The organism is Acinetobacter corruptisaponis (assembly GCF_030053775.1).
GTDB classification, from domain to species: domain Bacteria; phylum Pseudomonadota; class Gammaproteobacteria; order Pseudomonadales; family Moraxellaceae; genus Acinetobacter; species Acinetobacter corruptisaponis.
The window spans coordinates 1,324,927-1,440,269 of sequence record NZ_CP125669.1 but is presented as its reverse complement, the minus strand read 5'-3'; the positions used below and the strand labels follow the sequence as shown (position 1 = coordinate 1,440,269).

Annotated in this window: 94 protein-coding genes, 3 tRNA genes and 3 pseudogenes (2 of these 100 only partly in view); 65 read left to right on the top strand and 35 right to left on the bottom strand. The window is 42.8% G+C overall.

Features of this window, described 5'->3' with window-relative positions; all coding sequences use genetic code 11:
- Positions 1-333 carry the start of a hypothetical protein gene (locus QLH32_RS06905; protein WP_283268821.1) on the bottom strand. It extends 1,815 nt beyond the left edge of the window, so 333 of the gene's 2,148 nt are visible here — the first part of the coding sequence; it begins with the start codon at positions 331-333; its stop codon lies off the left edge, out of view.
- A 179-nt stretch (positions 334-512) separates the two neighbouring features.
- Here QLH32_RS06905 and QLH32_RS19820 point away from each other — a divergent pair, with 179 nt between their 5' ends.
- The 3 genes from QLH32_RS19820 (at position 513) to QLH32_RS06895 (ending at position 3,319) form a co-directional block, all read left to right on the top strand.
- Positions 513-1,136: a hypothetical protein gene (locus QLH32_RS19820; protein WP_349307085.1), complete on the top strand. Its 624-nt coding sequence runs from the start codon at positions 513-515 to the stop codon at positions 1,134-1,136.
- 140 nt (positions 1,137-1,276) lie between these two features.
- A complete protein-coding gene (locus QLH32_RS06900; RefSeq protein WP_349307090.1) occupies positions 1,277-2,656 on the top strand; it encodes a sensor histidine kinase in 1,380 nt (459 codons plus the stop codon).
- Between the two features lie 6 nt (positions 2,657-2,662).
- A complete protein-coding gene (locus QLH32_RS06895) occupies positions 2,663-3,319 on the top strand; it encodes a response regulator transcription factor (protein WP_283268819.1) in 657 nt (218 codons plus the stop codon).
- Positions 3,320-3,362: 43 nt separating this feature from the next.
- On the opposite strand, the gene adeK is transcribed toward QLH32_RS06895, so the two are convergent.
- The 6 genes from adeK to sdsA form a co-directional block, all read right to left on the bottom strand.
- Positions 3,363-4,823 (bottom strand): multidrug efflux RND transporter AdeIJK outer membrane channel subunit AdeK, encoded by a 1,461-nt coding sequence (gene adeK, locus QLH32_RS06890; RefSeq protein ID WP_267982210.1) that lies wholly within the window; start codon positions 4,821-4,823, stop codon positions 3,363-3,365.
- Positions 4,824-4,828: 5 nt separating this feature from the next.
- Positions 4,829-8,002 carry a multidrug efflux RND transporter permease subunit AdeJ gene (gene adeJ / locus QLH32_RS06885; RefSeq protein WP_283268818.1) on the bottom strand — a complete coding sequence of 1,058 codons (3,174 nt, stop codon included), beginning with the start codon at positions 8,000-8,002 and terminating at the stop codon, positions 4,829-4,831.
- Positions 8,003-8,014: 12 nt separating this feature from the next.
- On the bottom strand, positions 8,015-9,277 hold the full coding sequence (locus QLH32_RS06880) for an efflux RND transporter periplasmic adaptor subunit (protein WP_283268817.1): 1,263 nt from the start codon (positions 9,275-9,277) through the stop codon (positions 8,015-8,017).
- Positions 9,264-9,914, bottom strand: coding sequence for a phosphatase PAP2 family protein (locus QLH32_RS06875; RefSeq protein WP_279959411.1), 651 nt, complete (start codon positions 9,912-9,914; stop codon positions 9,264-9,266). The genes QLH32_RS06880 and QLH32_RS06875 overlap by 14 nt, the downstream gene beginning before the upstream one ends.
- Before the next feature lie 152 nt (positions 9,915-10,066).
- Complete coding sequence (locus QLH32_RS06870) at positions 10,067-12,136, bottom strand: site-specific recombinase (protein WP_283268816.1); 2,070 nt, start codon at positions 12,134-12,136, stop codon at positions 10,067-10,069.
- A 15-nt stretch (positions 12,137-12,151) separates the two neighbouring features.
- Positions 12,152-13,129 (bottom strand): All-trans-nonaprenyl-diphosphate synthase, encoded by a 978-nt coding sequence (gene sdsA / locus QLH32_RS06865; protein ID WP_267982207.1) that lies wholly within the window; start codon positions 13,127-13,129, stop codon positions 12,152-12,154.
- Between the two features lie 456 nt (positions 13,130-13,585).
- On the opposite strand from sdsA, the gene rplU reads away from it, so the two are divergent.
- Both rplU and rpmA read left to right on the top strand, forming a co-directional pair.
- Positions 13,586-13,897 carry a 50S ribosomal protein L21 gene (gene rplU, locus QLH32_RS06860; protein ID WP_004652230.1) on the top strand — a complete coding sequence of 104 codons (312 nt, stop codon included), beginning with the start codon at positions 13,586-13,588 and terminating at the stop codon, positions 13,895-13,897.
- A 17-nt stretch (positions 13,898-13,914) separates the two neighbouring features.
- Complete coding sequence (gene rpmA, locus QLH32_RS06855; protein WP_004640422.1) at positions 13,915-14,169, top strand: 50S ribosomal protein L27; 255 nt, start codon at positions 13,915-13,917, stop codon at positions 14,167-14,169.
- Between the two features lie 70 nt (positions 14,170-14,239).
- Here the strand turns inward: rpmA and QLH32_RS06850 are convergent, their stop codons facing one another.
- Positions 14,240-15,109, bottom strand: a complete 870-nt coding sequence (locus QLH32_RS06850; RefSeq protein WP_283268810.1) for a pirin family protein — start codon at positions 15,107-15,109, stop codon at positions 14,240-14,242.
- A gap of 290 nt (positions 15,110-15,399) precedes the next feature.
- Between QLH32_RS06850 and lolA the strand changes: the two genes are divergently transcribed.
- The 5 genes from lolA to QLH32_RS06825 all read left to right on the top strand — a co-directional run bounded on the left by lolA (position 15,400) and on the right by QLH32_RS06825 (position 20,602).
- Positions 15,400-16,095 (top strand): outer membrane lipoprotein periplasmic chaperone LolA, encoded by a 696-nt coding sequence (gene lolA, locus QLH32_RS06845; protein ID WP_283268808.1) that lies wholly within the window; start codon positions 15,400-15,402, stop codon positions 16,093-16,095.
- A 399-nt stretch (positions 16,096-16,494) separates the two neighbouring features.
- Complete coding sequence (locus QLH32_RS06840) at positions 16,495-17,256, top strand: RsiV family protein (protein ID WP_283268806.1); 762 nt, start codon at positions 16,495-16,497, stop codon at positions 17,254-17,256.
- A 116-nt stretch (positions 17,257-17,372) separates the two neighbouring features.
- On the top strand, positions 17,373-18,644 hold the full coding sequence (serS, locus tag QLH32_RS06835) for a serine--tRNA ligase (protein WP_283268805.1): 1,272 nt from the start codon (positions 17,373-17,375) through the stop codon (positions 18,642-18,644).
- 67 nt (positions 18,645-18,711) lie between these two features.
- Complete coding sequence (gene cysG / locus QLH32_RS06830; protein ID WP_283268804.1) at positions 18,712-20,085, top strand: siroheme synthase CysG; 1,374 nt, start codon at positions 18,712-18,714, stop codon at positions 20,083-20,085.
- A 37-nt stretch (positions 20,086-20,122) separates the two neighbouring features.
- On the top strand, positions 20,123-20,602 hold the full coding sequence (locus QLH32_RS06825) for a tRNA (cytidine(34)-2'-O)-methyltransferase (protein WP_283268803.1): 480 nt from the start codon (positions 20,123-20,125) through the stop codon (positions 20,600-20,602).
- A gap of 13 nt (positions 20,603-20,615) precedes the next feature.
- Here the strand turns inward: QLH32_RS06825 and QLH32_RS06820 are convergent, their stop codons facing one another.
- Together QLH32_RS06820 and QLH32_RS06815 are read right to left on the bottom strand one after the other, a co-directional pair.
- On the bottom strand, positions 20,616-20,996 hold the full coding sequence (locus QLH32_RS06820) for a VOC family protein (RefSeq protein WP_283268802.1): 381 nt from the start codon (positions 20,994-20,996) through the stop codon (positions 20,616-20,618).
- Positions 20,997-21,004: 8 nt separating this feature from the next.
- A complete protein-coding gene (locus QLH32_RS06815) occupies positions 21,005-21,385 on the bottom strand; it encodes a winged helix-turn-helix transcriptional regulator (RefSeq protein WP_283269300.1) in 381 nt (126 codons plus the stop codon).
- 117 nt (positions 21,386-21,502) lie between these two features.
- Between QLH32_RS06815 and QLH32_RS06810 the strand changes: the two genes are divergently transcribed.
- The gene (locus QLH32_RS06810; RefSeq protein WP_283268800.1) at positions 21,503-22,057 is read left to right on the top strand and encodes a flavodoxin family protein; all 555 of its coding nucleotides are present in this window, start codon (positions 21,503-21,505) and stop codon (positions 22,055-22,057) included.
- Positions 22,058-22,111: 54 nt separating this feature from the next.
- Here QLH32_RS06810 and QLH32_RS06805 read toward each other — a convergent pair whose 3' ends face one another.
- The 7 genes from QLH32_RS06805 to rpoD form a co-directional block, all read right to left on the bottom strand.
- Positions 22,112-23,521 carry an APC family permease gene (locus tag QLH32_RS06805; protein ID WP_267982244.1) on the bottom strand — a complete coding sequence of 470 codons (1,410 nt, stop codon included), beginning with the start codon at positions 23,519-23,521 and terminating at the stop codon, positions 22,112-22,114.
- A 253-nt stretch (positions 23,522-23,774) separates the two neighbouring features.
- Positions 23,775-24,959 carry an iron-containing alcohol dehydrogenase gene (locus QLH32_RS06800; protein ID WP_283268798.1) on the bottom strand — a complete coding sequence of 395 codons (1,185 nt, stop codon included), beginning with the start codon at positions 24,957-24,959 and terminating at the stop codon, positions 23,775-23,777.
- Between the two features lies 1 nt (position 24,960).
- The gene (locus QLH32_RS06795) at positions 24,961-25,494 is read right to left on the bottom strand and encodes a hypothetical protein (RefSeq protein ID WP_279959422.1); all 534 of its coding nucleotides are present in this window, start codon (positions 25,492-25,494) and stop codon (positions 24,961-24,963) included.
- 81 nt (positions 25,495-25,575) lie between these two features.
- Positions 25,576-26,232: a lipoyl(octanoyl) transferase LipB gene (gene lipB / locus QLH32_RS06790; RefSeq protein ID WP_283268796.1), complete on the bottom strand. Its 657-nt coding sequence runs from the start codon at positions 26,230-26,232 to the stop codon at positions 25,576-25,578.
- 184 nt (positions 26,233-26,416) lie between these two features.
- A complete protein-coding gene (locus QLH32_RS06785; protein ID WP_283268795.1) occupies positions 26,417-26,725 on the bottom strand; it encodes a DUF3144 domain-containing protein in 309 nt (102 codons plus the stop codon).
- A 53-nt stretch (positions 26,726-26,778) separates the two neighbouring features.
- On the bottom strand, positions 26,779-27,066 hold the full coding sequence (locus QLH32_RS06780) for a YbeD family protein (protein ID WP_267982239.1): 288 nt from the start codon (positions 27,064-27,066) through the stop codon (positions 26,779-26,781).
- 129 nt (positions 27,067-27,195) lie between these two features.
- A complete protein-coding gene (gene rpoD / locus QLH32_RS06775) occupies positions 27,196-29,079 on the bottom strand; it encodes an RNA polymerase sigma factor RpoD (RefSeq protein WP_267982238.1) in 1,884 nt (627 codons plus the stop codon).
- A 349-nt stretch (positions 29,080-29,428) separates the two neighbouring features.
- Between rpoD and QLH32_RS06770 the strand changes: the two genes are divergently transcribed.
- Both QLH32_RS06770 and QLH32_RS06765 read left to right on the top strand, forming a co-directional pair.
- Entirely contained in the window at positions 29,429-29,635 is a 207-nt protein-coding gene (locus tag QLH32_RS06770) for a PA3496 family putative envelope integrity protein (RefSeq protein WP_004908399.1), read from the top strand.
- Between the two features lie 71 nt (positions 29,636-29,706).
- Complete coding sequence (locus tag QLH32_RS06765) at positions 29,707-30,231, top strand: YecA/YgfB family protein (RefSeq protein WP_004674944.1); 525 nt, start codon at positions 29,707-29,709, stop codon at positions 30,229-30,231.
- A gap of 101 nt (positions 30,232-30,332) precedes the next feature.
- On the opposite strand, the gene tmpT is transcribed toward QLH32_RS06765, so the two are convergent.
- From tmpT to trhO, 3 genes are all read right to left on the bottom strand, one after another.
- Positions 30,333-30,962: a thiopurine S-methyltransferase gene (gene tmpT, locus QLH32_RS06760; RefSeq protein ID WP_283268792.1), complete on the bottom strand. Its 630-nt coding sequence runs from the start codon at positions 30,960-30,962 to the stop codon at positions 30,333-30,335.
- Between the two features lie 52 nt (positions 30,963-31,014).
- On the bottom strand, positions 31,015-31,623 hold the full coding sequence (locus QLH32_RS06755; protein ID WP_283268791.1) for a DedA family protein: 609 nt from the start codon (positions 31,621-31,623) through the stop codon (positions 31,015-31,017).
- A gap of 142 nt (positions 31,624-31,765) precedes the next feature.
- Positions 31,766-32,698 (bottom strand): oxygen-dependent tRNA uridine(34) hydroxylase TrhO, encoded by a 933-nt coding sequence (gene trhO / locus QLH32_RS06750; protein ID WP_283268790.1) that lies wholly within the window; start codon positions 32,696-32,698, stop codon positions 31,766-31,768.
- 110 nt (positions 32,699-32,808) lie between these two features.
- Between trhO and QLH32_RS06745 the strand changes: the two genes are divergently transcribed.
- A complete protein-coding gene (locus QLH32_RS06745; protein ID WP_283268788.1) occupies positions 32,809-33,300 on the top strand; it encodes a DUF1289 domain-containing protein in 492 nt (163 codons plus the stop codon).
- 55 nt (positions 33,301-33,355) lie between these two features.
- On the opposite strand, the gene gltA is transcribed toward QLH32_RS06745, so the two are convergent.
- On the bottom strand, positions 33,356-34,630 hold the full coding sequence (gene gltA, locus QLH32_RS06740) for a citrate synthase (protein ID WP_004674939.1): 1,275 nt from the start codon (positions 34,628-34,630) through the stop codon (positions 33,356-33,358).
- Between the two features lie 897 nt (positions 34,631-35,527).
- Between gltA and sdhC the strand changes: the two genes are divergently transcribed.
- The 9 genes from sdhC (at position 35,528) to sucD (ending at position 47,426) form a co-directional block, all read left to right on the top strand.
- Entirely contained in the window at positions 35,528-35,929 is a 402-nt protein-coding gene (sdhC, locus tag QLH32_RS06735; RefSeq protein WP_004681507.1) for a succinate dehydrogenase, cytochrome b556 subunit, read from the top strand.
- On the top strand, positions 35,929-36,294 hold the full coding sequence (sdhD, locus tag QLH32_RS06730) for a succinate dehydrogenase, hydrophobic membrane anchor protein (RefSeq protein WP_004652198.1): 366 nt from the start codon (positions 35,929-35,931) through the stop codon (positions 36,292-36,294). The genes sdhC and sdhD overlap by 1 nt, the downstream gene beginning before the upstream one ends.
- Before the next feature lie 12 nt (positions 36,295-36,306).
- The gene (gene sdhA, locus QLH32_RS06725; RefSeq protein ID WP_267982232.1) at positions 36,307-38,196 is read left to right on the top strand and encodes a succinate dehydrogenase flavoprotein subunit; all 1,890 of its coding nucleotides are present in this window, start codon (positions 36,307-36,309) and stop codon (positions 38,194-38,196) included.
- A 14-nt stretch (positions 38,197-38,210) separates the two neighbouring features.
- A complete protein-coding gene (locus QLH32_RS06720; protein WP_004755939.1) occupies positions 38,211-38,921 on the top strand; it encodes a succinate dehydrogenase iron-sulfur subunit in 711 nt (236 codons plus the stop codon).
- A 756-nt stretch (positions 38,922-39,677) separates the two neighbouring features.
- Positions 39,678-42,518 (top strand): 2-oxoglutarate dehydrogenase E1 component, encoded by a 2,841-nt coding sequence (locus tag QLH32_RS06710; RefSeq protein WP_283268782.1) that lies wholly within the window; start codon positions 39,678-39,680, stop codon positions 42,516-42,518.
- Positions 42,518-43,726, top strand: coding sequence for a 2-oxoglutarate dehydrogenase complex dihydrolipoyllysine-residue succinyltransferase (gene odhB / locus QLH32_RS06705; protein ID WP_283268780.1), 1,209 nt, complete (start codon positions 42,518-42,520; stop codon positions 43,724-43,726). Before QLH32_RS06710 ends, odhB begins: the two co-directional genes overlap by 1 nt.
- A gap of 58 nt (positions 43,727-43,784) precedes the next feature.
- Positions 43,785-45,218 carry a dihydrolipoyl dehydrogenase gene (gene lpdA, locus QLH32_RS06700; protein WP_279959431.1) on the top strand — a complete coding sequence of 478 codons (1,434 nt, stop codon included), beginning with the start codon at positions 43,785-43,787 and terminating at the stop codon, positions 45,216-45,218.
- A gap of 136 nt (positions 45,219-45,354) precedes the next feature.
- Positions 45,355-46,521, top strand: coding sequence for an ADP-forming succinate--CoA ligase subunit beta (sucC, locus tag QLH32_RS06695; protein ID WP_004674927.1), 1,167 nt, complete (start codon positions 45,355-45,357; stop codon positions 46,519-46,521).
- Between the two features lie 14 nt (positions 46,522-46,535).
- Positions 46,536-47,426: a succinate--CoA ligase subunit alpha gene (gene sucD / locus QLH32_RS06690; RefSeq protein ID WP_283268778.1), complete on the top strand. Its 891-nt coding sequence runs from the start codon at positions 46,536-46,538 to the stop codon at positions 47,424-47,426.
- 61 nt (positions 47,427-47,487) lie between these two features.
- On the opposite strand, the gene QLH32_RS06685 is transcribed toward sucD, so the two are convergent.
- The 4 genes from QLH32_RS06685 to trpS all read right to left on the bottom strand — a co-directional run bounded on the left by QLH32_RS06685 (position 47,488) and on the right by trpS (position 52,192).
- Entirely contained in the window at positions 47,488-48,258 is a 771-nt protein-coding gene (locus QLH32_RS06685; RefSeq protein ID WP_283268776.1) for a Hint domain-containing protein, read from the bottom strand.
- A 65-nt stretch (positions 48,259-48,323) separates the two neighbouring features.
- On the bottom strand, positions 48,324-50,030 hold the full coding sequence (locus QLH32_RS06680; RefSeq protein ID WP_267982227.1) for a flotillin family protein: 1,707 nt from the start codon (positions 50,028-50,030) through the stop codon (positions 48,324-48,326).
- 30 nt (positions 50,031-50,060) lie between these two features.
- On the bottom strand, positions 50,061-50,705 hold the full coding sequence (locus tag QLH32_RS06675; RefSeq protein WP_267982226.1) for a YqiJ family protein: 645 nt from the start codon (positions 50,703-50,705) through the stop codon (positions 50,061-50,063).
- 473 nt (positions 50,706-51,178) lie between these two features.
- Positions 51,179-52,192, bottom strand: a complete 1,014-nt coding sequence (gene trpS / locus QLH32_RS06670) for a tryptophan--tRNA ligase (RefSeq protein WP_283268774.1) — start codon at positions 52,190-52,192, stop codon at positions 51,179-51,181.
- A gap of 473 nt (positions 52,193-52,665) precedes the next feature.
- Here trpS and QLH32_RS06665 point away from each other — a divergent pair, with 473 nt between their 5' ends.
- From QLH32_RS06665 to QLH32_RS06630, 8 genes are all read left to right on the top strand, one after another.
- Positions 52,666-53,589: a DUF808 domain-containing protein gene (locus QLH32_RS06665; RefSeq protein ID WP_283268772.1), complete on the top strand. Its 924-nt coding sequence runs from the start codon at positions 52,666-52,668 to the stop codon at positions 53,587-53,589.
- A 31-nt stretch (positions 53,590-53,620) separates the two neighbouring features.
- The gene (ypfJ, locus tag QLH32_RS06660; protein ID WP_283268771.1) at positions 53,621-54,508 is read left to right on the top strand and encodes a KPN_02809 family neutral zinc metallopeptidase; all 888 of its coding nucleotides are present in this window, start codon (positions 53,621-53,623) and stop codon (positions 54,506-54,508) included.
- Positions 54,509-54,763: 255 nt separating this feature from the next.
- A complete protein-coding gene (locus tag QLH32_RS06655) occupies positions 54,764-56,263 on the top strand; it encodes a cation:proton antiporter (protein WP_279959437.1) in 1,500 nt (499 codons plus the stop codon).
- Between the two features lie 384 nt (positions 56,264-56,647).
- The gene (locus tag QLH32_RS19855) at positions 56,648-69,793 is read left to right on the top strand and encodes a BapA/Bap/LapF family large adhesin (protein WP_283268770.1); all 13,146 of its coding nucleotides are present in this window, start codon (positions 56,648-56,650) and stop codon (positions 69,791-69,793) included.
- A 153-nt stretch (positions 69,794-69,946) separates the two neighbouring features.
- Positions 69,947-71,605, top strand: coding sequence for a poly alpha-glucosyltransferase (locus QLH32_RS06645; RefSeq protein ID WP_283268769.1), 1,659 nt, complete (start codon positions 69,947-69,949; stop codon positions 71,603-71,605).
- A 22-nt stretch (positions 71,606-71,627) separates the two neighbouring features.
- The gene (locus QLH32_RS06640) at positions 71,628-73,256 is read left to right on the top strand and encodes a CapA family protein (RefSeq protein WP_283268768.1); all 1,629 of its coding nucleotides are present in this window, start codon (positions 71,628-71,630) and stop codon (positions 73,254-73,256) included.
- A gap of 11 nt (positions 73,257-73,267) precedes the next feature.
- Positions 73,268-74,332: a YheC/YheD family protein gene (locus tag QLH32_RS06635; protein ID WP_283268767.1), complete on the top strand. Its 1,065-nt coding sequence runs from the start codon at positions 73,268-73,270 to the stop codon at positions 74,330-74,332.
- Between the two features lie 252 nt (positions 74,333-74,584).
- Positions 74,585-75,454: an IS982 family transposase gene (locus QLH32_RS06630; protein WP_283266581.1), complete on the top strand. Its 870-nt coding sequence runs from the start codon at positions 74,585-74,587 to the stop codon at positions 75,452-75,454.
- Between the two features lie 40 nt (positions 75,455-75,494).
- Here QLH32_RS06630 and QLH32_RS06625 read toward each other — a convergent pair.
- Positions 75,495-75,866: pseudogene (locus QLH32_RS06625) on the bottom strand (M15 family metallopeptidase); the annotation flags it as partial.
- Between QLH32_RS06625 and tssF the strand changes: the two are divergent.
- The 9 genes and pseudogenes from tssF to QLH32_RS06580 all read left to right on the top strand — a co-directional run.
- A pseudogene (gene tssF / locus QLH32_RS06620) lies at positions 75,864-77,546 on the top strand (type VI secretion system baseplate subunit TssF); the annotation flags it as partial. The pseudogenes QLH32_RS06625 and tssF sit on opposite strands and share 3 nt — an antisense overlap.
- Positions 77,510-78,505: a type VI secretion system baseplate subunit TssG gene (tssG, locus tag QLH32_RS06615; protein WP_283268766.1), complete on the top strand. Its 996-nt coding sequence runs from the start codon at positions 77,510-77,512 to the stop codon at positions 78,503-78,505. The pseudogene tssF and the gene tssG, both read left to right, overlap by 37 nt.
- Complete coding sequence (locus QLH32_RS06610) at positions 78,505-79,932, top strand: hypothetical protein (protein WP_283268765.1); 1,428 nt, start codon at positions 78,505-78,507, stop codon at positions 79,930-79,932. The genes tssG and QLH32_RS06610 overlap by 1 nt, the downstream gene beginning before the upstream one ends.
- Positions 79,933-79,956: 24 nt before the next feature.
- A pseudogene (gene tssM / locus QLH32_RS06605) lies at positions 79,957-83,774 on the top strand (type VI secretion system membrane subunit TssM).
- 37 nt (positions 83,775-83,811) lie between these two features.
- A complete protein-coding gene (gene tagF / locus QLH32_RS06600) occupies positions 83,812-84,771 on the top strand; it encodes a type VI secretion system-associated protein TagF (protein ID WP_283268764.1) in 960 nt (319 codons plus the stop codon).
- Complete coding sequence (locus QLH32_RS06595) at positions 84,768-85,541, top strand: OmpA family protein (protein ID WP_432442310.1); 774 nt, start codon at positions 84,768-84,770, stop codon at positions 85,539-85,541. The genes tagF and QLH32_RS06595 overlap by 4 nt, the downstream gene beginning before the upstream one ends.
- Positions 85,542-85,568: 27 nt before the next feature.
- Positions 85,569-86,105: a PAAR domain-containing protein gene (locus tag QLH32_RS06590; RefSeq protein ID WP_283268762.1), complete on the top strand. Its 537-nt coding sequence runs from the start codon at positions 85,569-85,571 to the stop codon at positions 86,103-86,105.
- Positions 86,098-86,787: a zinc protease gene (locus QLH32_RS06585; protein WP_283268761.1), complete on the top strand. Its 690-nt coding sequence runs from the start codon at positions 86,098-86,100 to the stop codon at positions 86,785-86,787. Before QLH32_RS06590 ends, QLH32_RS06585 begins: the two co-directional genes overlap by 8 nt.
- Positions 86,788-87,201 (top strand): NF045616 family extracytoplasmic (lipo)protein, encoded by a 414-nt coding sequence (locus QLH32_RS06580; protein WP_283268760.1) that lies wholly within the window; start codon positions 86,788-86,790, stop codon positions 87,199-87,201.
- Positions 87,202-87,387: 186 nt separating this feature from the next.
- Here the strand turns inward: QLH32_RS06580 and QLH32_RS06575 are convergent, their stop codons facing one another.
- Positions 87,388-87,831 carry a winged helix-turn-helix transcriptional regulator gene (locus QLH32_RS06575; RefSeq protein WP_283268759.1) on the bottom strand — a complete coding sequence of 148 codons (444 nt, stop codon included), beginning with the start codon at positions 87,829-87,831 and terminating at the stop codon, positions 87,388-87,390.
- Between the two features lie 168 nt (positions 87,832-87,999).
- On the opposite strand from QLH32_RS06575, the gene QLH32_RS06570 reads away from it, so the two are divergent.
- The 8 genes from QLH32_RS06570 to QLH32_RS06535 all read left to right on the top strand — a co-directional run bounded on the left by QLH32_RS06570 (position 88,000) and on the right by QLH32_RS06535 (position 93,567).
- Complete coding sequence (locus QLH32_RS06570; RefSeq protein ID WP_283268758.1) at positions 88,000-88,866, top strand: metal-dependent hydrolase; 867 nt, start codon at positions 88,000-88,002, stop codon at positions 88,864-88,866.
- 40 nt (positions 88,867-88,906) lie between these two features.
- The gene (locus tag QLH32_RS06565; protein ID WP_267981078.1) at positions 88,907-89,341 is read left to right on the top strand and encodes a PaaI family thioesterase; all 435 of its coding nucleotides are present in this window, start codon (positions 88,907-88,909) and stop codon (positions 89,339-89,341) included.
- 89 nt (positions 89,342-89,430) lie between these two features.
- A complete protein-coding gene (locus tag QLH32_RS06560) occupies positions 89,431-90,111 on the top strand; it encodes a glutathione S-transferase family protein (protein WP_283268757.1) in 681 nt (226 codons plus the stop codon).
- A complete protein-coding gene (locus QLH32_RS06555) occupies positions 90,108-90,881 on the top strand; it encodes an SDR family NAD(P)-dependent oxidoreductase (protein WP_283268755.1) in 774 nt (257 codons plus the stop codon). Before QLH32_RS06560 ends, QLH32_RS06555 begins: the two co-directional genes overlap by 4 nt.
- Position 90,882: 1 nt before the next feature.
- The gene (locus QLH32_RS06550) at positions 90,883-91,569 is read left to right on the top strand and encodes a Rossmann-fold NAD(P)-binding domain-containing protein (protein WP_283268754.1); all 687 of its coding nucleotides are present in this window, start codon (positions 90,883-90,885) and stop codon (positions 91,567-91,569) included.
- Between the two features lie 174 nt (positions 91,570-91,743).
- Positions 91,744-92,151, top strand: a complete 408-nt coding sequence (locus tag QLH32_RS06545; protein WP_349307084.1) for a J517_1871 family lipoprotein — start codon at positions 91,744-91,746, stop codon at positions 92,149-92,151.
- 52 nt (positions 92,152-92,203) lie between these two features.
- On the top strand, positions 92,204-92,827 hold the full coding sequence (locus QLH32_RS06540) for a MarC family protein (RefSeq protein ID WP_283268753.1): 624 nt from the start codon (positions 92,204-92,206) through the stop codon (positions 92,825-92,827).
- Positions 92,828-93,045: 218 nt separating this feature from the next.
- A complete protein-coding gene (locus tag QLH32_RS06535) occupies positions 93,046-93,567 on the top strand; it encodes an acyl-CoA thioesterase (RefSeq protein ID WP_279960590.1) in 522 nt (173 codons plus the stop codon).
- Positions 93,568-93,702: 135 nt separating this feature from the next.
- On the opposite strand, the gene QLH32_RS06530 is transcribed toward QLH32_RS06535, so the two are convergent.
- Complete coding sequence (locus QLH32_RS06530; RefSeq protein WP_283268752.1) at positions 93,703-93,903, bottom strand: hypothetical protein; 201 nt, start codon at positions 93,901-93,903, stop codon at positions 93,703-93,705.
- A gap of 486 nt (positions 93,904-94,389) precedes the next feature.
- On the opposite strand from QLH32_RS06530, the gene QLH32_RS06525 reads away from it, so the two are divergent.
- The 7 genes from QLH32_RS06525 to pgaD all read left to right on the top strand — a co-directional run bounded on the left by QLH32_RS06525 (position 94,390) and on the right by pgaD (position 101,125).
- Entirely contained in the window at positions 94,390-95,391 is a 1,002-nt protein-coding gene (locus QLH32_RS06525) for a CobW family GTP-binding protein (RefSeq protein WP_283268751.1), read from the top strand.
- Between the two features lie 88 nt (positions 95,392-95,479).
- Positions 95,480-96,010 (top strand): YaeQ family protein, encoded by a 531-nt coding sequence (locus QLH32_RS06520; RefSeq protein WP_283268750.1) that lies wholly within the window; start codon positions 95,480-95,482, stop codon positions 96,008-96,010.
- Positions 96,011-96,040: 30 nt separating this feature from the next.
- Positions 96,041-96,382: an FKBP-type peptidyl-prolyl cis-trans isomerase gene (locus tag QLH32_RS06515; RefSeq protein WP_004674912.1), complete on the top strand. Its 342-nt coding sequence runs from the start codon at positions 96,041-96,043 to the stop codon at positions 96,380-96,382.
- Positions 96,383-96,760: 378 nt separating this feature from the next.
- On the top strand, positions 96,761-97,162 hold the full coding sequence (locus tag QLH32_RS06510; RefSeq protein ID WP_004760963.1) for a hypothetical protein: 402 nt from the start codon (positions 96,761-96,763) through the stop codon (positions 97,160-97,162).
- A 246-nt stretch (positions 97,163-97,408) separates the two neighbouring features.
- A complete protein-coding gene (pgaB, locus tag QLH32_RS06505; protein WP_283269298.1) occupies positions 97,409-99,406 on the top strand; it encodes a poly-beta-1,6-N-acetyl-D-glucosamine N-deacetylase PgaB in 1,998 nt (665 codons plus the stop codon).
- Between the two features lie 13 nt (positions 99,407-99,419).
- Complete coding sequence (pgaC, locus tag QLH32_RS06500) at positions 99,420-100,676, top strand: poly-beta-1,6-N-acetyl-D-glucosamine synthase (RefSeq protein ID WP_283268746.1); 1,257 nt, start codon at positions 99,420-99,422, stop codon at positions 100,674-100,676.
- Positions 100,677-100,708: 32 nt separating this feature from the next.
- On the top strand, positions 100,709-101,125 hold the full coding sequence (gene pgaD / locus QLH32_RS06495) for a poly-beta-1,6-N-acetyl-D-glucosamine biosynthesis protein PgaD (RefSeq protein ID WP_283268744.1): 417 nt from the start codon (positions 100,709-100,711) through the stop codon (positions 101,123-101,125).
- Between the two features lie 64 nt (positions 101,126-101,189).
- Here the strand turns inward: pgaD and QLH32_RS06490 are convergent, their stop codons facing one another.
- Together QLH32_RS06490 and QLH32_RS06485 are read right to left on the bottom strand one after the other, a co-directional pair.
- Positions 101,190-102,059, bottom strand: a complete 870-nt coding sequence (locus QLH32_RS06490; protein ID WP_283268168.1) for an IS982 family transposase — start codon at positions 102,057-102,059, stop codon at positions 101,190-101,192.
- Positions 102,060-102,244: 185 nt separating this feature from the next.
- Positions 102,245-102,330: transfer RNA gene (locus QLH32_RS06485), tRNA-Leu, on the bottom strand.
- Positions 102,331-102,693: 363 nt separating this feature from the next.
- Here QLH32_RS06485 and QLH32_RS06480 point away from each other — a divergent pair.
- From QLH32_RS06480 to QLH32_RS06465, 4 genes are all read left to right on the top strand, one after another.
- The gene (locus QLH32_RS06480; RefSeq protein ID WP_283268743.1) at positions 102,694-103,590 is read left to right on the top strand and encodes a helix-turn-helix transcriptional regulator; all 897 of its coding nucleotides are present in this window, start codon (positions 102,694-102,696) and stop codon (positions 103,588-103,590) included.
- A gap of 85 nt (positions 103,591-103,675) precedes the next feature.
- Complete coding sequence (locus tag QLH32_RS06475) at positions 103,676-104,338, top strand: Rab family GTPase (RefSeq protein ID WP_283268742.1); 663 nt, start codon at positions 103,676-103,678, stop codon at positions 104,336-104,338.
- Positions 104,339-104,341: 3 nt separating this feature from the next.
- Positions 104,342-104,830, top strand: a complete 489-nt coding sequence (locus QLH32_RS06470) for a hypothetical protein (RefSeq protein ID WP_283268741.1) — start codon at positions 104,342-104,344, stop codon at positions 104,828-104,830.
- 210 nt (positions 104,831-105,040) lie between these two features.
- On the top strand, positions 105,041-105,754 hold the full coding sequence (locus QLH32_RS06465; RefSeq protein WP_283268740.1) for a hypothetical protein: 714 nt from the start codon (positions 105,041-105,043) through the stop codon (positions 105,752-105,754).
- A 190-nt stretch (positions 105,755-105,944) separates the two neighbouring features.
- Here QLH32_RS06465 and QLH32_RS06460 read toward each other — a convergent pair whose 3' ends face one another.
- Positions 105,945-106,511: a HEPN domain-containing protein gene (locus QLH32_RS06460; RefSeq protein ID WP_283268738.1), complete on the bottom strand. Its 567-nt coding sequence runs from the start codon at positions 106,509-106,511 to the stop codon at positions 105,945-105,947.
- Between the two features lie 655 nt (positions 106,512-107,166).
- Here QLH32_RS06460 and QLH32_RS06455 point away from each other — a divergent pair.
- Positions 107,167-107,739, top strand: coding sequence for a DUF4339 domain-containing protein (locus QLH32_RS06455; protein WP_283268737.1), 573 nt, complete (start codon positions 107,167-107,169; stop codon positions 107,737-107,739).
- A gap of 129 nt (positions 107,740-107,868) precedes the next feature.
- Here QLH32_RS06455 and QLH32_RS06450 read toward each other — a convergent pair.
- Both QLH32_RS06450 and QLH32_RS06445 read right to left on the bottom strand, forming a co-directional pair.
- A tRNA-Leu gene (locus QLH32_RS06450) sits at positions 107,869-107,954 on the bottom strand.
- An 8-nt stretch (positions 107,955-107,962) separates the two neighbouring features.
- Positions 107,963-108,036 (bottom strand) — tRNA-Cys (locus QLH32_RS06445).
- A 170-nt stretch (positions 108,037-108,206) separates the two neighbouring features.
- Between QLH32_RS06445 and folD the strand changes: the two genes are divergently transcribed.
- Entirely contained in the window at positions 108,207-109,055 is an 849-nt protein-coding gene (gene folD / locus QLH32_RS06440) for a bifunctional methylenetetrahydrofolate dehydrogenase/methenyltetrahydrofolate cyclohydrolase FolD (protein WP_279960576.1), read from the top strand.
- Between the two features lie 64 nt (positions 109,056-109,119).
- Complete coding sequence (locus tag QLH32_RS06435; RefSeq protein ID WP_283268736.1) at positions 109,120-109,788, top strand: class I SAM-dependent methyltransferase; 669 nt, start codon at positions 109,120-109,122, stop codon at positions 109,786-109,788.
- 57 nt (positions 109,789-109,845) lie between these two features.
- On the opposite strand, the gene QLH32_RS06430 is transcribed toward QLH32_RS06435, so the two are convergent.
- Positions 109,846-110,268, bottom strand: coding sequence for a hypothetical protein (locus QLH32_RS06430; RefSeq protein WP_283268735.1), 423 nt, complete (start codon positions 110,266-110,268; stop codon positions 109,846-109,848).
- Positions 110,269-110,532: 264 nt separating this feature from the next.
- Between QLH32_RS06430 and glpK the strand changes: the two genes are divergently transcribed.
- From glpK to glpD, 3 genes are all read left to right on the top strand, one after another.
- Complete coding sequence (gene glpK, locus QLH32_RS06425; RefSeq protein ID WP_283268734.1) at positions 110,533-112,047, top strand: glycerol kinase GlpK; 1,515 nt, start codon at positions 110,533-110,535, stop codon at positions 112,045-112,047.
- A gap of 48 nt (positions 112,048-112,095) precedes the next feature.
- Positions 112,096-112,854, top strand: a complete 759-nt coding sequence (locus QLH32_RS06420) for a DeoR/GlpR family DNA-binding transcription regulator (protein WP_267981063.1) — start codon at positions 112,096-112,098, stop codon at positions 112,852-112,854.
- Between the two features lie 337 nt (positions 112,855-113,191).
- Positions 113,192-114,712, top strand: a complete 1,521-nt coding sequence (gene glpD / locus QLH32_RS06415) for a glycerol-3-phosphate dehydrogenase (protein ID WP_283268732.1) — start codon at positions 113,192-113,194, stop codon at positions 114,710-114,712.
- A gap of 315 nt (positions 114,713-115,027) precedes the next feature.
- Here the strand turns inward: glpD and QLH32_RS06410 are convergent, their stop codons facing one another.
- A protein-coding gene (locus QLH32_RS06410) for a TonB-dependent siderophore receptor (protein WP_283268731.1) crosses the window boundary here: on the bottom strand, positions 115,028-115,343 show its 3' portion. It continues 1,865 nt past the right edge of the window; 316 of the gene's 2,181 nt are visible here — the last part of the coding sequence; the start codon falls outside the window, past its right edge; it ends in the stop codon at positions 115,028-115,030.

The window sequence follows — 115,343 nt, the reverse complement described above, 5'->3', positions numbered from 1 at the left end:
GGCAGTTCCTCCCGCCACATTCACAACACAAGGTAAATTTGCTGTAGGTATAGCAAAGTTCCAGTTTCCTGTATTGCCTGTGGTTGTGGCATTGCTTTTATTATATCCAGCACAGTTTAAACTGATATTTGCCCCAACCAAAGGTGCACCAATCGCAGCTGTTCCTGTCAGTGTTGTGGTATTTGCAGGTGTCTCATCTTTAGGTGTATCAGTTTTTGCTGAGTTCGAACTGCTTGTTGAAGAACCATCATCAAACCAACATCCTGTTAACGTCAGTATCATGCTCAAGCTTAGCGGTGCAAGTATCCATGTTTTCCCAGTTTTAATAGACATTCCTGATCTCCTTTTCCTTGTTTTGCAAGATTTTGTTCTTTAAGGTATTTTTTATTATGGATCAAATAAAGGAGAATACTATCCTCTGAACAGGGGAGGAATATTTGGCAAATTTAATGGAAAATAATAAAGCTATCGCAAAAAACTTTTTAGGGAATGTCGTGTGTAGGGACGCGAGTATGAAAATAATGACGAGGTTTACACCTGTTTCCATTTTATTTATGGCTGCGATTTTCGCAATCATGTGGTCGGGGGCTGTGATATGGGTGAGCTTTAACCAGCCGTATATGGGCTTAAAGCTAGGGATTGTGGGTGAGCAGATTAGGATACTGGATACGGATTCCAGTTTAGCAGGAACGATGGAGAGTCCTAAAAGTCAGGTGTTGAAAAGAATCAGCATACCAAATCAAGCCATTGACCTGATTCCGATGGATTTGGCACCAGAACCTGACAGTGCAATGGGAACCTATCGTAATTATGCCCAGTTTCTGGAAAGGCAGGGACAAATTGCAGATATGTTGCGGCAGCAAAAACTAGAACTCACGCTTGGTAATGGTCAGGTCTATTCCATATCTGTGACGCCCCATCGTCCAGTAAAAACATTTGATCTGGCTTTCTGGGTGCAGTTGATTGTTGGTGTGGTGGCATGGTTGATTTCTGCGGCCGTATCGCATTCCGATCAAATGAATTGGCAGCACGTTATCTATTATTATCAGGGATATGCACCTTGGTATTTTCCAGTTTTGCTGGAATTTATAGCACCAGAGAGATTGCCTTACCCACAACATTATTTCAATTTCTGAGTGACCTAAATTTCTTTGGTGGTAGTGTATTTATCGCCAGTTTTGTTGCCTTGCTTTTATATTACCCACGCCGTATCGCACCCAACTGGGTGGGGGTGGGTGTTATTGGTATTTTTGTGCTTTGGTTTATCGCCCAGCAGATGGGCATGTTTGAGTCCATGACCTTTGCCCGACGCTTTTTAGTGATGCTCGGTTTGCTCTGCTCATTTGTTCTCGCTGCAATACATTGGTGGTTCTCCCAATATGCTCCGCTTGAGCGCGCTGCCTTGCAGTGGTTTTTATTGTCCTGGCTATTGGGGACATCCCTGTTTGTCCTGTTTATCTTATTGCCCACCTTATTTGGTTTTGACACCTCAGCATTACAGGGCTATGCCTTTACCTTGTTTTTACTGGTCTATATTGGTTTGGCATTCGGTATTTTACGTTACCGTTTATTTGAGCTTGGGATCTGGTGGGGAAGAATCCTATTATTGCTGATTGCCATTGTGTTTTTAATCTTGCTCGATATTATCTTTATTAGCCTGTTAAATCTCTCCCCAAAGATTTCCATGACCTTGGCCTTGGTTGTTTGTGGAATACTCTGGTTACCTTTGCGTGGCTGGATCTGGGAAAAGTTTTTAGGCTATCTTAGCCCAAAGCGAGAGCTGCAATTCCGTGAAATTATTGGTGTTACCTTGGCAACGGCACAGCAAAACCAACAGCAGCTCTGGCAGGAAGTTTTGCAGAAAAACTTTGCCGCCTTGCAGGTTGACGAGGGTATATATACCGAAGCGCCAGTTTTGGCACAGCAGGGTTTACAGTTGCACATTCCCGCCATTCAACAACTGCATGCGGTGACACTGGGCTATGCAGGGCAGGGACGTCGCCTTTTTTCACAGTATGATGTTGCCATTGCAACAGAGCTTTGTGAGATGCTGGATTATGCGATACAGGCGAAGATGGCTTATGAAGCGGGTGTGATCGAGGAACGTCAACGTATTCGTCGGGATTTACATGACAATATCAGTTCGCAACTGGTCAATGCCTTGCATAGCCAGCAACCACAGCGTAAGGACGATATGATTCGTAATACCCTGACAGATTTAAGGGATGTGATTAATCATAGTATGTCGGGTGGAATATGCTTTGAGGAGTTATTGATCAATATCCGAGCTGAAATTGCCGAACGTCTGACATTGGCAGATATTCAGTTGGATTGGTCAATGACAGGCAATGTACAGCAAGCCATGAGTCTGGAGATGATTCATGGGCTACGTTCAATTCTACGTGAAGCGACCAATAACTGTATCCGTCATGCTTATGCCCAACATCTCAAAATTAAAATTCGGATTGAAACCCAGTTTTTATTGTTGCAGGTTCAGGATGATGGGCAGGGTTTAGCTGATCTTAAAATAGGACAGGGACAAGGTTTAACCAATATGCAGACAAGGGTGCAACTATTGGGGGGAGAAATACAATTCCTCAATCAACAGGGGTTGTTGATTGATATGAAGTTGCCACTTGGCTCAAATAGGGAATAATCACAAATGCATATTCTGGTTGTTGAGGATAGTTTGGAAACACGGCAATGGTTGCAGACCGTTATTGTAGATGCTTTTCCTGATGCAAGGATTAAAGTGGCAAATTCGGTCAAGGAGGGGCTGTCGATCTGTTTGGATCAGCAATTTCAGATTGCACTGATTGATCTGGGTTTGCCCGATGGTTCGGGAATTGAAGTGTTAAGCTATCTACGCCAGCGTCATCCTGATACGCAATGTGTGGTGATGAGTGTACTGGGTGATGACCTACATATTGTCAATGCATTGGCAGGGGGAGCAGAGGGCTACTTAGTCAAGGAACAACCCAAGGAATTGATTATTCATCAACTAAGACAGTTACGTTTAGGAATTCCTGCATTATCCCCCTCGATTGCCCGCCGTTTGATGGCCCATTTCCAGTCCACCCGATCTGTGGCCACCATAGAGCATAATTTAACCGAGAGGGAAAAACAGGTATTACTTTATATTGGTCAGGGTTTACGCAATGGTGAGGTGGCAAAACAGCTGGAGATTGCGGAAAGTACCGTCGCAAGTCATATTAAGTCGATTTACCATAAACTGGGAATTTCATCGCGTGCCGAAGCGGCACAATATGCCAATCATTTGGGATTAAATTATTATTCAGTCGGGCTTAAAATAAAATAGCCATCTCGGGAGATGGCTATAGATGGTACATTTTATTTAAGGTTTATTGTGCAGCATGTATTTCAGCACTAGAGGGTTGCGGTGTTACCGTATCACTGGTATTGGCCTTTAAACCACCACCCAATGTTTTGTAAAGCTCAACCTGGTTGTTCAGGTTTGCCTGCTGTAACAGCAGTAAACCTTGCTCAGCCGAATACGCTGAACGCTGGGCATCCAACACGGTTAAATAACTATCAATACCTGCACGGAAACGGGCGTTAGACAGCTTATAGGTAGTGTTGGTTGCATCCACCAAACGGCGTTGCGCGGTTAAACGGTCACCAATGTTGGCACGGGTTGCCAAGGCATCATTCACTTCACGGAAAGCAGATTGAACTGACTTTTCATAGTTTGCCAAGGCAATTTTCTGATCAGTCTCTGAAATCTTGATGTTGGCTTTACGTGTACCCCAATCGAAGATTGGCAAGCTGATATTTGGCCCAATTGACCAGGCTGCATTACCCGCCTTAAAAAGGTTGCTCAAATCTGTTGAAGCATAACCTGCCGAACCTGTCAGGCTAATCGTCGGGTAGAGTTGTGCTTTGGCTGCACCAATATTTGCACCAGCGGCACTGAGTTGATATTCAGCCGCCTTGATATCTGGACGATTATTGAGCAAATCACTTGGCAAACCAGCACTTAAAGCACTTTGTTTGGTAATTTGAGAAATTTGCTGTTGTGGCAATAAGTTTTGAGGAACTGTTTGTCCAACAAGTAAATTTAACAAGTTTTGTGCTTGTGCGATTTGCGTTTTATAGTTGGCAACATCATTACGTGCGGTTTCAACCGAAATTTGCGCCTGACGTAATGGAATCTCACTATCAATGCCCACATCGAAACGTTTCTTGTTCAGGTTAAACGAGTCTTGCTGTGCCTTGAGGGTTTGATCCGCAAGTTTCAACTGTGCGCTTGCATATGAATAATTTAACCAAACCTGAGTGATCTGGCTGATTAAACTAATTTGTGTGGCATCACGCGCACTCTGTGTCGCAAGGTAGCTGTCCAGTGCCGCATCTTTTAAGCTGGCAACACGGCCCCAAAAATCCAACTCATACGTTGTTTGTGGTATACCCACTTGATAAGTCGAATAAGGATTGTTTGGATCATGGCTAGGGGATACCTGTCGAGTTGCGCCACCCCCGACACCAATGGTTGGCAATCTGTTGTTTTCTGAGATTTGGTATTGTTGCTGCGCTTTTTGAATGTTGAGGACAGCCGTACGCAAGTCACGGTTGTTGGCAAGTGCCATATCAATCACTTGCAGTAAACGCTGGTCAGCAAAGAAATCTTTGTAACCCTGTTCAGCGATTGATGTTCCAGAAGACTTGCCATAAGAGGCAAAGCTTTCAGGAATATCTGTGTTCACAACAGGCTCTGGCCCGCGCATGCTTTGGCAGGCAGCCAAAGACAGCGCGAGTGCAGAGATTGCAATGCCACGACTGGAAATAGACCATACAGTTTGCATCACGATCAATGCTCCTGAGTATTTAAAGTTTTAGGTTTGTACTTAAAGATACTACGAATCCACACGAAGAATACAGGGATGAAGAAGATACCTAAAAGTGTTGAGGAAATGACACCACCCAATACACCATAACCAACTGAGTGCTGGCTACCCGCACCCGCACCGCTTGCAAGCGCCAATGGCAAGACACCAAAGCCGAACGCTAGTGTGGTCATGATAATTGGACGTAGACGCATTTTGGATGCATGCAGGGTTGCTTCAAGCAACTCTTCACCTTTTTCCTGTAATTCTTTTGCGAATTCAACAATCAGGATCGCATTCTTAGCCGAAAGACCAATCACCGCAATCATGGCAACCTGGAAATAGATGTTATTGGATAAGTTTGGATTCTTAAACAATACCATGCCCAGGAACGTCAGAATCACCGCACCAATAATCCCTAACGGCACTACAAGTAATACCGAGAATGGAATTGACCAGCTTTCGTACAGTGCCGCCAAGCATAAGAATACAATCAAAAGGGAGAGGGCATACAAGAACGGAGCTTGAGCGCCAGAGTCACGTTCTTCCAGTGACAAACCTGTCCATTCATAGTCAAAGCCCTGCAAGCCCATGGATGGTAATTTCTGGATGATTTCTTCCATGGCTTTCATGGAGTCGCCAGAACTTACACCTGGGGCAGGCGTACCCTGAATATTGACGGATGATACGCCGTTATAACGTTCAAGACGTGGTGAACCATAGGTCCATTTGCCAGTTGCAAATGCAGAGAACGGAACCATTTCGCCTTTGTTGTTACGTACATACCATTGGTTCAGGTCTTCAGGCATCATACGGGCATTGGCTTCACCCTGCACATAGACTTTTTTCACGCGTCCACGATCAATGAAGTCATTGATGTATGAACCACCCCAGGCAATGCCCATGGTGCTGTTAATATCAGCGACACTGACACCCATTGCACCCGCCTGCGCCTGATCAACATCAATCTGATACTGTGGTGTATCTTCCTGACCATTTGGACGTACGCCCATCAGACGCTTGTCTTGGGATGCCAAACCGAGGATGGTGTTACGTGCTGCAATCAGCTTCTCGTGGCCCTGACCACTCACATCTTTTAACTGTAGGTTAAAGCCAGCGGTGACACCCAGTTCAGGCATGGCTGGAAGCTGTAACGGCATGATGTATGACGCATCCTTGACAATCATGTTCAGTGCCATACCACGCTGGATAATAGAACCAATTTTTGTCTCAGCCGTGGTACGGTCTTTCCAGTCTTTCAACTTCACAAACGCCAGACCCGCGTTTTGTCCCATCCCCGTAAAAGAGAAACCAGCGACAGTAAAGATAGACTCCACTGTATCCTTTTCTTTTTCCATGAAGAAATGGGTCATGGTATCCAGTACTGCATCAGTACGGCTTAGGGTTGCATTTGGTGGAAGCTGTACAAGCGTCAACACCACGCCCTGATCTTCATCAGGCAGGAACGAAGATGGAAGTTTTGGGAACAGGAATGCAAGCGCAGCGATTACGACCGCATACAGAATACCAGAAAACACTTTATGGTGAATCATGCGGTCTACACCGCCCTGATAGCCATGTGAAATACGATCAAATGTACGGTTGAACCATCTAAAGAAACGGGCAAAGATATTGTTGCTTTGTTCCTTGTTCGGATCATGCTGTTTAAGGATGGTCGCACATAGTGCTGGCGTAAATGTCAATGCAACGATCAGTGACAACACCATTGCAGTCACAAGCGTGATGGAGAACTGACGGTAAATCACCCCCGTTGTGCCATCAAAGAATGCCATTGGAATAAATACCGCACTCAGTACGCTGGTAATCCCCATCAGGGCACCAGAAATCTGTTTCATCGACTTTTCAGTCGCTTCAACAGGTGTACCGTGTTCTTCGGTCATGACACGCTCAACGTTTTCGACCACAACAATCGCGTCATCCACCAGCAGACCAATGGCAAGAACCATTGCGAACATGGTGAGCGTATTGATTGAAAAACCGAAAATATTGATGATGGCAAATGTACCCAATACCACCACAGGAACAGCAAGTGTTGGAATAATCGTTGCACGCCAGTTCTGTAGGAACAGGAACATCACGATGAATACCAGTGCAATCGCTTCAAGCAGGGTATGTACCACACTTTCAATTGAAAGCTTGATAAATGGGGTGGTATCAAACGCAAGCTGGTCTTTCAGACCTGTTGGATAGTTATTGCGAAGTTCACTTAAACGCTTTTCAACCGCTGCGGCAGTATCCAGCGCATTGGCACCTGTTGCCAGACGGATTGCGATACCCGCCGCAGGCTTGCCATTGAACTGTGTATTAAACTGATAGGTATCAGAACCCAACTCAACACGTGCCACATCGTTTAAACGAACTTTTGCACCTGATGGCAGGTTTTTCAGGAAGACCTGCTTAAACTGTTCTGGTGTCTGCAACAGGCTTTGTGCCGTCACAGTCGCATTTAGAACCTGACCATTGATTGACGGTGCGCCACCCAACTGACCCACAGCAACCTGAGCGTTTTGGGCACGAATTGCCGCTGCAACATCCGTTGGTGTTAGGTTGAAGCTGCTTAATTTGGCAGGGTCCAGCCAGATACGCATGGCGTATGAACCACCAAACACCTGAATCTCACCCACACCCTGAACACGGCTAAGCGGTTCAGCAATACTTGAGTTTACATAGTCCTTGATGTCAGCATCGGATAAGCGTCCATCAGGAGAATAAAATGCAACAACCTGTAGGAAACTTGCACCTGACTTGGAAACCTTAACCCCTTGGCGCTGTACATCTTCAGGCAGCAACGCAGTTGCGGACTGCAACTTGTTCTGTACCTGAACCTGGGCAATATCAGGATCAATCCCTTGCTTAAAGTTAATCTGGATGGATGCCATACCATTACCAGAGCTGTTTGATGAAATGTAGCGCAAACCATCCAGACCATTCATCTGCTGTTCAATGATCTGGGTTACGGTATTTTCCACTGTTGCTGCCGATGCACCTGGATAGGTTGCGGAAATCGTGACCGTCGGTGGCGCAACCGTAGGATATTGTGCAATTGGCATTTTGCTGAGCGAGAGAATACCCGCCAGCATAATCACCAACGCAATCACCCATGCAAAAATTGGGCGATGGATAAAAAATTGAGCCATGCAATCTACCCCTTAAGCTTGTGAAGTAGCTTTTTGTTCAGCTTTTGGTGAATCGGCTTGCTTTTGTTGTTCAGCAGCTGCTGGCGGTGCAGCATTTTGACTTTGTGGTGCTTTTGCCTGTGGCTGGTAAGGTTTTACAGAAACTTCCTGGCCTTCCTTAACCTTGGCAACACCATCAACCACAATCTTGTCACCCGCCTGTAAGCCATCCGTGACAATCCAGTCCTGAGCTTTCACACCAACCGTTGTGATTGGGCGCGCTTCAACCATATTCTTCGCATTTACAACCAGGGCAATGGCCTGTCCTGTTGGCAGGCGTGACACAGCCGCCTGTGGAATCAGGTAGGCATTTGGAATGATGCCCTGTGAAATCTTGGCAGTTGCATACATGCCTGGTAACAACAGGTGGTTTGGATTTGAGAACACCGCACGCAAGGTCACTGTACCTGTGTCTGGATTGACACTGGCATCAGAGAAAGCCAACTGGCCTTCAACAGGATAGTCGGAACCATCTTCAAGCGTAATCTTGACACGGGTGTTGTTGCTGTTGTTCAGGCTGCCTTTGCTGAGCTGTTGACGTAGGCGCAACATTTCGGCACTGGATTGGTTAATATCAACATAGATCGGGTTAAGCTGTTGAATCGTGACCAAAGGATCAGCCTGATTCGCTGTCACCAACGCACCAGCTGTTACCGAAGAACGGCTGGACTGGCCTGAGATTGGCGCACGTACAGTAGAATAGCCCAAAGTGATCTCAGCATTTTTCAATGCCGCCTGAGAGGCTGCCACATCGGCTTCAGCCAACAGGACCTGGGCATGAATATCATCATATTCCTGCTTGGAAACCGCATTGGTGCCAACCAACTGACGATAACGTCCCTCTTTAACGCGTAATGCATTTAGGTTTGCTTGCTGGCGCAATAAGGTCGCACGGGCGCTGTCTGCGCTTGCACGGTTGGTATTGGCGTCAATTTCATAAAGCGCCTGACCTGCCTGGACATAACTGCCTTCAGCAAATAAGCGCTTTAAAATGACACCACCTGTTTGTGGACGTACTTCTGAAACCTGATAGGCGGAGGTCCGCCCAGAAAGTTCCACACTTTGTTCTACACTTTGCGGTTGTGCAACAATGACACCGACTTCAGGAGGGGGCATTTTTTGAGCAGCAGCGGCTTGCTGTGCATCTTTAGGGTCTTTGCTACAACCAACAAGCGCAATGCTTGTTGCCAATGCGCAAGCAGTGAGGGCAGGAGCCCAAAGCTTAGCTGACATCATTATTCCACCTCAATTTAGATTTTTTATCTAAAAACAAATTGTTGCTGAAATTGCCTTGATACAGCCAAAACCAAAGCAACGAAGTCCAAATCAACCCGATTCCCCAACCTGCCAATACATCGGTTGGGTAGTGAACCCCTGCATAAATTCTAGATATCCCCATGAAAACAAACCATAAAGTAGATACTAAAATGACGCTGTTACGGTATTTATGTGTGCTGTACAGCAACATGAACATACTCGCAAGGGTCGCAGCATATAGGCTATGGGCACTTGGGAAAGATGCGCCATAACTTTGAATCAGGTGATAAAATTCTAGGGGTCTTGGTCGATCAATGCCCCATTTCAGAAGCCAACCAATCACAATACTTCCACCCACACTTAAAGCGATAAAAATTGCATTCTTATAGTTTTTAATCCAAGTTTGATAAATACACAAAAATGTGGTTAAAAATAATAAAAATGGCATTCCACCCAGTCGAGAAAGCAGAATGGTCACCTGGTTAAGCACAAACGAACGGTGTTCAAATAAAGCTTGAACACTCAAAAGGTCTAAAGTCGATGTATCGAGACAAACCAGCCCAAACACACCGAGTCCTAAAAAAAAGCAACCAATACAAAGCAGTAGGTACGGCATGCGAACCTCATTATTTGCTTAACCATTGTTCAGGGTTGTCGAGTGTTTGAAAGTGTACTTGCGAGTACACTTTTGGTCAAGTCTTGAAATTTTATGATAATTTCATTTTCATGTTTTTTTAAGGTTCAGTAAAAAAACATAACAAAATTTGATTAATGTCTCATTTTTTGCTCAGTCGTGTTTTGCTCTTCCACTTCAACAGGTTGTTTTGGTGGCCAGAAGAAATCACTTGGTCGGGTCAGGAAATGGGTGATGACCAATTTAGCCAAGGGTTTCCACTGTGAGAAGCGAACACGACGCGCACGCAACGCGACAATAATCGTCAGGGTAAAGCTGACAAACAGGTTGGTGAGACCAATCAACATAACGCCCAAAAATGACACGATGATTAAACCAAGGTCAGGTGTGCCGCTCACTGTCATTAAGCCCTGAATGAAATTGGCGGATGCAAAGGCAATATGACGGATATCCAGCGGCAGGCCTAAAATAAAACCGATGGTTCCCATACTTCCCAGCATAATCCCGAACAGGAAGTTACCTGCCAAAGCCCCGAGATTGGTTTCAATATAGTTGGCAAACTTGTCTAGTCGTGCCTGTCCCATCCAGCGTTTTAGGCGGCGGTGCTGTTTTAGACGGGGGCCAACCTTTCGGTAGACTGCCAGATTATCGAAATAGCCCGCAATCAGGCCTGAAAGAAATAAACAGACACCCGCAATTGCCGCATGGGGGATAGCCAGCGAAGTAAATGGATTTAAATCATGTAGTGTCTTGGCTGCCTTAATAGGGGAAAGTAACGGTTCCCCCAGATTGTACTGCCATAAAAAGGTAATTAAGGCCGCTACAGGAATGGCGATTGAAATATTCCCCAGAATTGCAATGAATTGAGTTCGGATAATATTGATAATCAAAGCCGCCAGTTCAGCAATCTGGGCCGTTTTACTGCCTTTCTGCTGCTGTACCGTTGCCGCAAGTGCCGCGGCTGTCATCGCAGGTTGTTTGGTTGCAACCGTAAAATGCAGCACATGGATCAGCATGAAACCTAGACCATAATTCATGCTATATAAAAATGCATGCATAAATGGAGCAAGTACCAGGCGGGTCGTTAAAATTTTCAAGGTGGCCATGACGGCAATAATTGCGCCTGCACCTGCCGCCGCCTTATACATGCCGAAAAAGCCTTTTTTATCGGTACTTACATAATGTTCACCTGTTTTACTGGCATTTTCGGTGACTTGCAGGGCAATCAATTCACTGGTTGAATTTAACAGGTGACGAACACTTTTTTCATCATAATGGGCCTGGGTCAGGTCAGTAATTAACTGTCCCAGTGCGATATAGTGGAAATCATTTTTACTGGCAAGCAAACCAAGCAATAATTCAATGCGGTCAAGCGCCTGCTCCAGTAAGGACAATAAATAGGTCAGGCTGATACTGACCCCAATGCGCTTGGTTGCCCGACGGATCTTGAGCACAACCTCACGGCATTGGTCCAGCATCACAAAGGCCTGTGACGCATCGGGAGGAGCAAGAACCGCAACTGTATCCTGCTGGTGCATCTGCTGTTTATACTTTTCAATGAACTCTACAATTTCACGGTTCTGAACCAGAAAAGGTGACTCATATTCAATAATGTCGGGTTGTGCATTAATAAATTCTGGATACAGACCAATACCACTAATCCGATAGGACAACACGGTAATGGCCTTGATCAGGTCAGTTTTACACACCTGTTTTTCATTCGTGTTGCTTTGGCTTTCACCAATCAGGTTGAAGAGGGTAATCCAGTCCTGATTTTCGATCAGGTCCAGCCATTCTCCATCACTTTGCTCATGAAAGACTTTGCCAACGAGGGTTTTAAGCTGGTTGCCATCCTCCACTAAAGGCAGGAAATGTGCGCCAAGACGTTGCCCAAGCTGATTCCAGAAACCATCCAGCGAAAGAATGCCGCTGTCGGCATAGAGGCTGATCTGTTTGTACTGGCTGATCAGCTTGAGCAGGAAATTCTGGAGTAAAGTTGCTGAAGTGGGAGTCAGCAAAAGAATTTTGATCAATGCATGAATTCGCTGTTTGACTTCTTCAGCATCATTCGGTTTTTTTGGTCGTATGCAGTTGACCAGTTCAATGAGGATCTGCTCATTGGCAAGAAGACTTTCAGGAACAGCTTCAGGATGGTCAAGCTGTTCCTGCATTTTTAAAAATAAATCAGATAAATTTAAATGCATAGGCACTCAGAAAAATTATTGTAGTCGATGTAAGGCCATTAAGGTCAGGTTCATCAGTGCCTGGCGATATTCATTATCTGGAAGTGCTTTAAGCGCTTCTAAAGCGGCATCCGTTTCTTGTTGGGCACGTTTTTGACAGTAATCCAGGCCACCTGAGTGATGAACAATTTCAATCACTTTATCCAAATGTTCCACACCGCCTGTTGCAATGCTGCGACGAATAATCGCATGGTCATCACCAGTGGAGTGGGCCAATGCTGAAATTAACGGTAAAGTCGGTTTGCCTTCCATTAAATCATCACCAATATTTTTACCCAGTGTTTCCGCATCGGAGGTGTAGTCTAAGATATCGTCAATAATCTGAAAGGCATTGCCAAAGTGACCCGCAAAGCGGCGTAGTGGCTCACGGTATTCTTCAGTACCCGCCAAGATAGCCGCGCCTTCAGTTGCCAGTTCAAACAGGCGTGATGTTTTACCATGAATAATTCTTAGATAGGTTTCTTCAGTGGTCTCTGGCTGGTGCTGGGACTGAAGCTGTAAAACCTCACCTTCCGCAATCTCACAGGTTCCTGTGGAGAAATCCTTGAGTAAAGTGATGTTGTTTAAATCCACCAGTAAATCAAAGGCACGCGCAATCAGGAAGTCACCGACCAGAACGGCGGTCTGGTTGTTCCAGGTTGCATTGGCAGTGGGCCTGCCACGGCGCAGGCTGGACTCATCCACAACATCATCATGTACCAGTGTCGCGGTATGCAGCATTTCAATAATGGCAGCCAGATGCTGCGCATGCTGCATATTGGCTACACCACATGCACGTGCCGCAAGTAGGCACATGATCGGGCGCATACGTTTACCGCCAGCCTCAACCACATGCTTGCTGACTGACATGACCAGGCCAACCTTGGAGCTGATTCCTTCATTGATCAAATGATCCATCGCAGCAAAATCTGTCGCTACTGGAGAGAGAATGTCTTGCTTAAAATCGATAACCATATGAAGAAAAACCTCGTACAGGTGAAATATAATGTTAAGTGTATCAATGTGTCTGTTGCTAAACAGTTATACAGGCTGTGTAATCAGTCATTTAAATCATTGCGATGATTTTGGGGCTTTCGTTAGACAAAAAAGTGGTCTTTAATAGCCAAACCCAAGCTTTATACCATAGTATGTGTGACTTTATATGAACACAGTTTGTTATTGTCGCAATTGGTTTTTTAGAATGTATTGCAAAACCCGATCAGAATCAATAAAAACAACGTATTCTCAATCTGTTTGATTTTATTATGAAATCCATAGCTCATTTGTTGATCGGCGCATTTGTGCAAAATCACTTGTTTTTTGATCAATTTTCACTTAAAATCTATCGCCTTGTATAACCCCAGTGGCGTTCGTCTTAAGATCGGTATATCCCTTTATCGGCACGACGACACGGGCATGTTGGAGTACATTATGTACGCAGTAATCCAAAGCGGTGGTAAACAGCACCGTGTTGTTGAGGGTGAAACCCTTAAAGTAGAATTATTGAAAGCTGAAACTGGCGCGACTATTACGTTTGATGATGTATTAATGGTTGTAAACGGTGACAACATTCAAATCGGTGCTCCAGTTGTAGCTGGCGCAAAAGTAACTGCAGAAGTAGTTGGCCATGGTCGTCACGACAAAATCCGCATCATCAAAATGCGTCGTCGTAAACACTACCGTAAGCAACAAGGTCACCGTCAATGGTTTACCGAGTTGAAAATTACTGGTATCGCAGGCTAACACAGGAGTAAATAGACATGGCAACTAAAAAAGCCGGTGGATCGACGAAGAACGGTCGTGATTCGAATCCTAAGATGTTGGGTGTTAAAGTTTACGGTGGTCAAACTGTAACTGCTGGTAACATCATCGTTCGTCAACGTGGTACTGAGTTCCACGCTGGTGCAAATGTTGGTATGGGCCGTGACCATACTTTATTTGCTACTGCTGACGGCGTAGTGAAATTTGAAGTGAAAGGTCAGTTTGGCCGTCGCTATGTAACTGTTGAAGCTTAAGCTTTAATGGTTCAGAAAAACCTGCTTTGAGCAGGTTTTTTTATGCATGGCGTTTTTCAATACTTAAGATTTAGCTGGATTTCTTTCCAAATCTCCCTGTCTTAATATCGTCATAGGCCTGTAGAATTTCATCATAGGTGTTCATGACAAAAGGGCCATGACCATTGATGGGTTCATGTAGGGGCTGGGCAGATAGAAATAGTATATCGCAATTTTCCAGTGCCGTGATTTCAACATCTGTACCTAAGGCTGACATGACGGCCATTCCTTGTTCTTCTAAAAGGTCTTCATCAGTCGCAAACCGAACTTTGCCTCTACGCAAATAAATCAGTGTTGTGTCACCTTGACCGGCTGGAAGTATCATCTGATGTCCTTTTTTCAAATGTAGATCAAGCACATTCATGGGTGTAAATGTCTGTGCAACCCCTTGTGTATTTTGAAACCCGCCAGCAATGACCCGAACATAACCTGCATCGTTTTCCAATAAGATTTTAGGAATAGCGTGGTCAGCCAAGCCCTGATAACGTGGTGCCAACATCTTATCTTTGGCTGGCAGGTTGACCCACAATTGCACCATCTCAAAGTTGCCACCCCGTTCGCGAAATTCGGGACTAAACTGCTCGATATGCTCTACCCCTGAAGCAGCGGTCATCCACTGCACATCACCAGCTTTAATGATCCCGCCAGCACCTGTTGAATCCTGATGCTGCAATTCACCTGCAAAAACGAGGGTCACAGTTTCAAAACCACGGTGGGGATGCTGATTCACGCCTTTTTTATTACTTTTCGGTGCTAAACGACCTGGTCCCAGATGATCCAGAAGTAGAAATGGGGAAGTGGTATTGCCGAGTTCATGATAGGAAAATACAGATAGTGCAGGATAGAAGTCACCAATGGCAAATCGGGTATCATTACGATGGAGAAAGGCAAGGCTTTTCATAATATATTTCTTGCATTGAATCACTGTGTGTTCATACAAATATAGCATGCCATACAATTCGCGTTGATCCCTATGCCGAGGTTTATAAGACAGGTATCATGAATATCGGATTATTGAGTAAAAAGCAGTTTTTTATACTTACAATCTCTACATAAAGGCAGAAACTTCATACATAATGCAGGACTTTGCGACACGAAACACACAAAACCTGTGTATTTCTTCATTTTTTTCGTGATCAAAAACAGTAAGATGTCGTCATAACAGTAGAAATCTGATAGAAGGTTCATTTTATGAATTTCGTAAAAAAAATAGCTTATGCCGCAACATTAAGTGCCATCACGCTTGCCCCTGTTGTGGGAAGTCAGGTGTTTGCCGCACCTGTGGCTGCATCGGCTCAGCAGGCAACTAGCAGTCTGGTACAGCAGTTGGCTGGCCTGCAACGATTGACCGCAGATTTTGAACAAAGCACCAAGACCACCAATAATAAAACTGTACAGAAAAAAGGCTTAACAGCCCAGCACATGAATCAGACCTTTAAGGGTGTGATGAAAGTTGAGCGTCCTGGAAAATTCTATTGGGAAACCACCAGTCCCGCGAAACAAACCATTGTGACCACAGGCAAGGTGGTCTGGATTTATGATCCAGATTTACAGCAGGCGGTACGCCAAAGTCTGGATGATCAGGTGGCCAATACGCCTGCACTATTATTGTCAGGTAATACCAACCAGATTATGGATGCTTACCGTGTCACCCAGCCTGACCGAACCAAGCTGTACTATACCTTGTATCCAAAACAGGAGGATGGCGCATTCCAAAGCCTAACCATTAGCTTTGGTGCCAATAAGGCGCCGAACTTGATGGTGTTGCAGGATTCCTTGGGCCAAACCACTTATGTGCGTTTTAGCAATATTAAGGTGAATCCAGCTATTCCAGCATCGGTCTTTAACTTTGAACCGCCAAAAGGTACAGATATTATTGACCAGTAATGAATTTGACCATGTTAGGGTCTGTTGACATTTCAGCCATGCATTGCGTTATAGGCTAAAACCACACAAACAAGGCATGAAACGTAGGCAATGGCGACTCCCTTGTCAAGTTTCATAACGAAGTTTGGGGCAGTTTTAGCCATAACCCTGTGGGACAGGGACATTTTTTGCCGCTACTGCGTTATGTCTTGCTCATTTAGAATGACTAAATTTCGCAAAACATGCCTTGTACCGTCTAAAAAACGTCCTCTGTCGCAAGCATCTGTGAAATGTCAACAGACCCTAAAAAAGCCGCATCTGTTGCGGCTTTTTGCTGGGCGCGATATAGATACATTTCTTAATTTCATCTAGCTACAAGGCTTTGTATAGTGAAGAAAAATTCTGGAGACTTGCATAGCGATGAAAATAGTAAAAAGATCACAATTGATTCCACTCATTCCAATACTTACGGTCATTGCACTTGCTGGCTGCCAACCTAAAAAGGAACAATCGGCAGCTACTGCTGAAAAAGTCGATATTCCATTGATTCAGGCCAAAGTTGTGGCGGTCAAGATTCCTAAACAAAAGTTGTGTCTGGAAGATGGTTGTACCAGTTATGACCTGCAAACGGTAGAGACCAAGCAAAAATGGATTGATGAATATTTTATCAATCGTATGAAAAAGGCAGAGCCGAATGCCTTTGCCAACATTGCAGACCAAAAAGTCAAGGTGCCAGCGGATGAACCCTCGCTTAGTGAAAGTAGCACCTATGTGCGTTTTGTAGGGCAAAACTATAATTTGGCGACTTTTGCAATTCAGACCTATAGTTACCCTGCGGGTGCGGCACATGGCATGTCGCATCAGGAATTTGTCAATTTTGACCTGTCCAATAAAAAACACATTACTGTAAGTGAATTGGTTAAACCTGACATGAACCAAAAACTACGCGATGAGTTATATGCCTCGAATCAGAATTGGCTGGAGGACCATAACATCAAGAAAGAGCAGTTGCAGGTCAGTGACAACTATTATTATGGTGTCAATGGGATAGTGTTTGTCTATCCGCTGTATGAGTTGGCTTCGTACGCCGAGGGGATGAGCGAGCTGACCCTGCCATATTATGCCGCCAAACAGTTTATTAAGCCGCAATATCTGCCAAGTCTGCCGAAAGAGCCTGTTTAGCCAGTATTCAGCATCGACATATCGTGTGTGGATGCTGAGTCTTTGTTGTCTATTACTGTATTTTTTCAGGTTAAAGCCTTACACTATAGCCAGTTTTTTTCTATTCATGATTGATTATGATCGACCCAAAATTACTCAGAAATAATATTGAAGCGGTCAATGCCGCTTTGGCAAAACGTGGTATTCAGCTTGATGTTCAGGAATGGGCGGATTTAGAGGCGCGCCGTAAAGATTTACAGTCCAAGGCTGAAAACTTGCAGGCAGAGCGTAATGCGGGTGCCAAACAGGTCGGTCAAATCAAAAAGTCAGGTGGTGATGCTTCTGAGATCATGGTACGTATGGCTGCCATTGGTGATGAAATCAAGGCTGCTGAAGTGGCTTTGGCTGAGCTGCAAACTGAGCTTGAGCAGAAGTCACTGGCGATTCCAAACTTGCCAGATGAGTCTGTGCCTGAAGGGAAAGATGAGAGTGACAACCTTGAAATCTTAAAGTGGGGCACACCGCGCCAGTTTGACTTTGAAATCAAGGATCACACCGATCTTGGTGAATGGATGGGTGGTCTTGAGTTTGAAACCGCAACCAAGCTGACAGGTTCACGTTTTAGTGTATTGAAAGGGCCTTTGGCTCGCCTACAACGTGCATTAACCCAGTTCATGCTGGATACGCATACGCTTAAAAATGGTTATACCGAAGCTTATGTACCTTATCTAGTCAATGCAGATAGCTTACGTGGTACAGGGCAGTTGCCTAAGTTTGAAGAAGATTTGTTCAAGCTTCAAGGTGAGAAAGAGTATTACCTGATCCCAACCGCAGAAGTGCCTGTCACCAACTTTGTGCGTGACGAAATCTTGGATGCTGACCGTTTACCACTGAAATATGCAGCGCATACCCCATGTTTCCGTAGTGAAGCAGGTTCTTACGGGCGTGATACTCGTGGCCTGATTCGTCAGCATCAGTTTGACAAGGTTGAAATGGTGCAAATCGTGAAACCAGAGCACTCAATGCAGGCACTGGAAGAGCTGACAGCACATGCAGAGGGCATTTTGCAGGCATTGGGTTTACCTTACCGCAAGATTTTGCTCTGTGGTGGTGACATGGGCTTTGGTTCAACCAAGACCTATGACCTGGAAGTGTGGGTACCAAGCCAGAATACTTACCGTGAAATCTCAAGCTGCTCAAATATGGGCGATTTTCAGGCACGTCGCATGAAAGCGCGCTACCGTGTTGATCAAAAGAAGATCGAATTGGTGCATACCTTGAATGGTTCAGGTCTGGCGGTGGGTCGTACCTTGCTTGCAGTGATGGAAAACTATCAGCGTGCTGATGGTTCAATTGAGGTTCCAGAGGTTTTACGTCCATATATGGGCGGTGCAAGCTATATTGATTAAACTGTGCATCCATTTTGTGCATAGTTTTTGCTTTAGCCCAATCAGATTTAAAATTTAGAGGCATATCGTGGAAATTTTCCCAATCTCTTTAAAGTTGCAGCAGCAACGTTGTCTGATTGTTGGCGGTGGGCATATTGCCTACCGTAAAGCAAGTTTATTAGTGAAGGCAGGTGCGATTGTCGATGTGATTGCACCTGAGATTGAGCCTGAGTTACGCCAGCTTATTTACAAATCAATGGGGCAATATATTCAGGCTGTTTTTTCTGAAAGTATTCTTGCTACACGTTATCGTTTGGTGATTGCCGCAACCGATCAGCCTGAAGTGAACAAGGCGGTCTTTGAACAATGCGAGCAGCGCAATATTCTAGTCAACAGTGTTGATGATATTCCGCATTGCCGTTTCATGGTTCCCGCGATTATTGACCGTTCACCTTTGGTGGTTTCGGTGGCATCCAATGGCGCATCGCCCGTTTTATCCAGACAACTTCGTACCCAGATTGAAACGATTGTGCCGCATGGCATGGGTAAACTGGCTGAGTTTTCAGGTCTTTGGCGTAAACAGGTCAAGGAAAAGATTTCCAATCCAGATGAACGCCGTATCTTTTGGGAGAACCTGTATGCCAGCCCGTTAAAGGAGCAGGTGTTCAATGACAATCTGGATGTGGCGAATGATCTGATCCAGCAGGCGTTGACTGAATGGACGGCTCCAAAAGGTGAGGTGTATCTGGTGGGGGCTGGACCAGGTGATCCTGAACTTTTGACCTTAAAAGCCTTACGCTTAATGCAGCAGGCGGATGTGGTGATATATGACCGCTTGGTGTCTGCGCCGATTCTGGAACTCTGCCGCCGTGATGCGGAAAAGATTTATGTCGGTAAGGCACGCTCCAATCATTCCGTTCCACAAGAGGGTATTAATGCCTTATTGGTGGAGTATGCACAAAAGGGTAAACGCGTTTGCCGCCTGAAAGGTGGTGATCCATTTATCTTTGGACGTGGTGGTGAAGAAATTCAGGAGCTGGTTGAAGCTAGTGTCACTTTTCAGGTTGTGCCTGGAATTACCGCCGCATCGGGTTGTTCCGCATACGCAGGGATTCCGCTGACCCATCGTGATTATGCACAAAGTGTTCGTTTCCTGACTGGGCACTTAAAAGAGGGTTCACCAGAATTACCCTGGAATGAACTGGTGTATGAAAATCAGACCTTGGTGTTGTACATGGGCTTGGTGGGCTTGGAGCGTATTTGTGAGCAACTGATTGCTCATGGTCAACGTCCAAGTATGCCTGTTGCCTTGATTTCCAAAGGTACAACGCCTGAGCAGAAAGTGCTGGTGGGTACATTGGCGGATATTGCAGCCAAAGTGTCTGAACATCATATCGTGGCACCGACCTTAACCATTATTGGTGAGGTGGTGAGTCTGCGTGAACAGTTACAATGGTTGTAGGGCGCATGATTGCGCCCTGACAAAGTGAGAGAAACAAGTGATTCATGTTGTCCTATACGAACCTGAAATTCCTGCCAACACAGGCAATATCATTCGTTTATGTGCCAATACAGGTGCGCAACTCCATTTGATCAAGCCTTTGGGCTTTGAACTGGATGATAAGAAGCTGAAACGTGCAGGCCTGGATTATCACGAATGGGCAAGAATGCAGATTTGGGACAACATCGAACTTTGCCTCGCCGATTTAAAGGCAAAGGATATTGGCATTAATGATATTTTTCCATTGACCACCAAAGGTTCTGCCACACCACATACAGTAAATTTAAATCGTCCTGTCGCCTTGTTGATGGGACCTGAAACCCGTGGCTTGCCTGAACAGGTGCGGCTGATGTTTCCGCAGGAAAACTGGATTCGTTTACCTATGGCTGAAAATTCAAGAAGCCTGAACCTTTCCAACGCAACCGCGGTGATTGTTTATGAAGCCTGGCGGCAGCAGGGGTTTAAAGCACTGACCTGATTGTTAAAAGTTTTTATATATCACCATAGGGACTTGCCACGACTAGAATATAACCGTTTGGATCTTTAAACCAAATCTCCCGATGATTTGCATTAGGATTGTATTTAGGCCCCTCTAAAATCTCGACTTGATGGGCTTGTAATTTATCAACAAGCTGATCAAAGTGAGCACTCTCAAACCACAACAACACACCATTTCCAACAATTCGTTCAGGCTTGCCAATATGCGGATGCTCATGTGCCTGCCATTGGTGTAGCTGTAGCACCATGCGTTGTTCAAACAGCAACTGTTCATATTCCTTGCCGCCGTGACCGCTTTGCAGGCCGAGTATTGTTTGATACCACCGACTGGTTTTTTCAACATCTGCAACGGCAATTAAAGGTTGTGGATACATATTGAACCTCACATTTCTTGTTGTTGTGTGGCATCAAAACGCTGCTGGGCCGAGATCACCTGCTCAATATTGCTTTCCGCCCAGTCTTTCAGTTGATATGCCATTTTCGCCACTTCAATCCCTAACAAGGTTAATGAATAATCGACACGGATGGGAGAAGTGTTTTGTACCCGCCTTTCAATAAAGCCATCGCGTTCAAGCATTTTCAGTTTTTGTGAAAGGACTTTGGGGGAAATCCCCTGAATGTTCTTTTTCAATAAATTGAAATGCTGGGTTTCCTGGGAAAGGATATTGATGATCAACAATACCCACTTGTCCGCAATTTTTTCAAAAAATAATCGGGCAGGACAATGTTGCTGATAAATATCATATTTTAATGCCTGATTCATGTCTGGAACCCTCAATTTTCCCATTTTATAACCCTAGTTACCAATTGGTAACTAATTGACACCTAGTTTCTAAAATATATCATTAAATCGAAGTTTTGAAAAATTTAGGATACTCCTATGTCAAAAATCGCAGTTGTTTACTTTTCTGGTTATGGTCACACCAAAGTCATTGCTGAAACCTTTGCTCAAACCATTGAGGCATCTTTAATCGAAATTGACCAGAATGGTGATATTACCGAACAGGATTGGCAAACTTTAAATGATGCACAGGGCATTGTCTTTGGGGCACCAACCTACATGGCTGCCACACCTTGGCAGTTTAAGAAGTTTGCCGATGCGTCCTCAAAAATCTGGTTTACACGTGGCTGGCAGGACAAGGTGTTTGCAGGTTTCACCAATAGTGCAAGCCTGAATGGGGACAAGCAGGTTACCCTGATTCAATTGCAAACTCTAGCTTCACAGCATGGGGGTATCTGGGTAAGTTTGGGTCTGCTTCCAGCCAACACCAAGGCTGCTACACGTGAAGATATAAACAACTTGGGTGGTTCAGTGGGGTTATTGGTTCAGTCCCCCTCAGATGCAGGTGTCGATGAAATTCCAGCAGGGGACTTGGAAACCGCCAAGCTATATGCACAACGGGTGAAATCAATTGTTGAAAAGCTACATGGCTAAGCTTTTTAAGGCGGTAAAAAAGGCGCATTGAGCGCCTTTTCTATTTTAACCAGTTTAACGGTCATCAAACTCATTATGCTGAGGGGCATTGTATTTAAAGCCTTTGGTTTTATAACCAAGGTATAAAATACCGAACATTGCCCACCATAAGCCATATTTCAATGCCGTGTCTTCAATTTCAAGCCACATGGCAAAAACGCTGAGAAAGCCCAAGAGCGGAATAATCACAAAGCTCACAATGTCCTTGAAGTTCTTGGTACGGCCATCACGTAAGGCATAACGTGAAATCACGGACAGGTTCACAAATGTGAACGCAATCAGGGCACCAAAACTAATCATGGAAATCACCACATCCAGACTCATGAAACCTGCACTTAATGCCACCAATCCAACAATCAGAATGTTATAGGATGGCGTAAAGGTTTTCGGGCTGATATGACCAAAGATTTTCTTGTTAATGACACCATCCCGACCCATCACATACATTAAGCGTGATACACCTGCATGGGCAGAAATCCCTGATGCCATGACCGTCACAATCGCAAAGGCAAGCACATAGGACTGGAATAACGAACCACCCACCAGCAACAGGATGTCAGGCTGGGTTGCGGCAACATCCTCAAAATAAGTTTTAGGATCATTCGGGAAGTAGATTTGCATAAAGTAGGTACTGATAATAAACACAATACCTGCAAATAATGCAGTCAGGAAAATCGCTTTAGGCAGCGTCTTTTCAGTGTCCTTGGTTTCTTCGGCCAGAGAGCTGAGCGAGTCAAAGCCCGTAAACGAGAAGCACAGCAGGGTTGCACCTGTAATCAATGCCCCTACAGAAGTCAGGTCATTCCAGAATGGTTCCAGGCTCCAGAGCTGGTAACGGGTTTCTGCGGTAATTGGCCCTTCAGCATTATATCCCATCTGTAGCTTGCTATAGACCAGATAGGTGAATACAGCAATCACGATAAGCTGGACGAGGACAATCAGGCTGTTAAAGTTCGCCACAAAACGTGCACCACGTAGGTTGATGCCAGTCATAAAGGCGGTCAGGACAATCACCCAGACCCAGTGGTTTACATTCGGGAATAATGCGTCAAGATAGATGCCTGCCAGAATGATATTGACCATTGGTGACAGCAGGTAGTCCAGCCATGATGACCAGCCCACCATAAAGCCCACGTTTGGATGGATGGATTTTTGTGCATAGGTATAAGCCGACCCTGATGATGGGTAACGACGAATCATGTGACCATAACTGATCGACGTGAATAAAATTGCAATTAGGGCAACAATATAGGAGGTCGGAACATGATGATGACTTTCTTCCGATACCAGTCCGAAAGTGTCAAACAAAGTCATGGGTTGAATGTAGGCTAAGCCAATAATGATAATGTGCCAGAGACCTAGCGTTTTTTGCAGCTTAGCTACCGATGGAGTCCCAGAGATATTTGTCAACGGCGTTATCCTCATAATCGTTGATCAAGGATCAGCTATGGTTTAAGGATCGTTTGAGACGAAAACGATCCCCCCTATAGAAAAAAAGAAGTTCGCCAATCTATCGTAAATTGATGAACATTGTCAGTACTTTTACGCTTTTTTTAGCAATTTTTTTGCCAGTTGTGCAGAGAAACAGATGAATAAAAATTCACTGAAATGAAAAAAGCCCCGATCATTGGGTCAGATCAGGGCTCATAAATGATAATTATTTATCTAAATAAATGAATTACCAAGCTTTTTGTAGAATTGTACGTAGATCCTGCAAACTTGCTTCTTTCGGATTGTAAATGATAGAACCATCATTTAACGCTTTCTCAGCCACTTCATCCAACTGTGCTTCAGTTACCTTACCTGTTTCACGCAGGGTACGTGGTAGCTTGGTGAGGCTGAATAGGCGGTCACGCATGGTTAAAATGGTTGCAATCGCTTTATCTGCACGCTGGCTGGCAGGTGTTTGTGCATAAATGTCTGCACCTGCAAGTGGCAGTAATAATTCACCAATTTTATCGCCATTGATCTCTTTGTTATATTCAAGCACATATGGCAGGAATAGGTTCATGCATAAACCGTGGGGCAGGTGAGCCACCGCACCCAAGGCATGGCCAAGTGAGTGAACCAGACCAACCATTGAGTTGGAGAATGCAATACCCGCCATGGTCGAAGCCTGTGCCAACTCTAAACGGCCTTGGGCATCACTAGGGTTGTCCAGCACCTTGAACAGGTTTTCACTGATCTTCTTGATTCCTGCACTTGCATAGGCATCACTTAATGGATTCGCTGCTAAACAGGTGTATGCCTCAACACAGTGCGTGAGTGCATCCATTCCAGTCATTGCGGTTAAGTGTGGTGGCAAAGTCAAGGTCATGCGTGGGTCAAGAATCGCAGCATGAGGCATCAAGTAGTAAGATGCAAATGCCAGCTTCACATTACGCTGGGTATCTGATACCACGGCAACCATGGTGACTTCAGAGCCTGTACCAGACGTGGTTGGAATTACGAAGAATGGCTTTAATGGTTTTGGAAGATTATGCGCACCAGAGTATTGAAGCAGGTCATTGCCACCCTCAGACACAAGGATGTTGGTTGCTTTAGAGGTGTCAATCACTGAACCGCCACCAATCGCAATAATCGCATCACAGTTTTGCTTACGGTAAAGTTCCGCTGCCTGACGTACCACTTCCAGGCTTGAATCTGGTGGAACGTCATCAAAGATTGCGCCAATCACGGCATCAGTGGTGCTGAATGCCGCCTCGATTGGGCCAAGTAAACCGTTGGCGCGCACACCTTTATCGGTAATGATCATTGGGCGTTTTGCGCCTAAAGTTGCAAGCTCAAACGGGATATGCTCTAACGCGGCGTTACCAGCAATTACCTTTACAGGACAGAAAAATTCGTAATAAGGCTTAGCCATGTTATGCGCTCCGTTTGAAATATGATTGTGCGACTTTGAGGTAGATATTTTTTGCGCCAGTGAATTTTTCTTTTAATGTTAATTCAGCTGGATAGCGCTTGACTGCAAGGTTGGCGATCAGCTTAGGCAGGATCAATGATTCCATCTTGTTCAGGCAACGCACAAGACGGATTGCGCTGGATACATCGCCATCGGCAATCATACGGTCATTGGCAAATGCCTGGGCAGTACTCTCCTGAAACGAGAAAACCAGAAATGCATGGGTAAGATGCTTGAACGTGATGGTTAAATCAGGCTTGCCTTTATAGTTAGAGAGAAGCTCTAACTGTTTTTCTTCTGTTACTCGCGCAACAAATGCAGGTCCATTTGGAAAAACATTCATTGAAAGTATAAAGCCAACAGGAAACTTGGAAACTTCCTGTTGTACTTCATCGTCCACTTGGCTTGCCATTACTAAACCACGACCAACAACATCCATCATGAGTTTTACGTAGGCAAATTGCAAAGTGGGCTTCACTGCTTTGGTCGAAATCACTTGCGTATCCCTTGTTAAAATTATGCAAAAGCAAATTTAGAGTAATTACTCTAATTTATTTCTCTAAAATTGAAAAGTAGTTTATTCAGATTTGACTTCAGGGTCATGAAAGAAATTCGTATTTTTTAAATAGCAAACAAAATCATGACAGAGCTGCTCAAAGCTTGGGTAATCTTCAAGCAGGTCTTGCAAGCGTACCATTTCCAACCCTGCGTATCCACAAGGATTAATGGTTTGGAAGCCTGTCAGGTCACAGTCAACATTCAGGGCTAAACCGTGGTAGCTGCGTCCCCGACGGATTTTAAAACCAAGAGAACCAATCTTGCGCCCGTCCACATACACGCCAGGTGCATCAGGCTTTGCATAGGCCTGGATATTGTATTGTTGAAGCAGGTCAATCATGGCCTTTTCCGCAAAGTTGACCAAGGTGCGTACATGCCATTTCAGGCGGTTTAAATCAAACAGGAAGTAGGCGACCAGTTGTCCCTGTCCATGCCATGTCACTTGCCCTCCACGGTCTGTCTGAACGATGGGGAGGTTGCTCTGTACGAGTATATGTTCTGCCTTGCCTGCCTGTCCCTGAGTAAGGACATCCTGATGCTGTAATAGCCAAACCTCATCAGGTGTGCTTTCGTCGCGATTCGCCGTAAAGTCTTTCATGGCTTCAAAGCGCGAGCTGTAGTCTTGTAGGTCTTTGAAACAGCGGATAATTAAGGAGGGTTTACTAAGGCTCGTCACAATAAACTTCCTTTGAGGTTTTAGTTATAGAAATAATACCAACCTGTAAAATTAAATTAAAAAATTATTAGAAAAGGAAAACACAGTTTTCCCCTACAATTCAATCTGATATATGTGTAGGGACGAACTGTGTTCGTCTTCTTGGAAATGTAAAAATTTAATTTATTTATGAGGATTGGTATAACTAATTGATGTTTTCAGATTCTGGAGGAATAGACATATATTCATCAAAATTTTCAATATAATCATCCAGATTTTCTTCAAGCATTTTTCTATATTCGGCTAGAAAATATTGGATGGTTTCTTCTTTTGCTTGTTCTAACTCTGTACCTGTATTCCATCCACAGGCACTGATCCACGCATTAAAGCGTGAGGTAGCATAAAGCATGGAAGCACTGACTTTACCTTTACCAATTTGATCAGTGATTTGTTCATTGGATAATTGAATGTGCTGGTCAGCCCGCTCATAAAACTCATCATCAACGTGTTGCATTTTTATTTCCTTAAAAGAAAAATCCAAAACACTTTCGTATTTTGGATTTCTATTTACAGCGCTGTCTTGATTAAAGGACAGGCGGCAAGATCAGCATACAGGGCATGAACCTGTTCCAGTTCTTCAAAGCGCAGCTGAGCGGTTAAAGAGTGGTATTTTCCTGTACGTGATGGCTGTACCTTGACTGAGTCACCATCAAATTCAGGAAAGTGCTTTTGCAAAATATCTACAACAGCCACTCGAAGTTCATCCCCAGCATGACCAATCAACTTGATTGGATAGTCCATCGGGAAAACCCAAAGATGTTCTTGCAATTCGCGAGATGGAGTGCGGTCTACCATGAGTAACCTCTTAATTTGAAACGCCTGCATCAGTGCAGGCGCTTATGATCTAACTAAGTAAATGGGGATGAAGTGTTTAACTTCAAGCCCTGCACAAGAGCATGGCTTTGCTCTTGATACAGGATGTCCCTAGTCATTTTCAAGGAATGAACGTAGGTGCTCTGAACGAGAGGGGTGACGTAGTTTACGCAGTGCTTTCGCCTCAATCTGACGAATACGCTCACGCGTCACGTCAAACTGCTTGCCCACTTCCTCTAAGGTATGGTCGGTTGGCATATCAATACCAAAACGCATTTTCAACACTTTCGCTTCACGTTCAGTCAGGTTTTCAAGCACTTCACGGGTCGCTTCCTTTAAGCCTTCAGAGGTCGCAGCATCTACTGGAGAAGTGATGTTGGAATCCTCAATAAAGTCACCAAGATGTGAATCTTCATCATCACCGATCGGTGTTTCCATCGAAATCGGTTCTTTGGCGATTTTTAGCACCTTACGGACTTTAACCTCATCCATTTCCAGACGTTCGCCCAACTCTTCAGGGGTCGGCTCACGGCCCATTTCCTGAAGCAACTGGCGGGAAACACGATTGATCTTGTTAATGGTTTCAATCATGTGTACTGGAATACGAATGGTACGCGCCTGATCCGCAATCGAACGGGTAATCGCCTGACGAATCCACCAGGTTGCATAGGTTGAGAACTTGTAACCACGACGGTATTCAAACTTGTCCACCGCTTTCATCAAACCGATGTTGCCTTCCTGAATCAGGTCAAGGAACTGCAAGCCACGGTTGGTGTATTTCTTCGCAATCGAAATTACCAAACGTAGGTTGGCCTCAACCATCTCTTTTTTGGCACGGCGGGCTTTCGCCTCACCAACAGCCATACGTTTAGAAATATCCTTGATATCCTTAACGTTTAAATCCAGTTCTTTTTCAATGTCAGCAATCTTTTGCTGGAATGCCAACACATCTGGGCGTACTTTTTCCAGATGGCCCTTGATTTCAGCAGGTGCCTTGGCAATCTGCTCATCCAGCCAGGCTGGGTTTGATTCCTGTTCTGGGAAAGTCATACGGAACTGGTTGCGATCCATACGGCCACGACGTACCGCATAACGCATGATTTCACGTTCATTGGCACGGATTTGGTCATGGGTACCACGAATCATTTCTGAAATGATGTCAAACAGGCGAGGTGTAAATTTGAACATCATAAACACGGCAGCCAAAGACTCTAGTGCAGCTTTTGCCTCGTCACTATTGCGACCATGTTTTTCAATGACAGATTTGGTTTGGTTCCAGGCAGTTTCTAATTCCGAGAAACGAACTTTGGCCACTTCAGGGTCTGGACCTGAATCACCTTCAGAATCATCATCGCCCTCAGACTCTTCCTCTTCGTCATCATCATCAAGCTTGACTTCCTTGGTGGTAGAAGTCGCGTTTTCATCTTCCTCAAGCTCCGCTTCTTCTTCAAGAACTTCAGGAATATCCTCATCGGTTTCAGGGTCTAAATAGCCTGAAAGAATATCAGCAAGACGGCGCTCGCCAGTTAAAAAATCATTATATTCTTTTAAAACGACTTCCACTGCATTTGGCCAGTAAGCGATTGAGTGTAAAACGTCACGGATACCTTCCTCGATGCGTTTTGCAATGCTGATCTCGCCTTCACGCGTAAGAAGTTCAACCGTGCCCATTTCACGCATGTACATGCGTACAGGGTCTGTGGTACGGCCTGGTTCACTTTCAACCGATGCCAGTACGGCAGCAGCCTCTTCCTCGGCAACCTCATCGGCAGCCTCGGTAGATTCACCAAACATGGTGTCATCGGTTTCAGGCGCACGTTCATGCACAGGAATACCAACGTCCTGAAGCATCTGGATGATGTCTTCAATCTGCTCACTTTCCGTAATTGAGTCTGGTAGATGATCGTTAACCTCAGCGTAAGTTAAGTAACCTTGTTCTTTGCCTCGGCTAATCAGAGCCGCTACTTGCGAAGTAGGGGAATTCATATCGCTCATCTTTGCTTACTCTTTTGTTGAATCTGTGGCGGTGAAAAACCGTGCATGATAGCACAGTTCACGGGGAATGTTCTGGATTTGATCCGTTTACTTTAAATAAAAAATAGTATTGATTTCACGTCTGTTTCTTGAATATGGGGGTGTGTCATAATTTTTCAAGCAGTCCATCCTTTTTGCAGAACTTTTTTGATTGGTATTGTCCTGGGATTATAATTACACAAAAAAACCGCCGAAAAAAAGTACAAATCACCGATTTATAGCAAAAAAATAAAATAAACCTTGACATGTGTGTTTAAGACAGATAAATAGCGGCTAGACCCATTTATATTTTTCGTATAAGAGGTACTTCGTGTCTTCTACAGATTTTGAATTAGATGATGATAACTACGGCGATGATGATGTTGGTTTTGATGAATCATCAGGAAAAATCAGCGCCAAGGAATCATTGGAAAAACGCCGTTTGATTGATGATCTGTTGGCTCAGCGTCGTTTGGAACGAGAATTAAAAGATTTTGACTACGATTTCGACGATGATGACCTCGATGACGAAGACTAGGCAAAATTGCTGAGAATTTGCGTCTGAAAATGTTATGCTGTCGAAAATGTAATTTTAGAGCTGGATAAAAAATGAGTACCCTGGATTTAGACTTGTTAAGTAATTATCTTGACGGCGACCAAAACGAATATGGTTTAGATTTTGCGGCGACTCATGGCTTTTTGTGTGCTATCGCTGTTGGCCCAAAGTTTGACCGTTGGCTGGATGAGCTGTTCGAGAGCAATCAAAAGAAAGTTCCGAGTGAGATCATCGAACAGATTAAAGCTTGGCTGGAATCAATTCGTCAGGATTTGGCCAATGAAAATGGAATTGAGTTTCCATTTGAAATTGAAGAGGCTGATGTGGATTCGAGTTTAGGTGACTGGAGTGTCGGTTTCGTTGATGCCATGTTCCTGAACGAAGATGCTTGGTTTACGCCTGAATATGAAGAACAACTGGTTGATTTGACTTTGCCGATTATGGTGTTTAGTGGCATTGATGAAGAAGATCCACAAATGGAGTCTTTCCGCCGCAATGGTCAGTTGATGGATGAATTGGCCGAGGAAATTCCAGATAATTTAAATGAAATTTATCTCATGTACCATACACCAGCCTGATAATAGGTTTGAGGCGGCAATAATAGTTGCTCCGCCATGTATCGCGTGAAGTATTTAAACGTCCTTATGGACGTTTTTTTATTTGGTGATGGGGCATAACATTATTTTTCTAGCAACCAAATTTTTTCCTGTGCATTCACTTTGCCTTTGAGCAGTTCGTTTTGGCTATCGAGTAGCTGTATGGCGTATTCACTGGAATAATAGTCCTGAAGTTGTTGGGTGGAAATGGAAAAAGGCGGACCAGCCATCATGGATTGATCATACTCAAAGCTAATCAGTAATTGTGACGCATCACCACCAATCTGAATGAGATGCTGGACATATTGGCTTCGCATTTGTTCTGGTAGGGCGACTAAGGCTGCCCGATCATAAATCGCATCAATCTGCCCCAACTGCTCAATAGTCAATTCAAAAAAATCACCGACAAACAGGTCAATTTGTGGATGGTGAAAGTGGCTAAGATTTCCAGACTGCATTTCGGTAAAGGAAAGGCCAAGTGTTGAGATTAAGTCCTGAATGGCAATTGGACTCAGGTCAACTCCCACGACATGATAGCCCTGACCTAAAAGCCAATGTATGTCTAAACTTTTACCGCAGAGTGGGATAAAAATACGGCTATTGGGAGAAATGTTTAAGCAGCCCATATATTTAACCAGTAATGGGTGAGGCTGGCTGAGATGAAAGCCAATCTCATTTTTTTGCCATTTTTGATGCCAAAACTCATGCTGCATGGTTTTTCCTTAACTGACATGAATAAATAATAAAGGAGAATTTTTTGTCTTTTTATGATTTCTGTCCAAGTTTTTTAGCCACTTTCCAAATGATATAAAGTATGACAACTGCCAAAATAATATAGCCAACACGCTGCATAATTAAAGACATCAGGGCCTGGTTTTCACTGAAGTGATAGCCTAAAAATGCCAGGAATGTTGTCCAGATAATCGTTCCCAAGGCACTGTAAGTCATGAACTTGCCAAAAGGCATCTTGCTCATTCCTGCGGGGATACTAATCAGCGAGCGTACCGCTGGAATCATACGGCCAAAGAAAACGATTTTGTGCCCATGCTGGTTGAACCAGCCCAAGGCCTTTTCAAGGTCAGTAACCTTGATTCTAAGGAATTTGCCGTAATGTTCTATAAAACTGAATAAGCGCTGTTCAGGAATTTTACGGCCAATCCAATAAAGGATCATCGCGGCGATCAGTGAGCCTGCGCTTCCAGCAATGATAACGCCAATTAAGCTCAAATCCCCCTTAGAGGCGGTATAACCCGCAGAGGGCATAATAATTTCAGAAGGAATAGGAGGAAAAATGTTATCCAGAAACATCAAAAAAGCGATGCCTAAATATCCAAGCTTCTCCATGACTGACAAGACCCATTCTTCAAGTCCCATAATACCCTTATATAGTTCATTTGATTATTGTTTTTAGCATAGAATGGTTAATCATGATGCTCAATGGTCTAATCGTTACATCATTTTATTATTATCATAAAAAAGCCATAGTAGAACTATGGCTTTCAGGTTTTTTTAAATTTTATAGACGTTTACGTTTTGCTGCTGCAATTTGCGATTGACGCATACGGAAACCCTCTTTCTGTTTCTCTGTGGTTTTATCAATACAGAAAACACAGGAAACACCATGCTCATAGCTTGGCAATTCCGCTTCTTCTTTGGTTAAAGGCCAGCCGCATGCATGACACTTGATGTTCTCGCCTTCCTCAACCCCGTGTGTCACGGCAGTACGGCCATCAAATACAAAACATTCACCTTCCCAAAGGCTTTCCTCGGCAGATGTTTCTTCCAGATATTTAAGGATACCGCCTTTTAAGTGGTAAACCTCACTAAAGCCTTCCTGCAACAAGAGGGAAGTGGATTTTTCACAGCGGATACCACCTGTACAGAACATGGCAATTTTCTTATCTTTGTGCTGCTCAAGGTTTTGTTTTACATATTCAGGAAATTCACGGAATGTTTCCGTTTTAGGATCAATTGCGCCCTTGAATGTACCTGCCTTATATTCATAGTCGTTGCGGGTATCCACCAGAATCACGTCATCGCGGCTAATCAGCTCGTTCCATTCCTTTGGATCAAGATAATGACCAACCAGGTCACGTGGCTTAACCTCAACACCGAGGGTAACAATTTCATTCTTCAGTTTAATCTTCATCTTGCGGAATGGTTTTTCAGAGCTGGCAGACTCCTTATATTCCATTGCGGCAAAGCCTTCGTTTAACAGGAATTGATGAACCGTGTCAATTGCTGCACGGTCGCCAGCAACGGTACCATTAATTCCTTCAGAAGCGACAATCAGAGTTCCACATAAATTGATGCCATTCACTAAGTCCAGAAGACGTTTTTGCAGATCGGCTGCATCCGCAACTTCTTTAAATTGATATAGTGCCGCAACAACCCAATTATTGGTCGCTTGCTGTTCTACAGGTGCAAGCTGTTCTACAGTAGCGTTCATGGATAACTCCAAATGTATTAAGATAGGAAAAACAAGGCGCATATTTTAGCGTGAAATTTGAAAATAAGCGAGAAAACCATAAAATTAATATGGTTTTAGAGGAATAAGTTTTGAGTAATGATCGTCGAATCCCATCACTGACCCCATGCGCAGGGCGTTGTTCAACGGTATTTGGTGATCTGGTGTGTCGTGGATGCCGCCGTTTTAATCATGAAGTGATCCAGTGGAACACCTATACGCCTGAACAGCGGTTGGTGGTTTGGAAGCGTTTGGATGCACAACTGGACCAGATTCTGGTGCCATTGCTGCCCAATGCTAGTCTCCAGCATGTCGAGGGCTTTATCCATGGTAAGCACATTCGTATTCTGGAAAGCGCAAGTGCTGGACGTAAGCTGTATCATGCTTTAAAAGTCTGTGAGAAAAATAAGCATTTGGCACAGGAAAGTGGACTTGGAATTTCCCACACGCAGGTAAAGGTGGTTTGGGATGAGTTTGAACGACGTGTGTTGGCTTTAGCCAAGGCAAGCTATGAACTGGCCTGGCTGCGTGCCGATGGGATCAGTACAAACCTATTGCGTGCCCTAGAAGAGGATGAGCTTTAGGAAGTAATAAAAAAAGCTGCCATTTGGCAGCTTTTTCACATTAATTTCTTAAAAATTAACGTTTGATGTCACGTTGTTTTTCACCTGTATAAAGCTGGCGAGGACGGCCAATTTTATATGGGGAAGCGTGCATTTCCAACCAGTGGCTGATCCAGCCAACAGTACGGCCTAATGCAAAAATAACCGTAAACATATCAACAGGGATACCAATCGCCTTTAAGATGATACCTGAGTAGAAGTCCACGTTTGGATAAAGTTTACGTTCAATGAAGTATGGGTCGCTAAGCGCAATACGCTCAAGTTCCATTGCAAGCGCAAGTTGTGGATCATTGATACCCAATGCACCAAGCACTTCATCACAGGTTTCTTTCATTACTTTGGCACGTGGGTCAAAGTTTTTGTAAACACGGTGACCAAAGCCCATAAGCTTCGCTTCTTTGCGTTTTACTTTTTCCATAAATTCAGCAACGTTTTCAACGCTACCGATTTCAGCCAACATTTTCAGTACAGCTTCGTTTGCACCGCCGTGTGATGGTCCCCAAAGTGCAGAAATACCTGAAGAGATACATGCATATGGGTTTGCACCAGTAGAACCAGCAAGACGTACAGTAGATGTAGACGCATTTTGTTCGTGGTCAGCATGAAGCGTGAAGATACGATCCATTGCTTTAGACAAAATCGGATTAACTTTGTAGTCACGATCCGCAGGCGTAGCAAACATCATATGCAGGAAGTTTTCTGCATAGTTTAGGTCGTTACGTGGGTAAATGAATGGCTGTCCAATCGTGTACTTGTAGCTCCACGCCGCAAGCGTAGGAATTTTTGCGATAAGACGAATTGCAGTGATTTCACGGTGGTTGATATCTTCGATATCCAAACCATTGTGATAGAACGCAGACAACGCACCAACAACACCAACCATTATAGCCATTGGGTGAGCATCACGACGGAAACCATTGAAGAAACGGCTAACCTGATCGTGAACCATGGTGTGGTTGCGTACCTTAGCGTCAAATTCCGCCTTTTGTTCAGCATTTGGAAGCTCGCCATTTAACAGTAAATAGCAAGTTTCGAGGTAGTCTGCTTGAGTCGCTAATTGATCAATTGGATAACCACGGTGCAATAACACACCTTTGTCACCATCAATGAATGTGATCTTAGATTCGCAAGCAGCTGTCGCCATAAAACCAGGATCGAAAGTAAAATGACCCGATGCCAATACATCTTTAACGTCAATTACATCTGGGCCCAATGTGCCGCTGTAAATTGGTAATTCAATTTCTTTGCCATCAAGCTGTAATACGGCTTTTTTGCCAGTTGCTGCAGACATTCAATAGATCTCCTGTCCTGGTGAATGATTATCTGACTCGAAATCCTAATCTTGTCATGTGCGAATCAGACGGTGTCAAAATTTGCTATAAGATTAGTGGCTACTAAAATTTTGTCAATTATACTTAGGGATAAAAAATGACATTGCTACAGTCAATTAGTCATTCAGTATCAAAGAAAAAATTGAGTAAATTCACAGCATCGGTCGAGTATAATATGTCAAATCATGTTTCAGGTGCATAAAAAAAATGAAGCACCAGTACAATTGTAAGTAAATTTTTACTCTGGTGATATTTTGGTGCCTGTAAAATTAAGGGCTTAGCTCACCAAAACCCTATATATCTCATGGTCTCGCGTTAAATAATAGTTCAAAAAACAGTTTAAAGGCTGATATATAACGGCATAAGTGGTTCATTATGGTGCGATTGATTGATTAAAAATAAATCGATGTATTTATATGGATTAGGCCAGAATAATAGATTAGTGGTTAATTATATTTAATATATAAATGAGGGGTATTATTTATGACTATACTTAAAGCCGACTCATTTAATGGGGTTTTACTGAGAAAAACATATTTTTTTTGAAATAAATAATGGGGATTTTTTCCAGCTTGGAACTATTCATAAAAAAAAGTTTTGTATTTTTGTTTTTATAAAACAAATGGATAAAATAATTTGGCCAAAAATTTAATTTATCTGGGAAATATTGTGTATGTGAATGATTCTTATTTATTATTTTTTTCGACTAAAGCGAAAGCTGATTGTTTGTATTTTGATATTTCACGTTTTATAATTCGGTGTCGTTATAGGTTAGGCATGAGCTGTGCTTGCCTAACAATGCCAGCTTTCCTTTGAATTAATTCAAACAAACTCCAGTTGGAGTTTCTACTTACAGGATGCCCGCTGTGAAAAGCAACAGACCTGTCAATTTGTCCATGGGTCAAGTTTTAGCTGTAAACTTAAAATCACCCGTGGCTATTGCATCAATTCTGCACCGTTTATCAGGTGTGATCGTTTTCTTATTGGTCGCAGTTCTTTTATGGATTTTGGATAAATCTTTATCTTCACCAGAAGGATTTGACTACGTTAAAAATGTCGTTTTCGGAAATATCATTGTACGTTTCATCGTATGGGTATTTGTAGCTGGATTAATTTTCCACTTTATCGCAGGAATCAAGCACTTGCTTGCCGACCTCGGTTTTGCTGAAGAATTACAGAGCGGTCGCATCGCAGCTACAATCGCATTGATCTTGTCTGCGGTTGGTATTATCGCAGCCTTTGTATGGATTATGTTCTGATGAAAAGTGCTACAGGTTTAACAGGTTCAGGTTCTCGCGATTGGTATATCCAGCGTGTGAGTGCGGTTGTATTGGCTGCCTATACTGTTGTTCTGTTTGGCTGGATTCTCTGCAACAGCGGATTTGGCTATGAACAGTGGGCTGGCTTTATGCTGACTCTGCCAATGAAGATTTTTTCTTTATTGGCGGTGTTATCGCTGGTTGCACATGCCTGGATTGGTATGTGGCAAGTCTTTACTGATTATGTAACGACTCGTCAGATGGGTCCATCAGCTTCAGGTTTACGCCTTGTATTGACTTCTGCCGTCATTATTTCAGTGTTCGTGTACGCAATCTGGGGTATCCAGATTTTCTGGGCAAATTGATAGGAACAGATCATGGCAACCCCTAAAGAAAATTATTTAAATATTCAAACCCTCACTTTCGATGCAGTGATCGTAGGTGGTGGTGGTTCAGGTATGCGTGCTTCTTACCAACTTGCCCAAGCAGGTTTAAAAGTTGCGGTACTGACCAAGGTATTCCCAACACGCTCGCATACCGTTGCTGCCCAAGGTGGTATTGGTGCGTCGTTAGGTAATATGCAGGAAGATAACTGGCACTATCACTTTTACGACACCGTAAAAGGTGGTGACTGGTTAAGTGACCAGGATGCATGTGAATTCATGTGTCGTGAAGCCCCAAAAGTCGTGTATGAACTTGAACATCTTGGCATGCCGTTTGACCGTAATGAAGATGGTACGATCTATCAACGTCCATTCGGTGGTCACTCTGCAAACTATGGTGAAAAAGCAGTTCCACGTGCCTGTGCTGCTGCTGACCGTACGGGTCACGCATTGCTTCATACCTTGTATCAAAGCAATGTCAAAATGGGGACTGAGTTCTTCGTTGAATGGATTGCACTTGACTTGATCCGTAACGAAGAAGGTGATGTCCTCGGTGTGACTGCATACGATCAGGAAACGGGTAACATTGCAGTATTCCAGGCAAAAGCGACATTGTTTGCTACTGGTGGTGCGGGTCGTGTTTACCGTGCATCTACCAATGCCTATATCAACACGGGTGATGGTCTTGGTATGGCTGCCCGTGCAGGTATCCCATTACAGGATATGGAGTTCTGGCAATTCCACCCAACAGGTGTTGCGGGCGCAGGTGTATTGTTGACTGAAGGTTGTCGTGGTGAGGGTGGTATCCTTCGTAACAAAGACGGCGAACCGTTCATGGAACGTTATGCACCAACTTTAAAAGACTTGGCACCACGTGATTTCGTATCGCGTTCAATGGACCAGGAAATTAAGGAAGGGCGTGGTTGTGGTCCTAAAGCGGATCATATCCTGTTGGATATGACGCATTTGGGAGCTGATACAATTATGAAACGTCTGCCATCTGTATTTGAGATTGGCAAGAAGTTCGCAAACGTTGACTGTACCAAAGAACCAATTCCTGTTGTACCAACCATCCATTATCAAATGGGCGGTATTCCGACCAATATGCACGGTCAAGTGGTTGTGCCGCATGGTGTGGAAGAGGGTGAATTCTCTGCTCACTATGACAAGGACACCAAAGAATATACCTATAAAGGTACACGTGATTATGTAAAACCTGTGAAAGGGTTCTATGCAATTGGTGAGTGTTCTTGCGTATCTGTACATGGTGCAAACCGTTTAGGTACCAACTCATTGCTTGACCTTGTGGTATTTGGTAAAGCAGCGGGTGAGACGATCATTGATTATGTGACTAAACATCATGGCGATGATTATCAACCATTACCAAATGATGTGTTGGAAAAAACCTTGGCGCGTATCCGTAAGCTGGATGACTCAACTTCTGGTGAAAATGCTCAGGAAGTTGCAGACGCAATCCGTGACATCGTACAAGACCACGCAGGTGTATTCCGTACTCAGGCATTGCTTGATAAAGGTGTAAAAGAGATTCTTGCGATTGAGCCACGTGTTCGCAACATTCATTTGAAAGATAAGTCTAAAGTCTTTAACACTGCACGTGTTGAGGCATTGGAAGTTGAAAACTTGTATGAAGTTGCAAAAGCAACCTTAATCTCTGCTGCTGCACGTAAGGAATGTCGTGGTGCGCATACAGTGGTTGACTATGAGTTGGCACCTGATCACCCAACATATTCATACGGCCGCCGTGATGATGAGTGGATGAAGCATACTTTATGGTATTCATCAGACAACCGTCTTGAATATAAGCCAGTTCGTTTCAGCCCATTAACGGTTGAAGCAATCGAACCTAAGCCACGTACATTCTAATCGGGAGAACAAAGATGAGTAGAGGCACTCGTACATTCGAAATCTACCGCTACGATCCTGATAAGGATAAAGCGCCGTACATGCAAACGTTTAAACTTGAGTTAACCGACAAGCACCGTATGTTGCTTGATGCGTTGCTAGCGTTGAAAGTACAGGATGAGACATTAACGTTCCGCCGTTCATGCCGTGAGGGCATCTGTGGTTCTGATGGTGTCAACATCAATGGCAAAAATGGCTTGGCTTGTTTGTGGAACCTGAACGACTTGCCAGAGAAGATTGTGATCCGTCCTTTACCTGGCTTGCCAGTGGTAAAAGACTTGGTTGTAGACATGAACCAGTTCTATGACCAGTACAACAAGATTCAGCCATTCCTGATTAACAATCAGCCAGCGCCACCAAAAGAGCGTTTACAGTCTCAGGCAGAGCGTGAACATCTTGATGGTCTATATGAATGTATTCTTTGTGCATGTTGTTCAACTTCATGCCCATCATTCTGGTGGAACCCTGACAAGTTCCTTGGGCCATCTGCATTGTTAAATGCATACCGCTTTATCATTGACTCTCGTGATACCGCAACCCAGGAACGTTTGGCTCGTTTAGATGACCCATTCTCATTGTTCCGCTGTAAAGGCATCATGAACTGTGTATCTGTTTGCCCGAAAGGTTTAAACCCAACCAAGGCAATTGGTCACATTCGTAACATGCTGTTGGATCAAGCGGGCTAATCGCTTTTCTGACCAAAAAACGGAAGCTTCGAAAGAGGCTTCCGTTTTTTTATTTTGGATACGGCTGTTTATAAAGTTGGAAACATAGGGTTGGTAATATTTGTATGGTTATTAAATAACGTCCACCAGCTATATGAGGGATTCTTATAAAATTTACGATTAAGTCAAATAATAAAAATAAATATAAATCGGGTATTTGCTTTATTTTTAGGCACTCTGCGTGGTGTTTGTGCGAGATTTGTAGAGAATCTTTAACTTTGGTCGATATAAGTGCAATTTTTAGAAAAAGGGCGGTATATTAGAATATAATTGAATACGTGTATTTCGCTGGTTTATGAATGGTATGTGTCAAAAAAATCAATTCAAGCTTGATTACATGATAGGATTTCAGCCAGCAAACGAAAGCAAAAAATAAGCATATTCCTGACGTTATCTTTAGATAATATCCAGTGAATTTATGCAGTTTTCTTTGAGTAAAGTCAATTTAGAAAAGTTAAAAACTTATTTAATTTTTCTAAAATGATTTGCAAAAAATTGCTCGACTTTATCGAGTATGAGAATGAGTTATGTGCTTTGAATTGAAAGTGCATGACTCATTTGTTACATCAAAGGGAATACTCCTGATGTGTAGTAATAATGTCTCAAGGTTGGATGATCTTGGGTAGTAGTGTCTTGTTACCAATTTGACGCTATGAATCATGGGTGTGCTTAAAAGGCAACCTGTATTATTTTTTGCAATAGGAAATGGGTCCAAAAATGCAAGAAGTTGCTGACGCATTGCGTCTTGACACTGAACTTTCCGCTGATAGTGCAGCGTATATTGAAGAGCTTTACGAACAGTACCTAACGTCCCCAACCTCAGTGTCAGAGGACTGGCGTGAATATTTTGATAAATACCCTAAAGGTGATCAACCACATAGCAATGTGCGCGAGCAATTCCTCCTCTTAGGTCGTAATGCAAGCCGAGTTCAACCCGTCGTACAAAGCGCTGTTAGCACGGAACACGAGCGTCGCCAGATTGCTGTATTACAACTCATCGCCGCTTACCGCAACCGCGGTCATCAAAAAGCCAAACTTGATCCATTAGGTCTTGCGAAACGAGAAGAAGTTCCAGACCTGGATTTGTCTGCCCACGGTTTAACGAAGTCTGATTTAGATACGGTTTTCAATACGGGTAACCTTGCCATTGGTAAAGCGGAAGCGACATTGTCTGAAATGGTTGAGGCAATGGAGGCAACCTACTGTGGATCAATTGGTGCAGAGTATATGCACATTGTTGACACTAAGGAAAAACGCTGGATTCAGCAACGTTTAGAGGGTGCGCGCGGTAAATTCAACTTCAGCGCTGATCAGAAAAAAGGCTTTCTGGAGCGTTTAACGGCTGCTGAAGGTCTGGAAAAGTATCTGGGTAATAAATTTGTTGGCGCGAAGCGTTTTGGTGTTGAAGGCGGTGAGTCCTTTATTCCAATGGTCAACGAAATCATTCAGCGTGCAGGTAGTGTAGGCTGTAAAGAAGTTGTGATCGGGATGCCACACCGTGGTCGTCTTAACCTGCTTGTCAACATTATGGGTAAAAACCCTGCCGACCTTTTTGGTGAGTTTGAAGGCAAAAGCCTGCACAAAAAAGGTTCTGGCGATGTGAAGTATCATCAGGGCTTCTCTTCAAATGTGATGACATCTGGCGGTGAAGTGCATTTGGCACTGGCATTTAACCCATCGCACCTTGAGATTGTGGGACCTGTGGTTGAAGGTTCGGTGCGTGCGCGTCAGGTTCGCCGTAAGGATATCGGTGGTGATGATGTTTTACCATTGATTGTTCATGGTGATGCGGCGTTTGCAGGTCAGGGTGTGAACATGGAAACTTTCCAGATGTCGCAGACTCGTGGCTATACGGTTGGTGGTACTGTTCATATTATTGTGAACAACCAGGTTGGTTTTACCACTTCTGATCCACGTGATGCCCGTTCTACCGAATACTGTACTGATGTTGCAAAAATGATTCAGGCACCGATCTTCCATGTCAATGGGGATGATCCTGAAGCTGTAATTTTTGCGACTCAAATCGCCCATGACTTCCGTCATGAGTTCCGTAAAGATGTTGTAATTGATCTGTTCTGTTATCGCCGCCGTGGTCATAATGAAGCGGATGAACCATCCGCAACACAGCCATTGATGTATCAGATCATTAATAAAAAAGCCACCACGCGTACACTTTATGCTGATCAGTTGGTTCAACAGCAAATTCTTGATCGTGCAAGTGCGGACCGAATGGTTGAAGATTACCGCGCTGACCTTGAAGCGGGCAACCATGTGGCGAACGCGTTGGTGACTGAGCCGAACAAGAAAATGTTTGTTGATTGGTCTCCTTATCTGGGCCATGAATATACTGATATTTGGGATACCACAGTCAGTATTGACCGCTTAAAAGAGCTTGGCAGAATCATGAATACATTACCTGAAGGTTTTGTATTGCAGCGTCAGGTCCAGAAAGTGATTGATGACCGTTTGAAAATGCAAACAGGTGAAATGCCACTCAACTGGGGTGCTGCTGAGGTTCTAGCTTATGCAACCTTGCTGGATGATGGCTTCCTTGTGCGTATCACGGGTGAAGACGTGGGGCGTGGTACATTCTCACACCGTCATGCCAAACTGCATAATCAGGCGGATGGTTCGGTTTATATCCCACTTTGTCACATTAAGGAAAACCAGCCACGTACAGCGGTTTATGATTCTTTATTGTCAGAAGAGGCGGTGCTTGCATTTGAGTATGGTTACTCAACCACCTTGCCAAAAAGCCTGATTGTTTGGGAAGCCCAGTTTGGTGACTTCGCAAACTGTGCACAGGTTGTGATTGACCAGTTTATCGCTTCGGGTGAAACCAAGTGGGAACGTGTCTGTGGTCTTACCATGTTGTTGCCACACGGTTATGAAGGTCAGGGTCCAGAGCATTCATCTGCACGTTTGGAGCGTTTCCTACAGCTGTGTGCTGAAGACAACATGCAGGTGATGACACCGACAACTCCAGCGCAGATTTTCCATGCGTTACGCCGTCAGGCTGTTCGTCCTATCCGTAAGCCAATGATCGTAATGTCACCAAAGTCGTTATTACGTCATAAGCTTGCGACTTCAACTTTGGAAGAGTTGGCAAACGGTTCATTCCAGACCGTGATTGATGAAATTGATCAAGTCAACAAGACTGATGTGACCCGTCTGGTGCTGTGTGGTGGTAAGGTTTATTACGATTTACTCGAAAAACGTCGTGAGCTTGGTTTAAACCATATTGCGATTGTTCGTATCGAACAGTTGTATCCATATCCAGAACAGCGTTTAGCTGAAGTCATGGCTCAGTATCCAAACATCGAGGAACTTGTCTGGGCACAGGAAGAACCGAAGAATCAGGGCGCTTGGTTATTTATTGTTCCTCGTCTATATGAAGATGTTCTTAAATCTGGTAAACAAATTCGCATTAGCTATGCAGGTCGTGAAGCATCTGCCGCACCTGCCTGTGGCTCACCATACTTGCATGCAAAACAACAAGCTCAGCTCGTCAATGACGCACTGGCAATTGAAGCTGAACAATCAGGAGATTCTAAATAATGGCAACCGAAATTAAAGCACCGGTATTTCCAGAGTCAGTTGCTGACGGTACGATTGCAACCTGGCACAAGAAAGTAGGTGAACCTGTATCACGTGATGAAGTGATCTGTGACATTGAAACCGATAAAGTTGTTTTAGAAGTGGTTGCTCCAGCTGACGGTAGTTTAGTTGCAATCATCAAAAATGAAGGGGACACCGTTTTATCTGACGAAGTGATCGCACAGTTTGAAGCGGGTGCTGTTTCTGGTGCTGCCGATACTCAGGCAGTGCAAAGTGCAGCACCTGCTCAGGTAGAGCAAGCTGCCGCAAATACTCAAGCGGGTGCAGCGCCAGTTGTTCCCGTGCAGGATCAGGCTCCTGCTGTTCGTAAGGCATTGTCTGAAACAGGCATCAATGCCGCTGATGTACAGGGTACAGGTCGTGGTGGCCGCATCACCAAAGAAGATGTTGCAAGCCATCAGGCTAAACCAGCTGCATCAGTTCAGCCATTAAGCGTGGCGGTAGGCGAGCGTATCGAAAAACGTGTTCCAATGACACGTTTGCGTAAGCGTGTTGCTGAGCGTTTATTGGCGGCTACCCAGCAAACGGCGATGTTGACGACATTCAACGAAGTCAACATGAAGCCAATCATGGAAATGCGCAAGCAATATAAAGATGCTTTTGAAAAGCGTCATGGTGCGCGTTTAGGCTTTATGTCTTTCTTTGTTAAGGCTGCAACTGAAGCATTAAAACGCTACCCAGCGGTTAATGCATCGATTGATGGTGATGACATTGTTTATCACGGTTTCTACGACATTGGTGTAGCGGTTTCTTCTGACCGTGGTCTGGTTGTGCCAATTCTCCGTGATACTGACCGTATGAACTATGCCGAAGTTGAGAATGGCATTGCTGGTTATGCTGCGAAAGCGCGTGAAGGCAAGTTGTCAATTGAAGAAATGACTGGTGGTACATTCACCATTACCAATGGTGGTACGTTCGGTTCATTGCTTTCAACTCCTATTTTAAACCAGCCACAAACTGCGATTTTGGGTATGCATAAAATCCAGGAACGTCCTATGGCGGTGAATGGTCAAGTTGAAATCTTGCCAATGATGTATTTAGCACTTTCTTATGACCACCGTTTAATCGATGGTAAAGAAGCTGTCGGTTTCTTGGTGACGATCAAGGAATTGTTGGAAGAACCAGCTAAACTCATTCTTGACCTTTAATACTAGAAATATATCTCCCATATAAAGTGATCCTTTATATGGGACTTTGGAGATAAAAATGTCTCAACAGTTTGATCTTGTTGTTATTGGCGGTGGACCTGGTGGTTATGAGGCAGCGATCCGTGCTGCACAACTTGGTTTCAAAGTCGCTTGTATCGAAAAACGTATCCACAACGGTAAGCCATCTTTAGGTGGTACCTGTCTAAATGTGGGCTGTATCCCATCTAAAGCACTGCTTGACTCTTCCCACCGCTATGAAGCAACCGTTCACGAACTTGCTGAACATGGTATCACCACAGGTGAAGTTAAATTTGATCTAGACACTTTGTTGGCACGTAAAGACAAAGTTGTAGATCAATTGACTGGTGGTGTTGCTCAATTACTGAAAGGTAATGGCATCGAGTGGTTACAAGGTACTGGTAAATTACTTGCAGGTAAAAAAGTAGAATTCACACCATTTGAAGGTGAAGTACAGGTTTTAGAACCAAAGTATGTCATCCTTGCAACGGGTTCTGTACCTGTCAATATTCCTGTCGCTCCTGTTGATGAAGACTTAATTGTTGATTCGACTGGCGCGTTGAAATTCGCAGAAGTTCCTAAACGTCTTGGTGTGATCGGTGCAGGTGTGATCGGTCTAGAGCTTGGGTCAGTATGGCGCCGTCTTGGTTCAGAAGTTGTTGTGTTTGAAGCATTAGATGCTTTCTTACCAATGGCGGACAAAGCATTGGCGAAAGAATATCAAAAAATCTTGAAGAAACAAGGTTTGGATATCCGTATCGGTGCCAAAGTTTCTGGTGCTGAAACCAATGGTCGCGAAGTAACGGTTAAATATAACCAGGCTGGCGAAGACAAAGAACAGGTTTTTGACAAGTTAATCGTTTGTGTCGGCCGTAAAGCCTATGCAGAAGGTTTATTGGCAGAAGATTCAGGCATTAAACTGACTGAGCGTGGTTTGGTTGATGTTAATGATCAGTGCCAAACATCTGTTGAAGGTGTTTACGCGATTGGTGATTTGGTACGCGGTCCAATGCTTGCCCATAAAGCAATGGAAGAGGGCGTAATGGCGGTTGAGCGTATCCACGGTCATGCTGCTCAAGTGAACTATGACACCATCATCAGCGTTATTTACACGCATCCAGAAGCAGCTTGGGTGGGCTTAACTGAAGAGCAAGCCAAAGAAAAAGGCCATGAAGTGAAAGCAGGTCAATTCCCGTTTGCGGTGAATGGTCGTGCATTGGCGGCTGGTGATACGGCTGGTTTTGTGAAATTCGTTGCCGATGCAAAAACAGATCGTCTTTTAGGTATGCACGTTGTGGGTCCTAATGCGTCTGACATCGTACATCAAGGCATGATTGCACTTGAGTTTGTTTCTTCTGTGGAAGACCTGCAATTAATGACTTTTGGTCATCCAACATTCTCTGAAGTTGTACATGAAGCGGCGCTTTCTGTTGATGGTCGTGCAATCCACGCCATTCAACGTAAGCGTAAGTAAACAAAAAGTGTGGTTCGCCACACTTTTTTAAATGATGGTGATTGGCTTTATAAGGCAATCATTTACTCAATATGTAGCAGTTTGGTTTTAAGAATATTCAGGCTGTATCACAATAAACAACATAGTAGGTAACTAAATGAACTTACATGAGTATCAAGCTAAAGCGTTATTAAAAAAATATGGCATGCCAGTACAAGAAGGTATTTTGGCAACAAATGCAGATGAGGCAGTTGCTGCATTTGAACAGCTTGGTGGTAAATTCGCTGTAATGAAAGCGCAGGTTCATGCAGGTGGCCGTGGTAAGGCTGGCGGTGTTAAAGTTGCGAAATCTAAAGAAGATGTTATCGAATTTGCAAACAACATCATTGGTACTCGTCTTGTAACGTATCAAACAGATGCAAATGGCCAGCCAGTAAACAGCATTATCGTTGCTGAAGATGTTTACCCTGTTGAACGTGAGCTTTATCTGGGTGCGGTTGTAGACCGTTCTAGCCGTCGTATTACTTTCATGGCTTCTACCGAAGGTGGTGTAGAAATCGAGAAAGTTGCAGAAGAAACACCAGAAAAAATTATCAAGGTTGAAGTTGATCCACTCGTTGGCTTACAACCATTCCAGGCACGTGAAGTTGCGTTTGCTTTAGGTTTGAAAGACAAGCAAATCGGTCAATTTGTAAAAATCATGTCTGCTGCTTACCAGGCATTCGTAGAAAATGATTTTGCATTATTTGAAATCAATCCACTTTCAGTTCGTGAAAATGGCGAGATTTTATGTGTAGATGCGAAAGTCGGTATCGACTCTAATGCGCTTTACCGTTTACCAGAAGTTGCTGCTTTACGTGACAAATCGCAAGAGAATGAGCGTGAATTAAAAGCATCTGAATTTGACCTTAACTATGTTGCTTTAGAAGGTAACATCGGTTGTATGGTGAACGGTGCTGGCCTTGCAATGGCAACCATGGATATCATCAAACTTTATGGTGGTCAGCCTGCAAACTTCCTTGACGTTGGTGGCGGTGCAACCAAAGAACGCGTAATCGAAGCGTTCAAAATCATCCTTGCTGATACGTCTGTACAAGGTGTTTTAATTAACATCTTCGGTGGTATCGTACGTTGTGACATGATTGCTGAAGCGATTATTGCAGCGGTTCAGGAAGTAAACGTAACTGTACCAGTTGTTGTTCGTTTAGAAGGGAACAACGCTGAGTTAGGTGCGAAATTACTTGATGAATCTGGTTTGAAATTAATTTCTGCGAATGGTTTATCTGATGCCGCAGAAAAAGTTGTAGCTGCAGTTAAGGCGTAAGGGGAGTATCAATCATGAGCGTATTAATTAATAAAGACACTAAAGTATTGGTACAGGGTTTTACTGGTAAAAACGGTACTTTCCACTCTGCACAAGCTTTGGATTACGGTACAAAAGTTGTGGGGGGTGTGACTCCAGGGAAAGGTGGTACAACTCACCTTGACTTGCCAGTATTTAACACTATGAAAGATGCTGTACGTGAAACAAATGCTGATGCATCTGTCATCTATGTACCAGCGCCATTTGTTTTAGACTCTATCGTTGAAGCGGTTGATTCAGGTGTTGGCCTAATCGTTGTGATCACTGAAGGTGTTCCAACCATCGACATGCTAAAAGCAAAACGCTACTTGGAAACGAATGGTAACGGTACTCGTTTAGTTGGTCCTAACTGTCCAGGCGTGATCACTCCAGGTGAATGTAAGATCGGTATTATGCCTGGTCACATCCACCAACCAGGTCGTATTGGTATCATCTCACGTTCAGGTACATTGACTTACGAAGCTGTTGCTCAAACAACCAAGCTTGGTTTAGGTCAGTCTACTTGTATCGGTATTGGTGGTGATCCAATCCCAGGTATGAACCAGATCGAAGCGCTTCAATTGTTCCAGGATGATCCAGACACTGATGCAATCATCATGATCGGTGAGATTGGTGGTACAGCAGAAGAAGAAGCTGCTGAATTCATCAAATCTAACGTGACTAAACCTGTTGTAGGTTACATCGCGGGTGTAACTGCGCCTAAAGGTAAGCGTATGGGTCACGCGGGTGCGATCATTTCTGGTGGTAAAGGTACTGCTGAAGAGAAATTCGCTGCATTTGAACGCGCGGGAATGGCGTATACGCGTAGCCCTGCGGAGCTTGGTTCAACCATGCTACAAGTTTTAAAAGAGAAAGGTTTGGCGTAATACGTTAGATTTTAATCTTTAAAAAACCCCAATGGAGTCATTGGGGTTTTTATTGGGAATACTATTGGTGTACCCAAATTCCCGAACGTTGAACAAAGTAAGTATAGTATCTTTCAGTCTCAAAATTATATACTGTTGCTGTATAAGGGGCTCCTCCGTTTTCTGGATCAAATGATGAATTATCATCCCAAGGCTTACCAATTAAACGCATTCCTTTTGCTGAGTCAGCATCCTGATATTTCAATACATTAATAGCCCATCCCCAATTAAAATTATAATTATCATAATCTTCCATATCAGACGTGATATGATAATTCTGTTGATACCAAGCTATATTAGCTAGAGCTTCTTTATTATTTGCTTCCTTAAACTGATATAAAGGTTGTACTCTTGCAATACTAAACAATATTCCATCATTATTTACTATCATTTCATATTGTTGTAGTTGGTCGATTCTTTTCCAATGTGGTTGTGAGTAAGGTTCATATTGATTTGATACATTATTATATTCATCTAAGATGCCTATCCCTACCACCCAGATTGGATGATTTGGAGTAACTAATAGATTATATGTGTCATTTTCATATTTATCTAATTGGACAATTTTTACTATTTTATTATTAATATCTCTTCCATAAAACTTATCCGCCTGTAATAACCATAAGGGTTGTTTATTATGTTGAAAGGTTGATACGACAGGTGTGTAACCAATTTCCCCTTCATTTGATTCAGGTTTAGATAACACCATATCCCCAACTTTAATCTCTTGAATTGGAATTAAGCCTTGTTCTGTATGAACGAGCGTCCCTGCACAAAAGCCATGTGTACTCATTTTTATTCCTTATTTTGTATAAAAAAAGAGCCTTATGGCTAAGACTCTTTTTAGATCAACAACACTTACTCCGCTTTTGGTTTCAACCCTTGAGTTAAACCATTAATATCACCACCTTGTAAACCAAGTTCATTCATTAAGCTATCAATTAACGGGGCTTGTGAACGGTAGCGTAGGGCGCTATTCACAACCTGATCAGACAAAGAGGTTTGGGTATTTTCAACTGTTTCACCTGATACAGAACCACCTGCAAAACCATTTAAACCATTCACCTGTAAAATCTTGATGTCATCAATATTTTCCATTGGTTTAACGCTTTCACGAATGATTTCAGGTAAGTGTTTGAGCAATGCCAAACGAATTTGCATTTCCACCTGTTCAGCAGAAAGGGTATTGGCCGCCTCATTCACTGCACGGGCACCCTCTGCATCGACTTGATATTGTTTCTCCAACGCCTGAGCAAGCAGGATTTTGGCATCCGCTTCACCTTTGGCTTTTAAACGTACTTTTTCAGCCTCGGCTTCTGCACCAATTCGTATTGCCTCAGCTTCATCAGCAGCCGCTTTTTTACCTGCATCGGCAGCAACGGTAATGGCAATTGCTTCTTTTTCAGCGGTTTGTTTAGCAGCAACCAGTTCCACCGCTTTTTGACGTTCCGCACGTTGTGTTTCACGCACAGTCACAACTTCTTCCTCGGCTTTTACTGCTTCGGCACGGGCTTTATCTGCTTGGGCTTTGGCTTCTGATTCAGCGCGGGACTTTTCTGCAATCGCAATGGCACGATCCTGCTCTGCAAGTTCAATGGTTTTCTTCTGCTCAACCTGAGCTTTTTGAATGAGCTGAGCTTTCTGGATGTTTTCATTTTCAACATCACGTGCGGAAGCAATCCGTTTCAGTTCAACTTCACGTTCAGCAGCAATACGGGCTTCTTCTGCTTCACGTTTTTTAGCCGCTTCCTGCGCTGCAATTTCAGCACTTTGTTCAGCTTTACGAATTGAAATTTCACGTTCCTGTTGTAGCTTGGCATATTCCTCTTCACGAGAAATTTGTAGTCTTGCCTGTTCAGCTTGCAGATTCTTCGCACGAATCGCCAAGTCAGCATCCTGTTCAATGTCGTTACGTTTTTTACGGCGGTCTTCAATGGTTTCGGTCAGCTTGGTTAAACCTTCCGCATCAAAGGCATTTTGTGGGTTAAAGAATTTAAAGCTGGTTTGATCTAAACCAGTCAATGACACCGTTTCAAGTTCCAGACCATTTTTAGACAAATCTTCTGACACGACCTGTTGAACTTTTTGCACAAAGTCCACACGCTTTTCATGTAGTTCTTCCATTGCCATTTCAGCGGCAACGGCACGTAGGGAGTCAACAAACTTACCTTCAACCAAGTCTTTCAACTCTTGGGGTGACATGGTTTTACGACCCAGCGTTTGTGCCGCAGTTGCAATGGATTCACCTGTTGGTTTTACCCGAACATAGAATTCAGCCATGACATCCACCCGCATACGATCACGGGTAATCAGCGCCTGGTCAGCAGCACGTTTGACTTCCAGACGCAAGGTGTTCATGTTTACAGGAATAATTTCATGCAATACAGGCAGAACAATTGCCCCGCCATTTAAAATCACTTTCTCCCCACCAAAACCCGTACGTACAAAAGACACTTCCTTGCTGGAACGTGTGTACAGGCGAGCAATAATAATCCCTATAAAAATCAGTGCCGCAAAAATAACACCTGTAATAATTAAAATTTCAGTCAATGCTGAATTAAACATTTAAATGCCCTCGTATCATCAATATAAAAATTAAATCGAAATTGCCTGAAAACCAATCTTGGTTCTCTGCGTCAAAATAACCTCTTGTCCTTGCTGAAAAACAATGTCGAGTTCTGGCTCAACCAAAACATAATGGGTTTGACCAAATTGGTCTTTCACTTTGGCCTGTGCAGGGGAGTTGGGTTTGGCATCCCCTAAAATGATTTGGGCTGTCCTGCCAATCAAGTCTTCACTATAAATAACCGTGGTTTCATCTTTGGGAATAATCCTGGCGATGAGTGCAGCACTGATACGCACCACAGGCATACACAGAAACACACAGGCAGGTGCAATAATCCATGCAGACAGGTAATGTTCGGTTAGGTGGAAGAAGATATCCTGAATGATCAGGCCCGTTAGTGCATATACAGTTAAGAAAATAATGAGCCAGATCAGTAAGGGAACCTTGCCTAAATACAGCCATTCCAATAACTGGGTAAAGAGATTCTCTGGATGATCCACTCCGACATCGGCATGGTCTACATCGGTGAGGCTATCTGGTAAAAACTGTTCGAGAAAACTTGAGCTACCCCCAAACAGCAGCAAGATGAATTCAAGTACGCCAATAAACAGGCATAGCATTAACGAAATGCTAAAAACAATATTTGAAGGATGTGTTAATAAATCCCATATCATCACTATTACTCTTATTTCTTGTGGAGATAATTAATAAAATTTTTATAAAAATAAATCAGTTATAAGAGTAAATGTAATGAGTATTAAATTCAACCTAAATTCATGCCAATTCAGCCTTATTGGGATTATTTCACTGTGGAGTATATTCCTGTAAAAAGGTAGGATTTTTTAGGCGAAAAAAAACGCAATGATTGGGGTTGTCATTGCGTTGAACAACGAATCTGTTAAAAAACAGTTCCGATGAAAAGGAGAAATGTCATAAGATTAGTTTTCTCTAATCTACGTAGCTATAATATAAAAAAACTTGACTAAGTTCATAGGTATTCATGTTACCTACTGTTAATAGATGTTAATAAGTGACGAAAAATGTTAGTTGTGAATTTTATTGGGTAGTTCTTAAATTAGACTTAAATCAGTGAGTTAATTAAAAAAGCCCAGAAATATGGGCTTTTTTATGGTAAAAGTAACGTAAATTAAAATTTAAATAAACCCAAGCCCGCTTTTACTTCATCCAAAGTTTGTTGGGTAATGTCACGGCATTTGTCAGTACCTTGCTTGAGTATGTCCATGATGTAGTCAGGGTCTTTTTCCAGTTCTGCACGACGTTCACGAATAGGAGTAATCAATTCTTTCAACACACCCTCTAAACGTTTTTTAACTGTTCCATCACCCAAACCGCCACGACGGTAATGCGCCTTGAGTTCCTCAACCTCTTCCTTGTTTGGATCAAAGGCATCTAGATAGGTAAATACAATATTACCCTCAACCTGACCTGGATCTTCAATACGCAAGTGATTTGGGTCGGTATACATGGCATTGACCGCTTTCTTGATGTCTTTATCTGAAGCATTTAAGACAATGGTGTTGCCCAATGACTTAGACATTTTGGCCTTGCCATCAAAACCTGGCAAACGTCCCATATTGGATAACAGCGCCTTACATTCAGGTAATAAATCCTGTCCGATTTGACGGTTGATACGGCGCACGATTTCATTGGTTTGTTCAATCATTGGAATCTGGTCTTCACCCACAGGCACCACAGTTGCCTTGAATGCGGTGATGTCTGCCGCCTGAGCCACTGGATAGCATAGGAACCCTGCTGGAATGTCACGTTCAAAACCACGCATCTGGATTTCTGACTTGATCGTTGGATTACGTTCCAGACGTGCCACAGTGACAAAGTTAAGGTAAAGCATGGTGAGTTCGTTCAGGGCAGGCAAACAGGACTGCACACAAATGGTTGTTTTGGTTGGATCAATACCCACCGCCAGATAATCGAGAGCCACTTGTAGGATATTGTTGCGAACTTTATCTGGATTATCGGCATTGTCAGTCAGGGCCTGTGCATCGGCCAGTAAAAGATGCTGATGATGGCTGTCCTGTAGGCCTACACGAGAGCGTAATGAACCAACAAAGTGTCCAAGATGAAGTTGTCCAGTAGGGCGGTCGCCTGTCAAAATTATTGGACGTTGATCAGCATTACTCATGATATGTTCCAAGATTCAGTCATTTGATAAATATTTAATGCAGCATATTGTACGGTATATTGCGGGAATAGGGGTAGGGTCTGTTGCCATTTCAGCCATGTCTTGCGTTATAGGCTAAAACAACATAAACAAGGCATGAAACGCAGGCAATGGCGACCCCCTTGTCAAGTTTCATAACACAGTTTATGGAAGTTTTAGCCATAACCCTACGGGACAGGGACATTTTTTGCCGCTACTGCGTTATACCTTACTCATTTAGAATCACTAAATTTCGTAAGTCATGCCTTGTACCATCTAAAAAATGTCCTCTGTCGCAATGAGAGCTGAATAGCTCGCAAGGTGAAATGTCAACAGACCCTAGTCTCTGTAAAACAGACCTACAAAAAATACGCAAAGAATTTTCAATAGATAAATATAAAAATGGCTTTAATCCACTTTACAATAGCTGCATAAATACAAACTAGGATATAAAAATGGCGAGTGGTTTATTATTACTGCTGGATGATATTGCGACAGTTTTAGATGATGTTGCCGTGATGAGCAAAATGGCAGCCAAAAAAACTGCTGGGGTATTGGGGGATGACCTTGCGTTGAATGCCCAGCAAGTGAGTGGTGTGCGTTCTGACCGTGAATTACCAGTGGTCTGGAGTGTCGCCAAAGGCTCTTTTGTGAATAAGTTGATTCTTGTTCCACTGGCACTTTTAATCAGTGTGGTTGCGCCCTGGTTGATTAATCCATTGCTGATGATTGGTGGCCTATTCCTGTGTTATGAGGGTGTAGAAAAAGTTGTGCATATGCTGCACCACAAAAAAGCCAAGACAGCCGAAGAAGCGAGTGAAAACCTGCAACAGGTTGAAGTTGATCTGGTCAAGTTTGAAAAAGAAAAAGTGAAAGGCGCGATTCGTACTGATTTTATTTTATCCGCTGAAATTGTGGTAATTTCGTTAGGTACAGTTGCAACAGCAGCATTTATGACTAAAGTGACTGTATTAAGCATTATTGCCATTGTGATGACCATTGGCGTATATGGCTTTGTTGCCATGATCGTCAAGATTGATGATCTAGGGTTATATTTAACCCAACAGGCATCTGAATTTAAAAATAAGATTGGGCGTGGTTTGCTGGCCTTTGCCCCTGTGTTGATGAAAACACTCTCCATTGTTGGAACGGTTGCAATGTTCTTGGTTGGTGGTGGCATTATTAGCCATACCATTCCATTGCTGCATCATTTTACTGAAGAAACGGTAGACCATTTGGAACTGATTCCAAGCGTTGGTTCAATTATTGGCGCCTTGACACCGACCTTGATTAATTTGGGTATTGGTCTGGTTGCAGGTGCCATTGTATTGATCATTGTTGGGTTGATTCAGAAAGTGTGGTCAAAGGCTTCCGCTTAAATCTTGGACAATATAATCATGTGAGGTCACTATGCGCTGGAAAGGTCGTCGAATCAGTACCAATGTTGAAGACCGTCGTGGTGGTGGGGCAAAAGCAGGCGGCATCAGTATACTAGGGCTTATTGTTGCTTTTGTTGCATGGAAGTTTTTTGGGGTTGACCCCCAACAGGCTTATCAGGCGACCCAGGCTGTGACCAGTGCGCAATCCTCACAGGGCAGTGCGCCACAAAGCCTGACTGCCGACCAGAAAGAAGCCAGCGATTTTGTCGGAACTATTCTGGCAGATACAGAAGATACCTGGACTCCTATCTTTCAACAGTTAGGCATGTCCTATAAACCACCAAGATTAGTGTTGTTTAATGGTGTGGTGCGCTCTGGTTGCGGCACGGCCCAGGCTGCAATGGGACCGTTTTATTGTCCAACAGATCAAAAAGTCTATATTGATACCTCATTCTTTAAAGAAATGCGCCAGCAAATGGGAATCTCTGGAGAACAGAACCAAACAGAATTTTCCCGTCAGGATCAGGCGGGTGACTTTGCTCAGGCCTATGTGATTGCACATGAGGTTGGTCATCATATTCAAAATCTGTTGGGCATTTCCTCTCAGGTGCAGCAGGCACGTTCACAAATGAGTCAGACACAGGGCAATCAGCTTTCAGTACGTTTGGAATTGCAGGCGGATTGTTTTGCAGGAATCTGGGCACATCAGAACCAGCAGCGTACACAATTTCTGGAGCAGGGTGATATCGAGGAAGCGATGGATGCTGCCCAAAAGATTGGTGATGACTATTTGCAGAAACGTGCCACAGGACAGGTTGTTCCTGATAGTTTCACACATGGTACCAGTGAGCAGCGTATGCATTGGTTCCAGTTGGGACTGAAATCGGGTGATATCAATCAGTGTGATACCTTTAAGTAACTTAAAGATATTTTATCCTTATTTGAAAAGATAGATTGTGAATGAATGGGTTTGGGTCATTGTTAGAGACTTTAGGCAAGTGTGTTGATATGTTTGTATTGTGATATGAATAAAATGAAAAACTTATAGATAAAATCCTTTCAAAATTCAGTTATTATGACTGACTTGGCAGCTTGAAATACATTATTGAATTTAAGTTATAAATTTTGAACGAGATACTTTCGTGTATGCGATTGATATAAATAAAGAGGTGTTATGGGCAATTTCTTTCTTCTGCAAGCATTAACCGTTATTTTTGCACTTTCCATCGCCACCACCATTTTTAATAAACGAATACTTGGCTTTCCACAGGCGATAGGTGTACCGATTGTTTCGGCAATTTTCGTTTTTATCTTGCAATGGGGTGCAAGCTTACTCAATGGTAACCAGTTTATTACCATTAATATTCACAATATTGAATCTGCTGTCCGTGAAATTGATTTTTATGACTTTTTAATCAATGGTGTCATTTGTTTCATTCTAACCTCCTCTGCATTAAAGTTTAAGATTTCTGATTTACGCAACTACTGGAAGCCAATTGGTATTCTGGCAACAATCGCCCTGGTATTGTGTGCTGGATTTTATGCTGGATTACTGTATTTATTTCAATGGGCTGTTGGATATCCAGTACCAATTGAAGTTTTATTATTATTAGGTGCGGCTTTAGGTGCAACTGACCCAATTGGTGTTAAGGGGGTGTTAAGTTCGATTAAAGCACCGCATCACTTAATGGTAAAATTGGAAGGTGAATCTCTATTTAATGATGCGATGTGTATTGCATTATTCATGACCTTATTAAAAGTTCTACAAGGTGCTCATTTTTCACTGATTTCAACAATTGAAACCTTGTTATATGAAATTTTTGTAGCGGTTATTATTGGTTTTGGCTTTGGTTTGGCAATCTTGCGTTTATTACGTGGTAAACATGAGATGGAGTCACTCATTTTAACCACTGCATTATTGGCTAGTGGTTCATATCTGGTGGCTTTATTTGCCCATGCCTCAGCTCCGATCGCCTGTGTTATTGGTGGCTTGATCGTCGGTAATAAATGGCAGGAATTTAGGGAAGAGCAGGAGATTCAGGAAGTTAATCATTTTTGGCATACCGTTGAAGGGATTATTAACTCTTTCCTGTTTACCCTAATTGGTTTGGAGTTGTTTATTCTGGATTTAAGTGCCAATTTAATTATTGGTGGTATTATTGCCTTTTTAATCCTGCATTTATCTCGTTTTGCAGCAAACTTTTCAGCTTTCGCATTATTCCCATCTTTCCGCAAAAAAAGCTACAACGGCAGTTTAACCATTCTCTCATGGGGTGGGGTACGTGGTGGGATCTCCCTGGCATTAATCCTTGCTGTTGCAAATGTTCCTCAGTTGAGTCCCTATAGTAGTATCCTGATTGGTTATACCTTTATTAGTGTACTGCTTTCAGGTGTTGTTTGTGGGTTGGGTTTACCAGCTGTAATGAATGCATTTTATTTTAATCCAAATGAAGAAACTCAAGGACTTAAAGGTGTTTATCAACGCCTATGTAATAAGATGAACCGCCGTGGGTTTAAATATATTGTGGGTGAGGATGCCTTGGGTCGGGAAACATTGACGATTTATAATCCTGAGATTTTACTGGATAAAAAATCGGATGATGGTGTCGCAACTGTACATCATCCAAATAAACGTGAAGAAGTGAAACGTTTAGAAAATCCTGATAATTTTTAATATTATATTCTCTGTTGAGTAAATGTCATTATGTATGTTTGCTCATTATATCTTTAAATTAAGCATCCATTTAATTGGGTGCTTTTTTAATTTGATTTAATACTGTTTTTATTACTATTGCTGTATAAATGTAACTAAAAAAAATAAATAATAATTTGGATAATAAAAAAATTATTAAAAAACATTAAATTAAATCTCATTTTTTGTAATGTGTTTTTTGCACATTATTTTGATTTTGTGTGATGTATTTAACATTTTTTTGAATTGTTTTAGAGTGGAGTTGATAACTCTATCACAAGCAAAAACAGAATAACTCAAACCAAAACTCAATAAAATGATTGATAAACGGTTGAAAACAAATAAATTATAATGAGGAATAATATCATGTCTGAGATACAAATTATTTCCAAGGAAAACCATAAAACGCTTTTAAATACAACGGATAACATTACTAAACTATCCTCGTCTGAACCAGTCGTTGTATTACTAAAAGTAGAGATTAACGATATCGCTCAAGTAAAAAGAGATGGTTTAAACGCGGTTGTACTATTAAAAAATGGAGAAATTATTGTTATTCAAAATTTCTTTGATAATGGTGGAGCAACGGAAAATAGTCTTGTACTTCAGGGTGACGATAACCAATTATTATGGGCCCAGTTTAAGGATTTAGAAAATGAGGCCGATGCGGATGCTGACGCAGATGCCGACGCGGATGCAGATGCAGACTCCGATGTGGCGGCAGATAATTTTGATGATGAAAATGCGGTTTTTCTAGAAGAACTTCCAGCGATTGTGCCTGCTTTGGCTGAGTCTGCGGTATTGCAACCAATAGCAGCCGTAGCACCAGCATTGACAGGTGCCGCAGCATCGGCGGGGTTAAGTTCCGCTGCATTGTGGGGAGGGGCACTGGTTGCGGGTGGTGCGATTGCCGCCGCTGGTGGAGGTGGTTCGGGATCTAATAATAACAATGAAGCTGACACGACTCCTCCAGTCGCAAATATTACGATTGATGAAGCCACAGGTAAAGTTACGATTACATTTAGTGAGCCTGTGCAGGGATTTGATCCAAGTGATGTGGTGGTAACAGGCGGCACAATTACAGGCTTGACTCAACAACCTGACGGTAGCTGGACAGGTACCGTGGTTGCTAACGGAAATCCAGGGACCACTGGCAGTGTAACAGTCAGTATTCCAGATGGTAGTTTTACTGATCTAACAGGTAATGCTGGTATTGGTGATAGTGCAACAGCCACTGTCCCAACAAATGATAACGACTCCGATTCAGACAGCGACTCCGACTCAGACAGTGATTCAGATAGCGATTCCGACTCAGACAGTGATTCAGACTCTGACAGTGACTCAGATAGCGACTCTGATTCTGACAGTGATTCAGACTCAGATAGCGACTCTGACTCCGACAGCGACTCCGATTCTGATAGCGACTCCGACTCTGACAGCGACTCTGACTCAGACAGCGACTCCGATAGCGATTCAGATTCCGACAGTGATTCAGATTCCGACAGCGACTCTGACTCCGACAGTGATTCAGATTCCGACAGTGATTCAGATAGCGACTCCGACTCTGACTCCGATTCAGACAGCGACTCTGATTCCGACAGCGATTCTGACTCCGACAGCGACTCCGATTCTGACAGTGACTCCGACTCTGACAGTGACTCAGACTCAGATAGCGACAGCGATTCAGATTCCGACAGCGATTCCGACTCCGACAGCGATTCCGACTCTGACAGTGACTCCGATTCAGATAGCGACAGCGACTCCGATTCCGACAGTGATTCTGACTCAGACAGTGATTCTGACTCAGACAGTGACTCTGACTCAGACTCAGACAGTGACTCCGATTCAGATAGCGACAGTGATTCAGATTCCGACAGCGATTCCGATTCCGACAGTGACTCCGATTCAGACAGCGACTCTGATTCCGACAGTGACTCCGATTCTGACAGCGACTCCGATTCAGATAGCGACAGCGACTCTGACTCTGACAGTGACTCCGATTCCGACAGCGACTCTGACTCAGACAGCGATTCCGACTCTGACAGTGACTCCGATTCCGACAGCGACTCTGACTCAGACAGCGATTCCGACTCCGACAGTGACTCAGATTCAGATAGCGACAGCGACTCAGATTCAGATAGCGACAGTGATTCAGATTCCGACAGCGACTCCGATTCCGACAGCGACTCCGACTCCGACAGCGATTCAGATTCCGACAGTGACTCCGATTCTGATAGCGACTCAGATTCAGACAGCGACTCCGATTCCGACAGCGACTCCGACTCAGACAGCGACAGTGATTCAGATTCCGACAGTGACTCAGACTCTGACAGTGACTCAGACTCAGACAGTGATTCTGACTCAGACAGCGACTCCGACTCTGACAGTGACTCCGACTCCGACAGCGATTCAGATTCCGACAGCGATTCAGATTCCGACAGCGACTCCGATTCCGACAGTGATTCCGACTCTGACAGTGACAGTGACTCCGATTCAGACAGCGACTCTGACTCAGATAGCGACAGTGATTCAGACTCCGACTCTGACAGTGACTCCGATTCCGACAGCGACTCCGATTCAGATAGTGACTCCGATTCCGACAGCGACTCTGACTCAGACAGTGACTCTGACTCAGACAGCGATTCCGACTCAGATAGCGACTCCGATTCAGACAGCGACTCCGATTCTGACAGCGACTCTGACTCCGATTCCGATAGCGACTCAGATTCAGATAGCGACTCTGATTCCGACAGTGACTCCGATTCTGACTCCGATAGCGACAGCGACTCCGATTCTGATTCCGACAGTGACTCTGACTCAGACAGCGATTCCGATTCAGACAGTGATTCCGATTCAGACAGTGACTCCGACTCTGACAGTGACTCCGACTCTGACAGTGACTCCGACTCTGACAGTGACTCCGACTCTGACAGCGACTCAGATTCCGACAGCGACTCTGACTCAGACAGTGACTCCGACAGTGACTCTGATAGCGACAGCGATTCAGATTCCGATAGCGATTCCGACTCTGACAGTGACTCCGATTCAGACAGCGACAGCGACTCCGATTCTGATAGCGACTCTGATTCCGACAGCGATTCCGATTCTGACAGTGACTCCGATTCCGACAGTGACTCCGATTCTGACAGCGACTCCGACTCTGACAGCGACTCTGACTCAGACAGCGACTCCGATAGCGATTCAGATAGCGACAGTGATTCAGATTCCGACAGCGACTCTGACTCCGATAGCGATTCAGATAGCGACAGTGATTCAGATTCCGACAGCGACTCTGACTCAGACAGCGACTCAGATTCCGACAGTGATTCAGATTCCGACAGTGATTCAGATAGCGACTCCGACTCTGACTCAGATAGCGACAGCGATTCCGACTCAGATAGCGACTCTGACTCAGACAGCGATTCTGACTCCGACAGCGACTCCGACTCAGACAGCGACTCTGACAGCGATTCCGACTCAGATTCAGATTCAGACAGCGATTCAGATAGCGACAGTGATTCAGACTCCGACAGTGATTCGGACTCCGATAGCGACAGCGACTCCGACTCTGACAGTGATTCCGACTCCGACAGCGATTCCGATTCAGACAGCGACTCTGACTCTGACAGCGACTCCGACTCCGATTCCGACAGTGACTCAGACAGCGATTCAGATAGCGACAGTGATTCGGACTCCGATAGTGACTCCGATTCTGACAGTGACTCCGATTCAGACAGTGACTCTGATTCCGACTCAGATAGCGACAGCGACTCCGACAGCGATTCCGATTCAGACAGTGACTCTGATTCCGACTCAGATAGCGACAGCGACTCCGACAGCGATTCCGATTCAGACAGTGACTCCGACTCTGACAGTGACTCCGATTCAGACAGCGACTCCGATTCAGACAGCGACTCCGACTCTGACAGTGACTCCGACTCCGATTCCGACAGTGACTCAGACAGCGATTCAGATAGCGACAGTGATTCAGACTCCGACAGTGATTCCGACTCCGACAGCGATTCCGATTCAGACAGCGACTCTGACAGTGATACCGACTCCGACAGCGATTCCGATTCAGACAGCGACTCTGACTCTGACAGCGATTCAGACTCCGACAGTGATTCTGACTCTGACAGTGATTCAGATTCCGACTCCGACAGTGACTCAGACTCTGACAGTGACTCCGACAGCGATTCCGATTCTGACAGCGACTCCGATTCAGACAGTGACTCTGATTCCGACTCAGATAGCGACAGCGACTCCGACTCCGACAGTGATTCCGACTCCGACAGCGATTCCGATTCAGACAGCGACTCTGACAGTGACTCCGACTCTGACAGTGACTCCGATTCAGACAGCGACTCCGACTCTGACAGTGACTCCGACTCGGATTCCGACAGTGACTCCGACTCTGACAGCGATTCAGATTCCGACAGTGACTCCGACTCAGACAGCGACTCGGATTCCGACAGCGACTCGGATTCCGACAGCGACTCGGATTCCGACAGTGATTCAGACTCCGACAGTGACTCAGACTCCGACAGCGACTCTGACTCTGACAGCGACTCAGACTCAGATTCAGATAGCGACAGTGACTCTGACTCAGACAGCGACAGCGACTCTGACTCAGACAGTGACTCCGATTCTGACAGTGACTCCGATTCAGACAGTGACTCTGATTCCGACTCAGATAGCGACAGCGACTCCGACAGTGACTCTGACTCCGACAGTGACTCTGACTCCGACAGCGACAGTGACTCCGATTCCGACAGTGATTCAGACTCCGACAGTGACTCCGATTCAGATAGCGACAGCGACTCCGATTCCGACAGTGACTCAGATTCAGACAGCGACTCTGATTCCGACAGCGACTCCGATTCTGACAGTGACTCCGACAGCGATTCCGATTCCGACAGCGATTCCGATTCCGACTCTGACAGCGATTCCGACTCTGACAGCGATTCCGACTCAGATAGCGACAGTGACTCTGACAGCGATTCCGACTCAGATAGCGACAGTGACTCAGATAGCGATTCCGACTCAGATAGCGACAGTGACTCCGATTCTGACAGCGATTCCGACTCTGACAGCGATTCAGATTCCGACAGCGACTCCGACTCTGACAGCGACTCTGACTCAGATAGCGACAGTGACTCCGATTCTGATAGCGACTCCGACTCTGACAGCGACTCTGACTCAGATTCCGACAGTGATTCAGATTCCGACAGTGACTCCGATTCTGACAGTGACTCAGATTCTGACAGTGACTCAGATTCAGATAGCGACTCCGATTCCGACTCTGACTCAGACAGTGACTCCGATTCTGACAGTGACTCCGATTCAGACAGTGACTCTGATTCCGACTCAGATAGCGATTCCGACTCCGACTCAGACAGCGACAGTGATTCCGATTCTGACAGCGACTCCGATTCTGACAGCGACTCCGACTCCGACAGCGATTCAGATTCCGACAGTGACTCCGATTCCGACAGCGATTCCGATTCCGACAGTGACTCTGATTCTGACAGCGACTCCGATTCTGACAGCGACTCCGATTCTGACAGTGACTCTGACAGCGACTCCGATTCAGATAGCGATTCCGACTCTGACAGCGATTCCGACTCTGACAGCGATTCAGATTCCGACAGCGACTCCGATTCCGACAGTGACTCAGATTCAGACAGCGACTCTGATTCCGACAGCGACTCCGATTCTGACAGTGACTCCGACAGCGATTCCGATTCCGACAGCGATTCCGATTCCGACTCTGACAGCGATTCCGACTCTGACAGCGATTCCGACTCAGATAGCGACAGTGACTCTGACAGCGATTCCGACTCAGATAGCGATTCCGACTCAGATAGCGACAGTGACTCAGATAGCGATTCCGACTCAGATAGCGACAGTGACTCCGATTCTGACAGCGATTCCGACTCTGACAGCGATTCAGATTCCGACAGCGACTCCGACTCTGACAGCGACTCTGACTCAGATAGCGACAGTGACTCCGATTCTGATAGCGACTCCGACTCTGACAGCGACTCTGACTCAGATTCCGACAGTGATTCAGATTCCGACAGTGACTCCGATTCTGACAGTGACTCCGATTCCGACAGTGACTCCGATTCTGACAGCGACTCCGACTCTGACAGCGACTCTGACTCAGACAGTGACTCCGATTCTGACAGTGACTCCGATTCAGACAGTGACTCTGATTCCGACTCAGATAGCGATTCCGACTCCGACTCAGACAGCGACAGTGATTCCGATTCTGACAGCGACTCCGATTCTGACAGCGACTCCGATTCCGACAGTGACTCCGATAGCGACAGTGACTCCGATTCCGACAGCGATTCCGATTCCGACAGTGACTCTGATTCCGACAGCGACTCCGATTCTGACAGCGACTCCGATTCTGACAGTGACTCTGACAGCGACTCCGATTCAGATAGCGATTCCGACTCTGACAGCGATTCCGACTCTGACAGCGATTCAGATTCCGACAGCGACTCCGATTCCGACAGTGACTCAGATTCCGACAGCGACTCAGACTCAGATAGCGACAGCGACTCCGATTCTGACAGCGACTCAGACTCCGACAGCGACTCAGATTCTGACAGCGATTCCGATAGCGACAGCGACTCCGATTCAGACTCCGACAGTGACTCAGACTCCGACAGCGACTCTGACTCCGACAGCGATTCAGATTCCGACAGTGACTCCGACTCCGACAGTGACTCCGACTCCGACAGTGACTCCGACTCCGACAGCGACTCTGACTCTGACAGCGACTCAGACTCAGATTCAGATAGCGACAGTGACTCTGATTCAGACAGTGACTCCGACTCAGACAGCGATTCCGATTCAGATAGCGACTCCGATTCTGACAGCGACTCTGACTCCGACAGCGACTCTGACAGTGACTCCGATTCTGACAGCGACTCTGACTCCGACAGCGATTCCGACTCAGATAGCGACAGTGATTCAGATTCCGACAGCGACAGTGACTCCGACTCAGATAGCGACTCTGACTCAGACAGTGATTCAGACTCCGACAGTGACTCTGACTCAGACAGTGATTCAGACTCCGACAGCGATTCAGATTCCGACAGTGACTCCGACTCCGACAGTGACTCCGACTCCGACAGTGACTCCGACTCCGACAGCGACTCCGACTCTGACAGTGACTCAGACTCTGACAGTGACTCCGATTCAGACAGTGACTCCGATTCAGACAGCGACTCTGATTCTGACAGTGACTCCGATTCCGACAGCGACTCCGATTCTGACAGCGATTCCGATAGCGACAGCGACTCCGATTCCGACAGCGACTCAGATTCCGACAGCGACTCAGACTCAGATAGCGACAGCGACTCAGATTCTGACAGCGACTCAGACTCCGACAGCGACTCAGATTCTGACAGCGACTCCGATTCTGACAGTGACTCAGACTCCGACAGCGACTCCGATTCAGACTCCGACAGTGACTCTGACTCCGACAGCGACTCAGATTCCGACAGTGATTCCGATAGCGACTCCGATTCTGATTCCGACAGCGATTCCGACTCCGACAGTGACTCTGATAGCGATTCAGACTCAGACAGTGACTCCGATTCAGACAGCGACTCCGATTCAGACAGTGACTCTGATTCCGACTCAGATAGCGACAGCGACTCCGACAGTGACTCTGACTCCGACAGTGACTCTGACTCCGACAGCGACAGTGACTCCGATTCCGACAGTGATTCAGACTCCGACAGTGACTCAGACAGCGATTCAGATAGCGACAGCGACTCTGACTCTGACAGCGATTCCGATTCCGACTCTGACAGCGATTCAGATTCCGACAGCGACTCCGACTCAGACAGCGACAGTGATTCCGATCATGACTTGCTAATTGACATTACGATTGATACTGATCTGAATGCCAATGGAACAATTACAGGACATGAACTCAATGGTAGTGCCAATGTTCAGGCGCATATAGGACTTGGAGATGACGCTTATGAGGGAATGCAGGTTCAAGTGACCGTAACTGGTCCTGTAGCAGGTGGTACGATTACGATCAACCATACGGTTACAGCAACTGATCTTGCAAACAACTCATTCCCAATCACAATTCCAACGATTGGCAGTGGCGCAATTACAATTGGAGCAACCACAACCGATACAGATGGTCATACTGATACAGTAAATGCAGGTGTAATCGTTGCACCACAGGACATGATTACCAACATCACGGTGATTGATGATCTTGACCATAACAATCTGATCAATGCCGCTGAGCTTGGTTCAGATGGAACATTCAATGTTCAGGTTGGTTTGGGTGCCGATGCCTATGATGGCATGGTGGTAACGGTGAATGGTCAATCATATACAGTCAACTCAACCGATCTACAAAATGGCTATATCGTAGCCAGTATTGTTGGCGTCAATCAGTTGATGAATATCTCTGCACAGGCACATGATGTCTGGGGTAATCTTGACTCCGCAGCAACATGGATTGGTGTGGATACCATCCCACCAAGTACGGATGGTACAGTCATTACGATTGATCCAATCACTGGTGATGACATTCTTGATGCCCTTGAAGCAGGCGGCACAGTGACTGTGACAGGTACATTGACAGGTGTTACAGGAGAGGCTGCGAACTCGGCCAATACCCACGTGACTGTAACGATCAATGGTGTGGATTATGACGCGACCGTGAATTTCACGGGTACAAATGCAACCTGGACTGTCAATGTTGATGGTGGTGATCTCGCACTTGATGATGATCTCACCGTTGATGCAACAGCAACCTTTACCGATGCGGCAGGTAATAGTAGTTCAATTACTACGGCACATGACTATGCGCTGGATGTTCAGGACTTGATCACTACGATTGATGTCGTGGCAGACCTCAATGGTGATGGTGTCATCAATCTGGATGAGCTTGGTACAGATGGCGTGTTCGATATCCATGTGAATCTGGGGGTTGATGCGGTTGATGGTACTGTGATTAACGTCAATGGTACGCTTTACACTGTCAATTCAGCAGATGTGGACAATGGTTATATCACCGTCAGTCTTCCAGCCTCTGCGGCGGTCAATGGTGTTGTGAACATTGTGGCAACGGCAACTGATGGATTTGGTCATATCGATACTGCAAATGCGCAGATCGGAATTGTGGTTGATCCATTATTGCAAATACATGCCTTTGACAACCTGGCAGATGCTTATATCGATGTTGTTCCACAACAACTGTTCGATAATGCCAACCTGGGTAGTCATGGTTATCTCGCAATGGTGGGCATCGCAAATCTTGATCTACAGGCATTAAGATCAGATGCGATCAACTTCAATGTTGCAGGTGGCACTGTAGATAACGTCACATTCAGTTATAGCTTGCCACTGGGTGCGGGTGTACTTGATGATGTCAAACTCGTGGTTCAAAAACTGGATGCGTCAGGGCATTGGGTAGCGGTGCAGGGCACAGGTGATGCTGACTTCCTGAATCTAGATGTACTGTCAGGCAACAGCGTCACACTGAACAACCTTGCTGCTGGTACATATCGTGCATTCCTGGCCCATGAAGGAGCGGTCATTGATGTAAGCTTGCTTGGAACATTGTCTGCAACCGCAGATGTTTATAGCACAACCCAAGTGAACTATGTGGTAACGGCTGCAAGGGGCAATGTGATTGAAGATGTGGGCTTGCATGGCACAGAGGTTGATGTTCTTACCGCGACCACTGTTTTACAAAGTGTCACTTTCAATGGCACAACCACAGACATGACAAGTGCTGGCCTGACTATCGTCGGTCATTACGGTACGCTACAGATCGATGAGCAGGGTGAATACACCTATACACCAAATGCAAATAGTGCAGGTCTAGGTCTGGTTGATCAGTTTACCTATACCTTGCATGACCCAGCGACTGGCATGAGTTCATCAGCAACCTTGTACTTCCATTTAGATAGTCATCAGGTGGATATGACATGGGGCGATGCAGATCATCCTGCACAACCTGCAACCATTGACTTCAACGCAGTTGATGATCTGGTGACCGCAGCGATTAACCCATCATTGTTACAAGTTGGCGATGATGTGGACTTTGGTAGCCATAGTTACCTTGCACTGGTTGGTCTATCAGATCTTGACCTGTCATTGCTTGATAATGGTGACATTAACTTCACCGTGGCGGCAGGCGAAAGTGCCGATGTGACGTTCTGTTACAGCGCTCTGGCAACTGTTGGTGTTCTTGGTGATGGCTATGGTGTCCTTGTCCAAAAATTCGATACAGCCACTAACCAGTGGGTCACTGTCAACAACGCGATGACAGATGGCTTCATTAGTCTTGAGTTGCTTGCCTCTGGACAGGTTGCTGCAACCATGCATGGTCTAGGTGAGGGTACATACCGTGCATTCATGACTTATGACAGTTCTCTTGGAGAAGTGGGCTTACTTGGTAACCTGACCGCAACAGCCGACATCTACGATCTGGATCAAATTGCCCAACCACAATATGCGGTGGTTGAACACGATGCGGTTCTTGGCAGTCATGGATACCTTGCTCTTGTTGGCTTGCTTGGCCTGAATGCTGCAATCATCGGTAGCAACAGTGTTGGCTTCAATGTCAATACCGCAACAGGTGATGTCACCTTAAGTTACAGCACCTTGATTGGTGCAGGCGCATTGAGTGATTACCAACTGGTGATTCAACATAAAGATGCATCAGGTAACTGGGTGGCATTGAATGGTTCTGGTCAATGGAATGTGCTGGATCTACAACTGCTCAACTCAGGTGCGGGTGTCACACTGACTGGTCTGGCAACAGGTGAATACCGTGCCGCGATGGTTTACACAGGCGTACTTGGTGGTGGTTTAGGAGGCACGTTGACCGCAACAGCCGACCTCTATGATCTAAACACCATTGTCAATGGCTACACTTCAGTGGCTGTTCATGGCAACGTGCTTGGTGATGTGGGTGTCACAGGACATAGCGATACCACCACACCATTTACAGTGGTCCATTCAGTGACTTATGGCGCGAATACTGTAGATATCGGAGCGAGTGGTGTCATCACCATCAACGGTCAATACGGTACCTTGGTGATGTATGCAAATGGCAGCTACACCTATACACCAAATGCGGACAATGCTGGTCTAGGCCAGGTTGAACACTTCACCTATAACATTGTTGACCCAACAGGCAATGACTATCAGGCATCTGCCCAATTGATTATCCATATCGATAGCGATCTTGTGGATATGACTTGGGATCCGATGAATCCATTGGCACCTGCAACCGTTAATATCGCGGCTGATGCAGATGTAGCAGTGGCAGGAATCGACTCTGGCGCATTGCTGGTGGGCAATGACCTGATGATTGGTGAACAGGCCTATGCTGCATTGATTGGTGTTGCTGGTATTAATTTACCGATCCTTGGAACACCAGCCATGAGCTTTACGGTAGCGGATGGACATACACAAAATATGACCTTTAGCTATAGTACGGCAATCAGCTTGGGTGTCTTGAATGATGACTATAAAGTTGTGGTTCAAAAACTGGTCAATGGCGAATGGGTGGCCGTAGCAGGTTCTAACACCAGTGGCATTATTAACCTCGATCTGCTTGCAAATGGTCAGGTTGTGGCTACGGTGAATAACCTCGATGCAGGTCAATACCGTGCATTCATGGCATACGATGGTGTTGGTGTAGGTCTGGCAGGTAAACTGACTGCAACAGCAGATGTATATGATCCAAGTCAGCACGCAGTTCTACCAGTGACAGGCAATGTTCTTGCAGATGACAGCGTGACTGTATTTACCAAAGTCACCAGTGTTGACTTCAATGGACAAAGTGTGGCTGTCAATGAAATGGGTGCGACCACCATTCACGGTCAATATGGTACATTGGTGATCTCTGCCAATGGTCACTACACCTATACACCGTACACAAATCTGGTGGGGCTAGGTCAGGTGGAAACATTCACTTATCATATGACTGACCCAACAGGTATTGACTTTACTTCGTCAGCCACCTTAACCATCACCATCGCAGGACAGGATATGAATCCAGCCATCCTTGCGGTTGCAGACAACTTCGGTGCAGAACAGGGTAATGTGTTCAATGGGGGCTCAACCGATGACACCACACCGACTTTCTATGGTGTGGCAGAGGCAAACAGTACAGTGACCCTGTTTGCCAATGGTATGGAAGTAGGTACAACCACCGCAGGTGCCGACGGTAAATGGAGTCTCACTACAGCACCAATTACCAGCCTGGGTCAGTATATCTTTACTGTCGAAGCAACCAATACCGCAGGCCATACTTTCACCAGTGCTGAGTTTGACCTGGATATCATCGCTTCTGTAGGCCAACAAAAACCAGAGGTGGCATTAACCAATAATGCATTGTTGGGTCTCGTGGGTGCAGATGTGGCTGGCTTGATCACCCTGGATCAGCAACCACTCCTTGCAGTTGATGTCAACAACGACATTAAACGAGTTGAGATCGAATACAACTCAGGTATCGTTGGACTCAATGTCATTAACCTCTTGACAACATTGTTGGGCGGTAATGGTGTTGGATTCGCATACTCACAAGGTCTGGCAGCAGAGTTTGGCCTAAATGTGGATGTGACTGACAGATTGCAGGGTATCAGCCTCTTCGGCAGCGATTCGATGAAAATTATCATCACTGCTGCGGATAATGGAACCATTGACAATCAAAAACTAATGGAGTTCATGGCGACGATTCATGCAAGTAAGGATTTGGTACAGTTGAACCTTGCTGATAGCGTAACCGTCACTGCCTATGACAGCGTACATGCGCAGCCAACAGTACAAAGCCTGGCTCAACTGCTTGATGTGGGTCTGTTAAGCAATCTATTGGGTCATGGTACAGCAAGCTATGTTGTTGAAGGTGGAGCGACTGCTGATGTGATTGATCAATCCGCAGTAAGCGACCATAACGTGAGAATCTATGGTTATGATGGAGATGACACACTCACTGGTGGTCAATGCAACGACATCGTTCGTGGTGGTGCAGGCAATGACAAACTGTTTGGCAATGCAGGCAATGACTACCTCGATGGTGGCACTGGCAATGATGAACTTCATGGCGGAGCAGGTAACGACATTCTCATTGGCGGAGCAGGCAATGATACCTTGGAGGGCGGTGCAGGTTCTGATACAGCAATCTACCAGTTACTCGTTGCAGGTGATGCAACAGGTGGCAACGGTACAGATACCTGGACTGACTTCCATGTGGGTCAGGTTGGTGTCGATGCCGAGGCTGATCGCATAGATGTCCGTGATTTGCTCAGTGGTTCTGGTGCAAATGCAGGTAATATTGAACAGTACCTCTCTGTCCAATATGATGCAGATAACCATACAGCAACTGTGAAAATTGATCGAGATGGCACAGGTGGTGCGGATTCAACCAACTTGCTCATCCTGACCAATCAAACAAGTGAAGTGACACTTGCTGAATTGCTGCATAATCAGCAAATCCTGTTCTAACCTAGTTTAATTCAAACCCAATATACCGCCTCATGGAAACATGGGGCGGTTTTTCTTTTTCACAAAACATACAGTTTATTCATTTCAAAACAAAAGCATATACGATATAGTTTTTTTAAAAATCCTTATAATGACTAGAAACGGAATAAATATATGCAGAGCTATAATGAATTACAGCATTTAAAATTACAGTTAATAAAATGGCTAGAAAATACGATTCAGGAAAAACAGGTTAATGAAAGTCAAATATGCATTTTTTTGTCCTATGGTCAAATTTCAAGTCGATGTCAGGTATGGAACAGCAGTGATGTGGAAAGTTCCAGGGTCATTAAGCGACTGATAAATTTTGTTGAAAAAACCTTTGAAAAGAACAAAAACCTATTGGAAATAATCAAGCTTGATATTGCTTACCAGATTCAAAAACAGCCCTGGAAAAATGTGGTCTATGAAGTATCACACCAACAGCATAATAATCATTACCGAAAGGGTTTAAGTCTGGATGAAAATTTTGAAGTCGCATTTCTGGAACAGGAGGTTTATGGTCGGGCAATCATCAAGGGGCTAAAATACGATGAACCGAATTTTTTTGATGAGGCAAATTTTAATGCTACCATTCAGAAAAAATATCCAAACATAAATAAAACCGTTGTATTAGATACACTTGAGCATATTTGGACATTTGAAACCTATGCTGCAATCTATGAAGATGGTCAATTTATTCCACTACAAAGTGGTGGCTGTCAAAATGGAGTTCGTGAACTACAGGGCAATAAAAAAGAACATCTTAAACAACTGATTACAAAAGATGCGGACTTCTTATATCGGCAGATTCATGACAATGGACGTTTTGTTTACGGTTATTTTCCTGCCTATGACCGAGAGCTAAAAGGCTATAACACCGTGCGTCACTGTACGTCTATCTACGCATTGTTGGAAAGTTTTGAAGTGGAGGAGAATGACGAGTTTTGGCCCAAAATACATAACTCCATACAATATGCAATTGATACGTTCTACAGGGAAAAACAAGGCAAAGTTGCCTTTATGATTGATGGGGAAAAGCATCAGGAAATTAAGCTGGGTGCAAATGCAGCGGCAATTTTAATGTTTAGCAAATATCAGGAACTCACCAATGACAGGAAATACCTGAAATATGCAGAAGCAATTGCCAATGGTATTTTGGAAATGGTTGATGCCGAGGGACAAACCACCCATGTACTGCATTACCCAAGTTATGAGTTAAAAGAAAAGTTTCGCATCGTTTATTATGATGGTGAGGCTGCACTGGCCTTACTTCGCCTTTACCAACTCAATCATGATAAAAAACTTTTGGCGACAGTAAAGTTAATGTTTGAGCATTTTATAACGAAAAAATATGATAAATATCATGATCACTGGTTAAGTTACTGTACCAACGAACTTACCAAAATATGCCCAGAAGAAAAATATTTTCAGTTTGGCCTAAATAATTATCTACAGCATATGGACTTTATAAAAAATAGAAAAACGGTCTATGCCACCTTTCTGGAAATGCTGATGTCAGCATATAAAATGGTAAATCGCCTGAAAGAGCAGGGATATGAAGAACTTTACCAGCAGGCCAAGTTTGAGAAGCTGGAAGAATTGATTGAACTACGCAGTGAGTTTCAGCGTAATGGTTTCTTCTATCCTGAAGTGGCAATGTATATGGCACGGCCAGACAAAATCTTAAATGCATTTTATGTGCGACATGACCGATTCAGAACCCGAATTGATGACCAGGAACATAACTTGTCGGGCTATATTGCTTATGTGAATTATTTTAATCATTCATAATACATAATATTAGAAGATAAATATGTTTTATATAAAATTTGATTCCGATCTAAATATTTTAAGAGAATATAATGCAAAAGCAATATTGGAACATGGTTGCTGTTTTGAGTTAAGTTATATATTTGAGCAAGAATTACTCGAAGTTATTCAAAAGAGAAAAAAATATACAGATGAAATCTTGTTTAGTCGGCCTGTTTGTTTTAAGGATGAATTAACTTTTGAAAAATTAAATTTAAATCAGTATCTTTATCTTATTAATAATTTTGCTTCCAGAAAGCTTATTCAGAATTTAGCCCAGTTAGAATTATTGAGATTAAATGGAGAGAAAAAATCAATACATGAAGTGTTGAAATTCTATCATGAGCTTGCACCTGAATATCTAAAACTATTTAATCCTGATATTGTCAGTCTTGGAGAAAAGAAAATATATCCATTTTCTTATCTTTGTATCAATCATATGGTTGAATTTATTGTTAAACTTACGGTAGACGATGAAAAAATTCTATTGGCTGGATACAGGGAGCAGGGTAGAAAGAGATATATGGTTGTTGGTGGAGATTTTATAGACCGTGAATATGATACTTTAATACCTTATCTAATTAAAAATGATATAGAAAATTTAAACATAGAAAGTATTCAATTAAAAAAACCTGATATAAATCTTATGGGAGATACTTATTTTGGAGAAAAGTATACTGAAAGAAGAAAGAAGAGAAATGTTGAGGATGCCTTAACAAAATATGGTTATAGCTATTCATTTCTGGATATAGCTCCTTTTTTTAGGAAAGATGATTTTAATATTGTAAATTTTGAAGCTGTATTTAATATAAGGGATTTTTCTCCTCTAGACGGAAGAAAAGATTTTATCCTTGGTGCTCATTCGGGCGAAACTCGGAAAGAGCTAAAAAATAATCACATAGATGTGGTGTGCCTGGCAAATAACCATGCTTTAGACTATGGCGAAAATAGTTTTATAAGCACTCTGCATGACTTTATGGAAGATGATTTTGTTGTTTTAGGTGGAGGGTATGATCAGTACCAAGCAAATAAAATTCTAGAGCTTGAATATAGAGGAAAAAAAATTGCTATTTTTAATGGTTATTGGAACAAAGTTAATGCCTATATCGATTATGATTTTTACGCCTTAAATGAGCGCGCAGGAATTAATATCTTAAATGGTGTAATGCTCTATCAAATTAAATTATATAAAAAATTAAACCCAGATCATACAATACTCTGCTTTTGCCATTGGGGGATTGATTTTAAATCTGTTCATCCTTATCAGGAACGCGTAGCAAAAAGATTGTTACAGGTGGGGGCAGATGTTATCGTTGGGCATGGGCCACATACCATACAAAAAATAGAAAAATATCAGGAAAAATTTATCATTTATAGTGTAGGGAATGGTATTTTTAATAGTAATGGAGAGTATGAAAAGCAAAAGGCTTTACCCTATGGATTTTTAACAAGAATAAATATTCTGAATAAAGAGCTTCAGCTTTATCCAATTTTCACCAATAATTTAAAAACATTCTGGAAGCCAAGATTTGTCACAGAAGATGAATTCATACAACTCAAAACCATTTATAAGGAAGATAGCTTTATAACAGATAAAGATGAACTTGGATTCTTCTTTAAACTACAATTATGAGGACTGAAAATATGTTAGTGGGAATTTTAAAACCAAATGATAAAATTATTGATACCGAAAAAGTGTTCATGACAGTGGCACAATGTCATGGTCATCAGAGTTTTGTTTTTACTGCAAAAAATGTTGATTTTACTCAACAAATAATACATGGAAAAACAATGCTAAAAGGGAAGCTTATAGAACAAACTTTTCCTTTTCCAGACATTATACAAAATCGGCTTCCTATTCATGAACAAGATGTGATGGCTTATGTAAAACTTGCCAAAGAAATTCCTTTTACGACCCATCACATTGAAACCAAGGTTGAACTTTATAAAAAAATGAAAGCTCATCCTCTCATGCAAAAATATGTAATTGAATCTCAATCTTGCCAAAGTTTTCAAGTTTTGATGGGCTTTATACATAAATATCAATATGTTATATTGAAGCCTGCTTCAAGTAAGCAAGCGATTGGTATCTGTACCATCCAGTTAATAAATAAAAAATTTTGGGTTAAAGAACTGGATAAAATCTTAACATTAGACGAGTTTGAACTAGAACAACTGTTTGAACAAAAGAAAACAGAATATCACTTTTTTGTCAGTCCTTTTTTTCACAGTAAGACAAATAATAATTTATCGACTGTTTTTAGATTACACATGGTATTGGGAGAGCAAGGTGAATGGCATAAAATAAAGTTTTTCCCTTATGTAAACTTAAAAGATCATCAGGATATTGCAAATGGTATACAAGGTGCGCTTATTTCAACACGGGAAGAACTATTTTTAAAACAGTATTATCCAGATTTTTATGAAAGTATTTTAAAAAAGATAGATATCTTATTTCAGGATACCTCCCAATTTATGCTTGATCTTTATCAATGTTCAATAGATGCTGTAGGCTTAGATATTGGTATTAATCAGCAAGGTGAAATAAAAATATTTGAAATCAATGCGGGGCCTGGAGTCGGTTTTATGGCTTATCCCGTGGCAGAACAACAAATTCTATATTATGAATGGTTGCTGGAAAATACAGATAAAATAGGTATCAATAATTTTCTACCAAAACGTTATCGTCATTATTATGATCAGATATAAACATATTCTCTATATGAGAAATTTATATATGTCATCTTCTTGTATAGGTGGCTCTACAGGGAAACGAGATATTGGTTTTAACGCTGAACAGGTTAAGACTATTCTGCATAATGCATCATTGATAAAGTCAAAATTGGCAAAGCAATAATACGATTCTAATTAACCTGAATCACGGATAAGCCATAGACTTGAAAAAGAGAAGGACTAGAGCCATCAGTTAGTTACCACACAAAACTTACGACTCTAGTCCTTATGTTCGATAGTACCCAATTATTCTGTATAATTGATGATTTCTTTCTAAAATTTGAATCAGTTTACTGGAAATTCTTAAAGCAAAATCTTAAATGCCTAAGAATTCGCCCTGCACAGCTCAGTATTTCTGAAATTGTCTTTATTGCAATTTGGTATAAACATTCACATTTCAATAACTTTAAAGCATTCTTTACGGCACTGAGACATAACTATCTTCATTTATTCAAAAGCCTGCCTTGTTACCAACGTATGATTTACCTGATCAATACTCATCAACTGGCTTTACATGCCTTACATTTCGCCCTGATGAAAGATCAGCAAAGTTCTTATTTATGGATCGATTCAACGACATTGGCTGTCTGTAAAAATCAGCGAATAAAAAGACATAAATCGCTAGCAGCAATTGCAACTCGTGGTAAAAGTTCTATGGGTTGGTTCTTTGGTTGTAAGTTGCATGTACTTATGAATCAGTCAGGTGAAATACTCAGCACAGCTTTATCAAATGGGCATACAGCAGATATAAAAATGGTTGAACAGTTAGTCAAAGGAATGACTGCTAAATTGTATGCTGATCGTGGCTATATTAGTCATGAATTAAAGAGTAAATTAAGAGTACAAGATATTGATTTAATTACCTATCACCGAAAGAACATGAAATCTATACAGTTATCAAAAGCAGATGAATACCATCTGAAACAACGCAATAAAATAGAAACTTTATTCAGTTTGCTGAAGGGGGCGTACAATCTAGTGACGACTAGAGCGAGAAGTGTTGCAGGCTATTTAGCTGGTATTTATGCATCTTTATGTGCTTATCAAATATGTCATCAAAACAAGCCGATGATTCGTATTATGGAAATATCGGCTTAAACAAGATTCGGGTTAATTATTATAACCAATTGAATGATTTCTAAATCTCAGCAATCAACTGATCTGCCATTTCCCTGGTTTTTTTCAAACCTGGCATACGATATTCCGTATGACCATAGTCCTTGATGGATTTCCAGCGACCACCCCAGGTCAAACCGACTGATTCAGCAACCTGACCATATAACTCATAGCCTCGCATTGCCCAAGGGTCGCGTTCTGTGATCACAACTTTACCGTTGCGTTTAAAGGCAACATCAGCCGCCAGCCCAAACTGATGGTAACTTTGGTAACCTTTTGCACGAGTTGTATTGGGATTACCAGCCAACATATTTTGACGGTCAGGGCTACGATAACCCTCAAGTAAAACCAGCTCATAACCATGTTGCTCTTTCATGATCTTAAAAACCATGACCCACATATTGAACGGTTAATTCAGGCTTTTTCACTGATTGCTGCGCGTATTGATAAAAAACTGGCAGACAGCTACGACATTTTTACCCATTCCCTATTTGAGGTGATGTTTCCTCAATATCTACGCCATTTTCCTGCCTGTACAGTGGTCAGTTTTGAGGATGTCAACAAGCTGAAACAACTTGGCTCTGTACATACGATTCCCCAGAAAACCACCTTGAAGTCTCGCAGTTTTAAAGGGGTGCAGTGTGAGTTTAACACCAGCAATGAGGTTCGGTTATTACCGATTTCCCTGACCAAGCTAGAGTTTCAAACCTCACCAAGTACCCATATGCACTTAAACCAGAATGCAACCTTGAGTTTGAAGTTTGAAATTTTTAATGATGCGCAAAAATGGATACTGGATGAGAAACTGCCGATTTATTTAGATGCGATTTCCAACTTTCCGTTACAGGTTCTGGACTGTATCTTTCGTAGCGAAACAGGTTTTTCTTTGCGTATGGGGCAACATGTTTTTGAGATTAACAATCCCTTTGCAGTGATGGGTTTTACTGAACAGGAAAGCCTATTGCCGATTGATCAACACACCCATCATGCCTACCGTTTATTGATGGAGTATTTCTGCTTTCCTGAAAAGTTCAATTACCTAAATCTTGATCTCAGTTGTTTGAAAGGAAAGCTTCAGCAACAGAATACATTCGAGATTCTGATTCATCTCAAACTGAACTTAAATGATCAGGCCGTGGTTCGAAATTACTCTGAACTGAATGTCGCAAACTTCAAGTTATTTACCACGCCAGCCATCAACCTATTTGAAAAACAGGCTGAACCACAGAAAGTTTCGCATACGCAGTTGCAATATCCACTGGTGACTGATGCACATCATCCAGAGCTTTATCAGGTTTATTTAGTGGTTGAAATGAATATGGTGCGGGAGAAAACCAATCAGGAACAAACTCATCTTCCTGTTTTACCTTTTTTTGCAATGAGCCATTATCACAATGACAAAGTGCAGTTTTTCTATTCTCTGAATTATTTGCCATCACCAACCAAAACCATGCAAATGGGCTATTCGATTGTTTCGAAGCATCTAAAACCCTATGAAATCAAATCGGATTTTATTAGTACCGCCTTGTTATGCTCCAATGGTGATTTACCCCATGAGGCCTTGAGTCAAAGCAACAATATCCTGAACCTGAATGACAGCAGTCTGGCGAGACGTGCACTGATTTTAAAACGCCCAACCTCACCATTCTATTTTGACAGGAATAAAAATGAGCAGTGGCGCATTATTTCCCATCTTTCACTGAATACTTTGGCGTTGATGAAAGGCGATGCCTTGAGCCATGTCAAGGAGCTTTTGGCTTTATATAACCTGCCGCATTCAAAGGAAAATATTTTACTGATCGATGCGCTGAAACAGCTCAGTTTTTCCACCACCAATAAATTGGTGAACTCCAAACCATTTCCGATGTTTATTCGTGGTGTACGGGCTGAACTTATCGTCAACAGCAGCGTATTCAGGGGACACAGCCTCTATATTTTTAGCCAGTTGCTCAGCCACATTTTTAACCTGAAAGTTCAAATTAATAGTTTTGTCGATGTTGTGGTGAAAGACAGTCTTAATCAACAGGAGATATACCAATGCGTTCAGAACGTTGGTGGCAAGACGCTTCTGTAATCGACCAGCTTTTCAAGAAGCCAGGCTCATTTGAATTTATTCAGTCGATACGGTTATTACGACATCTACCTACACCATCTCCGCAGCAGGACTGGTCTGAGGATTTCGAGTTTGGAACGTCTTTTAGTTTAAGTTTTCCTGCGACTGAAATCGAGGAGCTGAGCTATCAGGATGAGCGTATTCATTTAACCAATCTGGTGGTGGGGCTAACGGGTACGCAGGGTGCGTTGCCTTATACCTATACCAATAAGCTCAAGCATGGGACTCGGCAGCAATGTGCTGAGGTTAAGGCATTTCTGGGCTTGTTTAACCATAAACTCACCAGCAAATATGTCGATGCCAGCATTGCCTATAACCTGCCAGTCCGTTATGAAATAGAAGCTGACAACCATTATTTAGATATTCTGCATGCCTTAAATGGCTACATTCGCTCCCAGCATGACCAGCACGATTTAGATGAATATTTTGCCGAATTTTCGGGTCTGATGCAGGGACAGAACAATACAGCCCATGCCTTAAAAACTGTTTTATCGTGTGTATTTAATGAGCAGGTGCATATTCAGGAATTTGTGAAGGAAAAATTCCAGCTTGAGGATGAGCAGAAAACTACTTTAGGTGGAAAAAATCCAAGCTTATTGGGAGTCAATACATTCTGTGGAGACACAGTCCAGCAGGTTGATGGAAAGATTGAAATCCAGATTGGTCCATTATGCCGTGAACGATATTTGGCTTTTTTACCTGAGCAGCCATTAAATAAAAAATTAAAGCATTTAATTCAAACCTGGTGTAGTCCAACTCTATTTATTGATGTTCGACTGATCCTTGATAAAGATGAAGTGAATCCAATCCGTCTGGATTCCACCCATGAAATTGGTTTGGGGCAAGGGGCATTTTTAATGCCGTCCATACAACTACAACATAACACTGAAACACGTTATGCACTTTTAGGAGCCGCATAATGGTCAAGAAAATTCTGGCGACCCTGATCAGTTGCTTTATCCTGATTGGATTGGTTGTGGTCTATTATTGGCGGGATATCCAGTATCAGCCTGAATCTGCGGATCTAATCAATTATTTCTTGATTCTGCCGATGGTTATTACATTGATTCTGCTTTTGCCTTGGCTGATTTATAAGGCCTATCAAACATATCAACAGAAAAAACAACAGACGTTGGATACCGAGCAAAATCAGGAAAGTGGAGCAACGGAACAACAGGATGCTGGGCCAGAAAGTAAATGGCTGACGCTCAATCTATATGCGGCAGGTGCATATAGTGCATTGGGTGAGAATGATGCAATTTTAGAGGGAATCAAGGCGTTTACCAGTCCAGAGCTAGATCACAAACTATTGAACTTTCAGGGTTTGCCAATTTTATCCTACCGCATTGAATTCTTGGACCAGCAGTCTGAAAGTGAGGAGGATGAGCAATCGTTTCTCTCGGTGCGTCAGCAGCGCATTACAGCATTGATTCATCATCAAATTGAACAGCATACCGAACTTTTACTTTCCATTGCAGACCACCTCAAGCGATCCAGCCTGTTTTATGAAAGCCAGAATCTGCATGAATATCGTATGCATCCAGCATGGAGTGACCCAGCCTTTTCGGGCGATGAGGATGAAACTGAATCAATGCAGATTGAGCAGGTATATCGTTTGGACAAGCTGAACCTGCATATTCTGTTGCCTGAAGATGTGGTGCATACCTGGAATGATACGAGTAGTAATGAAAACATCCAGACGATTTTTTATGACCTTGGACTCATTCCGCAAAAATTTCATATTGAATACCACTTCATGAGTGAGGCATCCACAGACCAGCTTTTAGTTGAACTACTGGAACGTATCCACAATCAGCCTCATGAGATTTCTCTGTTGGTTGCTGCTGACTCAGAAATTGACCAGGAAATGATGGATGAAAAGTTTTTGGGAGCCAATACTTATATTCCAGCTGAATATGTGGGTAGTAGCTGTCTGGCTCATCCAGCACTCCAGCTTGAACAGCTACAACCATTAAAGACCCTAAAGCTGGTTGCCCATCAAAATAACTTAAAGCAAATCTTCAAAGAACTGGATCTTCATGATTTACCGCAATATCAGGATGAAGATCCTTTTGTGCTGGTGCTTGAAGATGCCACTAACATCAAGATGGTAAAAGGGCTTGAGCAGTTTTTCGCCCAAAGTCCTGTGGAGCAGCACCATTATTTGTATTGCAAACCAACTGTTGGGCATACCGAGAATGTGGCAAAACTTTTTGGGCTGATGTTGGGGGCACATCTTCCAGACTCACAGGTTGGCTTTGTTTATAGCCAGGATTTGAAAGCGTTTATCCAGCCTTTTCCTGAAACCATACCCGATCATGAAAATGCGCAATTGCTGATTGATTAACTTTATTAAGAATTCGAGAACTCAATGTACATCATTTTAGGTTATCTGTGGCAGTACATTACGAATCCTAAGGCCATTATTGCTTTGTCCTTATTCGTGGCACTGATGTCTTCATACTCTTCCATCCCACGCCATATTTTTTGGGCGTTGGCTGCAACCTATGCCTTGGGGCTGATTGCCTATGGGATTTACTGGCTGGTGCAAAGACAGCGCCATGCCGCTCAGGGGGGGAGCTTGCCAATGCCATTGAGCAGGACAGCAAGGCGGAATACGGCAACCAAAAGGATAAGGCCGAATTACAGCTAATCCATCAGCAGATGAAAGAATCCATCCAGTTGATTCGTAAATCCAAGTTGGGGGATAAAAAGGGCAATGCGGCTTTATATGAATTGCCGTGGTATATGGTGATTGGTAATCCCGCCGCTGGAAAAAGCTCTGCGATTTACAACTCAGGCTTGAAATTTCCATTTGAAGAAACTCATCAAAAAATGATGTCTGCTGGGTTAAGTGGTACGCGCAACTGTGACTGGTTCTTCTCAACAGAAGGCATTCTGCTGGATACCGCAGGGCGTTATTCTGTGTATTCAGAAGACCATTCTGAGTGGCTGGGCTTTTTAAATATCCTCAAAAAAAACCGTTCCAAAGCGCCAGTGAATGGCTTGATTGTGATTGTCAGTATTGCCGAGTTGATCAGTCACAGCCCTGAAAGTTCATTAAAATTAGCCAAAAACCTGCGTGCCCGAATTCAGGACTTAACTGAACGTCTTGAAGTGGTGGTGCCTGTTTATCTGGTGTTTTCTAAAATGGACCTGATTGCAGGTTTTACTGAGTTCTTCGATTGCTATGAGTCGCAGGAATACAATCAGGCATGGGGTGCAACATTACCCTATGAGCAAAACTCTTCGCAGAATGCAGTGGAATTATTCGAAAAACATTACAACCTGCTCTATGACGGTTTAAAGAGCGTCAGCACCACACATTTAAGCCGACGTCATTCGCAGAATATTTCTCCAAGTGTCATGACATTTCCTCTGGAATTCAAGACGCTGAAACCAGCGTTGAAAAGCTTTATTGGCACCTTGTTTGAAGACAATCCGTACCAGTTTCAGCCTGTGTTCCGTGGCTTTTATTTTACCAGTGCCTTGCAGGAAGGCATTATTGAAAGCCCAATGACAGAGAATATTGCACAAGAATTCCAGCTTGAGCAAATCCAGAATAATGGACAGGAAAATGTAAATGCATCGGTTGCACCAAATCATGGTTATTTCTTGCAGGGCCTGTTTTCCAATGTGATTTTGCGGGATAAAGATCTCGTCAAGCAGCATATCAATCCAGTGAAAAAGCGTCAGCGTTATATTGGTTTTATTGCCGCGTTGATAGGTGTTTCCTTGGTGCTGGGAGTGTGGGTCTGGTCATACCGTAACAACCAGCAACTGATTGCGGATGTACAGGCCGATTTGGATAAGGTTGTTCACTTGGAGAAAACTTCTGGACAGCAACTATCGACACAGCTTGAAGCTTTGCTAATTTTACAGGAACGTTTGCAGCAACTGGATGAGTTTAATGAACATCGTCCACTTAAGTTCAGTTTTGGTTTATATCAGGGCAATCAATTACGTGACAGTTTAAAAGCAGAATATTTAAAGGGGATCAAGCAAATCGTTCTGACCCCGACACAGCAAAATATTGCCCAATATCTACAACGGGTTAAAAATAATGAAGCAACGCTAAAAGCCAATCATGTCAATGTTGAAATCAAGCAGGTCGCCAAAACACAACAATATTTAGAGCCATCTGATAGTAACCCTCAAGATGCTTATAACGCCCTGAAAGCGTACCTGATGATGAGCAATCCAGAATACATGGATAGCAGCCATTTAAGTGATCAGGTTTCACGTTTCTGGCGTTCTTGGCTGGATACCAACCGTGGGCAAATGCCGCGTGGTGAGATGATTCAGGATGCGGAAAAAATCCTTTCTTATGCCATGACCTTGGCCAATCAGGATGGTTTCCCGATTCTGGAAACCGATGCGCAGGTGGTGGATCAAACCCGTCAGGTCCTTTTATCTGTTATTCGTGGCATGCCAGCACGCGATCGTGTCTACAACGAAATCAAGATGCGTGCGGCAGTGCGTTTCCCAGCGGTGACTGTTGGGCAAATTGTCGGTGAGCAAAACCGTAATATCGTTTTAGGCAGCTATGCATTGCCAGGTGTGTTTACCCAAAAGGCCTGGGATGAATATGTTGAAAAGGCCATTGATGATGCTGCAAATAAACCAACTGACAGTAAGGACTGGGTATTGAATAGCCGTCAGTCTGATGATCTGACTTTCTCAGGTAGCCCAGAACAGATTCGTAAACAACTAGTGGCTCTGTATAAGCAGGAATATGTGACTGAATGGAAGAAGTTCCTGAACGGTATTTATTATGCCAAGGCGGACCAGTTTAACCAGCAGGTAAAAAATATTGATGTCCTGGGTGAAACACAAAACTCACCAATCCGTACCTTATTGCAGCGCATTGCGATTGAAACCAACTGGGATAATCCAATTGTACAGGCTGAACTGGCTGTGCCTGAAAAGGGCTTTGTGGCCTGGTTTAAGCGTAAGGTGCTGAACAATACCGATGATAAAGCCGCAGCTCAGGCAGTGAACAAGGCGCAAGGAGCGATTTCTCAGGAATACCAAATGTTCTACCAACTGGTGCGTAAACGTGATGATCTACAGGACAAGTCACTGTTTGATGAGTATATGAACAACCTTGCACAGGTGCGCAGTAAGTTTAATGACCTGAAAACAGCAGGGGAGATTGGCCCAAGTGCGATGGCTCTGGTTAAACAAACCATCAATGATCAAACTTCAGTATTCAATGTCACCCAGAAATATGTGGATGAGAAAATGATGGTGGGCCTCAAGGATACTGACCAGCAGTTATTACAAAAACTCCTGATGAGTCCATTGACCCAATCCTTTGCCAGCCTGATTGTGCCAACCCAGGATGAGCTAAACAAGTTGTGGGGAATTCAGGCCTATCAGCCATTCCAAATCAACCTCAGCCAGAAGTATCCATTTAATTCAGGTGTGACCTTGCAGGCAACCAGCAATGAAATAGGCCAAATCTTTGGTGAGACAGGCAGCATTGCCCGTTTTGTAAAAGAGGCACTGGATCCATTTGTGATTCGCCGTGGCTATGTACTGACCTCTAAAACATGGAAAGATTTAGGCATCAGCCTGAATCCGCAATTTGTTGTGGCTTTTCAGCAATATGTAGCACCAGTCAACGGTATGGCAACAGGGAGTCTTGATCAGCCTGCGGCTGCACCAGTGTCCAACCAGTCGAACTTCCAGTTCTATCCATTACAGAATCCACAGTTCCTGTCCTATACCATCGATATTGATGGTCAGCGTATGGTCTACGAAAATGGAATCCAGCAATGGGTGAACTTTGTTTGGCCAAATCAGGGGGCAATTCCAGGGGCGCGTATTACCGCCATCGACCTGGAGGGTAAAACCCATACCATTTTTGAGGAACCAGGTGAATATGGAATTAACCGCTTGATTGATGCAGCACAGCGTAAGGAACAAAATGGCAGCTTTGAAATGACCTGGACCAGCAAAACTGAGCCATCTTTAGCCCTAAAAGTGAACTTTAGGCTCATTAGTGGCAATAGCTCAGGCAATATCGGTTCAAGCCGTGGTTATGCAGGCTTGCAGTTGGTGGATAAAGTGGTGACAGAAAAGGCAGTACGTGTGGTTTCTGCTCAGGCGACACCAGCAGGTGTAGCCGTTCCACCAGCACAGTCAACTGCATCTGCACCAGCTCAGGCAGGAGGGACACCATAATGATAGGGAGAGTCACGGGATATGGAGAGATGCCTGTATGCAACACGTAAAAACCACGCCACTGTATTATGGAAAGACGCCCGCCCGTGGCGATTTCCTAAAGACCAAGGGGCAGTATGCATTGATTCAGGTACTTGACCAATGGATTACCGAAGCCCTTGAGCATGCCATGCGTGTAGCTGACTTTAAACAGCGTTACGAAACATTGCCTGCACTGGATTTCTTTATTGCAAACCCTGCTGAGCCAATGTTTTTGGCTGCAAACCTGATTGCAAGTCAGGACAGCTCAGGGCGGGCGTTTCCAATGGTGCTAAGTCAGTTGCTGGAAGTTGGGCAGCCATATCAAAATCTATTACTGGCGCCTTATTTTTATAAGTCTGTATTGGTGGATTTATTTCAAAGGAATCGGGTATTACGCAGTATTCGTGATACCAGTATCATGCTAGAGAAGCTTAACAATTTACCAAATTCGGTGCAGATTTTTACGGCTACGGAATGCAATGCTTTCTATGAAAACCATACCATGCATTCATTTGCCCAATTGATGAAAATCAATGTTTACGAATTAGCACAGAGCATGATTGGATTGGGGCTTTTACTACAGCCGATCTTAAAAAATGGCACCAGCCGTTTAAACAAGGTTCTGATTCTACCCATCAATAACCCGATGTATTGCTACGAAATTGCCGCTTTTTGGGTGGGAATGATCGGACGTTTTTTGGGAACCAGCAATACTGAAATCCTGATAGGCATTCTACATCGTGAAGACCCGATTCTGTTCATTGGCTTTCAGGGTGCCGACATCATGGCGCTGAGCGATATCTTTACCCAGAACATACAGAGTGAGCACTGGGTTTCACTCATTCAGGCACAGTGGATTGATGCTTATCTTGAGCAGAACGCAGGCCTTGCCACACTTGAACAATCACTTTGTCAGCGTCAGTTAAGTCTCAGTCAGGGCTTAAAGCTATTTCGACAAACTTTTTTAGATGAATAAATATGAGAAATAATTCGAAATCTGTATGGATAGGGATACTATTTGGTTTGATTGCCCTGACTCAAGGCAATATTGCCAATGCAACACCCATTGTCGTTGAGGGTGTTGTTCCGAATGAGGCAAGCAAACAGGCAATTTTGCTCAAGATGCAGTCTGTATATGGTGCCGATCAAGTGGTTGATAAAATTCAGATTGGTCCAGTGTCTGCACCAAATGGCTGGAGTGATTCAGTGACTCGGGTCATTACTCCTGATCTTAAAAAGATTAAACAGGGGCAGTTGCGTGTCAGGGGAACGCAAGTTGATTTAACTGGCAAAATGAGTGATCCAAATGCAATTCAGCCCACCACTGATAGTTTTCAGACTTTGGTGCAGCAACCTTATCGCCTGAATGCGCAACTTTCGGTGAACCAGACTGAACAAAAAATTATTGATGATGCGTTGAAGAACCGAATCATTGAATTTGAATCGGGCAGTGCCATTCTGACGGATGCGGGTCAAAAGATTCTGGATGAAATGGCGGTTGCCTTAAACAAGGTGGGCAGTAAGAAAGTCAAGATTATTGGGCATACCGATAGTTCAGGCGATGCCAATAAAAATACAGTTCTTAGTCAGGAACGTGCGGTGGCGGTACAAACCTATTTGGTCAGTAAGAGTATTGCAACTGAGCGTTTAAGTACGGAAGGCAAAGGCTCCAGTCAACCTGTTGCAGACAATACCACCGCAGATGGCCGTAGGAAAAATCGTCGGATTGAATTTGAAGTACTTTAATGATCTTGAATTAAGAAGGATGTGATTATGGCAACACCCTATATTGTCATTGGCTGTCCAACGACAGGCGGAGGGCAGGTGATTACGGGCAATAATAGCTTTTTGGTTGAGAACATCCCGATAGCCTGTGTTGGCGACAAGGCGACTTGTCCAAAGCACCAAACGGTTTCGACCATTATTGTGGGTGACCCAAATATGCAGGTGATGGGAAAGGCGGCTGCACGGGTCAATGATGCCTTGTCCTGTGGATGTAAGCTGTTGCCGAAGCAGAGTTTGGTTGTAAGGGATATGGCTGGTGGCTCTACGAATAGTAATGGATCAAGTATACTTTCTGAAAGTAATAATATTAACAACTTCTTAAACTCAGAAAATTATGGGCATAGATTCCAATTAAAAGATCAATTAACAGGAAAGCCTTTGAGTAATGTCTGTTATGAAATTAATAAAAATGGAGAGACTATTCATGGTACAACTGATAATCAAGGTTTTACTGAGCTAGTTACAAATAACAATGCAGAAGAGATAATTATTAATATTATTTATGAGGAACATCAGCATGGATAAGAATCCATTGACTCAATCAGCTAAAATAATTATAGCAAATGCCACGGTAAAGTTGTCTAAATTAAAAAATAATCAACCTCCTCCTACAACAGAAATAAAAATTGAAACCAAAAGAAAACTAACTTCTGGTGAGATTAAGATGTGCCAATTGGTATTTAAAGATGCAATTGATTATTCAAAAGTATGGATTCATATAGGAGGCTACTTACATAGTGCGACTGGAAATGCAATGACACCTGCTGGTGAAATTATGCTACCTCGTTCTGACTATCTAAAAAATTCTGACTTTAGTCAATCGACTGGAGATTATCGACATTGGTTTATACATGAAATGGTTCATGTTTGGCAGTATCAATTAGGTACACCGAATGGTTGGTTTGGACTAAAACAATTATGTAAAGGTGGCTATACCACAGAAGTACAATCTGCTGATTCGGGAAATGAATTAAAAGCTTATGATACTGATATATTAGGCCGAGACTTAGGCAAAAAATTTAATGAGTTTAATTTTGAGCAGCAAGGACGTTTAATAGAGTTTTGGTTTGATGCATGCTATTTGCAAAATGTAAACCCTAACCGATCACATCATAGACAAAGTCTAAAACTTCTAGGATATGTCGAAAGGATTTTAAGAGAATTTATTTTGAACCCTTATGATAAATCATTATTGCCGAGATATTAAATGATAAAAAAAAACTTACAGCTCCTATTTCTATTAATAATAGCATTATCAATAGCTACTTGTAGTCAAGGTCCGCGCCCATTAGAAGCTACGATACATAATGACCATTTATGTATATTTACCAATAATTCTAAAACTTATTATGGTGTTGATAATACATTTTTGATTTATTTAGGAAAGATCGACTACACTAAAGAATTTAGAAGTACTTATGAAAGACTATATAGCAATGTTCCTCTCCCTATAGACGAAAAAAATTGCGTTCTAATACCTTTAAAAGAAATTGAAAAGAATATTGCTTACGAAATCATTTTAGATACAAATAAAAGTTTCCATACCAGTCTTTGCATCATAGATAAAAGTCATGAGCTGGAAGTTAGACATATTGAGCCTGGGAAATCAACTTGTGATTAATTCAGGATTTATTCAAAGCAAAAAATATTTATTCAATCCTAGAATTGGTTAAATTGATTTAATGGGATATACAAAAGTTATAGCGGGAGAGTACCAAATTAAATATAGGAGACATTTATTTTAATCCCCATAAATATTTATGGAGATTATCAAGATATTATTTTACAATATTCATTTTCTTCAACTCTATTGGTACACAGGCCTCATCTCTTTAGCATGCAGTTCTTGACCACAGCAGTCACAGGTCAACTTCGGTTGGATGACATGACCACAGCTTTTATGCAGATAGCGTAATTCCTGAAACTGCTTGTTCTCATTTTGCCAAATATTTCCCCACGTACTCATAGAGATAATAATTGGATAAAGTGCCAGCCCTTTTTCCGTCAATTTATATTCATAACGTTTTGGGGCTTCATGATAAAGCACTTTCTCAAAAATATTATTTTCAACCAGTCGATTAATACGCTCAGTCAATAAATGACGAGTAATACCCAACTGCTTTTGAAAATCATCAAAACGACGGGTTGCCATAAATGCATTACGGATGATCAACAAGGTCCAGCGATCACCAAAGATCGACAGGCTTCGCGCAATTGGGCAATTCATTTCGCCAAGTTCATGCCATTTCATCGCATACTCCATCAATTTATCTTTATAGGAAGACGGCTGTCATTTTAGGACAATATTGGTCGTCACGTCATCAACTAGATTGACAACTTATGTGGGTCTAGCTATTTTAAACTATATAAGTTCCTTTTTAGAACTTTGAATTTTAAAAATGAATCCTTGAGGTGAGTTATGTCTATGTCTGCGGTGAAAGAAAAATCAAAGCAAAAAATGCCTGCATCATTTCCTGTGCGTCGTATGGATTATGAATTTCAGGATATGCCGAAGTATTGGTGTAATAATGAATCAACATTTACCCACTATTTTACGGGACTTTCTACACTTTTCCCTGAGGGAGAATCCTACTTTGTCCGTTCAGTTCGTGCATTGCGCGAGAACATCAAAAATAATCCACAACTTGATCGGGATATTGGTGCATTTATTGGACAGGAAGCCATGCATTCCAAAGAGCACCATGCTTTTCATGTGAGTGCCCAGCAATATGGTCTAGACCCTGAATCATTGGAAAAGGCAACAGGGATTATACTGAAAGCGATTGAGCGTACTTTTCCAAAGAAATGGAATTTATTGGTTACGGTGGGGCTGGAACATTACACCGCTGTGCTGGTGGTGGAAATGATGAAAAATGTCAATCAGTTAATGACGGATAAAACTATTCGTGATTTATGGTTGTGGCACAGTGTTGAAGAAACAGAACATAAGGCTGTTGCCTATGATATGTATGAATATCTCTATGGCAGGGGATTGGATGCCTATATTCCCCGTGTCGCAATTTTTACCTTTAGTCTGGTCTTGATTACCCTGATTTCCAATACCTATCAGTTTGTATTAATGTCAAGGGATAGACAATTGCTCAATCTAAAATCCTGGGCAAAATTTGCTGGGTTTACGCTACAAGCCTATCGTAAATTAGTGCCTCAGTTTTTCTCCTATTATCGTTTTGATTTTCATCCCAATGATACAGATGAGTCTGAAATTGTGGCCCAGACAAAAGTCAAAATTGGTTTAGCTCCTGAACAATCAACTTTTATTCATTAAACATCTTAATACGTTTTATTCATCACATAGGAAAAATAGTATGAATCCATTAAATATGACGGGTTTGGAAATTATGCAGGCTTTTCAGAAAGGACTGGTACCTGCACCTGGGATTGCAAAAACCATGGGGATGGAGGCTGGTGAGGTTGAATATGGCCGTGTTGTATTTATTGCGACTGCTGATGAACGCCATACCAATCCGCTGGGTGGGGTACATGGTGGTTTCGCCGCTACTGTACTTGATTCCGTGACAGGGTGTGCCACCCATACCGTATTGGCTGCGGGTGAGGGGTATGGAACAACCGATCTTGCAATTAAAATGTGCCGTCCTATGCCATTTAATAAAAAACTAATTGCGGAAGGAAAGGTCATCAATATTGGTAAAAATTTGGTGATTTCGGAGGGCTATCTCCGTGATGAGGATGGGAAGCTGTATGCGCATGCGACAGCAACCAACATGATTATCCGTCGTTAAATCACCAAATATCTGTATGATGGGCTTGATCAGTAATTGGCTGATGGACTGTTATACAGATCAATGAATAAAAAGATGGGAATATAAAAATGAGTTCAGTTGTTTTACATCAATGGGAAATTTCACCTTTCTGCCAAAAAGTGGCAAGGATGCTGCAATTCAAGGGAATTCCTTATCAAACTGTGAACTATAACGGTGTATTGGGAGCAAAGGTTCCCATGCTTAGTAAGGCTGGAAAGGTTCCTGTACTGGATATTGATGGTAAACGCATTCAGGACAGTACGCGTATTGCACGTTATCTTGATGAGGCCTATCCAGATTTACCTCTTTTATATCCAGGCGATCCCATGCAAAAGGCCTATGTCGAACTTTGGGAAGATTGGGCCGATGAGTTGCTCTATTTTTACGAGATTCATTTTCGGGTCAGTGATGCTGAAGCTCTCGATCATGCCGTTGCCATCAGTGCTGAAGGCCGTCCCAAGCATGAGCTGGTTTTGATGAAGCCGTTGCTGAAATCAGCGCTGACCTTGCAACTTAAGATGCAGGGTACGGGACGTATGGCAAAGGCAGATATTGAGGCTGAGTTTATTCGTCATCTGGAACGCATCGAACTGGTATTGGGTCAAACAGGCTGGCTGGTTGGCGAAAGCAAAACATTGGCAGATATTGCAGTGGGTTCACAACTTTTGGAGATTGTAAGAACCAGCAAGGTGTGGGGCGCAAAAATTAAGAGTTATCCCCATATTGCCCAATGGATCGGTCTATTATGAATACGTCTGCGCTAAGCTCGACAGCTCCTGAAAAGGCTGCTTGTGTTGTGGTGGTGGGCGTGGGCGCTGAACAGGGAATTGGTGCGGCAGTCTGTCGGCGTTTTGCCCAGGAAAAATTAAAGGTATATGTGGTTGGACGTACCTTAAATAAAGTCGAGACTGTGGTCGCGGCAATCAATGCTAAGGGTGGCCATGCTGTAGCCTATGGGCTGGATGCCGAAGATGAACAGCAGGTTCAGGCACTGTTTGACCGCATTTCCCATCAACAGGAACAGCTTTCTGCGGTCATCCATAATGTAGGTGGCAATATTCCCTCCATATTCTTGCAGACCTCTCTCCAGTTCTTTAACCAGATGTGGCGTTCGACTTTTTTATCTGCCGTTTTGGTATCTCAAAGTAGCCTGAAAATCTTCCAGCGGCAACAGCAGGGGACTTTGATTTTTACGGGTGCAAGTGCCTCGTTGCGTGGAAAACCCTATTTTGCTGCATTTACTATGGGAAAATCTGCATTACGGAGTTATGCACTCAACCTTGCACAGATCTATAGTCCTCAAAATATTCATGTTGCTCATGTGGTTGTGGATGGAATGGTAGATGGTGACCGTGTAAATAAGGCTTTATTGGGATTGGGGCGTTTAGTCAGGCTGACACGTGGTGGTGGCGGTTTAAATATTGAGGCCATTGCCGAGAATTACTGGATGCTTTATCAACAAAGTCGTAATTTATGGACACATGAACTGGACTTGCGTCCTTATCAGGAGAACTTCTAATATGAATCGCCTGACTCCTCATTTATTTAGATCAAAACAGAAAGTAAAGTGCTGTGTCGTCGTTGGAAATGACATAGATCAGCTTAGTCAGGCATTTGCTGAGCAGGTGAAAAAAAGCAGAATGCATGTGTGTCAGGTTGAGCATGACCCTGCACAACAGAACATTCAGATTGAGCATTTAAATTCGGGTCTCACCAGGGTTCGCCTGAATTTAATTAATTCTGCTGCTGTAAAAGATTTAATTAAACAGATTCATCATGCAGGTCACCTGATCGACCTATGTGTATTTCAGCCTGATTTTACAAGGTTACTTGAAAGTAATCCTTTATCAGCCCAACAGATAGAGTTGCAGTGGCAAAATACAGGTTTAAGCGCGGTTAGCATTTCACAAGCCATGATTCGGCAGATGCTTCGCAAAGGTAAAGGCACATTAATTTTTTTAGGTATGCAACAGAACCTGGCTGCCCAAAATGACCTGCTTAGCCAAAGTATGTTTGCCAGTATCCGCGCATTGGCCCAGTCCTTGGCAAGGGAGTTTCATCCAAAAGGGATTCATATTGCTTATTGTATGTTGCCATATTGGAAAAGTCAGAACCTTGAGTTGATGCACTCCATTCAACAGGTTTGCTGGCATGTTTATCAGCAACCAGCTTCTACCTGGACTCAGGAACTCAGTCTGTTTCAATAAGCAAATGGGCTGTTCAAATCTATTAACAAATAAATAAGAGCGTAAGTTAAATTTTTAAATAAAGCTTTTTTACATTCGTACTACGACTTATATACATGGCTCGCGGATTAAACTGCATCTCAATATGTGAAAATTATAAGAATTTTTTGATTTTTCTAATTTTAGGTGGCGGTTGTGAAAAAAGTTCTTTTGTCTGGTGCTCTTGCGCTTGGTCTGTTGGGATGTACTTCAATGACAACAATGACTCCAACCCAGTTTAATCAATTGACTCCGACTCAAATCCCATTCTCTGGCTATTGGTCAGGTACAACGGGTACTGCCATTTCCACATTGAAGCTTGACCGTCAAGGCCGAGGCCAGCTTTGTATGGATAACCGTCAGGACTTGATGAGCTATAAGGTCAAGCTACTGGATAATGAGCTTTATACCGATCAGGGTATTAAGTTTAAGGTGAAAGAATTAACTTCCCAAACCGCAGTTATGCAGATGAGCCTATTGGGTGTGGGGGCAACTTTCAACATGGGCAAGGATGATCAGCTCAAGCAGGCCAGTGCACGTTGCCAGCAGGTTCTCAATCGATAATGAATTAAATTCCTTATAAAAGATTCCATTTGCGACATTAAAGAGAGTTGTTATGTTTTCTCCTTATATTCATGCATTTGCATTGTTTTTTTCATTGCTGAATCCTTTCCTGATGAGTGTCTATATGGTGGGGATGATTCGTAATACAGAAGTAAAGGTGTTTAATAAGGCACTGATTCAGGGCAGCCTGATTGCCTTTGGTGTATTTGTCTTATTCGCATGGGGTGGGGAGAATATTTTTAGCCGTTACCTTAATGTACGTTTTGAGTCATTCCAGATTTTCGGTGGCCTGATCTTTCTGGTGATTGGCTACCGCTATGTGTTTCAGGGTGCTGAAACCATTGGTGAAATGCGTGGAGCACCTGAGCATTTGGCTGGAACCATTGCCATGCCGTTTATGATTGGGCCAGGCACCATCAGCGCAGCCGTTGTGACAGGGGTAACCGTGCCATTTACAGGTGCCATGGCAGTGATTGCGCTGACGCTTTTTTTGACCTGTAGCATCCTCATTCTGATGAAATATGGGCATGATCATCTACGCTATAAACATGCCAAATATATAGACCGTTACTTTGACATTGTAGGTCGCCTGTCCGCATTGCTGATTGGTACCATTGCCGTGGATATGATCGTCAATGGTGTGACAGGTCTGATTCGTTCGGCAAACCTCGGTTGATCCATGAATATCATTTTCAAATATGGAAAATATTTTTTCTCAAAATAAACAATCCATATTTGAGGTGGAATTTTAAAGAAATGCCTTAAATGTAATCATTCTGAAATAATAAATGAAACATCATCAAAAAGTTTGATGATGTTTTATGCGTTTATGCGTATTTTTAAAAGGCTGAATCAACGATAATACTATAGTTGTATTCCCAATGAGTTCTCCCCATGTCTCCATTAGATCAATTGAACCACGCACCTGATGACCAGTCAGAATTAACCATGTCAGTTTTAATGACTCCTGATATGGCTAATTTTTCAGGCAATGTGCATGGTGGGGCAATTTTAAAGCTGCTTGACCAAGTGGCATATGCCTGTGCAAGCCGTTATTCAGGCAGCTATGTTGTGACATTGTCAGTAGACAAGGTGAATTTTAAAGAGCCTATTTATGTGGGCGAACTGGTGACATTCCTTGCCAGTGTCAATCATGTTGGACGTACTTCAATGGAAGTGGGAATACGTGTGGAGGCACAGAATATCCAGAAACGTACCATTCGCCATACCAACACCTGTTATTTCACGATGGTTGCCGTTGATGAGGAACGTAAGCCGAAAGAAGTTCCATCATTAAAGCTGGATACCGACTGGAAGCGTTGCCGTTTTGAAGCCGCGGAACAGCGTAAGGAGATGCGTCTACAGGAAGTCCATCAGCCCTCATGCAGCATTTTCAAGAAATCAACGCAGTGCTGATTGATAAAGATTAAAAAAGTTCTCCAATAAAAAAGATCGAACCGCAGCATGGCTCGATCTTTAACATTTGTAATGAAATAAATTTAAGTCATTACAAATGTTGGTCTAAAGGTCTGGAGGAACCTTAAGATCAGTTTAGTTGCTTGCTGGTGTAGATGCTGGAGCAGCTTCAGTCGCTGTTGCATCAGTTGTTGCAGCTTGAGTTTCTGGTTGCTCCTGTGTTGTAACAACAACTTTTTCTTCAGTTTCAGTTTTGGCTTCTTTGGTTGGTGCAGCAAATGTTGAAGCGGCAGCAAGAGTAAGTGTTGTAGCAAGAAGTGTCTTAATAAGTTTCATGTTTGGCATCCTTATTTCGTTTAAAATAACAGCCTCAATATGGAATTCGATTTATCCAAACTCCTCATTTCGGCATGAAGTTCATGCTATGTGCCAAATCTATTTGCAGCAATATTCTTAACAATCTATTACGTTGTTCTTAACAATTTGAATCATTTTGGCCGTCTGTGTAATGTATTTGTAAAAACAATAGGTGGTATTTCGATGTGAAATGTATGTAAATATGTTGGGTTGATTAAAAAATAATCTTGTGGTTTACGGATGAATAACATTTATTGGTTGTGTAAGAAATATCCATAATTGGATATTCCATTTAAAAATGAGCTTAAATGGAAAAAATGAAGATATTTTTGTGACTCGGTTTGTATTTATAAAAATAATTGTCGGTTATGTTTGTTTTGTGGTAAATCACCATAAAATCTCTAAAGTTCCTTTTTGATGGGCAACTTTGCCGTTAGAATAAATCTTTTGCACCTGTCAGACACTGTGAAATTTATTGCACCTCAACCTGTTCCAACCCATATTATTTCTGGCTTTTTAGGGGCGGGTAAAACCACGCTACTGCAACATTTACTGAGCCAAAAGCCTGAACATGAGGTGTGGGCGGTATTGATGAATGAATTTGGTCAAATCGGTGTTGACCAGCAATTGATTAGTCAACAACAGGGCTATGCTGTCAAAGAACTGCTGGGTGGTTGTTTATGCTGTAGTAGTCAACTGCCCATGCAAATTGCGCTTGCGCGTCTTTTAAGTGAAAGCAAACCAGACCGATTATTTATAGAACCCACAGGTTTAGGGCATCCCGCACAATTGCTGGAACAACTGACAGAACCCCATTGGCAAAGCAGTCTGGCAATGCGTGCCTTGGTGGTGGTTGTGGATGGCAGCCGTTTGCATGACCAAGACTGGGTACAGCAGAACTTATATACCGATCAGTTGAAAGCGGCACAAATCGTGGTCATCTCACATATTGATTTGATGAATGAGGCTGACCACCAAGCTTATCTGGCGTTAAAACAGGAATACCAGACCTATGTGCAACATTGGTTTGAGACTGAGCAGGGACAGGTCGAGCTTGAAAAAATTGATATTGCCCAACAGCCTGTCCAACGTAAAATTCAGCCCTTATTAAAGTTGCAAAAAACACAGGCCGCCATTCAGGAACAGGAAATCAAGCAGCTTCCTTACCACTATGTTGAGACTGCCCAGGGATTTACGGTGGCAGGGTGGAAATTACCGAAGCGCTGGCAGTTTAATTTTTATGAGTTGTTAGACCTGTTGTGTGCCCAGCAAGACTGGGTGCGTATCAAGGGAATTTTTAATACCGATCAGGGCTGGAAAAGCTTTAATTTTAATCCCCAACAGTTTAACTATAAGTCGGCGGAAGAAAGTATTGATAACCGAATAGAAATCATTACCCAAGTCCAGCAGGATTGGTTGGCATTTGAAACGCAGTTGTTGGCGTGTCGTATCAATAGAGATGGATAACCAGTTGGTCAAATTGGCTCATGTTGTCCTATAAAATAGAGTATGCTTAGCGCCAAATTTGAACACACTATATTTAAGAGCACCGTTTATGGCGTTAAAAGCAACAATATATAAGGCAGACCTGAATATTGCCAATATGGATGAGCATATCTATGCAGATTACCAGTTGACGCTGGCATTGCATCCATCAGAAACCATTGAACGTTTAATGGTGCGTATTTTAGCCTATGCGCGTTATGCGGATGAGCAGTTGGAATTCACAAAAGACCTGTTTGAAACTGATGAACCTGCGTTATGGCAGAAAGACCTGACAGGTTTGCTGGAAAAATGGATTGAAGTCGGATGTCCATCGGAAGATAAAGTAAAGAAAGCTAGCGCGCGTTGCAAGAAAGTTGCCGTGATTGCCTATGGTTCCCAGGCAGATGACTGGTGGCAGAAAAATACCAAGATCAAGACACTCAGCAATGTCGAGGTTTGGCAACTGGCTCCGCAAACCACACAGGCACTTGAACAATTGTGTGAACGTACCATGCAGTTGCAACTGAATATCATGGATGGTGAATGGACCTTGCTCAGTGACAAAGGACAGGTCGACATCCAGTGGCAACAATTGCAATAATGTTGAACTGAAAGAAATTTGGAGAGAGCGATGAGTGCGGAATTACAGATTATTGACTTAAAAGTGGGTGAGGGTAAAGAGGCCGTAAAAGGCGCCCTGATTACCACCCATTATACAGGCTGGTTGGAAGATGGAACCAAGTTTGACTCTTCAATAGACCGTGGGAATTATTTTGAAACCGTGATTGGCACTGGACGAGTGATCAAGGGCTGGGACCAGGGCATTATGGGGATGCGGGTTGGCGGCAAGCGTAAACTAATTGTTCCTGCACACTTGGCTTATGGTGAACGTAAGATGGGAAAAATTATTCCTGCCAACTCAAACCTGACCTTTGAAATTGAACTGTTTGATGTCAAGACACGCGACGAATAGACCGTTCGTTGTAGAAACAATAAAGTGGTTTAGGCTTGAATTTCTACTAAATCACTTTAAAATCAGTTATATAAAACATTATTAATAATTATATAATAACTTTTTGATTTTAAATGACTTTCTTTTTATCTGATTTTTTTCATAGTCTGGGAAAAAATGGTTGATTCTCTATACAGTCCTGTATATCTTTGAGTTCAAAGAGCAATTTCCCTGTAAATGACAATGTGCTGAATAAAAAATCATATTTTAAAATTTGGGAAATTTGCTTATAAGGTCACTATAGGGTTGTGCTTGGTCACGTATGATAGTTGCTTAAATATAAAAATGCTGTAATTGCCTCAGGCAAGCGATAAAAATTTGAATGAGTAGAGGTATGATATGAATGATTATTTGGATATCACTGCATCAGAGTTATTAAAAGAGCTGGACCATTTTTTCCTGATTGATACGCATGATGGGGCGCAAACAGGATTTTGGGTCAATGAACAGGCGCTTATGGATCGGCATTACTGGATTGATGGCGATTATAAAGTTGAAATCGTAAGGGCCTTGCAACCTGCTCACCAGCATGCACCTCATAATTATAAGATTACCCGTCTGGCCTCATCCGAAGATGACCGCAATGTGGTGCTGCTGGAATATGATGGTATCCATAAAAAAATATTGACGTTCCGCCGTGGTGAGTGGGTCAACCGTTTATGTAAATATTTCTACCAGAAAGAGCGCTACTATTTACAGCAGTTATCGGAAAATCCAAATTTCCAAAGTATTGAATATTAATCTCTATAAGGTTTTACACTCCTAACCTTATTAAAGTTAGGAGTATGATTGTATTTTCATCATATCTATTATTTTACGATAAATTTCATAATATATACTTTTAAGATTATTTTCAGTTTGCAAAATTATAAATACAATCCTTACTTTCAGCTGACACGCTAGAACGCTTATGATTTTGCCTAAATCCTAAGACCATTCATGCCTGCTTCGTCCCCAGCGACTTTCCTGTATCGAGACAATATCTCTATGACAACACGTTTAGTGTCTCCGACCTTAAAAACATTTTTGGGTCTTGTATTCGGTGTGGTTGCAACCACCACCATTTTTGCGGCAAATCCAAAAATTGATGCGACAACGTTAACCGTCATTGGTTACCATGAAATCACAGAGCATAAAGATGCATTGATCCCAAGTTATGCGGTTACTGCACAGCAGTTTAGTCAGCATATTGATTGGTTAAAAAATAATGGCTTCCATTTTATTAATGTGGATCAACTGATTAAAGCCCATCAAGGCCAGTATAAATTGCCTAGTAAACCTGTATTACTGACGGTGGATGATGGCTATCAATCTTTTTATCAAAATGCCTATCCCGTAATTCGTGCCAAAAAAATCCCTGTGGTTTTAGCTGTGGTCGGTTCATGGCTGGAACCGAAAGAGAACCAGAATGTGGATTTTGGTGGGGAAAGCATCGCAAGGAACAAAATCTTGAGCTGGGACGAGCTTAAGGAGATGCAGAATAGCGGCTTGGTGGAGATTGCCAGCCATAGTTATCATTTGCATCAGGGGATTAATGCAAATCCACAGGGTAATCTGGAGCCTGCCGCCATTACCCGCATTTATGATACTAAAAGCAAAAGTTATGAAAATGATGCCGATTATCAGGCACGTGTCTATCAGGACCTAAAAAAGAACAATGACCTGTTAAAGGCACATGGTCTGCGTTCACCTCGTGTGATGGTCTGGCCTTATGGCCGCTACAACATGCAGTTGGTCAAAACCGCCAAGCAACTGGGCATGCCGATCACCATTACCTTGGATGATGGGGCAGACCACGCCAAACAATCCATTCAGAATATGAGCCGTATCTTGATTCAGGGCAATATGTCAACCAGCGCGCTCGCGCAGGAAATCAAGAACCGTGAACTGAACCTCGGTGACAATAATCGTCCGCAAAAAATCATGCATGTCGATTTAGACTATATCTATGATCCTGATCCGCAGCAACAGGAACGTAATCTGGGACATTTACTGGATCGAATTAATGGTATGGGCGTAAACACCGTTTATCTACAGGCCTTTTCTGACCCCGATGCGAATGGTTCGGCAGATATGGTGTATTTCCCGAACCGTCATATCCCGATGCGTGCAGACCTGTTTAATCGCGTGGCCTGGCAAATTCAGACCAGAACACAGGTACAGCGTTTATATGCGTGGATGCCGTTACTGGCGTGGGAATTACCAAAAAAAGACCCTGTTGCAGATGAGCTGGTTGAAACCCAGCAGGCCAAATCAGGTGAGCATTTAAATATGGGCTATATTCGTTTAAGTCCATTCTCACCAGAAGCTCGGCAGACCATTAAGGAAATTTATCAGGACCTAGCGAAATCAACCCCATTTGATGGCCTGCTGTTCCATGATGATGTCACTTTGTCTGACTATGAAGATGCCAGCCCAGAAGCATTGGCGGCTTATGCAAAACAAGGTTTGCCAACCGACCTTGCCAAAATACGCAACAATGATGCTGACCTGCAAAAATGGACGGCCTTTAAAACCCGTTATCTAGATGACTTTGCAATGGAGCTTGCAGGCGAGGTACGTCAATATCAGCCTTATTTAATGACTGCACGGAATCTGTATGCACAGGTTGCCCTGAATCCGTATGCGGAAAACTGGTATGCACAGTCTCTGGAGGAATCGCTTAACCGTTATGATTTCACCGCCATTATGGCGATGCCCTATATGGAACAGGTGAAAAATCCAGACAAGTTCTACACTGATATTTTAAATCGGGTCAAGAAATATCCGAATGGCATTAAGAAAACGGTGATGGAACTACAGGCAACCAACTGGCGCAATGACCAGAAAGTTCCCTCAGAAGAGATGGCGGCAACCATCAAGTCACTGTATGAACAAGGCGCCATGCATATTGCATATTATCCAGATGATCCGATTCAGGATCATCCAGATGTAAAAACCATGCATAACGCATTTGGGCTAAAATCATCTCAGCTTGTCCCATAATGGAGTCATATCAATGAGTTGGATTGCTTTATTATGGTCATCAGCTATTAAGTTTGTGTTCTATTATCCATTGTTCATGTCATATCTATGGATGATTGGGGCACTGATTTTTTACTGGAAAGAGCGTCAGGACCCACCTTACCAGCAACCAGACGCATTGCCACGCTATCCTAAAGTTGCGGTATTGATTCCCTGCTTTAATGAGGGGGAGAATGCAGATGAAACCATTCGCCATGCCTTGCAACTGGACTATCCAGATTTTGAGGTGATTGCGATCAATGATGGCAGTTCCGACAACACGGGCGAGGTGCTAGACCGTCTGGCAAGCCAGTATGAAAAATTGCGGGTGGTGCATTTGGCCCAGAATCAGGGTAAGGCGATGGGTTTGCAGGCAGGTAGCCTAATGACCGATGCTGAATTCCTGATTGGTATTGATGGCGATGCCTTGCTTGACCCACATGCCGCCAAGTGGATGATACGACATTTCCTTGAAGATTCGACTGTGGCGGCGGTAACGGGAAATCCACGTATCCGTACCCGTTCAACCCTGTTAGGGCGGATTCAGGTTGGGGAGTTTTCTTCAATTGTGGGCATGATTAAACGTGCCCAGCGCACCTTTGGACGTTTATTCACGGTATCAGGTGTGATTACCGCATTCCGTAAAAGCGCGGTGCATCAGGTCGATTACTGGTCTCCGAATATGTTGACTGAAGATATTGATATCACCTGGAAATTGCAGCGCGCAGGTTGGGATGTCCGTTTTGAACCAAATGCACTGGTGTGGATTTTAATGCCAGAAACCATGAACGGTTTATGGAAACAGCGTTTACGCTGGGCGATGGGTGGGGCACAGGTGCTGGTCAAGAATATTGATGTGTTCTTTAAGCCTAAGCTGAACTTCTTATGGCCATTGATGCTGGAACTTTGTTTGACATTAGTCTGGTCCTATTTGATGTTGATCATGGCAGTGATGTGGCTGCTGCATTTTATTCTGCCAATTCCTGGATTAACTGTGGTCAGCTCGCCTTTCTTACCCTATGGCAGCGGAATTTTATTGGGTGCCACCTGTTTAATTCAGTTTGCTTTAAGCAAATGGATGGATAGTCGTTATGAACCAAGCTTAGGGAAAAATTATTATTGGATGATTTGGTACCCATTTGTATTTTGGTTAATCACGATTACTGCTACAATCGTCGCCTTTCCGAAAGTGCTGCTACGCAATGATGGAAAACGTGCCCGCTGGATCAGTCCTGATCGTGGTATTCGTTGAATCTAAAGATTCATTTTGCTGAGTAAAGAGCAATGAAAGCAAACAGTTTGATTATTGATTTACGTCGCCAGCTCCCATGGCATAAACGTTATGCATCAACAACAACGACAGCAATAATGTGGGCAGGCTGGTTGCTGCTATGGCGACCATTTATTCTGGTTTGGGTCTTGGTGGAAATTAAGAAAACCTACCTGGCACAACGTCTGGTTGAAGCCTTTGGTGATGGCATTGAGCAGGGCGTAACGGCTTTGGTATTGTGTGCTGTTGCCTTGTTGCTATGGGGTTTTTTACCTGCAAAACGTGTGCATAAAACGCATGTGGTGGAAAAATCACTGCCTGATTATGCGCGCTATTTTGAATTGCCTGAACAGGAAATCCAGTTGGGGCGTCAGCAGAAAGTCACCACCGTACACCACGATGAAAATGGTAAAATTATCCGTGTCGAATAATTTTATGGTTTGAGCCTGAAAATAATATTGAATGCCTTGATTTTTTAATTAACCCGAATCTTGTTTAAGCCGATATTTCCATAATACGAATCATCGGCTTGTTTTGATGACATATTTGATAAGCACATAAAGATGCGTAAATACCAGCTAAATAGCCTGCAACACTTCTCGCTCTAGTCGTCACTAGATTGTACGCCCCCTTCAGCAAACTGAATAAAGTTTCAATCTTATTGCGTTGTTTCAGATGGTATTCATCTGCTTTTGATAACTGTATAGATTTCATGTTCTTTCGATGATAGGTAATTAAATCAATATCTTGTACTCTTAATTTACTCTTTAATTCATGACTAATATAGCCACGATCAGCATACAATTTAGCAGTCATTCCCTTGACTAACTGTTCAACCATTTTTATATCTGCTGTATGCCCATTTGATAAAGCTGTGCTGAGTATTTCACCTGACTGATTCATAAGTACATGCAACTTACAACCAAAAAACCAACCCATAGAACTTTTACCACGAGTTGCAATTGCTGCTAGCGATTTATGTCTTTTTATTCGCTGATTTTTACAGACAGCCAATGTCGTTGAATCGATCCATAAATAAGGACTTTGCTGATCTTTCATCAGGGCGAAATGTAAGGCATGTAAAGCCAGTTGATGAGTGTTGATCAGGTAAATCATACGTTGGTAACAAGGCAGGCTTTTGAATAAATGAAAATAGTTATGTCTCAGTGCCGTAAAGAATGCTTTAAAGTTATTGAAATGTGAATGTTTATACCAAATTGCAATAAAGACAATTTCAGAAATACTGAGCTGTGCAGGGCGAATTCTTAGGCATTTAAGATTTTGCTTTAAGAAGTTCCAGTAAACTGATTCAAATTTTAGAAAGAAATCATCAATTATACAGAATAATTGGGTACTATCGAACATAAGGACTAGAGTCGTAAGTTTTGTGTGGTAACTAACTGATGGCTCTAGTCCTTCTCTTTTTCAAGTCTATGGCTTATCCGTGATTCAGGTTAATTAAGGCATTTTTTTTATATTCCTAAATTTCAGGTATAAAAAAACCAGCATTAAGCTGGAATTTTTAGCACCATATTTCATTTGCTGAAAAATGGTGCCCGAGGCCAGACTCGAACTGGCACGCTTTGTGGGCGGGGGATTTTAAATCCCCTGTGTCTACCGATTTCACCACTCGGGCATGAGCGCAATAATAGAGGACACTTGAAAACTTGGCAAGAGTAAAACCAAGTATTTGCTTTCTTTTCAGTCAATTCATGTGTTTATTTATGGAGACTAAGTTTCTAGGTAATCATCTTAACTATTTTTGTCATTAACTACCTTTAATTTTGACTTTCTAACAAAAATGTAAGTTAGAAATAAAAAGAAAAAATTTTAAATTTTAGTTATTTAGCCCATATAATGATCTGTATGGTGAGGATATGCTTTATCTATAGAAAAAGTGATAAAAAATTTCTTATATTTTCATTTTTCATGACACAACCTGTCATAAGGATGTGAAGAATATGTATAGATGAACAGAATAAGATGAATTGGGTAGGAAATGGCAAAAAGTTCTGAAAAAAGTGGGCAATTGGCTGAGCGTTTAGCAAAGATACTGGTCAAGTTAAATGATGGTGTACATCTTGATGTAAAGAGTTTGGCAGACGATTTCAAGGTGAGTGAACGTACCATTATTCGAGATATAAACCGTTTAGAAAGTGCTGAGTTATTATTACAGCGGGATGATCAGCAAAGATATTACTTGGAAACCAAGTCAACTGGTGTATTTAAACAAAAAGACATACGAAGTTTTGCCAAAATTTCGGGCATTCAAAGCTTATATCCAAATTTAACAACACCATTTTTAACTAAGCTGTTAAATCGTGAGCAGCTTACCTATGAGGCAAAGGGTTATGCTTATGAAGATGCAAGTCAATTCGAAAAATTACTGGCAATGCTTTCAGAAGCAATTGAGAAAAATCAGCAAATTGGCTTTTTATATAATGGCGAACCTAGAGTCGTTGAGCCTTATCGTTTGATTCATCATCATGGAAGCTGGTACTTGGCTGCTGTGCGAAAAGGAAAGCTTCTTACTTATCGGGTGAGTCGTATAACTCGTTCTTATCAACAGCATGAGCTTTCAACATTCGAACCGAATCCAGATATTTTAAAACAATTAGAAGATGAAGACAGTATTTGGTTTGGACAGGAAAAAAGTGAAGTGATTTTAAAAGTTCATGCCGATGTGGTATTGCATTTTATGCAACGCCAACTTTTACCTGGGCAAGAGCTGGTTAAGACATTGGAAGATGGTGGGATATTGGTATCCAGCAAAATTAGCCATGCCATGCAGCTTTTACCTTTGGTCAGGTATTGGATTCCGCATGTGGAAATTATTAGTCCTGAGCATTTACAGGATGAGTTGGAATATGGGTTGAAAAGGTATATGGAGAGGTAGGAAAGTCAAAAATGCAGCAATAGGTTGATGCCCTAAATAGAGCTAAATATTTGAGTTATATTATTTAAGTGAAAGAGAGTTTAAAATGCCTTTACCTCCGTTGATTTTAGCAGGTGTTGCAATTACTGCCGTTGCAGGCGTGATTGGTGGATACTATGTAAAAAAATATTATAGTGGACTAGCAAACAAAAAAATTGCGATTCTTGGTTTAAGTCAAAGTGGAAAAACCACATTACTTAGTTTTTTACAAAATGGTAATTTGCCTGAAAAATATGATGCAACAATAGATCCTGAAAAGTTTAAAGGGAAAATCTCGGTTAAAGACTTGAAAATCAAGTTTGAGGCAACTGATGTGAGTGGTCGGCAATTTTCTACATGGGATTATGCACTTAAAGATGCTGATCATATTTTTCTTCTGATTAATTCCTATGAGTTAATTAATAGGAATAAAAAATATAATGATGAGATTAATAATGCTATTACTACAATATCCAATTATTTAGAAAGTGAATATACAAAAGAAAATGTTAAAGTGATATTACTTGCTAATTTTTCTGATCAATTGCCTATTTATGAGACAGCTATCCTTGAAGATAAGTTAAACAGTAATCCTCTTGTTAAAAAAATGCGAGCTGAACTTGCTACACAGGCACAAGTGCGATTAGTTTCTGGTAGTTTGAAAAATACAGTATCTACACAAAAATTGGTTTTAAGAGCATTTAATGAACTAGTTGAGAAAGGGAACTAAGCGATGAAAATTTTTTGTTGGATGCAAGCTTTAGAAAAAGATAAAGCAGATATTATGACCTTATATCAAAATGAGAAAGAGGTATCTTTACAGAAAGCTGATACTGATCTTTATATTAAATTAGTTTATGAAACTAAACTGCATGGTAAATGTGAAATCAGTCAATCTAATTTAAAGGTATATTCTTTAGGGAATAATTTTTTACTAAATATCAATTTAGGTTTTAAAGATAACTTGGGGAGAAACAATCCAATTGTTATTCTTGTTGAAACAGAACATAATGATGCTTTTGATATAGAGGGGCTTGAGCGAGTCCTATATTTATTTGTTCATCACAATTTAGATTCTGGTTTTAGTGTGGATTCAATCAAAAATATACTCAACCCTGTAAAAAAAAAGTCCATATTCAGATGGTGGATTACGAGGAAAATCAGAACCATTTGGAAGAAAATCAAAGCCGAATTGCAAAAATTACAGTCAGCCTCACGATAGTTATTATTCTCATTGTGATGATCATCATTCTAAAATAGTGATGATTGTTGGTGTTGGGATTACAGTTTTGGGGTCAGGTCTTTATCGTTATAAACGAAATAAAGTAAAAAAGGAAAGTGAGGTCAAAAAATGAGCATGGGATATTTTCCAGATAAACGAGATGAAAGAAGAACGATTGTGATGATCGATCATCGTGATTTGGATATATGTATGGAAAATCGTGAAAATTCAAAATTTTTGCGAGATGATGATATTTATTACTTACCTGTGCCAGTTGATCCCGATGATCTTAAACACTCTTCTATTCTTGCACAGCTTGATAAGGAGAATAAGCTACAAAAAAATAGAATCCTGATTTTAGATGATTCCGATGATACAGATGTTTATGAGTTATCTAATAAAGTGATTACTGAAAATCCTATCAAAAAAATAGAGAATTTTGCAAACTTTTGTGGTGCTTTAGGTGCAAAAGAACTCATTTTTGAAATGGAAAAGTCTGATCAAGATTATTCTAAAATGAGTGGTTCTGTTGGTGGTGGAGCAAGTGATTTTGCAAAAGCTGGGATGGAAATAAGTCGTGAGATGCAGGAAAAGATCAGACAAAAAATTAAGAAAGAATATTGTTGGGAAGGAGGTGAACCTGATTTAGAAAAAGCAGAACAGCTTTTTAATTTGTATCGTTTAGAGCGAGAGGATGGATTAGGAGATTTATTAGGTTTAATGAAAAATAAAAATAATCCATTGAAACGAAAAGTGGTGCATTTAGATATAACTCGTGATCTCAAGGATACGGTTAAGGTGTTTGCTAAGGCAGAATTACCAAAAATTCCAAAGTTGGCAAATCTTCAAATGGATTTTTCTAGTATTAAAAATATTGATACCTCTTTGAGTTTAAAGGTTACCGTTATTTTTAGAGACGATTAATTAAATATGAACTATAGGATAAAACTGCTTCCCCCAAGATTTTTTATTGGGGTGAAGCAGCATAATCATCAGTATTTCAGGCATCAAGTTCATTAAGATGTTACAAGCATCTTTGACTTGACTGCGATTGACTGAACTATAGTCAGATCATGAAAAAATACATACAAAATAATTTCATAAGCACATCAATTTAAAGGTCTTTTTTTAAATTATTGTATGAGATTAATAGTAATTTGACTATATTATAAGTTGCGCCACCATAAATAATTTGATTGCGTAGAGTATAGAGTTGGCTAAAGATACAAACCAATAAACTAGAGGTATCTTTTTCGGTTAAAGCACGTAGAGCTTTTTGCTTATGTTGTGCAAAACTTTGTTCCCAGGTTTTTTGATCAATCAGATTGTTATGAAAGTCCCAAAATTCTTGAAAGGTAAATTTATTATCTAACAAGATACGAATGCTATTTGAAAATGTATTCCAAACAGATGAGTAAATTTTTTGCTGATCATCAAAATAATAAATTTTATTGATAAACTCGACAAATGAGTTTCTATCTACACTACGCAAAATTGAGGCTAAGTCTTTCGCATAACCTGCATTAAAACAAATCCATAAGAAAATAAAGCGAGAATCTAGATCATCAGACTGTTCAGCTTTTTCAAGCCAACTCAATGCACGATGAATCCGCAAATTAAAATCATCATTATATTCAGGGCGGTGTTGAGAAAAATATTGTTGTAGCTGCTGATAGGTCATTGTGATTTTCAGATTATATTATTCCATTGAAAAGGCTATACAAGGAATAAAAACAAAGAGAAAGGAGGGGGTAAAATTATTTAATGGTTTTACTTTGATCTTTAGTCATATTCATTGAATTTCAAATAAACCATCAACCCAATAAATCCAAAAATTGGCGTAAAAAGACCAGAAATCAAGAACCACAATAGAAAAGACTGACCTTGGCTTTTTGCATAGGTCGCAACTAAAAAAGCAAAAAATACTAAGATGAGAAAAGGCATATAGTATCTCCTGATAACGTTGTAGATTAGGCAACAAGCCATTCCTGACGAATATTGGTTGCTTGATCATCTTGATCTAAATCAAATATGACCTTTAGTCCAAGCTTCAGATCAATATCTTTTTACCATTCATTGCTAGGGAATGGGTAGCGAACAGCATTCTCATCAATAATAATGCCTACTTTATTCAAACGTGAATAATATAAAATAATCCCAATAATCATATATTCTTTCTCATTATCTTTAGAAATTAAAGTAATTATGAATAAGGGGAATGACAGGTGATGTCATTTTAAAATTTAAACCTAAAAATTAATAAAATATTTCACTCTGACACAAACTGTCAAACAGCTTTTATATATTGAGTCTGTTACTTTTATAGGAAGCAGGTGATGGAACAAAATCTTAATCAAACAGAAACTTTAGCTCATGATTGGTTTTATGAGAAAAATGGGGAACGTGTTGGAGCAATTTCTCAATCACAAATGATTGAGCTTATTCAAACAGGAGGGTTGCATCGAGATACAGCAGTATGGCGAAAAGGTTTAAATGACTGGATAACTTTGGATAAAACTGAGTTGAATCAGTTTGTTGATCGTACTCTGCCACCACCATTAACAGGTCAGCATGTAAATAATACAATGGTGTGGATATTGGCTTTTGCACCCATTTTAGGACTGTTTCTGGAGTATTTTGTAACAGGCATGTTCTCTGGGGGAAATGTCGAATTAGCGACTTATAAGGTTGAAGAGGGCTATTATTTTGTAATTACCATCGCCTTAAATATCATGCTTTCTATTTTGGATGAAAGAAGATTAGAAAAGGTAGGGGTGAAAACAGAAAAATTCAAAGGTATGGTGTGGTTAGTGCCTGTGTATTTATTCCAGCGTGCTAAAGCGCTGGATCAAAGTCTGGCTTATTTTATTGTGTGGATTGTTTGTTTTCTCGTGGCAAACTACAGTTGAATTAAAATTATAAATACCATATTAAGAAGCTGTTTAGGCAGTCTTTTCTATATTTTACACATATTTTCAGACATAAAAAAACCAGCATTAAGCTGGAATTTTTAGCACCATATTTCATTTGCTGAAAAATGGTGCCCGAGGCCAGACTCGAACTGGCACGCTTTGTGGGCGGGGGATTTTAAATCCCCTGTGTCTACCGATTTCACCACTCGGGCTTTACCAATGGAGGCGGAGGTCGGAATCGAACCGGCGTACACGGAGTTGCAGTCCGCTGCATGACCACTCTGCCACCCCGCCATCTCTTGGTGATGCACATATTAGCAATCTTTAGGAAAAAAACAATAGTGTTTCGGGTGAATATGCACATAAAAACAACATCTAAAAGCATATTGGGCAAATTATCATGTATCATTTGCATACTTATCTGATTAGTAAGCGCTTACTTATACTCACTTGGGAGATACGCTGTGGCATTGGTTTTAGACGGTCGTGCATTGGCAAAACAAATCGAGGCAGATTTGTTGGTACGTGTAGAGGCACTTAAAGCAAAAACGGGGCGTACCCCAATTCTGGCAACCATTCTTGTCGGGGATGATGGTGCATCTGCAACTTATGTGCGTATGAAAGGCAATGCTTGCCGTCGTGTGGGAATGGACTCACTTAAAATTGAATTACCAAAAGAAACCACCACAGCGCAACTTCTGGCTGAAATTGAAAAACTCAATGCCAACCCTGATGTGCATGGTATCTTGTTGCAACACCCAGTGCCTGAACAGATTGATGAAAGAGCATGCTTTGATGCCATTTCACTGAAAAAGGATGTGGATGGGGTAACTTGCCTTGGTTTTGGTCGTATGGCAATGGGTGAGTCTGCTTATGGTTCAGCGACACCAGCGGGCATCATGACCATTTTGCAGGAAAACAACATTGAAATCGCAGGTAAACATGCGGTGGTGGTGGGGCGTTCAGCGATTCTAGGTAAACCAATGGCGATGATGCTGTTACAGGCCAATGCGACAGTGACGATTTGCCATTCACGTACCCAGAATCTTCCTGAGCTGGTTAAACAGGCAGATATTATTGTCGGCGCAGTCGGTAAGGCTGAATTGATTCAGAAAGACTGGATCAAGCAAGGTGCGGTTGTGGTTGATGCTGGTTTCCATCCTCGTGATGGCGGTGGTGTAGGTGATATCCAGCTTGTTGGTATTGAAGAGGTTGCATCTGCCTATACACCAGTACCAGGCGGTGTTGGCCCTATGACGATTACCACATTGATTCGTCAGACCGTTGAAGCCGCTGAAAAAGCTTTAGGTTAAAATCTCTGTTGACCTCTCCCTAGCCCTCTCCTAAAAGGAGAGGGAACACGATAGAAACAAGCCTATGAGTTGTACTTTTCAATTTGCCAAAGCACCTGAGCAACTGCTGAAAGCTTTGCATGAAGTTATTCCAAACACTGATTTATTGGCACAACAGCTTCCTGAAACGCCAATTTCCTTATGGCTGATTCCCCCTGTATTTCCGACTAACCGTCTGGATGATGAAGTGATTCGTCGGATCTGGAATGAAACGCCATATTGGATTTTTTGCTGGGCATCGGGTTTGGCAATGGCGCAATGGTTATTGGCTGAACCGCATCATGTTAAAGATAAAGTGGTACTGGATTTTGGGGCTGGTTCAGGCGTGGTGGCGATTGCCGCAAAAATGGCAGGGGCAAAGCGGGTCATCTGCTGTGATATTGATCAGGTCAGCCTGGAATCATGTCGTGAAAATGCCTTGCTCAATGATGTCGAGCTTGAGTATCTGGATGATTTATACAAGTCAGAACAGGTGGATGTCTTGCTGGCTGCGGATGTGCTTTATGATCAGTGTAACCGATTCTTTCTGGATGAGTTTCTAAAATTCGCACCAGAAGTCTGGGTAGCGGATAGTCGGGTTAAAAACTTTAGCCATCCCCAATATATGAAGATTGATGAGCGCAGTGCAACCACTTGGCCTGATCTGGATGAAGCCAAAGAGTTTCGCAATGTCAGTTTTTATAAGACCTTATAATAAATACACAGTTATAGGGTAAGGTGGTTTAAATCAACCACCTTATTTTTTTAATTATTATGAACAGGTGTAGCGGACCACTTTAAGTGTTGTTGGGCGTGTTTCCAGTGCTTGACGTGTTGCATAACCCTCACTATTGTTTAAATCAGGTGAGTTGGATAGACCAAAAGTTGCACGGCTGTTGCCAAGTTGCACCCCATATTGTTCCTGTTTGGTAGGGTTCATAATTTCATTGACACTGAGTATCGAAATTTTATAGGTTTTTTCCATTCCTAACACCTGTTTACAGGCGTGCTGTAGCTTTTTCTCATCAACATCACTGTTGCTGCGTGCTGCCAAGGTATAAGCCAGTGTTGCCGAAGTTGCCGTTTTATTTTCAATTTCATAACCTGTTACACCATTGTACTGATGTGGAGTGCTTTGACATGCCGCAACCAGAAGTGTACCGCTCACAATAATCAATAAATTAATTTTTTTCATATTAGTGGTCCTATTATTTCTAGTCTTAGTATCGCATAAATTAGATTTTGTATTGTGATGAATCTTTAAAACTCACGCTGTTTATCATGATTTAGGTTCAAAATGAGAGAAAGAATTTTCGTTTTCGAACAATTTTGCATATAATCGTGCAAGTTTTTATTTTTATACACAAGTCATTGCTGTATCGCAGTGTTGAAGCCCATTTTTTTAATGGGTATTTCATTTATTGCTTTGATACATAAGGCAAGTCTGAGTAGGTATGCCATGATCTCTACAGATAGTCAAAAAAAATATGTGGTTGCATTTGACCAGGGTACAACGAGTTCACGTGCAATCGTGTTGGATCACGATGCAAATGTCATTAGTATCGCCCAGCGTGAATTTACCCAAATCTACCCGCAACCAGGCTGGGTTGAACATGACCCAATGGAAATCTGGGCAACACAAAGTGCGGTGTGGGTTGAGGCTTTGGCACAGGCAAGTATCTCAAGTGACCAGATTGCCGCGATTGGTATCACCAACCAGCGTGAAACCACGATTATCTGGGATAAAAAAACGGGCAAACCGATTTATAACGCGATTGTATGGCAGAGCCGCCAAAGTAATGAGATTTGCAACCAGCTCCGTCAGGATGGCTGGGACGGGTATGTGCGTAAGGTCACTGGGCTGGTGATTGACCCATATTTTTCGGCAACCAAGATCAAGTGGATTCTGGATCATGTTGAGGGAAGTAGAGAGCGGGCAGAACGTGGCGAGCTGTTGTTTGGTACGGTGGATAGCTGGCTGATCTGGAAACTCACCAATGGTCAGGCGCATGTGACTGATTATACCAATGCCTCACGTACCATGCTGTTTAATATCGAAACACTGCAATGGGATGATAAGCTGCTTGAGGCCTTGAATATCCCGAAAGCCATATTGCCTGAGGTGCGTAGTTCTTCTGAAATATATGGGCATACCCATACCATCAGTGGTCAGGAAATTGGAATTCCAATCGCGGGAATTGCAGGGGATCAGCAGGCCGCCTTGTTCGGTCAAATGTGTGTTGAAGCGGGGCAGGCAAAAAATACCTACGGTACAGGCTGTTTCCTGCTGATGAACACAGGTAAACGTATTGTTCAATCTGAACATGGTCTACTGACCACGATTGCATGTGGGCCACGAGGTGAAGTGAACTATGCCCTGGAAGGTGCGGTTTTTAATGGTGGTTCATGTGTGCAATGGCTGCGTGATGAATTAAAGGCCATTAACGACTCGCATGACTCGGAATATTATGCAACCAAAGTGAAAGACAGTAATGGCGTTTATGTCGTTCCTGCATTTACGGGGTTGGGTGCGCCATATTGGGACCCAACCGCACGTGGCGCGATTTTGGGAATTACCCGTGGCGTGAGTATTGAGCATATTATTCGTGCAACGCTGGAATCCATCGCTTATCAAACCCGTGATGTGCTGGATGCTATGCAGCAGGATTCGGGTGAGAGGTTACGTACACTTCGTGTAGATGGCGGTGTCACTGCCAATAACTTCCTCATGCAGTTTCAGGCGGATATTTTATCGACTTCGGTTGAACGTCCAGCCATGAAAGAGACCACAGGTATGGGAGCTGCATTTCTGGCAGGTTTAGCCGTTGGCTTCTGGTCTGATCTGAATGAATTGAAGAGCAGAATGACCATTGAGCGAACATTTACACCCGCGTGTAGTCAGGATGAAACCGAAAAACTTTATCAAGGCTGGTTAAAAGCTGTGGGGCGCACACGTGACTGGGCTGAAAATTAAGGTAAAATAACGCCATTCGTAATTTAAAATAACTTAGGATGGATGAGCATGAGCTTGATACTACGCCAACAAAAAACCCTCGAACTGGTGAGAGAGCGTGGCTATATCAGTATTGAAGAGCTTGCTCAATATTTTGATGTTACCCCCCAAACCATCCGCCGTGATATTAATCAGTTGGCGGATGAGGGCTTGCTGCGTCGCTATCATGGTGGAGCCGCGCATGATTCCAGTGTTGAGAATACCGAATATACGATGCGTGTCGGCTATATGCTTGAAGAAAAGCGCAGGATTGCAGAGGCGGTGGCTGCTGCTGTGCCTGACCATGCGTCATTATTCATTAATATTGGAACGACCACGGAATCGATTGCCCATGCCTTGCTCAACCATACAGGCTTGAAAATCATTACCAATAACCTGAATGTTGCCAAAATTCTCAGTACCAAGGAGGATTTTGAAGTGCTGATTGCCAGTGGTCGGGTTCGCCCTGATGGTGGGGTGATTGGTCAGGCAACGGCTGATTTCTTTAAGCAGTTTAAGGCGGATTATGCGCTGATTGGGATTAGTGGCATTGAAGAGGATGGCACTTTGCTGGATTTTGACTTTCAGGAAGTGTGTGTGTCACAGGAAATCCTCTCAAGTGCACGCCAGGTTTTCTTGGCGGCGGATAGCAGCAAGTTTGGCCGTAATGCCATGATCCGTCTGGGTTCATTGAAGCAGGTGGATAGTATCTTTACTGATCAGCAACCCAATGAGCAATATCTAAAAACCATTCATGATTTGGGTGTGAATTTGGTTGTTGCTCAATAATTTTTCATTTTTGAATATGATTTTAGCAATAAATATTTCTATAATTTAAATCATTGATCTCATCTCTAAATATGGTGCGGTAGGGGCGAACTGTGTTCGCCAGAATTCAATGATAAATAATTATATATTTGATATTTAAAATAATTTAATTGAGAAGAATCCTAAAATAAAAGATCCTTTTTATATACAGGCGAACACAGTTCGCCCCTACTATTTTATACTTACTTAAAAAAATGCCAATTTATTGGCATTTTTTTGCACAAAATTTATTGTTTATTTTCATTTTATATGTTTAAATTTTCATTATCGAAAAATAATGAAAATTTGCGGTGATCATATGCAAACTTCTCCTCAGTCAAATGACAAAATCTATGACCTTGCTGTTATTGGTGGCGGTATTAACGGTGTTGGTATTGCTGCTGATGCTTCAGGACGTGGTCTATCGGTATTCCTGTGTGAAAAAGACGATTTGGCAAGCCATACCTCCTCTGCCAGCAGTAAGCTGATTCATGGTGGTCTACGTTATCTCGAACATAAAGAGTTTCGTTTGGTGCGTGAGGCATTGGCCGAGCGTGAAGTCTTGTTGGCTAAAGCACCGCATATTATCCGTCCAATGCGTTTTATCATGCCGCATCGTCCGCATTTACGTCCAGCATGGCTGATTCGTACAGGATTATTCTTTTATGATCATTTGGGTAAACGTGAAAAGCTGCTGGGTTCAAACAATGTTTATTTTAAAGAAGATAGCCCGCTAAACTCTGCCATTACCCGTGGTTTTGAATATTCAGACTGTGCTGTGGATGACTCTCGTCTGGTGGTTTTAAATGCCATGCATGCCCGTGAGAAAGGGGCTGATGTAGTGACCCGAACCCGTTGTCTTTCTGCACAACGTGATGGGCAATATTGGCTGGTCGATCTGGAAAATGAGCATGGTCAATTCCAGATTAAGGCGAAAGCCTTGGTTAATGCGGCAGGACCTTGGGTTGCGCAATTTATCAAGCAGGATTTGCAGCTTAAATCTCCTTATGGTATCCGCCTGATTCAGGGCAGTCATATTATTGTGCCGAAGCTGTATGAATGTGACAAAGCCTTTATTATGCAGAATGATGACCGACGTATTGTGTTTGCAATTCCATATCTGGACCAGTACACCATGATTGGCACCACAGACCGTGAATATCAGGGTGATCCAGCACAGGTGAAAATTACCCAGGAGGAGATTGATTACCTGATTGAAGTGAGCAATGCGCATTTCAAGAAACAACTCACCCCACAGGATATTATTTCGACTTTTGCGGGTGTGCGTCCTTTATGTGATGATGAATCGGATAATCCATCAGCCATTACCCGTGACTATACTTTGGCCTTGTCCAAAGGTGAAGAGGGGCAGGCTCCATTACTTTCTGTGTTTGGTGGAAAATTAACGACATATCGTAAACTGGCTGAATCTGCCATGCAGCAGCTCAAGGCATTTTTCCCTGAGATTCAGGGAAGCTGGACTGCGACAGAGGCATTGCCTGGCGGTGAAAATATGCATTCTGTTGAACAGTTGATACAGGAAATCCGTGCACAAATCACAGATGCTCCAGAAGCACTGGCAAAACGCTGGGCTTCATCGTATGGTTCACGGATCTGGAATATATTGGGTGAAACAACATCGGTTGACCAACTCGGAAAACATTTTGGTCAGGGCCTGTATGCCAAAGAAGTAGATTATTTATGTCGCTTTGAATGGGTAACAAGCAGTCAGGATGTGCTGTGGAGACGTTCTAAACTGGGACTCAGCTTCACTCAGAAAGAAACAGAGGCTTTGGATGCCTATCTTACTGTGAAAACTCATGGTAATGAAGCAGCTTAGATGAGGGTCTGCTGACCTTTCACAGATGCTTGCGACAGAGGGCATTTTTTAGACGGTACAAGGCATGACTTATGAGATTTAGCTATTCTAAATGAATAAGGCATAACGTCGTAGCGGCAAAAAATGCCCCTGTCCCGCAGGGTTATGGCTAAAACTTCCCTAAACTTCGTTATGAAACTTGACAAGGGGGGCACCATTGCCTGCGCTTCATGCCTTGTTTATGTCGTTTTAGCCTATAACGCAAGCATGGTTGAAAGGTCAACAGACCCTATAAACCCTCTATCTCATTGGTGTAGGGATAGAGGGTCAAAACGATTAGTACTTAAATTTGAATGCGACCGTATAGTTGGCTGGTTCACCATAGAAAGCCTGACCATCGGTAAAGCTATTTAGGTATTTTTTGTCTGTGACATTATCCGCATTGGCCTGAATGGTGAATTGAGGGGTAACTTCGTAGCTTGCCATCAAATTGAGAAGTGCGTAATCACCTTGTCTCAAATACGTTCCATAGTTTTCATCAAAGCGGCTAATCTTGCCTTGCCATTGCAGACCTGCACCAACTTTAAGTTTTGGAAGTAATGATGGGTTGTAGGTGGTTAACAGGTTGAAGGTCTGGTTTGGGTTATAGGTT

Bases quoted from the DNA above. Each gene is read 5' to 3' on its own strand.
- QLH32_RS19820 (WP_349307085.1), top strand. From the start codon at position 513: ATGAAAATAATGACGAGGTTTACACCTGTTTCCATTTTATTTATGGCT.
- QLH32_RS06900 (WP_349307090.1), top strand. From the start codon at position 1,277: ATGGGCATGTTTGAGTCCATGACCTTTGCCCGACGCTTTTTAGTGATG.
- QLH32_RS06895 (WP_283268819.1), top strand. From the start codon at position 2,663: ATGCATATTCTGGTTGTTGAGGATAGTTTGGAAACACGGCAATGGTTG.
- adeK (WP_267982210.1), bottom strand. From the start codon at position 4,823: ATGCAAACTGTATGGTCTATTTCCAGTCGTGGCATTGCAATCTCTGCA.
- adeJ (WP_283268818.1), bottom strand. From the start codon at position 8,002: ATGGCTCAATTTTTTATCCATCGCCCAATTTTTGCATGGGTGATTGCG.
- QLH32_RS06880 (WP_283268817.1), bottom strand. From the start codon at position 9,277: ATGATGTCAGCTAAGCTTTGGGCTCCTGCCCTCACTGCTTGCGCATTG.
- QLH32_RS06875 (WP_279959411.1), bottom strand. From the start codon at position 9,914: ATGCCGTACCTACTGCTTTGTATTGGTTGCTTTTTTTTAGGACTCGGT.
- QLH32_RS06870 (WP_283268816.1), bottom strand. From the start codon at position 12,136: ATGCATTTAAATTTATCTGATTTATTTTTAAAAATGCAGGAACAGCTT.
- sdsA (WP_267982207.1), bottom strand. From the start codon at position 13,129: ATGGTTATCGATTTTAAGCAAGACATTCTCTCTCCAGTAGCGACAGAT.
- rplU (WP_004652230.1), top strand. From the start codon at position 13,586: ATGTACGCAGTAATCCAAAGCGGTGGTAAACAGCACCGTGTTGTTGAG.
- rpmA (WP_004640422.1), top strand. From the start codon at position 13,915: ATGGCAACTAAAAAAGCCGGTGGATCGACGAAGAACGGTCGTGATTCG.
- QLH32_RS06850 (WP_283268810.1), bottom strand. From the start codon at position 15,109: ATGAAAAGCCTTGCCTTTCTCCATCGTAATGATACCCGATTTGCCATT.
- lolA (WP_283268808.1), top strand. From the start codon at position 15,400: ATGAATTTCGTAAAAAAAATAGCTTATGCCGCAACATTAAGTGCCATC.
- QLH32_RS06840 (WP_283268806.1), top strand. From the start codon at position 16,495: ATGAAAATAGTAAAAAGATCACAATTGATTCCACTCATTCCAATACTT.
- serS (WP_283268805.1), top strand. From the start codon at position 17,373: ATGATCGACCCAAAATTACTCAGAAATAATATTGAAGCGGTCAATGCC.
- QLH32_RS06820 (WP_283268802.1), bottom strand. From the start codon at position 20,996: ATGTATCCACAACCTTTAATTGCCGTTGCAGATGTTGAAAAAACCAGT.
- QLH32_RS06815 (WP_283269300.1), bottom strand. From the start codon at position 21,385: ATGAATCAGGCATTAAAATATGATATTTATCAGCAACATTGTCCTGCC.
- QLH32_RS06810 (WP_283268800.1), top strand. From the start codon at position 21,503: ATGTCAAAAATCGCAGTTGTTTACTTTTCTGGTTATGGTCACACCAAA.
- QLH32_RS06805 (WP_267982244.1), bottom strand. From the start codon at position 23,521: ATGAGGATAACGCCGTTGACAAATATCTCTGGGACTCCATCGGTAGCT.
- QLH32_RS06800 (WP_283268798.1), bottom strand. From the start codon at position 24,959: ATGGCTAAGCCTTATTACGAATTTTTCTGTCCTGTAAAGGTAATTGCT.
- QLH32_RS06785 (WP_283268795.1), bottom strand. From the start codon at position 26,725: ATGCAACACGTTGATGATGAGTTTTATGAGCGGGCTGACCAGCACATT.
- QLH32_RS06780 (WP_267982239.1), bottom strand. From the start codon at position 27,066: ATGGTAGACCGCACTCCATCTCGCGAATTGCAAGAACATCTTTGGGTT.
- rpoD (WP_267982238.1), bottom strand. From the start codon at position 29,079: ATGAGCGATATGAATTCCCCTACTTCGCAAGTAGCGGCTCTGATTAGC.
- QLH32_RS06765 (WP_004674944.1), top strand. From the start codon at position 29,707: ATGAGTACCCTGGATTTAGACTTGTTAAGTAATTATCTTGACGGCGAC.
- tmpT (WP_283268792.1), bottom strand. From the start codon at position 30,962: ATGCAGCATGAGTTTTGGCATCAAAAATGGCAAAAAAATGAGATTGGC.
- QLH32_RS06755 (WP_283268791.1), bottom strand. From the start codon at position 31,623: ATGGGACTTGAAGAATGGGTCTTGTCAGTCATGGAGAAGCTTGGATAT.
- trhO (WP_283268790.1), bottom strand. From the start codon at position 32,698: ATGAACGCTACTGTAGAACAGCTTGCACCTGTAGAACAGCAAGCGACC.
- gltA (WP_004674939.1), bottom strand. From the start codon at position 34,630: ATGTCTGCAGCAACTGGCAAAAAAGCCGTATTACAGCTTGATGGCAAA.
- sdhC (WP_004681507.1), top strand. From the start codon at position 35,528: ATGCCCGCTGTGAAAAGCAACAGACCTGTCAATTTGTCCATGGGTCAA.
- sdhD (WP_004652198.1), top strand. From the start codon at position 35,929: ATGAAAAGTGCTACAGGTTTAACAGGTTCAGGTTCTCGCGATTGGTAT.
- sdhA (WP_267982232.1), top strand. From the start codon at position 36,307: ATGGCAACCCCTAAAGAAAATTATTTAAATATTCAAACCCTCACTTTC.
- QLH32_RS06720 (WP_004755939.1), top strand. From the start codon at position 38,211: ATGAGTAGAGGCACTCGTACATTCGAAATCTACCGCTACGATCCTGAT.
- QLH32_RS06710 (WP_283268782.1), top strand. From the start codon at position 39,678: ATGCAAGAAGTTGCTGACGCATTGCGTCTTGACACTGAACTTTCCGCT.
- odhB (WP_283268780.1), top strand. From the start codon at position 42,518: ATGGCAACCGAAATTAAAGCACCGGTATTTCCAGAGTCAGTTGCTGAC.
- lpdA (WP_279959431.1), top strand. From the start codon at position 43,785: ATGTCTCAACAGTTTGATCTTGTTGTTATTGGCGGTGGACCTGGTGGT.
- sucC (WP_004674927.1), top strand. From the start codon at position 45,355: ATGAACTTACATGAGTATCAAGCTAAAGCGTTATTAAAAAAATATGGC.
- sucD (WP_283268778.1), top strand. From the start codon at position 46,536: ATGAGCGTATTAATTAATAAAGACACTAAAGTATTGGTACAGGGTTTT.
- QLH32_RS06685 (WP_283268776.1), bottom strand. From the start codon at position 48,258: ATGAGTACACATGGCTTTTGTGCAGGGACGCTCGTTCATACAGAACAA.
- QLH32_RS06680 (WP_267982227.1), bottom strand. From the start codon at position 50,030: ATGTTTAATTCAGCATTGACTGAAATTTTAATTATTACAGGTGTTATT.
- QLH32_RS06675 (WP_267982226.1), bottom strand. From the start codon at position 50,705: ATGATATGGGATTTATTAACACATCCTTCAAATATTGTTTTTAGCATT.
- trpS (WP_283268774.1), bottom strand. From the start codon at position 52,192: ATGAGTAATGCTGATCAACGTCCAATAATTTTGACAGGCGACCGCCCT.
- QLH32_RS06665 (WP_283268772.1), top strand. From the start codon at position 52,666: ATGGCGAGTGGTTTATTATTACTGCTGGATGATATTGCGACAGTTTTA.
- ypfJ (WP_283268771.1), top strand. From the start codon at position 53,621: ATGCGCTGGAAAGGTCGTCGAATCAGTACCAATGTTGAAGACCGTCGT.
- QLH32_RS06655 (WP_279959437.1), top strand. From the start codon at position 54,764: ATGGGCAATTTCTTTCTTCTGCAAGCATTAACCGTTATTTTTGCACTT.
- QLH32_RS19855 (WP_283268770.1), top strand. From the start codon at position 56,648: ATGTCTGAGATACAAATTATTTCCAAGGAAAACCATAAAACGCTTTTA.
- QLH32_RS06645 (WP_283268769.1), top strand. From the start codon at position 69,947: ATGCAGAGCTATAATGAATTACAGCATTTAAAATTACAGTTAATAAAA.
- QLH32_RS06640 (WP_283268768.1), top strand. From the start codon at position 71,628: ATGTTTTATATAAAATTTGATTCCGATCTAAATATTTTAAGAGAATAT.
- QLH32_RS06635 (WP_283268767.1), top strand. From the start codon at position 73,268: ATGTTAGTGGGAATTTTAAAACCAAATGATAAAATTATTGATACCGAA.
- QLH32_RS06630 (WP_283266581.1), top strand. From the start codon at position 74,585: ATGTTCGATAGTACCCAATTATTCTGTATAATTGATGATTTCTTTCTA.
- tssG (WP_283268766.1), top strand. From the start codon at position 77,510: ATGCGTTCAGAACGTTGGTGGCAAGACGCTTCTGTAATCGACCAGCTT.
- QLH32_RS06610 (WP_283268765.1), top strand. From the start codon at position 78,505: ATGGTCAAGAAAATTCTGGCGACCCTGATCAGTTGCTTTATCCTGATT.
- tagF (WP_283268764.1), top strand. From the start codon at position 83,812: ATGCAACACGTAAAAACCACGCCACTGTATTATGGAAAGACGCCCGCC.
- QLH32_RS06590 (WP_283268762.1), top strand. From the start codon at position 85,569: ATGGCAACACCCTATATTGTCATTGGCTGTCCAACGACAGGCGGAGGG.
- QLH32_RS06585 (WP_283268761.1), top strand. From the start codon at position 86,098: ATGGATAAGAATCCATTGACTCAATCAGCTAAAATAATTATAGCAAAT.
- QLH32_RS06580 (WP_283268760.1), top strand. From the start codon at position 86,788: ATGATAAAAAAAAACTTACAGCTCCTATTTCTATTAATAATAGCATTA.
- QLH32_RS06575 (WP_283268759.1), bottom strand. From the start codon at position 87,831: ATGAAATGGCATGAACTTGGCGAAATGAATTGCCCAATTGCGCGAAGC.
- QLH32_RS06570 (WP_283268758.1), top strand. From the start codon at position 88,000: ATGTCTATGTCTGCGGTGAAAGAAAAATCAAAGCAAAAAATGCCTGCA.
- QLH32_RS06565 (WP_267981078.1), top strand. From the start codon at position 88,907: ATGAATCCATTAAATATGACGGGTTTGGAAATTATGCAGGCTTTTCAG.
- QLH32_RS06560 (WP_283268757.1), top strand. From the start codon at position 89,431: ATGAGTTCAGTTGTTTTACATCAATGGGAAATTTCACCTTTCTGCCAA.
- QLH32_RS06555 (WP_283268755.1), top strand. From the start codon at position 90,108: ATGAATACGTCTGCGCTAAGCTCGACAGCTCCTGAAAAGGCTGCTTGT.
- QLH32_RS06550 (WP_283268754.1), top strand. From the start codon at position 90,883: ATGAATCGCCTGACTCCTCATTTATTTAGATCAAAACAGAAAGTAAAG.
- QLH32_RS06540 (WP_283268753.1), top strand. From the start codon at position 92,204: ATGTTTTCTCCTTATATTCATGCATTTGCATTGTTTTTTTCATTGCTG.
- QLH32_RS06535 (WP_279960590.1), top strand. From the start codon at position 93,046: ATGTCTCCATTAGATCAATTGAACCACGCACCTGATGACCAGTCAGAA.
- QLH32_RS06530 (WP_283268752.1), bottom strand. From the start codon at position 93,903: ATGAAACTTATTAAGACACTTCTTGCTACAACACTTACTCTTGCTGCC.
- QLH32_RS06520 (WP_283268750.1), top strand. From the start codon at position 95,480: ATGGCGTTAAAAGCAACAATATATAAGGCAGACCTGAATATTGCCAAT.
- QLH32_RS06515 (WP_004674912.1), top strand. From the start codon at position 96,041: ATGAGTGCGGAATTACAGATTATTGACTTAAAAGTGGGTGAGGGTAAA.
- QLH32_RS06510 (WP_004760963.1), top strand. From the start codon at position 96,761: ATGAATGATTATTTGGATATCACTGCATCAGAGTTATTAAAAGAGCTG.
- pgaB (WP_283269298.1), top strand. From the start codon at position 97,409: ATGACAACACGTTTAGTGTCTCCGACCTTAAAAACATTTTTGGGTCTT.
- pgaC (WP_283268746.1), top strand. From the start codon at position 99,420: ATGAGTTGGATTGCTTTATTATGGTCATCAGCTATTAAGTTTGTGTTC.
- pgaD (WP_283268744.1), top strand. From the start codon at position 100,709: ATGAAAGCAAACAGTTTGATTATTGATTTACGTCGCCAGCTCCCATGG.
- QLH32_RS06490 (WP_283268168.1), bottom strand. From the start codon at position 102,059: ATGTTCGATAGTACCCAATTATTCTGTATAATTGATGATTTCTTTCTA.
- QLH32_RS06480 (WP_283268743.1), top strand. From the start codon at position 102,694: ATGGCAAAAAGTTCTGAAAAAAGTGGGCAATTGGCTGAGCGTTTAGCA.
- QLH32_RS06475 (WP_283268742.1), top strand. From the start codon at position 103,676: ATGCCTTTACCTCCGTTGATTTTAGCAGGTGTTGCAATTACTGCCGTT.
- QLH32_RS06470 (WP_283268741.1), top strand. From the start codon at position 104,342: ATGAAAATTTTTTGTTGGATGCAAGCTTTAGAAAAAGATAAAGCAGAT.
- QLH32_RS06465 (WP_283268740.1), top strand. From the start codon at position 105,041: ATGGAAAATCGTGAAAATTCAAAATTTTTGCGAGATGATGATATTTAT.
- QLH32_RS06460 (WP_283268738.1), bottom strand. From the start codon at position 106,511: ATGACCTATCAGCAGCTACAACAATATTTTTCTCAACACCGCCCTGAA.
- QLH32_RS06455 (WP_283268737.1), top strand. From the start codon at position 107,167: ATGGAACAAAATCTTAATCAAACAGAAACTTTAGCTCATGATTGGTTT.
- QLH32_RS06435 (WP_283268736.1), top strand. From the start codon at position 109,120: ATGAGTTGTACTTTTCAATTTGCCAAAGCACCTGAGCAACTGCTGAAA.
- QLH32_RS06430 (WP_283268735.1), bottom strand. From the start codon at position 110,268: ATGAAAAAAATTAATTTATTGATTATTGTGAGCGGTACACTTCTGGTT.
- glpK (WP_283268734.1), top strand. From the start codon at position 110,533: ATGATCTCTACAGATAGTCAAAAAAAATATGTGGTTGCATTTGACCAG.
- QLH32_RS06420 (WP_267981063.1), top strand. From the start codon at position 112,096: ATGAGCTTGATACTACGCCAACAAAAAACCCTCGAACTGGTGAGAGAG.
- glpD (WP_283268732.1), top strand. From the start codon at position 113,192: ATGCAAACTTCTCCTCAGTCAAATGACAAAATCTATGACCTTGCTGTT.